We start from the raw sequence: 115,343 nt of genomic DNA on the forward strand, positions 1-115,343 counted from the left end.
GGTCGGCGATCACGTGGCCGATCTCCAGCGCGGTCATCCCGTTGATCAGCGCCTGGTGCGACTTGGTGTACAGCGCCAGCCTGTTCTTGGCCAGGCCTTCAACCAAGTACATCTCCCACAACGGCCGCGTTTTGTCCAACGGCCGGGCGGCCAGTCGGGCGATCAGCTCGTGCAGCTGCTCATCGCTGCCCGGCGACGGCAGCGCCGAGCGCCGCACGTGGTAGGTGATATCGAAATCGGCGTCGTCAATCCAAACCGGCCTGGCCATCCCGATCCCCACCTCGCGGACCTTTTGGCGGTAGCGCGGTATCTGCGGCAACCGCTGTTCGACGGCGGCAAGCACCGTCTCATAACTCAGCCCGGTCCGCGGGCGCTGCAGGATGGACAGCGACCCGACGTACATCGGGGTGGCGGTGTTCTCCAGCCGATAGAAGGACGCGTCCGAAGCGGACAACCGGGTCACCATTGCGGCCCTGACCTCCTAGGTCAATCCTTGGCGTTCCCCGATGCTCTCGCCCACCGTAATCGTCCGCTAGGGCGCAACACGGTGCGGGTACGCGCGATGTCGAATTGTGCGATGATGACCGGCAATTGAAAGACCAATTGTCTGCCACTCTCCTGCAGGCCGCTCGTTCATCGATGACTTGGAGAGTGCGTGTCGACCGTCAGCCCCGTAAATCCCGCTCACCGAGACGATTTCGCCGTCGTGCCGGTCGTCGAGTACGAACCGCCGCCACGGGAGGTGCCGCATAACCTCGCGCCCTGCCGGCCGCCGACAGTGGCGCACCGTGGGCCCCGCCGACCCTACAGCGGGCGGGCCGTCCGGCGACCCGAGCCGAATCCGGCCTGGTCCGCGACGATGGGTCAGGCCGCGACCTTCGCCGACGCCGCCCTGCGCCGCGTGCTCGAGGTGATCGATCATCGCCGGCCGGTCGCCCAGCTCCGGGGTCTGCTGGTGCCCGGACTCGTCGACTCCGTGCTGTCGATCAGCCCGCCGGACGCCAGGCGGCCGCGGTGCTGCGTCGGATGCGGCTGCAACCGGTCAGGCGAAGCGCCGCGGAGACGGCCGCCGAGGTGTTCGGCTCCTACAGCCGCGGGGACCGCATGCACGCCATCGCCGCTCGGGTGGAGAAGCTGCCCACCAGCGGTGGAGTCCGCTGGCAGGTAGTCGCCCTGCACATCGGTTGAGGGGCGCGAGTGTTATCGGGCGCATCGCGTGGAAAACCACCGCGACGGGCGGACGGGCCGGTGGCCGCATCCGGCGCGACGAGCTGAGCCCGGCCGACGGCACAGGCTGGTCCGCGAAACCTGGGTCGCGCTCCTCGAAGGCTAGTGCTGGCTGGCCGTCGCGTTCGAGTGCCGCCGTACCCCGGGCACCAGCGCCGGCACCTCGCGGCGGTAGGCAAGATACTGCTCGCCCAGCGCCTCGACCAGATCGTGTTCTTCGAGCCGCAACGCGATCAGGATGTAACCCGTTGTGGCGATGCTGAACAGGAGGTGCCCGGCCGTCATCGTGGGCGTCGACCAGAACGCGATCAGGAATCCCAGCATCAGCGGGTGCCGCACCAACCGGTACAGATACCGTACGCGAAAGTCTAAGTTGCGGTATGGTTTTCCACGCCATGCCAGGTGCACCTGCCGCAAGCCGAACAGGTCGAAGTGACTGACCATGAAGGACGAGAAGAACACCGTCGCCCACCCGAGCCAGAACAATGCCCACAGCAGCACGCGTGCCGCCGGCAGACTCACGTCCCACACGACGTCCGGAAGCGTCCGCCACTGCCAATAGAGCAAGAGCAGCGCGCCACCACTGGCCAGCACCACGTAAGTGCTGCGCTCGATCGCGGTCGGCACGAATCCCGTCCACCATCTCTTGAAGGCGGGGCGCGCCATGACGCTGTGTTGAATCGCGAAAACACCAAGCAGGAGTACGTCGATCAGCACCGCCCAGCCAACCGGCGCCGAGAGCGCGTGGTCGACACTGCGTGGCACAACGATGTTGCCGACGAATCCGATCGCGTACGTGAACGACACCAGGAACAGCAGATAAGCCACTGCGCCGTAACAGATTGTCAGATATCGCTTCATGTTTTGATTGTCCGCCGATTGCCGCGCGACGAGATGGGGCGATTGCCTCAATTTTCGGTAATCGGCACTGACAACCCTTGTTGTAGGGCATACATGCTGGCGCCGATGCGATTTGAGACACCGATCTTCGCGTAGGTTCTCTCCACATGGTTGCGGGCGGTCTTCTCGCTGATCACCAATGCGGCCGCGATTTCCTTGTTGGACGCGCCGCGGGCGACGAGGCGAAGCACTTCGATCTCGCGCGGGGTGAGCCCGCCGGGACGTGGCTTTGGCCGTTGGGCGGGCTGGCCCGCCGCGTGCAGCACCGCTTCGACGGCGACGGTGTCGAGTTCGCCGGCGCTCGCCCGCTCGTACAGCCGCCGCGCCGCCGTACCGGACGACAGCTCTTCGCGGTATGGCCTTGGCTCACAGGCGGATTGATAGCCGACCGCGGCCGCCAGGATGCGGTCGGGCAGGCTCAGCGCGGCGCCGGCAAGCCCGCGTGGGTATCCCGACCCGTTCAGGCATTCGTGGTGGTTTGCGGCCACCTCCGCTAGCCGCCCCAGGCCGCGGACCTGGTTGAGGATCCGGGCGGTGAGATAGGGATCCAGCCGCACCCGCTCGAACTCGCCGGGGGTCAACGATGCCGGCTTGGACCAGATTTGATTCGACACACCGATGCGGCCCAGGTCGTGAACGTGGCCGGCACGTCGCGTCAGGGCCGCCGAGCCGGGATCGACGCCGGCGGCGAGCGCCGCGTCGCCGGCTAGGCCGGCCACCGCACGCGAATGCCCAAGAGTGAACGGACATTTGAGGTCGACGAAGTCGCCGAAGGCGACGAGAAGTGTGTCCAGTGCCTTGTCGTCGAGTCGTTGGTGGCGGTCGGGCGCCTCGCGCACTGCCGCCGCCCACGCATCGCCGGGGCCCGGCCCGGCCAAGATGGCGTCGGCATGGTGGATGAAGGTGTCGACGACCGTCGGGTCGAATTGGCCGCCGCGGCGGCTGCGCGCCATCGCCACGGCGCCCTCGACGCCGTAGGTCCGATGGTGCACCTCGACCATCTCGGCGAGTTGGGCGACCCGCATCTGTATCGGGATCTGCTCGCCGTGCGTGCCGGCGGGTAGTCCGCCGCCGTCGTAGCGCTCGAAAGCGAAGACGAGCGACGCCTGGACGTCGGGGCCCAGCCCGATGCGATCCGCCAGCAGCGCCGCGGAGGTGCAATGCGAGTGGATCAACCGGGACAGCTGACCGCGCGCATCGGCGAACAGCGTCGCCATGATGGTCAGTCGCTGCGTCAACGGCTGGCCGCGACCGATATTGCCCAGCAGGAACCGCCAGTACGGCAGCCCCGACCAGTCGACCAGGTACGAGTCGTGCCGCACCGCGATGTCGTCGCCGAACCACAGCGCGTATTCGTGGGAGTCGGCATGACACCCGATCCACATGACAAGTGTCGTGTAGTAGACGCAATCCCGTTGTGCGTCGGTCAGTCCCAGCCGATCGGCCAGCCGCGTCGCGATCATCGCCGCGCGCAGCATGTGCTCGGCGGGTTGCCCCAGACCGAGGTCGATCGCCACGGATAACGCCGCCAACAGCTCGGCCCGGCTGGGCGCCTCGCCCGCCGGCGCCGGCTCGGTGATCTGCGACGCCATCGGCTCATTGTCCCCTTCGGTCGCGTGCAAGTCAGCAAATCGAAGTGGTGCGCTGCACGCCGCGGTGACGGCTGGGGTCGAACGTCTCCAGACGGCCGCCCCCGGTCACGAAAAGCCCCCGCTGCGGCCCCCAGAAGTCGGCCAAGCGCGCCTGCTGACGCAGCGGGGTAACCGGGCCGAGGCCCTCGGCGCGCCACACCGCGCGCGAATCGGTGACGGCCCAGAATCGTTTGGGGGCGATCATGAATCGCTGGCCGTTCGGCGCCTTGCCGGATAACCGGACCCGTCCGGCTCTCATCATCGGACCGGCAACCCGCCCGAGCGCGGCGAGCGCCAACCGGTTGGTCCATACCCGTTCGGGCAAGCGCGGGGCGATCCCGCTCATCAACCGGGTCGACGCACTGGTCCCGAGATCGAGATGCCACTCGAGCAATCCGGCAATCCGGACATACAGCGACCAGGGGGTAACCCAGGCGATGTCGATACCGCATTGCACGGCGTCTCGGGGCGTGGCCGCGCTGAAGAAGCGGGAGCAACTGTGTTCGCCAGGGGTCGTCGCGTAAAACGTCCACACCCCGGCCGCATCGCGATGCCACACCGACCGATAGCCCGGCGCGAACGACGACCTGGGTATGCAGCGCAACGCCAGGTAATGCCCGCTGGCGAAGGGCAGGCCCAAAACCCCGAAACCGGCGAATCTTTCGTCATCACCGGGGGGCAGCGTGGCATTGTGCAGGACGGCCGAAGCGGCATCGGCGGGAGTGAGCGGCGTGGTCATGCACCGATGCTGCGCGCCCCGACGAGCCGGGCGCATGAGGCTAATGCCTCAAGTTCCCGGGCCGCGCCTCGGACGTGAAGTTAGTTTCACGCTGGGCGCCGAGCGTGAAATAACTTCACACTCGCGCCGAACGCCCGGCTAGCCGCACGCTCGGCGACGAACGCCCGGCTAGCGCTTCTTGACCGACTTCGGCGGCTTGGCGCCCCGGCCTTGTTGGCGGGCTGCGGCGCGGCGCTCACGCCGGCTGGCACCGGCGGGCACACCGGCCGGCGTCTTCTGCGCGCCACCGCCGTTGCGCTGGACCTCCGCCGAACCGTCCTCTGCCGGACCGGAATACGTCAGAGCGGGGGCCTCGTTGTCAATACCCTTGGCCCGTAACGTACTTGGTGCCTGCTCGCGCACCGCGGCGGGCGCGGGGGCGGATTCCTCTTGCTGCGGTTCGGCCGCGGCGGCGGTTGCGAACTCCGCCAACCCCTCCGGGGTTTGCACCGGCGCGACCTGCGGAGCGGGAATGGCCTCCACGGTGACGTTGAACAGGAAGCCGACCGACTCCTCTTTCATGCCGTCGAGCATGGCCATGAACATGTCGTAGCCCTCGCGCTGGTACTCGACCAGTGGATCGCGCTGCGCCATCGCGCGCAGCCCGATGCCCTCCTTGAGGTAGTCCATCTCGTAGAGGTGCTCGCGCCACTTACGGTCGATGACGTTGAGCAGCACGTTGCGCTCGAGCTGGCGCATCGCGCCTTCTCCAGCGATTTCCTCTAGCTCGGATTCCCTTGTGGCATAAGCTCGTTCGGCGTCTTTGACGAGCGCCTCGAGTAGCTCCTCACGGGTGAGGTCATCGTGGTCGGAGTCCGCGTCGCGGCGGGTGAGCGACTCGTGGTCGATCCCGACCGGGTACAGCGTCTTGAGCGCCGACCACAACGCGTCGAGGTCCCAGTCCTCGGCATAACCTTCGGTCGTCGCGCCGTCCACGTAGGCGGTGATGACGTCGCGGACCATCTCGAACGCCTGCTCCTGCAGGTTCTCGCCCTCGAGGATGCGCTTGCGCTCGGCGTAGATCACCTTGCGCTGCTGATTCATCACCTCGTCGTACTTGAGGACGTTCTTGCGGACCTCGAAGTTCTGCTGCTCAACCTGGGTTTGGGCGCTCTTGATGGCGCGGGTGACCATCTTGGCCTCGATCGGCACATCGTCGGGCAGGTTCAGCCTGGTCAACAACGATTCCAGGGCGGCGCCGTTGAAGCGGCGCATCAACTCGTCGCCCAGCGAGAGGTAGAAGCGCGACTCGCCCGGGTCGCCCTGGCGGCCGGAGCGGCCACGCAGCTGGTTATCGATGCGCCGCGACTCATGGCGTTCGGTGCCCAGCACGTACAGCCCGCCCGCCTCGATCACCTCTTCGGCCTCGGCGCTGGCTTCTTCTTTGACCTTGGGCAGTTCCTCGTGCCAGGCCGCCTCGTACTCGTCGGGCGTCTCCACCGGGTCGAGGCCCGCCGCGCGCAGCCGCTGGTCGGTCAGGAAGTCGACGTTGCCGCCCAGCACAATGTCGGTACCGCGGCCGGCCATGTTGGTGGCCACGGTGACGCCGCCCCGGCGTCCGGCCACCGCGATGATGCCGGCCTCCTGCTCGTGGAACTTCGCGTTGAGCACGTTGTGCGGGATACGGCGCTTCTGGAACTGTCGCGACAGGTACTCCGAGCGCTCGACGCTGGTGGTACCGATCAAGACCGGCTGGCCCTTCTCGTAACGCTCGGAGACGTCGTCGACCACCGCGATGTACTTGGCTTCTTCGGTCTTGTAGATCAGGTCGGACTGGTCTTGGCGGACCATCGGCTTGTTGGTCGGGATCGGGACCACACCGAGCTTGTAGATCTCGTGCAGTTCGGCCGCCTCCGTCTGGGCGGTACCGGTCATGCCGGCCAGCTTGTCGTAGAGCCGGAAGTAGTTCTGCAGCGTGATCGTGGCCAGCGTCTGGTTTTCGGCCTTGATCTCGACGTGCTCCTTGGCCTCGATGGCCTGGTGCATGCCCTCGTTGTAGCGGCGGCCGATCAGTACGCGGCCGGTGAATTCGTCGACGATCAGCACCTCGCCGTCGCGGACGATGTAGTCCTTGTCGCGGTTGAACAGCTCCTTGGCCTTCAGTGCGTTGTTCAGGTAGCTGACCAACGGCGAGTTGGCGGCCTCGTAGAGGTTGTCGATGCCCAGCTGGTCCTCGACGAACTCCACCCCGAGTTCATGCACACCGACGGTGCGTTTGCGCAGGTCCACCTCGTAGTGGGTGTCCTTTTCCATCAGCGGAGCCAACCGGGCGAACTCGAGATACCAGTTGGAGGCGCCGTCGGCGGGTCCGGAAATGATCAGCGGCGTGCGGGCCTCGTCGATCAGGATGGAGTCCACCTCGTCGACGATCGCGAAGGTGTGGCCGCGCTGCACCATGTCGTCGACCGAGTGCGCCATGTTGTCGCGCAGGTAGTCGAAGCCGAATTCGTTGTTGGTGCCGTAGGTGATGTCGGCGTTGTAGGCCACCCGGCGCTCGTCGGGGTTCATGTTGGCCAGGATCACCCCGACCTGCAGGCCCAGGAATCGGTGCACCCGGCCCATCCACTCGCTGTCGCGTTTGGCCAGGTAGTCGTTGACGGTGACGATGTGCACGCCGTTGCCGGCCAGCGCGTTGAGATAGGCCGGCAACACACAGGTCAGGGTCTTGCCTTCACCGGTTTTCATCTCGGCGACGTTGCCCAGGTGCAGGGCGGCGGCCCCCATCACCTGCACATCGAACGGGCGCTGATCCAACACCCGCCAGGCCGCTTCGCGGGCCACCGCGAACGCCTCGGGCAGCAGGTCATCCAGGGTTTCGCCGTCGTCGAGTCGCTTCTTGAACTCGTCGGTCTTGGCCCGCAGCTCCGCATCGGTGAGTTTCTCGACGTCGTCAGACAACGTGTTGACATAGTCGGCCACCCGCTTGAGGCGCTTGACCATGCGACCTTCACCAAGGCGCAGCAACTTCGACAGCACAGCTAGGTCCCCTGTTGGTAGGAGTCTTCTTCTTCCGAGCGACTCCCATGGTAGGGGACGACCCCGCGAGGACCGCTGATCGTCAGGACAGCCTGATCAGTCCGTAGTCGTAGGCGTGGCGGCGATAGACGACGGACGGCCGCTCGGTCTGCTTGTCGTAGAACAAGAAGAAGTCGTGTCCGACGAGTTCCATCTCGTAGAGCGCGTCGTCGACCGACATCGGGGTGGCCTGGTGTTCCTTGGTGCGCACCACTTGCCCCGGCTGATGGCCATCGTCGTCGCCGCTGTCGTGTTGGTGCGCCTCCGCGGACACATGGTTGTTCAGGAACGCCCGCTCCGGCGGGGTCACCGCGGTCGCCTCGGCCAGGGAAACGGGCGTCTTTTCGCCGTAGTGCACCTTGCGGCGATCCTTACCGCGGCGCAGTCGACTCTCCAGCCGGACCACCGCGGACTCGAGCGCGGAATAGAAGCTGTCGGCACAAGCTTCGCCGCGGACCACCGGCCCACGGCCCCGCGCGGTGATCTCCACGCGCTGACAGGACTTACGTTGGCGACGGTTGCGTTCGTGCTTGAGTTCGACGTCGAAGAGGTAGATGGTCTTGTCGAATCGTTCCAAGCGAGCGAGTTTCTGCGAGACGTAGACGCGGAAGTGATCGGGGATCTCGACGTTGCGGCCCTTGAAGACAACCTCGGCGGTTGTGGTCGGTTCCTGCTCGTCGACCCTCACCGGTGGCTCGTCCAGAAGCTGAGTGGAATCCACGGTTAGCCTTGACATACGTGACAACTCGTTTCTCTTTTCACGTCGCACGCGCCCTGCGTGCCGGCTTTCAGATGAAGCTCCGACGGGGTTGGGAGCGGTTCTAGAAAGATCACCGCCGCAGGCAGCCCGCCGGTGCAAGGTGTCGAATACTCACCCCCTCCGCGTATGCCGTCTCAACCTGGGAAATTGCGACCAGTGAATCGGAACCAGTGGGTCCCGAAGAGTTGTTGAAGGTTGTTCTCGACGTTAGCTCGTGTTCGCCTCGCCGTGCCACCGATTTGATGAACCCGTAGCGAGTTCTTCACGTCTTCTTGGCAATTTCACTGGTTTACGCCGAGTTTCGCCGATATCAGGCGACCGCGATCGCCAGCACGGCCGTCACGCGCGCTCCGGCCGCCGACAACACCCGCACCGACTCGGCAGCCGTCGCGCCGGTGGTGACGATGTCGTCGACGAGCAGCACCTCGGTGCGCGGCCGCCCGCCCCGCAGCAACACCCGGCCCGCGACGTTGCGCTCGCGCTCCGCGGTGCCCAGGCCCACCGAGTCCCGGGTCAACGCTTTCATCCGCAATGCCGCGACGACGCCGACGTCCGGATGCCGGGCCACCGCCGCCTGCGCCAGCCGGGCGACGGGATCGCCCCCGCGCCGTCGTGCCGCCGAGCGCCGGGACGGCGCGGGCACGACCGTCAATGGAGCCGCGACGATGCCCCAGGCCAGTAACCGGTGTATGCCAAGCGCCAGCGCCTGGGCCAACGGTGGTATCAGGTCGCCGCGCCCGTGCTCCTTCATCGCGAGAATCGCCTGGCGACGCGCACCGGCGTAGCGTCCGAGCGCGAACACCGGCGCTTGCGGGTCGACGCGTGGACTGATCAGGTGGGGTTCGTCGGGCTTGACGACCAACTCCATGGCGCACGCATCGCACCAGCGGGTCGACACCGTCCGGCAGTCGCCGCATTCCAGCGGCAGGATCAAATCGAGCACGCCGCCAGTGTCGCCGGTAGGGGTGACAGCCAGCTGCCCGCTAGTCGTTCGCCTTCTCGATGATCGACTGCAGCATTTTGCGTGTGGTCCGGGACCGGTTCGGGGTCAGATCGAACCTGTCGACTGGGCTGCGGGTTCGTTCGACCAGCCCGCGCTTCTCGAGCCGCTTCAACAGCGGCGTCGTCGTCCCGTAGTCGAGCTGCAAAAGTTCCACCAGCTCACCCACGGTCTGGTCGTTGCGCTCCCACAATGCCGACAGCGCAAGATATTGCGGGGTAGGTCAGGCCCGCGGCGCTGCTCACCGTCGTCGACGCGGAAAAGCCGCCGCTGCGCGTCATCTTCGGCTCCACGATGCTGCCGATCGTGAAGAACGTCTATCAGGACAGGATCACCGGCTGGGAGGAATGGGACCGCATCGGCCTGGAGACCTCGGCCCCGGCATAGCCATCCGCAACGACGAATCAGTCGATACCCGTTGCTCCCCTGTCTAATTCGCGTATCCCCAGGCGGCTGCTGACGGCGGCGTGTTGGCCCGCGCGGATACCCGAGAAGACGCAGTCCGCCAGCGACAGTCCGCTGACGTAGGAGTTCGAGCAGACGCCTACCGCGGTCCGGCCCGCGGCATAGAGCCCCCGAATCGGGGAACTCGCCTCATCCAGCACCTGGCCGCTGGGCCCGTCCACCCGCAGGCCACCCAGCGTCATGCCCGGGACGAAGTGGGCCAGCGAGGGCCGAACGGAGATGTCGATGCCGTAGTACGGCCCGCATCGCAGCGGCCGGCACAGCGTCGGCGCCTTGTGCGCGGGATCTTCGCGGCCCGCTTCGGCGGCATCGTTGTAAGCCGCCACGGTGGATGTCAGGCCAGACGGTGAAATTCCCAGCGCCGCGGCGAGTTCGGGCATCGTCTCCGCCTTGCGATGTCCGGCTGTGATCAGAAAGGACATCTGCAGCCGTTGCAGCGGCGAAGTCTGGTCCGCCAGTTGAGCGCGCGCCCTCTTCCACGTCGCGGAATCTAGGATGAGAAAGCCGTGTCCGCCGAACTTGCGCACCATCACGTCGGCATGGGTGGCACCGTAGAGGTCTTCGCTGGCGATCCGTTCGCCGCTGACTCCGACGGTGATGCCCTCCAGCATCGCCGCGGGCGGGCTCAAGAACCGCCACGCCGCCACGCTGTCCAGGTGCCCGGTCGCTCCGCCGACCCCCGTCCCGAGCTTGATGCCGCTACCGTCGTCGGCCTGTGTTCCCAGCGGAGTGATGCCCGCGAAAGCGGGTGCGTAGCGAAGCAGCATGTCGCGGTTGAACGCGAATCCACCGGCGGCCAAGATCACGTTCGGCGCGCCGACCATCAGCTCGGTTGTCCGTCGCCACAATCGCGCCGCGCCGGTGGGAAGCACCCGGGCGACGGTGGGAGCCCAATTCGTCAGCTTGTCCCGCAATCGCGTGGTGCGCCAATAGTGCTGCAGCAAAAGCGGATTGAAGTCGGTCACGGTGCGACAGCGCAGCCCCGCCACCTGCCCGCCTGCCATCATCACTTCCTCGGCGCTCGTCAGCGGCAGGAACTGCACGCCCAGCCCCTCGGCGGACCGGCGCAGCGGCCGATACAACGCGCGGCCGGAGGCCATGCCCTTGGCGACCTGCCGGTGTCCACGCGGAGCCGGGGTGGCGTGCAGGCGGTAGGGGTAGGCACGTTCGTTGCCGGAGAAGTACAGATAGTGCCGGTCGGTCGGATAGGACGTCTTGTAGTCACACAACGGCCCCGCGAACCGTGCGCCGTGACGCTCGAGCCACGACAGCCGTCGCACACTACCGTCGCAGAACGTGCGCAGTGTCTGCTCATCGACCGCGCCGTGCACCTCCTGGCACAGGTAGTTGAACATGTTCTGCGGGGTGTCTTCGTAGCCCGCCAGTCGCTGGTAGCGCGTGCCTCCGCCCGAATACACCACTCCCCCAGACAAGGTCGTGGCACCTCCGCCCACCGAGCGGTCCACCACGAGCACCCGCGCACCCCGTTCGGCAGCAGCGATGGCCGCGCACGCGCCTGCCCCGCCGAAGCCGACGATCACGACGTCGAAGCTGTTGTCGTCAGGAACAATCACGCTCGCTCCGATCCCTCAGTGGCCGGCGCTCTGGCCGCCGTCGATGTGCAGGATCTCGCCAGTGACAAAGGAGGCCATCTCGAGATAGAACGCACCGTGCACGATGTCGCCGACGGTGCCGATCCGGTGCAAAGGGTGCATCCCGGCATATATGGTGGCCGCATCTACGCCGGTGTGCATGGGCGTGTCGACGACACCGGGGGATATTGCGTTGAATCGAATTCCGTTGCAGGCGTATTCGATGGCCAGCGATTTCGTCGCCGCGATCAGGCCACCTTTGGTCAATGCCGTCAGGACCGACGGCACGGTGGTGTGCGCCTCCTCGGCCAGCGTGGCCGTGACGTTGATGACATGGCCTCCGCCGCCTTGCGCGAGCAGCTGGGCGACGACGCGTTGCGTGATCCCGAAGAAGCCTGCCATATTCACCGCCGCGACCAGCGCATAGTCGTCGTCGGTGTAGAGGGTGAAGGGTTTCGGGATGAACACGCCCGCGTTGTTGATCAGCGTGTCGACCCGGCCGAACCGTGCCAGTGCCACGTCGACGATCCGCTCGGCAGTCCGCGGGTCGGCGATATCGCCTGCGACGCCGACGACTTCGGGATGGGGCGACTCCTCGACGGTGCGTGAGTTCGCGATCACCCGGTAATCGCGTTTGCGGTATGCCTCGACCAGACCGGCACCGATTCCGCGTGAGGCGCCGGTGATGATGGCGACTTTCTGGTCCCCGGATCCCATGATCAGCCCGCCAGCTCTTGGACGATGTCGGTGGCAGAGCCCGTACGCGCGTTGCGGAACGACACACCCGTCCACATCCCGACGCCGTGTGGGTCGCCCAGCTTCACCGCGGCCGACTGAATGGGGGCGGTAATCATGGCGGCATGGGGAAATCCGCATACCGCGTGCGCCTCGTGCTTGTCGATGAATCGATTGCGCAACGCGCGTGCGGGCCGTCCGGTGAACGCTCGCGTCACCACGGTCTCGGTGAACTGCGGATCGCGCACTGCGGCACGGTGCACCGGGTTCGTTCCGGCTTCATCCGCGAGTAGCAACGCCGTGCCGATTTGCACCGCGGCCGCACCGGCATCCCGCGCCCGCCGCACGGCAGCGGGAGTTCCCAGTCCTCCGGACGCGACGACCGGGCAGTCGAAACACGCGGCCAGCGCCGAGACCAGATCGTCGAGAGGGTCGGCCGGTGGTGTCGCGATGGGGTCGAACGTGGCCCGATGCCCACCCGCGTCGGGCCCCTGCGCCACCACCGTGGTGACGCCAAAGCTGACGGCGATCAAAGCTTCTCGTACCGTGGTCACCGTCGCAAGGCTCAGGATGCCGGCGTCACTGAGGCGCTGGCACGCGACTTCACCCGGCGAGCCGAAAGTGAAGGAAACGACTTCCGGTCGCAGATCGCACACCACGTCGAGCTTCGCGGCGTACTCGTCGTCGTCATCGCGCGGCTCGCCCAGCGCTACGCCGTAGTACTCGGCATCGTCCTCGAGGGCCGTCGCGAACGCAGCCAATTCGTCGGTAGTGGCCACTCGAGGCTGGGGCACAAATAGATTCACTCCCAGTGGCCCCGACGTCAGTCTGCGTGCCGCAAGGATCGAGTCGGCCAATTCCTCGGCGGACACCAGACCCCCCGCAAGAAATCCCAAACCGCCTCCGTTGGAAACGGCGGCCGCCAGCGCCGGTGTCGACGGGCCGCCGGCCATGGGCGCGCCGAGCACTCGAACACTCAAATCCCCCAACGCAAATCGATCAAACACCGCAATCCTCCCCCATACTTACCTGCCGCACCTCACTAAGAGCGTGCCCGTCGACGATGACGATGCTGTCGCCCTCCAACCGGATCCAGCCGTTGGCCGCGAATCCGCGTAACGTCGCGCAGATCGTCTCCGGATCGACCCCGGCGAGCCGAGAGAAATCGGCACAGGTGAGGTTGTGCACCACCCGCACGACGCCACCGTCCTGCTGGCCAAACCGTTTCCGCAACAACAGCAGCCGGCTCGCGATGCGGCCTTGCGCATCGGCCAACCCGAAGTCGACCAACGAGTCAGTCATCGCCTTTACCCAGCGCGCGAACAACCGCAGCACCTGATCGCATACCTCGGGGCGTTCGACCATCCATGTCAGGATCCGATCGCGGGCAATCGGCACCGCCAGGACATCGGTGAGCGTGGTCGTGCTCATGTCTTGCCGTTCCGGATCGAAAAGCGTCATGGCACCGAAAATTTCCGACGGACCCAGAATCTTCAGGACGATCTCTTCTCGGCCGAAACGCTGGTACGAGACTTTTACTTTGCCGGAGATGATCACGTACACAAATCCCCCGAAGCCACTTTGAGCGCCGATCAACCGACCCGGTGGGAAGCGCTGGGGTTGCAGCTCCTTGGCCAAGGCGGCAACCACTTCGGCACCGGTCCTGCTGAATATTCCGGATGCGATCAGAGCTTGGTGTGCGTCACCATGCTCCAAGCGCGGCGTCGGGACGGCTTGCTCGGCTTCGGTTGAGCTCGCTACGCCCAACGCCTTTCCGTCGTGCCGCTGCTTGCCGAACGTCAACCCGATCGGACTCGTCGTCTCCCACCACAACAACGCCACCACCATCAGGATAGGCGTCAGGGCGATCGCGGGTGGACTATTCACGCCGTTAACGCTATGCGGGCCAACGCAAACGCAGTAGCCACCGTGCGCGGCCCGCGGGACAGATTGCGTAGCGGTCCGGCAAACGGCCGCGGGCCGTGATGCGCAGAATTCCCGCCGGAACGCGCAAGCGAGAGAAGTCCCGGCTGACCGTGGCCGACAGTGAGCGTAGCCTCGCGGACGCATGACCAATCGGCGCCCGGCTGCCCTGTCTAATGGCACCGCATGGACGATGGCGAATACGTTCGACGAATTCGCCACCCTTTGCTGCCAAGAGCCTCACCTCACGTTGCGCAGCGACCCGGACTCGTTTTCGCTCGGGCAGCGGGCGGGTGGGGTCGGTCCGGTGACCCTCTCCCAACTCGCCGTCCGGACGGACGTGTCACTGGATTGCGGTGAGCGGTGCAGCGGCTACCGCGTCAATGTGCTGCAATCGGGCCAATTCGAGTCAACGCACCGAGGTTCCTCCCGGCGCGCCGGGCGTGGCACGGTTGCCGTGTACCAACCGGAAGGCGAAACCGCGGCACGATGGATGGCAGGCACCCGGATGCTCGGCGTGAAGCTCGACCGCGGCGTCGTCGACGATGCAATGAGCGACACGCTGGGCCGGCAGGTGACCTCGCAGATCGACCTCGCACCGGTCATCTCGACCACGACCGCGGTAGGCCGCAGCTGGGTGAGCATGCTGTTGCTCCTCTACGAGCAGATCGCCCGGCCCGACAGCCTGTTCAATCAGCCACTGGTTGGATTGCCGTTCGCCGACAGCCTGATTCGTGGATTCCTGGTCGCAGCCGACCACCCCGATCGCGATGCCGTCGCCGAAGACGGACCCCGGCCCGCGCCGCGCACCATCCACGCCGCACTCGAAATCATCGATGCGGAGGCACATCTGCCGCTGACGGTGTCGGAGCTGGCGGCGCGTACCCACGTCAGCGTCCGGTCGCTGCAGGAGGGCTTTCGCAGTCATCTGGATTCTTCACCGATGGAGTATGTGCGTCGCGTCCGGCTGCGCCGGGCACATCAGATGTTGCTCGACTCGGACCCTTCCTCGGTCACCGTGGCCTCGGTCGCCTACCGCTGGGGCTTCACGAATCCGGGACGATTCGCCACTGCACACATCGAGAGCTATGGCGAAGCCCCTTCAGTTACTCTACGCCGCACAGGATTCCGTGCGCCCAGGGACAGGCAGTAAGGCTGCGCAGAGGGACGGGCTTGCGCAATGCCCTTATGCGCAGCGGCGCAACGCTTCCGAGGGAGACTCGCCGTAACGAGCGCTGTGCGCGGTCGCGAACCTTCCGAGGTTCGTGAACCCCCAGCGGTAGGCGACCGAGGCCACGGTAACGCGCCCGGATCGGACTCCAGCAGCATCTGGTGCGCCCGGCTCAGCCGGACCTCGCGCAGATACGCCATCGGCGTGACACCGAGATGATCGCTGAACGCCTGCTGTAGCGTGCGAACGCTCACATAGCTGCGCTCGGCCAGCACCGAGACCGTCAACGGTTGGTCCGCCTCGGCTTCAATGACGTCGATCGCGGCCCGGACCGCGAGCGGCTCCGGCTCGGCCGCCTTGGCTTCCAATGCGGCCCGGTATGAGTGATCGGTGGCGAGCAGCAGGCCGTGAACCAGACTCTCGGCGAACGGCAACCCGACAGCCGGCTGCTGCAGCGGGCTGCCCGGTTCGAACAGCTGCTCGGCGAACAGCGACACCATCGTGATCCAGCTGCGGACGGCCTGGTGCCTGGTCACCATGACGGGCTGACAGTCGATTTGGGAACTGACACAACGTCCCAGCGCGCCCGCGAGAGCGTCCTCGACGGCCTGCCGATCGATCATCACGGCCAGCATCCGGCCGGTGTAACGACAGATACCGGCCCTGCCCTCCGGCCGATAGACCCCGACCGAACCGGGTTTCGAGACGATCGAACGACGGCCGGCGCCGACGGCCGAAGACCTCGCGATCGGCACAGTGACGTGATAGTGCGGACGAATGTCGCCGCCGTTCACCCACACGTCATCGTGAAAATCGATGTCCAGCACAGTAATCGGACCGAGACGACGCGCCCGGTGCGTGAACGAAAACGAATCGGCGTTGACGGTCGGTCCGATTTCGGGCCACCAACGACACGGTGAATCAGGTCGGCCGGTGCGTAGCGCGGCGAAGTCGTCGACTGAGCGCACCGCGACCCAAGCGCTGTCTTCTGCGGTCACCCGGCCACCTCCCACTCGATCACGATAGTGCTCTTGCCCTGCGATCCGGCCAGGTCAAAGTTCCTCCCGGCTCGGAGGCCGAACCTAACACCGCCGCGCGGTTCTGACATGAACCCGTTCGTCGGCGGTGAGGCGGTGGAACGCCCTGCGGCGCAAGGTCTCCGTCGGCGTCTCGCGGTAGCGGGCCGAGTGGGCCGCGGCGAACCTGCCGAGATTGGTGAAACCCCATCGGTACGCGACCGATGCAACGGTCACCTGCGACGGGTCCGACCGCAGCAGCGCCTGATGCGCTCGCCGGAGCCGGACCTCGCGCAAATATGCCATCGGCGAAGTGTCCAGGTGACGCTGAAATCCCTGCTGCAGCGTGCGGACGCTGATGTGGGTGCGAGTCGCGATCGAGGACAGGGTCAACGGCAGATGCGCTTCTTCTTCGATGATTTCGATCGCGGAACGAATCGCGCGGGGCGCGAACAGCCGGACGTCTTTGGCGAGCGCGTCGCGGTGTGGGTGATCCACGGCTAGTAGAAACCCGCGGACCAGGCTGTCGACGAACGGCAGTCCGACCAGGGGTTGATTCAGCACACTGTCGACCCGAAAGACCTGATCTCTGAAAAGCGCCATCATGTTGATCCAGCTTCGTGCCGCGGCCGACTCGGTGGACATGACGGGCGCGAAATCAGGCTGCGACATCACCTGCCAACCGAGTGCATCGCTGAGCGCGTCCTCGACGGCCGAACGTTCGAGTTTGAACGAGACGAAATTGCTTCCGGCACTCCATTTCCCCAAGACGCGACCCTGCGGCGGATATACCATGGCCGCACCGGGTCCACCCGCCATTGAGAGACCCCGATATGCGGACTCGGTGCGTCCCGCGCGCATCACCACGACTCGATACGCCCCGCATACCTCGCCGGCGTCCAGCGCCATCTCGGACCCGAGAGCGACTTCGGAAACGGTAGCCGCACCGATTCGACCCACCCGACGACACAGCGAAAGCGATTCGGGCTCGCTCAGCAGATGCGTGTGGGCGCGGCCGCAGCACACCAGGGCAAAGTCGTCGAACGTCCGAGCCGGCTTCCAAATGTGCACATCCGAAGCGTCGGCCGTGGGTAATTCCGTCATTCGATCGCCTCCCTCCACGAATCCACTGATGCCCCTTACACACCCGCGTGCAAACAAGCTAACGTTGCTGGCCGAGGTCGCGCCATGCCGCCCTGGGGGCCGTGCGCAATCCGGCTAATCCGTTGCGTGTTTAGGCTAGCCCGGTTGTGGGCACATCCCTACGGTCTAGCCTGGGTATCGCACCGAGAAGCCCCTCGTCGAAACCGAAAGCCTTCCTATGACCCACGCTGAATCAGTTCCTATTCAGCGCTTTTCGGATCATCAGCTCGCGACCTTGGATGCTCGGATCGACGGTGACATCGTGCACTGTCTATCCACGGAATACCAGCAAGCGCGTCGTGTCTGGAACGCGATGATCGACCGATACCCCGCGCTGGTCGTCCGTTGCCGGGCCGACGGCGACGTCATCGCCGCAATAGAATTCGCCCGTGAGCATGCTATCGGGATGACCGTCAGAGGCGGCGGCCACAGTGTCGCAGGGCATTCCATGATCGACGGCGGCCCGATCATCGATCTCAGCCGGATGTGCGAGGTAAGCGTTGACCCAGACGCCGGCACGGTACGCGTCGGTGGCGGCTGCCTGATAGCGGATATGGACCGGGCTACCCAGATCCACGGTCTTGCAACGCCAGCGGGCGTGATGTCGGAGACGGGTGTGGCCGGGCTGGCACTCGGCGGTGGGACCGGTCGGCTCAGCCGCAAGTACGGCCTCACCTGCGACAATCTGCTTTCGGCTCGAGTGGTCTTGGCCAACGGCAGGGTGGTCCAAGTCAGCGCGAATGAGAATGCCGATCTGTATTGGGGCCTGCGTGGCGCAGGAACCAACTTCGGCGTCGTAATGGAGTTCGAATTTGCAGCACACGTTGTCGCCCAACCGCTTCCCGTTGGCACCGCATTCTATAGCCTGGATAATGCGGCCGATGCGATCGCCCACTACGACCAGGTGATGCGGCGCGCTCCCGATGACCTGAAGGTCGTGTTGTACTTGCGCCGCGCCTTCACTGAGCCGGGAGTGCCCGACGAGCTCGTCGACGCGCCGGTGTGTGCGAGGGTAAGCGTGTGGACCGGAAATCCCGCCGACGCCCGATCGATCAACGAACATCTGTGGAGCGGCGCTCCGCACGCGTTCACGGGAATCCAAGCGATACCGTTCGTCGAACTGCAATCGGTAAACGACGGCCTGCTCGGTCCCGGCGCCTGCAACTACACCAAAGGCGGCTACCTCGGTGAAATCACCGGTGACTGCGTCAGCGCGTTGATCGACTCGGCGCAGCGACTTCCTTCGGCGATGTCGGTGTTGGAGGTCTCCTATCAGCATGGCGCGCAGGACCGGCTGGGCGAAAGCGACACCGCTTTTCCGGATCGCCACGCCGATCACTTTCTCAATGTGCTCACTCGATGGGCACCAGGCGACGACGGTCGCCCCCATATCGAATGGGCACGAGAGACTTTCGCGACGACATCCAACTTTCATAGCGGAGGGGTCTACTCGAATTTCTTGGCTTACGACGACGATGGTCGGGTGCGCGAGACCTACCGAAACGGTAAATACGAGCGACTGGCCGCTATCAAGGCCGCCTACGCTCCTGACAACATCTTCAACAGCAACCCAAATATTCTCCCCGCCAACATGATTGAACGGCAAACCTGACGTGCACCTGGGCATGATCCCGGACGACCCGGCCGAATGGAAGGCGCTGGCGTCACGCCAACTACCGTTACCAATCTTCGAAACCCACTTCGCATTCGCCCGTGCACGCGCGATCATGGCGGCAACCAAACTTGGCGTTTTCGAGTCGTTGAGCGAGCAGGCGGCGACGCCGGCCGAGGTCGCCGAGCGGTGCGGAACGGACACGTTCGCGACGCGGCAACTGCTGGTCGCCCTCGCCGGGTCCGGCTACCTGCTGTACCGCGAAGGCCGGTACGCGCTGGCTCAGACCGCGCGCACCTGGCTGCTGTCGGAAAGTCCTCGCTCGATGGTCGATGCGGTGCTCTTCGCGTTCGACGAGTGGGAGCTCATGATGCACGTCGAAGACTATGTGCGTACCGGTATCCCGCTCGAGCTGCACCAGACCATGACCGGTGTGCAATGGGCGCATTACCTGCGGTCCATGCGGGCAATGGCCGGCGTGATCGCGCACGAGGTCGCGCAGTTCCTCCCGGTGCCGGGCGGCGCCACCGACATGATCGACGTCGGCGGCGCGCACGGACGTTACTCGGTTGCCCTGTGCCGGCGCCATTCCCAGTTGCGCTCGGTAGTCCTGGACGTGCCCGAGGCCGTCAGGGCCGCGGCGCCGCTGTTGGCCACCGAGAACCTGGGTGCTCGCGTCGTCCACCTCGAAGCCGACGCGCTGACGCATGGTTTCGGTGTCAAGACCTACGACGTGGTGTTGTTGTGCAATCTCGCACGACACTTCAGCGCCGCGGAGAACGCGCTGCTAATCCGGCGATTGGGGCGCGCCCTGCGGCCACGCGGCGTCCTCGCGGTTATCGAGCCCCTGCGTCTCGAAACAGGGCATAGTGCAAGCGAATTCGCTGCTCTGAACGAACTGTACTTCGGGTCGACCAGCCGCTCCGGCACATGGACAACACGTGACTCCGCGGACTGGCAGCGTGCTGCAGGACTGCAGCCGTCCGCCGACCCGATCACCTTGAGCGGCGGCGACGTCGGCTTACAGATCGCGACGAAGATCTAGCGGCTAACCCGGCAGCACCGGGACGGCGCCACCGGTCATCAGGCCCGGCACCTCCGACCACGTCTGCTGACTTTCCGACGCCGACGCCGAATACTGCAGCACGCCTTGCGGAGCCGCGACGTAGACGGTCGACGGGTTGGCCGCGATCGCGGTCAGCGGAATCTGCAAACCGTGCGCGGGAGCATCGGAGTTCACCCCGTCGAGGTTGACGTACGAGACCGGATGAGCGAGGTCGTTGCGGGTGACCACCATGTCGTCGCCGGTGCGCCAGTACAGGGACACCACCGTATTGCCCAGCCCGAAACCCAACCGACGGGGATAGGTCAGCGCATACTGCCCGGCCTGGGTCTGCTCGACACCCGCGAGGATGACCTCGCCGCCGATCACCATCGCGGCCCGGGTGCCGTCGCGGGACAGTTGCAGGTCGGTGATCGGCCCCGGGAACTTGCTCGCCAACGCCCCGGAATCCACCGGAAGGCGCGCGGGTTGCCCAGATGCCGGCTCCTGGATGGCCCGCAGCACGTTATTACCATCCACCACCACCCAGACCGCGTCGTCCAGGGCCCAACTGGGACGCGACAGGCTGTGTCCGTCGGCGGATTGAACCGCCTCGCCACCGAGATCACCGATCCACAGTGACTCCGCCATGTCGGGGGCGCCGCGGTGCAGGGTCACGACGGACGCCACCTGCCGTCCGCTGCGGGACAACGCGGCCAGCGTCTGGTCGCCCATCCGGCCGATAGCGCCGGGCACCGTGCTGGTCCGCTGCCCGTCCAATCCGACCAGCGATCCGTTGATCAGGGCGTGCAGGCCCGCGCCGGCTCCGTCGGCCACGCCGGGGTCGGTGGCGGCGACGTCGGAGGTGGTCCACCCTTCGGCGAACCGGTCGTCCAGCGGGGCCCCGTCGGCATTGATCACATAGGGCCCCCGGATGTCGGCTCGGGCCAGCGTCCAAATGATTTGCGCGGCAAGCAATTGCCTACTGTGCGGGTCGGTGGTCGACAGCTTCTGCAAATCGATGCGCGCCCCACCGTAGCCGCGCCCGATCCCGTTCTTACCGCCGTCGGCCCGGGTCACCGGCCCGCGCAGCCGCAAGGGCGGGGCGAGCAGGTTGCGTACTGTGTGCGCCATCTCGGGCCGGGGTCCGGCCAACAGCTTGGAGATGAGTTCGGTGGGCAGCTGATCATGGTCGGAGACCGCAACGTAGCGCGGGTCGGGCACCACCGTCTTACCGGTCGGGTCGGCGAAGTACAGCGTGTTGCGTTTGTAGGTGGCCTGAAACTGTTGCCAGTCCAGGAAAACACCGTTGGGCAGCTTGTCGATTCGCCAGCCGCCGGATGTCTTGACCAACTCGATCGCGCCCGGGTCCGGCAGCACGCCCTCGGCCGTCTCGAACACCCCGATATCGGACAGCGAACCCAAGATGTCAGCCCGCATCGTCGCCGAAACCCGTTCGGCGCCACGGGTTTCGACGAACACCACGTGGTCGATCAGCAGTGCGCTACCGGCGTCGTCCCAGGCGTTGGATGCCGACTGGGTGAGGAACTGCCGCGCCGCCAGATGCCGGTTGGCCGGATCGGCTGTGGCCTTGAGGAATTCGCGGAGCAACACGTCGGGATCCATGCCGGGGGTCGGCTTGGGCAGATTCGACGGCGCGGGCCGCTCGACCGTACCGATGGCCTGCGGCGCCGATGTGCTCGGCACCCCAGCACACCCGGCGAGCAGCGCCGCCAGCAGCGCGACGACGAGCTTGCGCCCGACGACGATGCGGGCCGAGATCGCCCGCTGAGAAGTCGGGCAATCCAGCGTCCGCATCACAGGCTCCACTCGGCGTGCTCATGCTGGCGCGGCCGCTCCGTGCCCACCGGCTGCTGCTGCCCGGGCTCCCCCGCCGGGGGCGCCGGCGTCGGGATGGGTTTCATCGGCAACGGACTGGTGGTGACCTTGTGGCCACGCACCAACGGAAGCGTCAGCCGGAAGCAGGCGCCCCGACCGGGTTCACCCCACGCCTCCAACCGTCCCTGGTGCAGGCGGGCGTCCTCGACGCTGATCGCCAGGCCCAGCCCGGTCCCGCCGGAGCGCCGTACCCGTGACGGGTCCGAGCGCCAGAACCGGCTGAACACCAGCTTCTCCTCGCCGGGCCGCAGCCCCACTCCGTAGTCGCGGACCGTGACGGCGACGGTGTCCTCATCGACGCCCATCCGGATCCGCACCGGTTTGTGCTCGGCATGGTCGATGGCGTTGGCGATCAAATTGCGCAGAATCCGCTCCACTCGCCGCGGATCGACCTCGGCGATCACCTCTTCGGCGGGCATGTCGACCAGCAGCTCGATGCCGGCGTCCTCGGAAAGGTGGCCCACATTGCCCAGCGCGCTCTGCACGGTCGTGCGCAGATCCACTGCCTCCACCGACAATTCGGCGACACCGGCGTCGTGCCGGGAGATTTCCAGCAGATCGTTGAGCAGCGTCTCAAAGCGATCGAGTTCGTTGACCATCAACTCCGTGGAGCGTTGCAGGGTGGGGTCGAGCTCGGAACTGTGGTCGTAGATCAGGTCGGCGGCCATCCGCACCGTGGTCAGCGGTGTACGAAGTTCGTGGCTGACATCGGAGGTGAACCGCCGCTGCAGGTTGCCGAACTCTTCGAGCTGGGTGATCTGGCGCGACAGACTCTCGGCCATGTCGTTGAAAGACACCGCCAGCCGTGCCATGTCGTCTTCACCGCGCACCGGCATTCGTTCGGACAGATGCCCCTCGGCGAACCGTTCGGCGATCCGCGACGCCGAGCGCACCGGCACCACCACTTGCCGCGATACCAGCAGGGCGATCCCGGCGAGCAGCACCAGCAGCACCGCCCCACCGGTGATCATCGTGCCGCGCACCAGCGTGATCGTGGCCTGCTCACTGGCCAGCGGGAAGATCAGATACAGCTCCAGGTTGGCTACCTGCGACGACGCCGGCGTGCCGACGATCAGTGCCGGTCCGGAAAAGCCTTCGGTGTGCACCGTCGCGTACTGGTAGGCCGCCTGCCCGGCCTTCACGAAGCCGCGCAGCGAGGCGGGCACCTGGTCGACCGGCCCGGCAGCCGTCGCAGCGCGCGGGCCGTCGCCCGGCACGATCAGCACCACGTCGAACGCACCGGCGAGACCGGGACCGGAGGACGGATCGGTTTTCGACGTTAACGTGTTGCGGGCCAGCTGCAGGCTGCTGTCCAGCGAGCGCGTCTCCTCGCCGTTGACGATCCCGCCGACCGTCGTGCGGGCCCGTTCGATCTGCTCGACGCCCGCCTTGACCTTGACGTCAAGAACCCGGTTGGTGACCTGACTGGTCAGCACGAAGCCGAGCGCCAGGATCACCGTCAACGACAACCCGAGAGTCAATGCCACGACTCGCAGTTGCAGCGAACGGCGCCAGGCAATGCCGACGGCTCGACTCAACGCACTCATGCCCCGAGTCATGGGGCCGGTGCGCCCCCAGCGGTGACCGTGAATACGTCGCCGCGAGCCCCAAATCAATGGCGGCGCTCCTCATCATCGCGACGACGTCCTAGACCGGCGCCGGCAGTGCATATGCGCCGCTCCTCAGCATCGCTGCGCTCTGCATCGCCGCCGGCGCGGATCACGGAGGTCCGGCCTTGTAACCCACTCCTCGAACGGTCAACACCACAGTCGGGTTCTCCGGGTCTTTCTCGACCTTGGCCCGCAGACGCTGGACGTGCACATTCACCAAGCGAGTGTCCGCTGGGTGACGGTATCCCCACACCTGTTCGAGCAGTACATCACGAGTAAACACCTGGCGCGGTTTGCGTGCCAGCGCTACCAGCAGGTCGAACTCCAGCGGGGTCAGCGAGATCTGCTCGCCGTTACGGGTGACCTTGTGAGCCGGCACGTCGATCTCGACGTCGGCGATCGAGAGCATCTCGGCCGGCTCGTCGTCGTTGCGCCGCAGCCGCGCCCGCACCCGGGCGACCAGCTCCTTGGGCTTGAACGGCTTCATGATGTAGTCGTCGGCACCCGACTCCAGGCCCAGCACCACATCCACGGTGTCGGTCTTGGCCGTGAGCATCACAATCGGAACGCCGGAATCGGCGCGCAACACCCGGCACACGTCGATGCCGTTCATGCCCGGCAACATCAGGTCAAGCAGCACCAAGTCGGGCCGCAGTTCGCGCACCGCGGTCAGAGCCTGCGTGCCGTCACCGATGACCGCAGTGTCGAAGCCCTCCCCACGAAGAACGATGGTCAGCATCTCCGCGAGCGAAGCGTCGTCGTCGACGACCAAAATCCTTTGCCTCATGGAGTCCATGGTGTCACCAGATCGGGACAAAACTCGGGCGCCACACGGGCGTTTCTTCTTGGATAACGGCAAATCGTGACAAATCTGTGCTAATCGCGACCTATTCGGTGCCTATTGCAACGTCAAATCGGCCGCTAACCGCTCCGGATCCACGTCCGCGTCGACCACGAGCCACCGCCCTCCCCAGCCCGCGTCGGCCAGCCCCGCGTACACCTCCCGGGTGCGCTGCTGAAGCCCTTCGTCGCGTTCGTAGCTGTCGCGCGGACGGCCCGGATCGGACTCGGACCGGCGCCGGGCCCGCTCGCCGGCAAGCTCGGCGGACACCCCGAGCAGCACCTGACAATCCGGCACAGGCAGCCTGAGCCGCTGAAATTCCAGCGCGTACACCCAGGCGGCCGCGTCTCCCGCCGCGTCCTGGTGCAGGCGCGCGGCGCTGTAGGCGGCGTTGGAGGCGACGTAGCGATCCAGGATCAGCACGTCATGGTCGCGCCCGCGCGCGGCGATCTCCTCTACCGCGCCGGCGCGGTCCAGCGCGAACAGCATCGCCATCGCATACACCGACGACGCCAGGTCCCCGTGCTCGCCGTGCAGCGCCTCGGCCGCGATGTCGGCGGTCACCGACTGCCCGTAGCGCGGAAAGGCCATCGTCGCCACCGACGTGCCGGCTTGTTCAAACGCGGCCCGCAACCCTTCGGTCAGCGTCCGCTTGCCGGACCCGTCGACGCCCTCGATCGCGATCAGCACGGCGCCGAGCCTATCCGGCGCCTCGAGCCGCGGTGATCAGTAGCGGTAGTGGTCCGGCTTGAACGGGCCCTCGACGTCGACGCCCAGGTACTCGGCCTGGTCCTTGGTGAGCTTGGTCAGCTGACCGCCGAGCGCCTCGACGTGGATGCGGGCCACCTTCTCGTCGAGGTGCTTGGGCAGCCGGTACACCTCGTTGTCGTATTCGTCGTTCTTGGTCCACAGCTCGATCTGGGCGATCGTCTGGTTGGCGAAGCTGTTGCTCATCACGAACGACGGGTGCCCAGTGGCGTTACCGAGGTTCAGCAGGCGGCCCTCGGACAGCACGATGATCGCCTTGCCGGAGTCGCCGAACGTCCACAGGTCGACCTGCGGCTTGATGTTCAGCTTCGTCGCGCCGGAGCGCTCCAGCGCCGCCATGTCGATCTCGTTGTCGAAGTGGCCGATGTTGCCCAGGATGGCGTGGTCCTTCATCGCCTTCATGTGCTCGAGCGAGATGATGTCCTTGTTGCCCGTCGCGGTCACAACGATGTCGGCGTCGGAGATCGCGTCCTCGACGGTCACCACGTCGTAGCCCTCCATCAGCGCCTGCAGCGCGTTGATCGGGTCGATTTCGGTGACGCTGACGCGCGCACCCTGGCCCTTGGCGGCCTCCGCGCAGCCCTTGCCGACGTCGCCGTAACCACAGATCAGGACGTTCTTACCGCCGATCAGTGCGTCGGTGCCGCGGTTGATGCCGTCGAGCAGCGAGTGCCGGGTGCCGTACTTGTTGTCGAACTTGGACTTGGTCACCGAGTCGTTGACGTTGATCGCCGGGAAGGCCAGGTCGCCGGCCGCGGCGAACTGGTAGAGGCGCAGCACGCCGGTGGTGGTCTCCTCGGTCACGCCCTTGACCGACTCGGCGATCTTCGTCCACTTCGTCTTGTCCGACTCGAAGCGGCTGCGCAGCACGCCCAGGAAGACCTTCCATTCGGCCGAGTCGTCGTCCTCGGCGGGCGGCACCACGCCGGCCTTTTCGTACTGCGCGCCGCGCAGCACCATCATGGTGGCGTCACCGCCGTCGTCGAGGATCATGTTGGCCGGCTCGCCCTCCCAGGTGAGCATCTGCTCGGCGCACCACCAGTACTCCTCCAGCGACTCGCCCTTCCAGGCGAACACCGGTACGCCCTTGGGCTCCTCCGGAGTGCCGTGCGGTCCGACGACCACCGCCGCCGCCGCGTGGTCCTGGGTGGAGAAGATGTTGCACGAGGCCCAGCGGACCTCGGCGCCCAGCGAGGTCAGCGTCTCGATCAGCACCGCGGTCTGCACGGTCATGTGCAGCGAGCCCGAGATCCGGGCACCCTTCAGCGGTTGCACGTCGGCGTACTCGCGACGCAGCGACATCAGCCCGGGCATCTCGTACTCGGCCAGGTCCAGTTCCTTGCGGCCAAATTCCGCGAGCGACAGGTCGGCGATCTTGAAGTCGATGCCGTTACGAACGTCGGCGGTCAGAGTCATGGCGTGTCTGTTCCTTACTGCGGCTCAGGGAGATCAAGGTTATGAGCGGACTACATGGCGTTAGTTAGCTTGGGTACGCTCTTCCGCCACTGTAGTCGGCGGTGAATGTCCGCCAGGTCAGGGGATGTTGATGACGCCGTGACGCTCGGCAAAAGGCGTCATCAGGCGGGCAAGATCCTGGGCGACGTCGTGACTGGCCTCCGGCGGCATCGACACATAACTCAACGCCAACCGCACGATGGCACGGCCCAGCACGCCGGCGTCTTCATCGCTGGTGGCCACCCAGCTGTGGGTGAACGCCAACGTCAACCGTTCCGAGGCCCGGGTGATGATCGGCCCGCTGTCGGTGGTGATGATCTGCAGCAGGTCGGGCTTGGCGACACCGGTAAGCAGCGAGATCACCAACGGATCGGCCGCCGAATCCGAGAAGAAGGCGCGAAAGCCCTGCAGAAACGCCTCGTAGATGTTGCCGACGTTGGCGTCGATGGCGGCATGGACGGCGTCGACCAGCCGATCGGCCAGGCGCAGGGCATATCCCTGCGCCAGACCTTGCCGCGAGCCGAATTCGTTGTAGATGGTCTGCCGGCTGATCCCGGCGGCCCGGGCCACGTCGGAAAGCGTGATCGCGGACCAGTCCCGGGTCAGCAGCAAGTCGCGCATCGCGTCCAGCACCGAGTCGCGCAGCAGGTTCCGCGACGCCTCGGCGTAGGGAATCCGCTTCACAGGCGCGACAATAGCTCCTATCACCGCGCCGCTGCGCCCCATCACTTCGTTCTGCATCATCGCTGGCGGCTACGGCCGCGCGACCTCCACCATCTCGAAGTCCGATTTCGCCGCGCCGCAGTCCGGGCAGCTCCAGTCGTCGGGAATCTCGTCCCACCGAGTGCCGGGGGCGATGCCGTCCTCGGGCCAGCCCTTGGCCTCGTCGTACTCGAATCCGCACTGCACGCAGACGTAAAGCTTGAACGGGGTTTGACGCTCTTCGCCCGAGGGCTCATCGCAGCTCACGAGTTCACCCCTATCTTTTCGAAATCGACCTTCTCAAGGACCGCACAATCGGGACAACACCAGCAGTCGGGGATGTCGCTGAACGGCGTGCCCGCGGGAAAGCCCTCCCGCGGAGCACCTTTCGCTTCGTCGTAGGTGTAGTCGCAGCCGGGGCAGCGGTAGGCGGTCATGCCGCAGCCCTTTCGGGTGCCCCGTACTTCGCCAGCACCTTGTCGCACATCCGCGGGTGGATGTTGACCCTGGTGATGTCGCCGCCATAGTGCGCCAGCACGCGGTGGTCCATCACCTTGCGCCACACCGGCGGCAGGTAGGTCAGCGCGATCATCGACGCGTACCCGCTCGGCAGGTTGGGCGCACCCTCCATGCTGCGCAGCGTCTGATAGCGCCGGGTGGGGTTGGCGTGGTGATCGCTGTGCCGCTGCAGGTGGTAGAGGAATAGGTTGGTGACGATGTGGTCGGAGTTCCAGCTGTGCACCGGGGCGCACCGCTCGTAGCGACCGTTGGCGTTGCGCTGCCGCAGCAGGCCGTAGTGCTCGAGGTAGTTGACGGTTTCAAGCAGCGAAAAACCGAAGACCGCCTGGATGACGAGGAACGGAATCACACCCGCACCGAAGACCGCGATCAGCGCGCCGAACAGGACCACCGACAAGGCCCAGGCGTTGAGCACGTCGTTGGACGCATACGTCCTCGGGTCCCAGGGGCTGTTGCCGAGCCGGCGGATCCGCTGCGCCTCGAGATGAACCGATGAACGCAGGCTGCCGAACACGCTGCGCGGCAAGAACTCCCAGAAGGTCTCGCCGAAGCGGGCCGACGCCGGGTCTTCGGGCGTGGAGACGCGCACGTGGTGACCGCGGTTGTGCTCGATGTAAAAGTGTCCGTAGGCGGTCTGCGCCAGGGTGATCTTGGACAGCCAGCGGTCCAGCGAGTCTTTTTTGTGCCCCATTTCGTGCGCGGTGTTGATGCCGACGCCGCCGAGCACGCCGACCGACAGGGCGACGCCGATCTTGCCGACCCAGCCCAGGCCGCCGTCAGGCCCAGTTTCGAAGCCCAGCCATCCCAGGTCTGACGCGGTGAACAGGTAGGCGCCCATCACCACGCTGAGGTACTGGAATGGGATGTAGATGTAGGTGCAGTAGCGGTAGTACTTGTCGTTCTCCAACCGCTCCATCACCTCGTCGGGCGGATTCTGCCCGTCGGGGCCGAAACGCAGGTCCAGGATCGGCAGCAGGATGTAGAGCAGGATCGGCCCGATCCAGAGGGGCGCCTGGGCGGCAACGTGCCAGCCGAGCCGGTTCAGTCCCCAAACGATCGGCAGCATCACGAACAACGCCGTCGGCGGGATCAGGCCCATCAGCCACAGGTAGCGCTTCTTATCGCGCCACTCGGTGGCGCCGAGCTGCTCGGACGCCTGGATCTGTGTGGTCATCTGCCAAACCTCCTTGTGAGTCACACCACGTTGAGATTGGACAATACCGCTATTGGCGTCCTCTGTCTAGACAAATGATGCTAGTTTGTAAAGTGTAATGGGCTAGGTGGTCTGCTCGGCCTGCCGACGGCCCTGCACCGAGTGGCGGTAGCCGTAGCCGAGGTAAATCGCGGTGCCCAGCACCAGCCACGCGGCGAACCGGACCCAGGTCAGCGCGGTGAGGTTCACCATCAACCAGACGCACGCGCAGATCGAGGCGATCGGAAGCACCGGCACCCAAGGCGCCCGGAACCCGCGCTCCAGGTCCGGCCGGGTCCGGCGCAGCACGATGACCCCGGCGGACACCAGGACGAACGCGAACAACGTCCCGACGTTGACCATCTCCTCGAGCTTGCTGATCGGGAACACCGACGCCGTCACCGCGATCACCAGCGCGACGAGCACGGTGATCCGCACCGGCGTCCCCCGCGAGCTGGTCTTGGCCAACGGCCGCGGCAACAATCCGTCGCGCGCCATCGCGAACAGCACTCGGCAGCCGCCAAGCAGCAGCACCATCACCACGGTGGTTAACCCGGCCAGCGCGCCGACGGCGATGATCTTGCTCGCCCACTGGATGCCGTTCGTGGTGAACGCGGTGGCCAGGTTCGCCGGCTTGCCGCCGGGCATGCTTTTGAGCTGGGTATAGGAGACCATGCCGGACAGCACGACGGAGACCGCGATGTATAGCACGGACACGACTCCCAGCGAGGTCAGGATTCCCCGCGGCACATCGCGCTGGGGTCGTTTGGTCTCCTCGGCCATCGTCGCGACGATGTCGAATCCGATGAACGCGAAGAACACGATCGACGCGCCGGCCAGCACGCCGAACCACCCGTAGTGACTACTGTGCGCCCCGGTCAGCAGCGACAGCACCGACTGGTTGATACCGCTGGCCTCTTGGCCGGCTTCCGGTTTGGGAATGAACGGCGTGTAGTTGGAGCCCTTGATGTAGAAGACGCCGACCACCACGACGAAGATCACCACCGACACCTTGATGGCGGTGATCACCGCGGAAATCCTCGACGACACCTTGGTGCCGACGGCGACCAGCGTCGCCACCAGAAAGATGATCAGCAGCGCGCCCCAGTCCAGCTCGATCGATCCCAATTGGACTGTGCCACCAGCGAATCCGAACACCGATCCCAGATAACTGGACCACCCTTTGGATACCACCGCGGCTCCGATTGCCAACTCCAGCAACAGATTCCAGCCGATGATCCAGGCCAGGAACTCACCGAAGGCGGCGTAGGAGAAGGTGTACGCGCTGCCCGCGACGGGAAGCGTCGAAGCGAATTCGGCGTAGCACAGCGCCGCCAGCGCGCAGGTAATCGCGGCGATCACGAACGATATCCAGATCGCGGGTCCGGTGATATCCCCGGCGGTCGACGCGGTGACCGTAAAGATGCCGGCGCCGATCACGACAGCGACGCCGAACACCGTTAGGTCCCACCAGGTCAGGTCCTTGCGTAGCCGGGTGTCTGGCTCGTCGGTGTCTTCGATGGACTGTTCGACTGACTTAGTACGCCATCGGTTGGCCATATGCCGTCCTCCCACTAACGTCAGAAGCCTTGGACCGCACAGTACTGGGTACTCCCCCGGGATGCCGGGAGACACAGACGCGCGAGGCCACGCGGTAGTGATCGGCGCGAGCATCGCGGGGTTGTGTGCCGCGCGAGTGCTCGCGGATTGGTATTCCCAGGTCAGCGTCTATGAGCGCGATGAACTGCCGAGCACCCCGGCCAATCGCGCGACGATTCCGCAGGACCGGCATCTGCATTTGCTGATGGCGCGCGGCGCCAACGAACTCGATGCCTTGTTCCCTGGCCTGCTCAAGGACATGGTGGCCGCCGGCGTGCCGATGCTGGAAAACCGGCCGGACTGCATCCACCTCGGCGCCGCGGGCCACGTCCTCGGGACGGGCCACACGCTGCGTGACGAGTTCACCGCCTACGTGCCCAGCCGGCCGCATCTGGAGTGGCAGCTACGCAACCGTGTCCGCGACATCGACAACGTCGCGATCCTGCGGCGATCGGTCGCCGAACCGCGGCTCGACCCGGCGCGGCAGCGGGTGACCGGTGTGCTGCTGGACCCCAGCGACGAGGCCGCCGACGGCGGGCCGGAATTCGTGCACGCCGATCTCGTCGTCGACGCGGCGGGTCGGGGCACCCGGCTGCCAGTGTGGTTGACGCAGTGGGGATATCGGCGCCCCACCGAGGAAACCCTGGACGTCGGCATTAACTACGCCAGCCACCAGTTCCGCATCCCGGAGGGATTGATCGCGGAGAAAGTGGTGGTAGCCGGCGCCTCCCACGACCAGTCACTCGGGATGGGCATGCTGTGTTACGAGGACGGCACCTGGGTGCTGACCACCTTCGGCGTGGCCGGCGCGAAGCCGCCGACGACGTTCCCGGACATGCTCGCGCTGGCCATCGCGTTGCTCCCGGCGCACTTCGCCGAGGCGCTGACACACGCCAAACCCGTTGGCAAGCCGGCATTTCACGCCTTCCCGGCCAGCAGATGGCGCCGCTATGACAGGCTGGACCGCTTTCCGGACGGCATCATCCCGTTCGGCGACGCCGTGGCCAGCTTCAATCCCACCTTCGGCCAGGGCATGACAATGACGTCGCTGCAGGCCGGTCATCTGCGTCGGGCACTGCGAGCGGCTGACCTGGCCGGCGAGCTCAATCGGGCGACCGCCAAGACCACGTGGCCGGTGTGGACGATGAACGCCATCGGTGACTTCGCTTTTCACCACGCCGGCACCAGCGGGCCGATCCCCTGGTGGTGGCGGCCGTCGGGGGCGCTGTTCGACCAGTTCCTCGGGGCCGCCGAAACCGAACCCGTTCTCGCCGAATGGTTTTTGCGCCGCTTCTCCCTGCTCGACAGCCTCTATATGGTTCCGCCGCCGCGGCTAGTCGGCCGGACGATCGCACACAACCTGCGTCTGTGGCTGCGCGAGCGCCGCGAGTCGCGACGGGCCGTCACACTCCTACGGTCGCCCTGAACAACTTGGCGGGCTGGTGCGCGACCAACCCGACCGGGCCGTCGTCGGCCGCGACCCACGCCGCCATACCGCGCTCCAGTGTCAGTGATCCGGATTTCCCGTGCACCACCGCGGAACCCTCTGCGCACAACAAGATCTGGGGCCCGTCATGGCTTGGCGAGGCGTCGACCTCGTGATCCAGATGCTCACCGTCGAGGGTCAGCAGCGCGACCGCGAACTCGTCGGCCGGGGTGTCGTAGATCAGCCCCAGGCCTTCGCGGTGGACGGGCGGGTGCAGCTGCGCCTCCGCGGTGGGCGCGAAGTCCAACACCCGTAACAACTCGGGCACATCGACGTGCTTGGGGGTCAGCCCGCCGCGTAACACGTTGTCGGAGTTGGCCATGACCTCGATCGCGAAGCCACGCAGATAGGTGTGCAGGTTGCCGGCTGGAATGTAGAGGGCCTCGCCCGCGGCCAGGCTGATCCGGTTCAGCAGCAACGACGCCAGCACCCCGGCATCCCCCGGGTAGCGTTCACCGAGTTCCAACACCGTCCTGGCTTCGGCCGCGAATTCCGTTGCGCCGGAACTGACGTACTGAATGGCACCGTCGATCACCGCGGACACCAGCACATCGATGTCGGGTTGCGGCGCGGTGATCCAGGTGGTGAACAGCGCCCGCAGACCATCCGCGTCGGACTGGTCGTTCAGCAGGTCGATGTAGGGGTCGAGGTCGGTGACGGCCAGGCCCCGCAGCAGCTCGATGGTGGCCGACGCCTGACGAAATCCGGCCAGCGCTTCGAACGAGTGCAGCGCCACCAGTAATTCGGGCTTATGCGACGTGTCGCGGTAGTTGCGGACCGGCGAGGCCACCGGAATGCCCATCTTTTCCTCGCGCAGGTAGCCCTCGATGGCCTGTTCGGCACTCGGATGCGCCTGCAGCGACAACGGTTCGTCGGCGGCGAGCACCTTGACCAGGAACGGCAGCACGTCGCCGAACCGGTCGCGCGACGCGGAGCCGAGCTGACCCTCCGGATCGGCGGCCACCGCCTCCAGCAACGAGAGTTCGCCCCGTTCGGTTTCCAGGAAGGCCGGATCCCCCGGATGCGCACCGAACCATAACTCGGCCTCGGGGTGAGCCGCGGGCACGGGACGCCCGGTGAATTCGGCGAGGGCCGTGCGCGACCCCCACGCGTACGTCCGTACAGCACCGCGAAGCAGTTCCACTTGTCTATCTATCCCCGCACCAGTCGCAAGTAAACGGCGGCCATCTCCAGCCGAACGGCCAATACTGCCAGTTGCTGCTCGGCACGCCCGGCACCGGCCGCCTCGCGCGCGGGTTCGGCGGGTCCGGCCAGGCCGTCGAAGCTGTCGGACAGCTCGGGCACGTCCTGCGCCGCGATCAGGTAGACGTCGTCGAGCCCCGCAACCCGCGCGGCCGCCACCGTCCGGTCCCCGGACAGGGTCAGCGCCAGCACTCGCAACCGCTGTGGCAACGGTCCGTCGATCTCCTCGTCGTGGAACAGCGCGTCCACCGACGACGCGGCTTGGCCCAACCCCGAGCCGAAGTCCGGCTCGCGCAGTGCCACCACCGCGTCCGCCAGCCCGCTCGCCGCGACCGCCTCGTGTGCGATCCGCAGCAGAACCGAACTGCCGTGCCGGGCCAGCGCCAGCGTCGGCGCGGTGTCACCGGCCAGCGCGACCCGGTGATCGGACAGCCGCGCGGCAATTGTCTTGGCCGGATTGGTGAATAGCTCGCGGCCGGCGCTGTTGCGCAGCGCCTCGGCATCCAGCTCGTCGGCGAGCGCGGGCACGTCGATGTCCAGTCGCGGGTCGACCGCGTGCAGCGTGGCCAAGCCGGCGGCCAGATACCGGCACAAGCCGAACTCGTCGGGAACCCACAGCCGTGGCGCCAGCACCGCGGCGCGGCTCGCCGTGGCGTCGCGCAGCGGACCTTCGTACGGAGCGACGACGACCACCCGTGCACCGCGGCGCACCCCGGTCGCGGCGGCGCCGACGAGCGCCGGATCGCCGGGGTCGTCTCCCGCGACGATCAGCACGTCCAGCGGACCGACCCATGGCGGGGCCTCGCTGAGGATCGCGATCGGCGCCGCCGCCGCGCCGCCCTGCGTCGCGGCCAGCACCGCGCCCGCCGTCTGGGCGGTTCCCCGCCCGGCCACCCAGATCACGCTGCGCGGACGGTCGCCGGTGCGCAGCGAGTCCAACTCCCCTTCGTCGACCGCCGCGGCGATCGCGCGCACCTGCGCACCCGACGACGAGGCGGACCTCAACAGCCCCTGCCGGTCGGCGGAGATCAGGCCGTCGGTGTCTTCGAGATCGATCGCCCGGATGGCGTTCACGGCACGCCCTCGCTGCGCTGCACCTGGCCGTTGATCTCGGCGCTGATCTCGGCGATCATCGCGTCGACGTCCTCGGTGGTCCGGCCCTCCGCATTGAGCCGCAGCAGCGGCTCGGTATTGGAGGTGCGCAGGTTGAACCAGCTGCCGTCGCCCAAATCCACCGTCACCCCGTCCAGGTGATCAATCGAGTGGATCCGGCTGCCGAACGACTTCAACACGGCGTTCACGCACAGTGCGGCGTCGGCCACCCGGAAATTGATCTCCCCCGAGGATTCGTAGCGCTGGTAGTCCGCGGTCAGCTCGGACAGCGGCCGGTCCTGCTCGCCGAGCGCGGCCAGGACGTACAGCGCGGCCAGCATCCCCGAGTCGGCGCCCCAGAAGTCGCGGAAGTAATAGTGCGCGGAATGTTCGCCGCCGAAGATCGCGCCGGTTTCGGCCATCAGCGTCTTGATATAGGAGTGTCCGACGCGCGAGCGCAGGGGCGTGCCGCCGCGCTCGGCGACCAGCTCGGGCACCGCGCGAGACGTGATCAGGTTGTGAATGACGGTGGCGCCGATTTCGCGGCCGAGCTCCCGCGCGGCGACCAGGCTCGTCACCGTCGACGGTGAGACCGGCATCCCGCGTTCGTCGACCACGAAGCACCGGTCGGCGTCACCGTCGAAGGCCAGTCCGATGTCGGCGCCGGTTTCGCGGACGTAGGACTGCAAATCCAGCAGATTGGCCGGGTCGAGCGGGTTGGCCTCGTGATTGGGAAAAGACCCGTCGAGCTCGAAGTACAACGGCAGCAACGTGATCGAGCCGATCGCACCGAGCACCGCCGGCGCCGTGTGACCGGCCATGCCGTTGCCGGCGTCGACCACGACCCGTAGCGGCCGCAATCCGGAGGTATCCACCAGCGACCGCAGGAACTCCCCGTAGCCGGCGAGCACATCGCGATCGGTGGTAGTCCCCGGCTTCCCGTCGTAGGCCGGTGCTCCGGCGATCAGGTCTTCGGTGATCACTTTCAGCCCGGTGTCGGCGCCGACCGGCAGCGCTGCGGCCCGGCAGAGCTTGATGCCGTTGTACGCCGCGGGGTTGTGACTGGCGGTGAACATCGCGCCCGGGCAATCGAGTGACCCCGAGGCGAAATACAGCTGGTCGGTCGACGCGAGGCCGATCCGCACCATGTCCAGGCCCTGGCCGGTCACCCCGGCCGCGAAGGCAGCTGCGAGCGACGGCGAACTGTCGCGCATGTCGTGTCCGATCACCACGCGCTGCGCGCCTTCGCCACGCATCAACGCGGCGAACGCCGCACCGATGTCGGCGACCAGCGACTCGTCGATCTCTTCGCCTACCAGCCCACGGATGTCATAAGCCTTGATGACACGGTGGACGGTCGCGGCGGGCCGAGACATGCGGGGCCTCCTTGACGCCGTGGAATGATTTGCCTCTTGGCGTCAGCCTATCGGCCCGCAGAAGTTACGGTTCCAAACGGTTTGGAAGAAGCCCCACGGCGCTAGTCGGACGGATCGGGCAAAACCCGGAGATGCCCGCGGCGGCGACCGGACCGTTTTTCCGGCGGCGCGAACACATTGCTACTGGGTGCGGTGGCTTGGGCTCCGGTGTGGTGCAGATGCGGATCCGAGAATCCGTTCAGCGGCATGCCGGTGCCGCCCGCGTACGGCGCGGCCGCCTCGGCGGAACCACCCTCGCGCACGGCGTCGGCGAGCGCGACCAGGTCGTCTTCGTCGGGATTGACGGGCTCCGAATTGAGGGGCCCGGCGTGGCGCACCAACTCCCATCCGCGGGGTGCGGTGATGCGGCCGGCATGGCCGACGCACAAATCCCACGAATGCGGCTCGCGTGCGGTCGCGAGTGGACCTACAACTGCCGTCGAGTCCGAATAGACGAACGTCAAGGTCGCCACGGCGTAATGCGGGCACCCGGGCCGGCAGCAGCGACGGCGAACGTTCACGTCGCAAAGGCTATCGTGCGCAAACGCCGCCGAAGCGCCGGACACGCGCAACCGTTCAGCCCACGATGTCCAACCGTTACCATCGGCGCGTGGGTGATTCGCGCGGTTTCCCGCGCAACGGACGGCCGTCGGGCCGAACGCCTGGGCACCGGGCAACTCGGCGCGGCCGCGATATGCGCGGGCCTTTGCTGCCGCCGACGGTGCCGGGATGGCGCAGCCGGGCCGAGCGATTCGACATGGCGGTGCTGGAAGCCTACGAACCCATCGAGCGGCGCTGGCAATCACGAGTGGCGGAACTCGACGTCGCCGTCGACGAGATTCCCCGCATCGCCGCCAAGGATCCGGAGAGCGTGCAGTGGCCACCCGAGGTGGTCGCCGATGGCCCGATCGCACTGGCCCGCTTGATCCCCGCCGGGGTCGACGTCCGAGGAAACTCGACGCGGGCACGAATTGTCTTGTTCCGCAAGCCCATCGAACGACGCGCCAAAGACACCGTCGAACTAGGCGAGTTATTGCACGAAATTCTGGTGGCGCAGGTAGCCATCTACCTCGACGTCGAACCCACGGTCATCGACCCGACGATCGACGACGAATAGGTGCGTCGGCTCAGATGATGCCGCGCTTGAGGCGGCGGCGCTCACGCTCGGAGAGGCCGCCCCAGATGCCGAAGCGCTCGTCGTGCGCCAGGGCGTAATCCAGGCACTCGTGACGGACCTCGCACCCCAGGCAGATCTTCTTGGCCTCGCGGGTCGACCCGCCCTTCTCCGGGAAGAAGGCCTCCGGGTCAGTCTGCGCGCACAGCGCGCGGTCCTGCCACTGGTCCGGAGTGAGTTCGGGCTCGGGCAGCGGCTCGGGCTCGAATGGGATTGGCGCATCAGGGACCACGGTTAAGTGGGGCCGGGTAATCGGCGCCGGCGTGGAGCTGATCATGGCGCGCTCGGTGCTTGGCATGACGCCCCGTAGGTGCTCGTAAGACATGCGTCGTACGCCTCCTCAGCTTGGTCTTTGATAGAGTGGTTGTTTTCCGCTGTTCTGATGTAACAGACAATTCGAACAAGTGATCGAATCTCGGTCTGCGACACCGGAACCGGCCGGCCAACCGGGAAATGACACTGATGTGATTAGACACGGGTTAATCTGCTGGGTCAAGCGTTTCGGCGATTTTCCATACCATCTTGTGATCAATTTCCGGCGTTTCTGTTATTTCACCCCTTCGGCGTGTCCGTCACAACGCTCGCCAAATTGGCCGGCCGGTACTGTCGTCCGATGTGAAGGTCACCGTTCTCGTCGGCGGGGTCGGCGGCGCCCGGTTCCTGCTGGGTGTTCAACAGTTACTCGGACTGGGCCAGTTCGCAACCGGGGGAGAAACTTCCGGTCATGAGCTGGCCGCCGTCGTCAACATTGGCGACGATGCCTGGATCCACGGGGTCCGCGTTTGTCCGGACTTGGACACCTGCATGTATACCTTAGGTGGAGGCGTAGACCCGGAGCGCGGGTGGGGCCATCGTGACGAAACCTGGCACGCCAAAGAGGAATTGGCACGCTACGGCGTGCAGCCGGATTGGTTTCAGCTAGGAGACCGCGATCTCGGGACACATTTGGTGCGCACCCAGATGCTCAACGCCGGCTACCCACTGTCACAGATCACCACCGCGTTGTGCGATCGCTGGCAGCCGGGCGCACGGTTACTACCCGCCAGTGACGACCGGTGCGAAACCCATGTGGTGATCACGGATCCGGCCGACGACAGCCGGCGCGCGATCCACTTCCAGGAGTGGTGGGTGCGCTATCGAGCCCAGGTGGCAACGCACAGTTTCGCGTTCGTCGGCGCCGAAACAGCCAGCGCCACAACCGAAGCGGTCGATGCGATCGGCAATGCCGACATCATCTTGCTGGCGCCGTCCAATCCGGTGGTGAGCGTCGGGGCGGTCCTGGCCGTCCCGGGTATTCGCGGCGCGCTACGGGCGGCTTCCGCGCCGATCGTCGGCTACTCCCCGATCATCGGCGGAAAGCCGTTGCGCGGCATGGCCGATGCCTGCCTCGAGGTGATCGGGGTCGAGTCCACAGCGGAGGCGGTCGGCAGGCATTACGGCGCCCGCGCGAGCACCGGGATACTGGATTGCTGGCTGGTGCACGAGCGCGATCACGCGGACATCGACGGCGTCGCGGTGCGCGCGGTGCCGCTGCTGATGACCGACCCGAAGGCGACGGCCGAGATGGTCCGGGCCGGACTGGACATCGCGGACGTGGCGCCGTGAACCGTTCGCCGAAAGAGCACGGCACCGCCGCGACGGTCGAGATCCTGCCCGTCGCCGGACTTCCCGAGTTCCGCCCCGGCGACGATCTCGGTGCGGCACTCGCCGCCGCCATGCCGTGGCTGCGCGAAGGCGACGTCGTGGTCGTCACCAGCAAGGTGGTGTCAAAGTGCGAGGGCCGGCTGGTGGCGGCGCCCGAGGACCCCGAGGAGCGAGACGAGCTCCGCCGCAAATTGGTCGACGACGAGGCGGTGCGGGTGCTGGCCCGCAAAGGCCGCACGCTGATCACCGAGAACCGGCTCGGGCTGGTGCAAGCCGCCGCCGGCGTGGACGGATCCAACGTCGGCCGAAGCGAACTCGCGCTGCTGCCGGTCGACCCCGACGGCAGTGCGGCGGCCCTGCGCGCCGCGCTGCGCGAGAAGCTCGGTGTCGACGTCGCGGTGGTGATCACCGACACCATGGGCCGGGCGTGGCGCAACGGTCAGATCGACGCCGCGATCGGGGCGGCCGGTCTGGCTGTGCTGCACGGCTATTCGGGTGCGGTCGACGAGCACGGCAACGAGTTGGTGGTCACCGAGATCGCCGTGGCCGACGAAGTGGCCGCCGCGGCCGATCTGGTCAAGGGCAAGCTGACCGCGATGCCGGTGGCCGTCGTGCGCGGGCTCACCGTCGTCGACGACGGCACCACCGCCCGGCAACTGCTGCGGCCCGGTCCCGAAGACCTGTTCTGGCTCGGCACCGCCGAGGCCATCGAGCAGGGACATCTCGAGGCCCAGCTGCTGCGCCGGTCGGTGCGCCGGTTCAGCGACGAGCCGGTGTCGCCGGAGTTGATCGAGGCGGCCGTCGCCGAGGCCCTGACCGCGCCGGCCCCGCACCACACCCGCCCGGTGCGGTTCGTGTGGCTGCGCACCGCGGCTACCCGGACGCGACTGCTCGATCGCATGAAAGACAAGTGGCGTGACGACCTTGCCGGTGACGGCAAGCCCGACGACGCGATCGATCGCCGGGTGGCGCGCGGCCAGATCCTCTACGACGCACCCGAGGTCGTCATCCCGATGCTGGTGCTCGACGGCGCGCACACCTATTCCGACGCGGGGCGCACCGAGGCCGAGCACACGATGTTCACCGTCGCCGTCGGCGCGGCCGTCCAGGCGTTACTGGTGGCGCTGGCCGTGCGGGGGGTGGGCAGCTGCTGGATCGGCTCGACGATGTTCGCCGCCGATTTGGTCCGCGCCGAGCTGGAGCTGCCGGACGATTGGGAGCCGTTGGGCGGCATCGCGATCGGCTACCCCTCCGAAGAAGCACGGGCCGCGGGGTTGCGCGACCCCGTGAATCCCGGAGATCTGTTGATCCGCAAGTGATACTGACCCGGTGAAGACGTTCGCGGGCAAGACGGCCGCATCGGCCGACAAGGCTCGCGGCGGGTACTACACACCCGCGCCGGTGGCGCGATTCCTAGCCCGCTGGGTCCGCGAGGCCGGGACCCGGATCGTCGAACCCTCGTGCGGCAACGGCCGAATCCTGCGCGAGCTCGCCGCGCTCAGTACCGAGGCGCGGGGGGTGGAACTCGTCGCCGCCGAAGCCGCGAAGGCGCGAGCGTTCGCTCCGGTCGACGACGCGAGCCTGTTCGACTGGCTGGCCGAAAACGAGGCCACCGGTTGGGACGGGGTCGCGGGCAACCCGCCCTACATCCGATTCGGCAACTGGGCGCCGCAACAGCGGGAGCCGGCGCTGGAGCTGATGCGGCGCGAGGGTCTGCGCCCCAGCCGGCTGACCAATGCCTGGGTCCCGTTCGTCGTCGCGAGCACGGTAATCGTGCGCGACGGCGGCCGGGTGGGATTGGTATTGCCCGCCGAATTACTGCAAGTCGGTTATGCCGCACAATTGCGCGAATTTCTCCTCACTCGCTTCCGAGAAATCACTCTGGTCACATTTCGGCGGTTGGTATTCGACGGCATCCTGCAGGAAGTCCTGTTGTTCTGCGGGGTGGTCGGTCCGGGTCCGGCGCGGATTCGCACGCTGAATCTCACCGACGCCGACGCCCTGGACGGCGCCGACCTCTCCGACACCGGCGTCGAATCGGCGCCCGCGCTGTTGCACGAGCAGGAGAAGTGGACCAAATACTTCCTGGACCCCGCCACGATCGCACTGCTGCGCACGCTCAAGGAATCCGACACGTTGACGCGGGTCGGTGCCATCGCCGACGTGGACGTCGGCATCGTGACGGGCCGCAACAGCTTCTTCACCTTCACCGACGCACAAGCCGACGAGCTGAGCCTGCGGCCGCACTGCGTCCCGCTCGTCTCGCGCAGCAGCCAGCTCAGCGGCCTGGTCTACGACTCCGATTGCCGGGCAAGCGATGTCGCGGCCGGCCACCGGACCTGGTTGCTCGACGCCCCGGACGTGCCCGCCGATCCCGCCCTGACCGCGCACATCGACGCCGGCGAGGCCGACGGCGTTCACCTCGGCTACAAGTGCTCGATCCGGACACCGTGGTGGCGCACACCGTCGCTGTGGGTGCCCGACCTGTTCCTGTTGCGCCAGATCCACCTGTCGCCGCGGCTGACCGTCAACGGCGCCGCGGCGACGAGCACCGACACCGTGCATCGGGTGCGGCTGCTGGGCGACCGCGATAGCCGGGCCGACCCGACGGCGTTCGCCGCGGTGTTCCACAACAGCGCGACGTTCGCCTTCGCCGAGATCATGGGCCGTAGTTATGGTGGAGGCATCTTGGAACTGGAGCCGACCGAAGCCGAGCAGCTACCCCTTCCCGCACCGGCATTGGCCGGCGCCGAACTCGCCGGAGATGTCGATCTGCTGTTGAAGGCCAACGAAATCGAGAAGGCGCTCGACACCGTCGACCGGCACGTGCTGATCGACGGGCTCGGCTGGTCACCCGATGTCGTCGCGCAGTGTCGGGCGGCATGGCACACCCTGCGCGATCGCCGGACCGGGCGCGCCACCCGATGAGCGTGCGGGACTCGGCCATCGCGGTCCTCACCGACTGGCAGGCACCCGACCCCGCGCAGGAGTCGTTGCGGCACGCCGTGCTGGCCTTCGTGCACGCCCGCCCCGACGCCTGCCGCCGCGAATGCGAAGCCGGGCACGTGACGGCGTCGACGATCGTGCTGGACGACAGCGGCACCCAGGTGCTGCTCACCCTGCATCCGCGCCTGGGCAAGTGGGTGCAGCTCGGCGGCCACTGCGACGAGGACGACCCCGACATCGTGACCGCAGCGCTGCGCGAAGCCGTCGAGGAGTCCGGAGTGCCAAGTCTGCGAATCACCCCGCAGCTGGTCGCCATTCACGCCCACCCGGTGACCTGCTCGCTGGGCGTGCCAACCCGGCATCTGGACCTGCAATTCGTCGCGCACGCGCCGGCGGGTGCGCAAATCGCGATCAGCGAGGAATCCGAGGACCTGCGGTGGTGGCCGGCCGACGCACTGCCGCCCGACGCCGATTACGCACTCGCGCACCTGGTTTCGCGGGCGCGGGCGTTATAGCGCAGGAGCCATAGCGCCGAAATCGACATCAGCGCGCAAAAGTTCGAGTAGACGACGCGCTAACGTCGATCTCGGCAATAGCCGCGGCTGACTAGGGCACGAGTCACGCGGTTGAGAATGTCATCGGGCTTGTCCTCAGCGATCACACGAACGACAATCCAGCCCATCTCGGCGAGTTCGGATAGTCGCCGCTGATCCCGCACATATTGCCTTCTGTCGGTTCGATGTTGGTCGCCGTCATACTCCGCGGCGACCATGTAGTCCCGCCAGCCCATATCCAGCAACCCCACTAGTCGCCAGCCGTAATTGACCGGTATCTGCGTTACGGGTCTAGGTAAGCCCGCATCAACGAGAAGCAGCCTCAACCAGCTTTCCTTGGGCGACGCCGCACCGCCGTCCACAAAGGGCAGGACATCGCTTAGCCGTCGCAAACCACGAGCGCCGCGATATCGCTTCGCCAAGACGAAGACATCCTCGAAGGAGAACGGTGTCGCACGCATGAGTGCGTCGAGTCGCGCTAAGGCCTGTCCACGCGGCAGGTAGCGGCCGAGGTCGAGAGCCGTACGGGCTACCGATTTCACCGGCAGCCGCTTGATCGTGGTCACTTCGTCTGCGCCGAGTGTCTCGTTCCTTACGATTAGATCGCGCTGCGGCCGTGCGCTTCTGGAGACGAGTTCGATCGACGTATTCGCATCCACCCATCGCGCTCCGTGCAGTGCGGATGCCGCAGCACCCGCGATTACCGCATGCCGGCGAGACCATAGCCAGGCAGCGAGAATGCGATCGTCCAGCGATAGCTCATCGCGCTTCGGCACATAGACATCGGGAAGTATCCTCCGATACCACCGGCGCAGCTGGTACTCGCTCAACGCATGACCAGCGATCGCTTCGCTGCCTAGAAACACTTCCCCCATGCGGGCATCGTGGCCGGGGCCACGTTCACCGAAATCGACGCTGGCACGGAAAAGTTCGAGTAGCCATCACCGTGGTGTCGATCTCGGCGCAAAAAGACCTACACGTCGCTGGAGTAGCGGATCCCGCCGTCGGGAATGGAGACTCCCGGCCACACCCGGGCGCCGCGCAACAGCTCGCAACGCGCCCCGATATCGGCGCCGTCGCCGATCACACCGTCGCGGATCAGCGCCCGCGGACCGATGCGCGCCCCGAAGCCGACGATCGAGCGCTCGACCACGCTGCCGGCCTCGATCTTGACGCCGTCGAATATCACCGCGCCGTCCAGGCGCACACCGGGACCGATCTCGGCTCCGCGCCCGACGACCGTGCCACCGATCACCACCGCGCCGGGCGCCACCGCAGCACCCTCGTGCACCAGGTTCTCGCCCCGATGCCCGTTCAGCGCCGGCGACGTGACGATGCCGCGCACCAGGTCCGACGATCCGCGGACGAAGTCATCCGGGGTGCCCATGTCTCGCCAATAGGTCGCGTCGACGTAGCCGCAGACCTTGACGTCCGGATCCGACAGCAGCGACGGGAACACCTCGCGCTCGACCGACACCGGCCGGCCGCGCGGGATCCGGTCGATGATCTTGCGCTCGAAAACGTAGGTGCCGGCGTTGATCTGGTCGGTCGGCGGATCCTCGGTCTTCTCCAGAAAGGCCAGCACGCGGTTGTTCTCGTCGGTGGGCACACAACCGAAGGCCCGCGGATCGCCCACCCGAACCAGGTGCAGCGTCACGTCTGCTTCGTTGGCGCGGTGCGACTCCACCAGCTCGCAAAGGTCGGCCCCGGAGAGCACGTCGCCGTTGAACACCAGGACGGTGTCGTGGCGCAGCCTGTCGGCGATGTTGGCGATTCCGCCGCCCGTCCCCAGCGGTTCTTCTTCGGTGACGCAGTCGATCTCCAGACCGAGCGCGGACCCGTCGCCGAACTCCGCCTCGAACACCCCGGCCTTATAAGAGGTGCTGAGGATGACGTGTTCGACGCCCGCCGCGGCGATGCGCGACAACATATGGGTGAGAAACGGCACTCCGGCCGTCGGCAGCATCGGCTTGGGCGCCGACAGCGTCAGCGGCCGCAGGCGAGTGCCCTTGCCGCCGACCAGAATCACCGCATCCACTCCGGCAATCGCCAATTCAGTGCCGCCCTTCTGCCGGCTTCTGCACACGCTGCCGGCGCGAGCTGCGCACCATCAGATGGGAGCGCAGCGCCAACGAGGCCCGCAACGTCCAGCGCAGCGGAGCCAGCCACCAACCGGTATGCCGGTCGGCCAGAAAGATATAGGTGCTCCGGTGGTGCGCCGCGAGGTGGCTGGCCGGATCGTCTCCAGTGGAGTGGCCCTTGTGGTGCAGCACTTCGGCCGAAGGCACGTAGACGTTGAGCCAGCCGGCCTTGCCGAGCCGGTCGCCGAGGTCGACGTCCTCCATATACATGAAGTAACGCTCGTCGAATCCGCCGATCTGACCGAAGGCCGAACGGCGCAGCAGCAGGCACGATCCCGACAGCCAGCCCACCGGCCGTTCGCTGGGCTCGAGCCGCTCCTGGCGGTACGCCGCCGTCCAGGGATTGTTCTTCCAGAACGGCCCGATCACCGCGTGCATGCCGCCGCGGATCAGGCTGGGCAGGTGGCGCGCCGATGGATACACCGACCCGTCGGGGTCGTGGATCAGCGGACCGAGCCCGCCGGCCTGGGGCCAGCGGGCGGCCGCCTCGAGCAGCGCGTCGATGCTGTTCGGGCCCCACTGCACGTCCGGGTTGGCCACCAGCACCCAGTCGTCGATCTCCCCCCGCTCGCCGAGATGCTCGATCGCGCGGTTGACCGCGGTTCCGTAGCCGAGGTTGCCGCCGGTGCTGAACAGCCGCACATTCGGGTAGCGCTCAACGGCGGCCTGCGGGGTGCCGTCGGTGGAACCGTTGTCGGCCATCAAGACGCTGACCGGGCGCTCGGTGGCCAGCGACAGCGAAGCCAGGAATCGTTCGAGGTGGTGGCCCGGCGAGAACGTCACCGTCACGACCGGCAAGACGTCAGTCACGCGTAGAGATTATCGGTCGTGCTGCTGCGACCGGCCCGTCAGACGAGGCCAGCGCGTCGACAAGTGCGGACCGCCAGGGCCGTAGCGGCGTCATGCCCGCGGCCGCCGACTGCCGGCTCGACAGCGCGGAATAGGTCGGCCGCGGTGCCGGGCGGGGAAATTCCGCGGTGCTCACCGGGTTCACCCGCTCGGGGTCGGCGCCACACTCCTCGAAGACCGCGCGGGCCAGCCCGAATCGGGAGACGACGCCCTCGTTGGCGGCGTGCAGGATCGGTCCGGGGACGCCGTCATCGGCTATCTGAAGCAGGGCGGCGGCCAAGTCGGCAACGTAGGTCGGCGAGCCGACCTGGTCGTCGACGACCTTGATCGGCCCGTCACCGGCGGCGAGCTTGCGCATGATCGCGACGAAGTCCTTGCCGGTACCGCCGGTGTAGACCCAGGCGGTCCGGACCACGACGCACTGGGACGCCTCCGGCAGCGCCGCGAGTACGGCGACCTCGCCGGCGCGCTTGCTGCACGCGTAGACGCCACGCGGCGTGGTTTCGTCGCTGGGCTCGAACGGGTGGGGGTCGGCGTAGTCACCGGCGAACACGAAGTCGGTCGAGACGTGAATCAGCCGGGCACCGGCCCGCGCGCAGGCCCGCGCGATGTGTGCCGGTGCGGCCTCGTTGACCGCATAGGCTCGCGCTTGGTCACTCTCGGCCCCGTCCACATCGGTGTAGGCGGCGCAGTTGATAACGACATCGCCGCTTGTCACGATCGCCTCGGCGGCGGCGGGTTCGGTGATGTCCCACTGTGCCGACGTCAGCGCGAGGACGTTACGACCCTGGTCAGCGCCCTGTGCGGCCAGACAACCGCCCAGCTGCCCACCGGCTCCGGTGATCACGATCCTGCCCGACATGGTTCGAGTCTGGCATGTCTCGAAAGCGCCAGGAAAGGTCGGGCCACGCCGCCGCTGGCTACCAAGGAAGCGTATGTGCCGCAAGTAACCTAATGCGATGCCTGTGCAGCGTATGGTTCGTGTTGTTGCCACTGTGCTCGCCGTCGCCGTCGTTCTCGGCACCGGCGTCGCGTGGAACAACGTCCGAACGTTCGAAGACGGCATCTTCCACATGTCGGCCGCGTCACTCGGCCAGGGCGGCGACGACGGCGCGATCGACATCCTGCTGGTCGGCCTGGACAGCCGCACCGACGCCCACGGGAACGCGTTGACACAGGACGAACTAGCGACGCTGAAGGCCGGCGACGAGGAAGCCACCAACACCGACACCATCATCCTGGTGCGGATACCGAACAACGGGAAGTCGGCCACCGCCATCTCGATTCCCCGCGACTCCTATGTGGTGGCCCCCGGCCTAGGCAAGACGAAGATCAACGGGGTCTACGGCCAAACCCGGGAAGCCAAGCGGGCCAACCTGGTCAAAGCCGGTGACTCGGCCGAAGATGCCGCCACGCAGGGAACGGAGGCCGGGCGCGAGGCCCTGATCAAGACCGTCGCCGACCTCACCGGCGTCACCGTCGACCACTATGCCGAGATCGGACTGCTGGGATTCGCCTTGATCACCGATGCACTCGGAGGCGTCAACGTATGCCTCAAAGATGCGGTGTACGAACCGCTTTCGGGCGCCGACTTCCCGGCCGGTCCGCAAAAACTCGACGGCGCCGAAGCGCTGAGCTTCGTGCGCCAGCGCCACGACCTACCGCGCGGCGATCTCGATCGGGTGGTGCGTCAGCAAGTCGTGATGGCCTCGCTCGCGCACCGGGTGATCTCCGGCCAGACGCTGTCCAGCCCGACCACGCTGAAACGACTGGAGGCGGCGGTGCAGCGCTCGGTGGTGATCTCCCAGGGCTGGAACGTCATGGACTTCGTACAGCAATTGCAGAAGCTGGCCGGCGGTAACGTCGCATTCGCCACCATCCCGGTGCTCGACGGCGCCGGCTGGAGCGACGACGGCATGCAGAGCGTGGTCCGGGTCGACGTGCACCAGGTTCAGGACTGGGTGGCCGGCCTGCTGCACGAACAGGATCAGGGCAAGACCGAGCAATTGGCCTACACCCCCGCCAAGACCACCGCCACCGTGGTCAACGACACCGACATCAACGGACTGGCAGCAGCGGTCTCAGATGTGTTGAGCTCCAAAGGATTTACCACCGGTGGCGCCGGCAACAACGACGGCGCTCACGTCAAGTCCAGCCAGGTGCGCGCCAACAAGCCCGATGACATGGGAGCGCAGGAAGTCTCCAAGGAGCTGGGCGGGTTGCCTGTCGTACCGGATGCGTCGTTGGCGCCGGGATCCGTCCGCGTGGTGCTGGCCAACGACTACACCGGCCCCGGCTCCGGCCTGTCCGGCAGCACGACGGCGCCGGCTCGGGTGACGAACCAATCGGCCACCGACCCGAATATCCCCGCACCGTCGCCGATCCTGACGGCCGGCAGCGACAAGCCGGAGTGCATCAACTGACCACCCTGTCGACAGCGATCCTCGATCCGATGCTGCGGGCCGACCCGGTCGGTCCGCGCATTACCTACTACGACGACGCCACCGGCGAGCGCATCGAGCTGTCCGCGGTGACGCTGGCCAACTGGGCGGCCAAGACCGGCAACCTATTACGCGACGAGCTGGGCGCGGGGCCGGCCAGCCGGGTGGCGATCCTTCTGCCGGCGCACTGGCAGACCGCGGCGGTGTTATTCGGGGTGTGGTGGATCGGCGCCGAGGCCGTGCTCGACGCGAGTCCCGCGGATGTGGCGCTGTGCACGGCCGAGCGCCTGGATGAGGCCGACGCTGCCGTCGCCGGCGGTGAAGTCGCGGTGTTGTCGCTCGATCCGTTCGGTCGTCCTGCAAACCTGGGGGGATCCGACCTGCCGATCGGCGTCACCGATTACGCCACCGCGGTACGGGTGCACGGCGACCAGATCGTCGCCGAACGCCATCCCGGCGCCGCGCTGGCCGGCCGCTCCGTCGAGGAAATTCTGGCCGAGTGTGAAAACTCAGCGGCTGCACGGGGTTTGACGGCTGCGGATCGGGTACTGTCCACCGCGTCGTGGCCCGGCCCCGCCGAGCTGGTCGATGGCCTGCTGGCCGTCATGGCCGTGGGCGCGTCGCTGGTGCAGGTGGCGAACCCCGATCCGGGGGCGCTGCAACGCCGAATCGAGACCGAGAAGGTCACCCGCGTCCTCTAAATGCATATTGATATAGCAATACATCAATGTTAATTTCGTGCAAGCATGGGGTGTACGGCGCGACAACAGGCAGGCCGCTTGGCTGTTTCGTCGCCTCCGGCGTAGCTTTCTGATAATGGTTGCCATTAACAACCGGGCGGTGGAGAAGGGATCAGGCAATGGCCGTATACGGGCTACTGGCAAAGGCGGCGGGAACGGTATTCACCGGCCTGGTCGGGGTGACGGCCTACGAAGTCGTGCGCAAAGCGGCGGCCAAGGCACCACTGCACGAGACCGCCGTCAAGGGCGCCGAGCTGGGACTGCGCGGCACCCGCAAGGCCGAAACTGCCGCGGAGTCGGCGCGACTCAAACTCGCCGATGTGATGGCCGAAGCCCGCGAGCGCATCGGCGAGGAGGCGCCCACCCCGTCGCTGGGCGACACCCACGATCACGACCACTGATCGCTCGCCATGAGCCTCGCGATCGTTGAAGACATCGCAACTGCCAAAGACCCAGCCTTAGAAGTACTTTCGGACGCCGCCGGCCGCATGCGGCTTTTGGTCCCATGGGTGCGTTTGAACACCCGCCGCGCCGTCGCGGTCGAAGAGGCCGTGGCCAAGCAGACCGGCGTGCGCGCCGTGCACGCTTACCCGCGCACCGGATCGGTCGTAGTCTGGTATTCACCGCGCCGCTGCGACCGCGCCGAGGTAATGGCGGCGATCAGCGACGCTGAACACGTTGCCAGCGAATTGATTCCGGCGCGCGCACCCCACTCGTCGGAGATCCGCAACTCCGACGTGCTGCGCATGGTCATCGGCGGCCTCGCCCTGAGCCTGCTCGGGGTGCGCCGCTATGTGTTCGCCCGGCCGCCGCTGCTTGGGCCCAGCGGCCGGGTGGTCGCCACCGGCGTCACGATCTTCACCGGCTACCCGTTCCTGCGCGGCGCCCTGCGTTCGCTGCGATCCGGCAGGGCCGGCACCGACGCACTGGTCTCGGCCGCGACCGTGGCGAGTCTGATCCTGCGCGAGAACGTGGTCGCGCTGACCGTGTTGTGGCTACTCAATATCGGCGAGTATCTACAAGATCTGACGTTGCGACGAACCAGGCGTGCCATTTCGGAGCTGTTGCGCGGCAGCCAGGACACGGCGTGGATCCGGCTGCCGGACGGCAACCAGGTCCAGGTCCCGATCGACAGCCTGGAGCTGGGCGACGAGGTGGTGGTGCACGACCACGTGGCGATCCCGGTGGACGGCGCAGTGGTCGACGGCGAGGCCATCGTCAACCAATCCGCGATCACCGGCGAGAACCTGCCGGTGAGCGTCGGCGTCGGAACACGCGTGCACGCAGGCTCGGTCGTGGTGCGCGGACGCGTCGTGGTGCGCGCCAAGGCCGTCGACAAACAAACCACGATCGGGCGCATCATCACCCGTGTCGAGGAGGCGCAGCACGATCGGGCGCCCATCCAGACGGTCGGCGAAAACTTCTCGCGGCGCTTTGTTCCCAGCTCGTTCATCGTCTCGGCGATCACGCTGGCGATCACCGGCGACGTCCGGCGCGCGATGACCATGCTGCTGATCGCCTGCCCGTGCGCGGTAGGCCTGGCCACCCCGACCGCGATCAGCGCCGCGATCGGCAACGGCGCCCGCCGGGGCATCCTGATCAAAGGCGGATCCCATCTCGAGCAGGCGGGCCGGGTCGACGCGATCGTGTTCGACAAGACCGGGACACTGACCGTTGGTCGCCCGGTAGTCACCAATATTGTTGCGATGCATAAGGATTGGCAACCCGAGCAGGTGCTGGCGTATGCGGCCAGCTCGGAGATCCATTCCCGCCATCCGCTGGCCGAGGCGGTCATCCGCTCCACCGAGGAACGCCACATCAGTATCCCGCCGCACGAGGAGTGCGAGGTGCTGGTCGGTTTAGGCATGCGGACCTGGGCCGACGGCCGCACCCTGCTGCTGGGCAGCCCGTCGCTGTTGCAGGCCGAGAAGGTCAGGGTGTCGAAGAAGGCCAAGGAGTGGGTCGACAAGCTGCGCCGCGAGGCCGAGACCCCGCTGCTGCTGGCGGTGGACGGCAAACTGGTCGGGCTGATCAGTCTGCGCGACGAAGTCCGGCCCGAAGCTGCCGACGTGCTGAAGCAGTTGCGCGCCAACGGGATTCGACGCATAGTCATGCTCACCGGCGATCACCCGGACATCGCGCGGGTGGTCGCCGGCGAGCTGGGCATCGACGAGTGGCGCGCCGAGGTCATGCCGGAGGACAAGCTCGACGTGGTGCGCCAGCTGCAGGGCGAAGGCTACATCGTCGGCATGGTCGGCGACGGCATCAACGACGCCCCGGCGCTGGCGGCGGCCGACATCGGCATCGCGATGGGGCTGGCCGGAACCGACGTCGCCGTCGAAACCGCCGACGTGGCGCTGGCTAACGACGACCTGCATCGCCTGCTCGACGTGCGGGATCTAGGCGCCCGGGCGGTCGATGTGATCCGAGAGAACTACGGCATGTCGATCGCCGTCAACGCCGTTGGGCTGATCATCGGTGCGGGCGGGGCCCTGTCCCCCGTGCTGGCCGCGATCCTGCACAATGCGTCGTCGGTCGCCGTGGTGGCCAATAGTTCTCGGTTGATCCGCTACCGCCTCGACTGAGCGTCACCGCTATTCCCGGTCCAAGTCCCACGTGCTGGGCAGCATCGGAATTGTTGGGCCACTGCCGAATTCGTCACCGACCAACGAGGTCAAGCCTGACCCGGTGACCCCCTTGCGTACCGTGCCCGCAAATCCGAGCATGCCCGCGCCCGAATCCGAGGCCATCTGCGATGCGCCTCCCCAGTCCGGTTCGACGTCGACGTTCATGTCCATGAACTCGTCGCCGTAGTCGCGGTGGTGCACCCGCTGCCGTCGTCGCGTCCGCGCCGCCTCCCGCGCACCCATGGCTGCCGCTGCTGCGGCGCTATCGGGTTGCGGCGCCTTCTTTTTCGCGCTCGCGCCGGCGCTGGCGCTCATCCCGGAGCCGAACCCGATGTCGGGCGGCGCGATGGCGTAGGGCGGCACGAATCCGGGTCCGCCCCCGGCGAGTGGCGCGGGCGGCGGAGCGGGACCGGCCACGGTGGTGGTCGGCACGGGGGCGGGCGCCGAAGCCGGAGCCGTCGCGGGCGCGGCGATCGGTGCTGTCCCGAGCGCCGGCACCAGGCCGGGCGAAGCGGGGACCGGCGGGGCTGGCGGCGCCGCCACGACGGGATGCGGTCCCGCGGCCAGCCCGGCCAGCCCCGCCAACCCCCCCGACGGCCCCAAGCGGGGCCACCGCGATCAGCACGGGCACCGCCAACAGTTCCGGCTGAGACCCCAGCCAGCTCGCGATCTCGGCGATGTGCGTCGGCCAGTCCAGGGTCTCGAGTTGGACCAAGTACTCGGCCGCCAAGGCCGGATTCTGCTGCAGCAATTGACCGTACTGCTCGAAATCCTCGAGCAGCTCCAGCGCTCGGACCACCCAGAACAACAGTTGGCCCGGGTTCGTATAGGAGTCGTACGGAAGCCCGTTGACGGTCCCCTCGCCGGGTTTCCAATCGATCCCGAAGAGCCGCAGTATCTGCGCGATGAACTCGTTGAGCGGATTGTCGACCGTGGGGTCGTGATCCTCGTCTCCCGGATCGTCGTCGGTCGCGGCGTCGGACTTCAGAATCTGAGGTGCCGGGCCCGCCTGCGGTGCGGCCGCCACCGCGGCGCCGGTGACGGCTTGGTACGTCGTCATCGTGGTGGCTGCCTGCACCCACATCCTTGCGTAGTCGGCCTCGTTCACCGCGATCGGAATCGTATTGATGCCAAAGAAATTCGTCGCCACCAGCGCGCCGTGGAGGAGGTGGTTGGTGGCCAGTTCGCCCACGGTCGGCATCGCCGCCAACGCCGCGACGTAGGCCGCGGCCGCCTCCTCATGGACAGCGGCGGCCGCCGCGCTGGCGTGCGTCAGCCACGCCAGATACGGCGCATGTGCGGCCACATAAGACTCGGCGCTGGGGCCCTGCCAGGCGACCGCCTGCGTCTGCGCCAGCAATGCGCCGAGTTCGTCGGCCGCCGAAGCGTATTCGACACTCAGCGCCTCCCACTCCCCTGCCGCGGCGAGCAACGACGCGGGACCGGGGCCGTTGCTCAACAGCGCAGAGTGCACCTCCGGTGGCACCGCCATCCAGATCGGAGCCGTCATGCCACGTCAACCCCAGACGTCACGCGCAGATACCCCCTGCTGTAGGCGCTCTTGCGGGCATCAACTTAATGCAAATGGTTGTCATTATCAACTCATAGAAACGATCGACTCCCTGCAAGCGCTGCGGGCCCGGTTCCCGGCAGTGCGACGAGCCGTGCGGCGCCGTTTGCCTGTCGCGGCGCCGCTAAAGCCGGGGAACAAGCACACACATCGCTGATGCTCCCGGAAGTCGCTATCAGCCATGCGCTCTCAGCTGCTTGACACCTACTCACGTTGTGCCATCAGTGTTTGCGATGGCTCCCACAATGAAAACTAATGCTATTGCCCCGATACCACTGGACGGATACGGTCGGTCAAAGCAGGGCTTAGGGGGGCCAAAATGGTTGTTAGTGTTACGGACTCGGCGTTTAACCCACGCGACGACGCTGGAATATTCGACAGTTTGCTCAGCGCCGAGCCGCCCTTCGATCAGCGATTGGTGTTCGACACCGCCTGCGTGCTCGGTGGCAGCATCGCGGGACTATTCGCTGCCCGGGTGCTGTCCGACTTTGCGCGCCATGTCGTGATCATCGAGCACGACGAACTTCATGATCGAGCGTCGCGACCGGGCGTGCCGCAGGGAGACCAACTACACGTGCTGTTGGCCGCCGGGGCTCAGTGGCTGGATCGGTGGCTTCCGGGTTTCACCGAGGAGGCGCTGGCTAATGGGGCCATCAGAATCACCTCCGAAGCCCAGACGCTCGACGGCAACTCGATGGCACCAAGCACCCGCGAGTACGAAATGCTCAGCGCCACGCGGCCGTTGCTCGAATCAGTGGTCCGCACGACGGTGCTGTCCCGGGCCAATACATCCGTCAAGTACGCCCGGGCGACCGGGCTGCGATATCGGGACGGCGCGGTAACTGCCGTCGAATTCGTGGACTCCGCCGGTACCGCCCTGTTGGCAGTCGACTTCGTCGTCGACGCGATGGGTCGAGCCAGCCGGATCTCAAAATGGGTGAGCAACGCCGGGTTCGACCAGCCGCGGCTGGATCGGGTGGCCCTGCCGATCAACTACGCGACGGCAATCTTTGACAGCTCGGAGGCGTCGGCGGATCTGCACGTCAACGCAATGATGTCAATCTTCAGCCCGGGCCACACCGTGGACGGTGTCGCGATAGCGAGCGCTGCCAAGGTAGAAAACGACCAGTGGATGGTCTGTTTGATCGGTTGCGGACCCGATCGCCCGGGCCAGACGCCCGACGACTTCCGGGCTACCTGCACACATCTTGAATCTTCTTTCGCGACGGTGGCAGCCGGTCAAGCTAGCCGCGACGTCACCACTTTTCACCAGATGGAAAGTAGACGACGGAATTTCACCGACCTGAGTAACTTTCCCGCGAGGTTGGTCAGCGTCGGCGACGCGGTGGCATCGTTTAACCCTGTCTACGGGCAGGGCATGTCATCGGCCGCGCTGCACGCATCCTGCCTATCGTCGTATTTGTCGGGCGCGGGCGAATTCGACTCGGTTGCCAAAGACTTCTTCGCACTACAGCATGTGGTGGTCGATGCGGCGCGGGATGTGTCCACCGCCGGCGACCGTGCCCGTCTGGATTTCCTGAATGGCGTCCCGTTGCCCGAAAGCACGCGCGGCCAGCGATGGGCGCAGGATCAGATAACTCAGGCCACTTTCATCGACAGCAAGATCGCCGATCTCTATACCGACGTCCGGCTCATGATGCGACATCCCTCCGCGCTTGACGACCCCGCGGTCTTGCGACGGGCGGTAGCCGTCAACGGGGCAGCGTCCTAGTCCGGCGCAAAGGTAGTGCCGTCGCGGCGGACCAACGGCGCCTGCCGCAGCGCGGCCAAGCGTTGGGCGAATTCTCTGACGAGGTAGGCCTGCCTGTCGGCTACGGCCGCCGCGGCCGCGCGCACGGTTTCGACGATCAGTCGCGCCAGTGGTTCGGACCCGTTGTGGTAGGCGCTATCTCGTAGCCACAGCCCTGTCATCGCTCCCAGCCCGTCGACCTCCACAGTCACCGACGTGCACCGGCTCGTGACACGGACCGTCATCGACCGGCAGTGCTCATCCATCGTCTGAATCAGGTCACGCTGCTTCTCGATGCGCGCAATCAGCGAATTGGCAAGTCCGCCGGTCAAATCGGGGCCATCCAGGTGTCGGGAGCACCGTCGGAGCCTTGTCCTCGCAGCGCGGCCTCGGCCCGACAATCTCGTCAACCTGGTCAGAGGTATGCAGGAAAGCTGCCGCACTGTGGCTGCGTCCGGCACCCGCCCTCGCACCCATCGGCGCGTCTCCCATGAGTGTGAAATCGCGCCTGGCACAGCAGCGCGCACGCCATGATGATCGCGACGAGCTGCGCCTACCGTCGGCTGTGGGTTTGCCCGACGGTGCCGTCCCGGGGCTTGCCTCCCGAAGCCGCAGCCGAGATCGTTTGACCGCTCGTATGTCACCCATGGTGGCGACGGCTCGGGGGCGGCGCTACGACGCGTTACCTATCAGATGCGAGTCACGCCCTCGCACTGAGCTTTTCGCGTTTGGATGGTGCGAGATCGGCGCCTCAGTCACTATCTCGCGCGAGGATACCGCGGCTGTGGAGCGTTCGCGCCCGAATACCGCTGACCGCATCGGGGTTTCGCTGGTTCCGGTACGCTTCAGCAAGCAGGGAATTCTCAGCTGCTCAACTTCCGCTCACAGTGCCCAGGCCCCGCGTCGTCAGCTGTCATCCGGATCGCCGGTGCCCGGGTGTCAAGCCGGCAGCGGCAGCGGCCCCGGAGCCCGGAACGGCACACCGATCAGGGACCGCATCGTTAATCCGTCTAACCAGTAATCGGCGGAAGGGCGGATCCGTGGCACGCAGCGACAACGACACCTGGGACCTGGCGACCAGCGTGGGGGCCACCGCCACCATGGTGGCCGCCGGGCGGGCCCGGGCCACCAAGGACGAGCTGATCGACGACCGGTTCGCCGAGCCGCTGGTGCGCGCGGTCGGCGTGGACTTCTTCACCCGGTGGGCCAACGCCGAGATCGACGGCGCCGACGTCGACGAGCCCGGCGCGCCGTGGGGCATGCAGCGCATGACCGACCTGCTGGCCGCCCGCACGCGCTACATCGATGCGTTCTTTGCCGACGCCCAGGCGGACGGCGAAGCCGCGGGCATCCGCCAGGTCGTCATCCTGGCCTCCGGCCTGGACGCGCGCGGATACCGACTCGACTGGGCCCCGGGAACGACGGTATTCGAGATCGACCAGCCGGAGGTCATCGCGTTCAAGACCACGACGATCGAAGCGCTCGGCGCCAAGCCCACCGCCGAGATCCGGGCCGTCGCGGTCGACCTGCGCCACGATTGGCCGTCGGCGCTGAAGCAGGCCGGGTTCGATACCGGCCGGCCGGCCGCGTGGGCCGCCGAGGGCCTGCTCGGCTTCCTGCCACCCGACGCGCAGGACCGTCTGCTGGATAGCATCACCGCACTGTCCGCCGACGGCAGCCGACTGGTGGCCGAGGTATTTCTGAACACCGGCTGCAACCAGCACGCGCTGGACGGCGCCAGCCAGCGGTGGCGGGAGAAAGGGCTCGATGTCGTACTCGACGATCTGGGCTTTCCGGGCGAGCGCAACGATGCGGCCACGTATCTGCGCGACCGCGGCTGGCATCCCATCAGCACTCCACTGAACGAATTGTTGGCCGACAACGGATTACCGCAGCAGCCCGACGGCGAAGATGCCCCGTTCGCCAAGAACTATTACTGCACCGCAGTTTTGCACAGGGCAGGTTAAGAGGAAGGCCTCGATATGCCAAACAGCCAGCCGCCCAAGCCACTTGACGGATATCGGGTTCTCGATTTCACGCAGAACATCGCCGGGCCGCTGGCCGGGCAGATCATGGCCGACCTCGGTGCCGAAGTGATCAAGGTCGAGGCACCCCACGGCGAGGCGGCCCGGCAGATCGTCGCGGTGCTGCCGGGCCGGCCGCCCCTGCCCACGCTGTTTTGGCCGCACAACCGCGGCAAGAAGTCGGTGGCGGTGGACTTGACCAATGACGAAGCCAAGCAACAGATCTTGCGGCTGGTCGACACGGCCGACGTCGTGCTCGAGGGTTTCCGCCCCGGGGTGATGGAGCGAATGGGCTTGGGACCCGATGAGTTACGGTCCCCCAATCCGAAACTAATCTACGCTCGCCTGTCCGCTTACGGTGGCAATGGTCCGGAGGGCAGCCGGCCGGGCGTCGACCTGATGGTCGCGGCCGAGTCGGGCATGACCACCGGAATGCCCACGCCGAGCGGCAAACCACAGATCATTCCGTTCCAGCTCGTCGACGCCGCCAGTGGCCACGTGCTCGCCCAGGCGGTGCTGGCCGCGCTGCTGAATCGCGAGCGCCACGGCGTGGCGGACGTGGTCCGAGTCGCGATGTACGACGTCGCGGTGGGGCTGCAGGCCAGCCAGCTGACGATTCACCTCAACAAGCCCACCGAGCAGCCCAGGCCGAAGCCGGACGCGGCACCAACTACCAGGAAGCGCAAGGGCGTTGGCTTCGCCACCCAGCCATCGGATGCCTTCAAGGCCGCCGACGGGTACCTGGTGATCAGCGCTTATGTGCCCAAGCACTGGGCGAAGCTGTGCGAGATCATCGGCCGGCCCGACATGCTGGACGACGAGCGGTTCATCGACCAGCGGTCGCGCGCGTTGAATTATCCGGAGTTGACCGAGGAACTCGAGTCGGCGCTGGCCGCAAAGACCGCCGCCGAATGGGTTGAGCTGCTCCAAGAAGGCGGCTTGATGGCCTGCCTGGCATACACCTGGAAGCAAGTGGTCGACACCCCACTATTCGCCGAAAACGAACTCGCCCTGACGGTCGGCAGTGGTGCCGATGAAATCACGGTGATCCGCACCCCGGCCCGCTACTCCAGCTTCGACGCGGCCGCCACCGCTCCGCCACCCGCTCCGGGCCAGCACAACGACATGTTTCTGGCCGAGTCCTGATTTCTCGCACCGACTTTCTTTGAATCGCCCATGAAACGACTTGTTGTCAAACGACGGACACCTGGGTTTCTTTGAGTTGTCGATGAATCGGTAGGGGTTTATCCGGGCAATCGGGCAGTCGCGGAAAGCTTCCTCATACGAACTAGCCGCAGGCGGCGCAACGTCTTGCCGTCCGCTTATCTGACTTGTCTTGGTTGCCAAGGCCGATAGGCGCATGATTGACGCACGACGTTCTACCGGTCATAAAGAAGTCGTCAGCCCGCGGGAGTGACCGCCGCTTGCCGACTTCCTAACCGCTGGAGGAGTCGACCTATGAATGCCCCTACAAGCGATGTCGTGGAAACGGCCGAATCCGGGTCCGTTCTGCGCAATCTGCGTCACGACGTTCCGGCATCCCTTGTCGTCTTCCTTGTCGCCCTGCCCCTTTCGCTGGGCATCGCGATCGCCTCCGGGGCCCCGCTGGCGGCCGGTCTGATCGCCGCTGTCGTGGGCGGCATCGTCGCCGGCACATTCGGCGGCTCATCGGTCCAGGTCAGTGGCCCGGCCGCGGGCCTCACCGTGGTAGTCGCCGGACTGATCGACGACCTCGGTTTCCCGATGCTGTGCCTGATGACCATTGGCGCGGGCGCGCTGCAGATCGCGTTCGGCCTGAGCCGGCTCGCCCGCGCCGCGTTGGCAATCGCGCCGGTGGTCGTGCACGCGATGCTCGCGGGGATCGGCGTCACGATCATCTTGCAGCAAGTTCACGTACTGATGGGGGGACCGTCACACAGTTCCGCTTGGCAGAACCTGATCGCCTTGCCCAACGGGATCCTGCATCACGAACTGCATGAGGTGATCACCGGCGGAACGGTCATCGCGATCCTGTTGGCGTGGTCAAGGCTGCCCGCCAAGGTACGGCTGATACCCGCCCCGCTGGTGGCCATCGTCGCGGCGACCGCCCTAGCGATCGTGGCGGGGCTGGACACCGATCGAATCTCGTTGTCGGGCAATTTCTTCGACGCGCTCAACTTGGCCCACATCTCGGGAACGTCCCCGAAAGGCGTGCCGTGGCTGGACGAGACCGAGGACATCATCGTCGGCGTCCTGACGATCGCCCTGATCGCCAGCGTCGAGTCGCTGCTGTGCGCGGTCGGTGTCGACAAACTGCACAGCGGCCCGCGCACGAACTTCGACAGGGAAATCATCGGGCAGGGCACCGCGAACGTGGTGTCCGGATTGGTTGGCGGACTGCCGATCACCGGCGTGATCGTGCGCAGTTCGGCCAACGTGGCCGCGGGGGTCCGGACCCGGATGTCGGCGGTGCTGCACGGAGTTTGGGTGCTGCTGTTCGCTTCGCTGTTCACCGACCTGGTAGAGCTCATCCCGAAGGCAGCACTGGCCGGGCTGCTGATCGTGGTCGGTGCCCAGCTGATCAAGCTGGCTCACATCAAATTAGCCTGGCGTACAGGCAATTTCGCGGTGTACGCCGTCACCCTCGCGTCGGTGGTATTCCTCAACCTGCTGGAAGGTGTGATCATCGGGCTGGCCGTTGCCATCGGTTTCCTGCTGGTCAGGGTTACCCGCGCGCCCGTCGCGGTGCAGCCGATCGGCGGCGATCAGTCCAAGCAGTGGCGGATCGACATCGATGGCACACTGAGCTTCCTGCTGCTGCCGCGGCTGACCAAAGCGCTCGCATCGGTGCCGCAGGGCTCCGAGGTCACGCTGAACCTGAACGCGGACTACATCGACGACTCCGTATCCGAGACGATCGAGGATTGGCAACGCACTCACGAAGCGCGGGGCGGCGTCGTCGTCATCGTCGAGACGACGGGCGCGAAGCTGCAGAACGCACACGCGAGTCCACCGAAGCGTCATTTCGCGACCAATCCGATCGGGCTGGTGCCCTGGCGTTCTCCACGCGCCAATCACGAAAACAACGGCGACGCCACGATTCTCGACCGCGTCGACGAGTACCACCGCAACGGCTCGGCCGTCTTGCACCAGCACATCGCCGGGCTCGGCGGAGCGCAAGATCCGTATGCGCTATTCCTTACCTGCGCGGATTCACGGATTCTGCCCAACGTGATCACCGCCAGTGGCCCCGGCGACTTGTATACCGTCCGCAACTTCGGCAACCTGGTGCCGACGAGCGCGGATGACCGATCAGTTGACGCCGCAATCGAATTCGCGGCGAGCCAGTTGGGTGTGCGTTCGGTTGTGATCTGCGGACATTCGTCGTGCGCCGCGATGACGGTACTGCTAGAGGGGGAAAGTGACCACCCCACGACCGCGATGGGCCAGTGGCTCGAGTATGCCGGCGAGAGTCTGAATGCCTACCGGGATCACCATCCGGCACGCGCCAGTGCCGAATCCGTCGGATACTCCGAGATCGACCAGCTGAGCATTGTCAATCTCGCCATTCAGCTGGAAAGGCTGACCCACCACCCGATCCTGGCACCCGCAGTCGCGTCCGGCGATATACAGGTGGTCGGTATCTTCTTCGACATCGCGACCACCCGGGTCTACGAGGTGACACCGCACGGCATCGTGTGCCCCGAAGAACCTATACGCGCGGAAGGCGTACTACCTGAAGGAAGAACTCGTCGATCTGCCTTACCGCACTGATGAATTGGTCGAGGTCGACCGGCTTGGCGACGTAGGCGTTGGCGTGCAGCTTGTAGCTACGCACAATGTCTTCCTCCGCCGAGGAAGTGGTGAGCACAACGACCGGGATGCGCGCGAGGTCGGCGTCGGATTTCACCTTCTCCAGCAACTGCCGGCCGTCGTACTTCGGCAGGTTCAGATCCAGCAGGATAAGGTCCGGGCGCGGCGCGCCCTCGAACTGACCGCGCCTGTAGAGGAAGTCCAGTCCCTCTTCGCCGTCGTGCGCCACGTGTAGTCGATTTTGGAACTTGTTGTGCTCCAATGCTTCCCGTGTAATGAGTTCATCTCCCGGGTCGTCCTCGACGAGCAGGATCTCGATTGCTCTGCCGGCGGCCGTCATTGGTGCGCTCCTTCCAGGGCGGATTGGTGTGGTATGTCCACGGCTACGGGGAGCGTGAACTCGAATCGCGTTCCGTCGGTGTACGTAGTGTCGATCCGGACTGCGCCGTCGTGGTATTCGACGATCTTCTTCACCAGCGCCAGGCCGACACCCGTTCCCGCGTAGACGCCCCGGCCGTGCAGCCGCTGGAAGATGACGAACACCTTCTCGGTGAACTCCGGGGCGATGCCGATGCCGTTGTCCGATACGGTCAGCAACCATTCACGAGCATCGGGGCTCGATTCGCAGTCGATGACGATCCGGGGCGACCGATCGACGTGACGGAACTTGATCGCGTTGCCAATCAGGTTCTGCCACAACATCGTCAACAGCGTCGGGTCGCCGACCACCTGTGGCAACGGTCGGGCCGGGCGTACGATCTCGGTGTTTGATTCCTCGATCGCGATGGCGAGGTTGGCCAGGGCCGCATCCAGCGTCGTGTCGAGCTCGACCTTGGTTTGCTTACCGCCCATCCGGCCGACTCGGGAGAAGGTCAGCAGGTCATTGATCAACACCTGCATGCGCTTGGCGCCGTCGACGGCATAGCCGATGTATTCGATTCCGCGCTCGTCGAGCTGGTCGCCGTAACGCTTTTCGAGCAGCTGGCAGAACGAGGCGACCTTGCGCAGCGGCTCCTGCAGATCGTGTGAAGGGACATAGGCGAACTGCTCGAGCTCGGCGTTGGAACGCTTCAATTCGATTGCCTGCTCATCCAATCGCGCCCCGGACGCCCGGGATATTTCGAGCGCCGAAACGATCCGCTGCCGCATGTTCTCGACGTCGATCGCCATGTCGTGGATGTCCTTGGGCCGCCGCGGGGGCGTGATGGATTCGGTGAAGTTGCCCTCGGTAATGCGCCGGCAGGCCGCGGCCAGCGACGCGAGCGGAAGGGTGATGGCGCCCCGGGTCAGCAGCCCCAGCGTGATGGCGAGACCGAAGAAGACCAGCACCACTGCGCCCAGCACCCGGTCCCGCCAGGCCCTGATGTCTTTCAATTCGTCGGTGGCATGCGTGGACGCAGCAACGAAGTCCGCATTCTGGTTATCGAAAAGCTCACGCAGGTGGTCGAATTCGGCCTTTCCGCGATCCACGACCCTGCTGTTCACGACGTCGGGGTAGTGCGGCGTCACGCTTGCGATCAGCGGCTCGGCAAAGCTGGCCCGCCAATTCGCGGTGGCCCGTTCGATCGCGTCCAGGTCATTGAGCAGGTCCACGCGCTGACCGACCAGCTGCCGGATCTCCTCGGCCGCCGCATGTTCGGCGTGTTGCCCGTCGTAGTACGGCGTGAGGAACTGCCGATCGGCGGCAATCGCGTAACCGCGCACGCCGGTTTCCTGGTCCCGCACCGCCGCCTGCAGCTGGATGGCGGCGCGCCGCGCCGGCTGAATCTCCTGGCTCAGGCTGCGCGTCACCTCGTCGGTGCGATTCAGCAACACCGTGCCCGCCGCCGCACCGGCAAGCACCAGCACACCCATGCTGAACAACACCAGGAACAGCCAGCCCCGGACGGTGAGTTGAGCTCGGGGGTGGGCGTCGGCGATCACGTCGCCGTCCGCTCTACGCGCACCACGGCGATGTCGTCGGTGAGGCCCCCGCGTGGCTCGGCAAGCTGTCCCGCACCATCGATCAGCGCGTCGACGAATGCCGCACCGGGCAAGCCGTCGTGGGTACGCGCCAGCGCCAGCAAGCCTTCCTCCCCCAGTCGCTCGTTGCCGGTTCCGGAATATCCCTCGAAAAGTCCGTCGGTGAGCAACAGCAGCCCCTGCCCACCGGCAATTCCAGTTCGGACTGCGGCCAGTCGTCGGCGCCCAGTCCCAGCGCCGGACCGGCCGGCGGCTCGATCCATTCCACAGTCGCGGCGCCTTGGCGCAACATACCCGGATGGCCGGCCCGGATACAGGCGATACTCGGGGTGTCAGGTGCGAATTCGAGTGACAGCACCGTCGCAAAGACCCCGCTGCCCATCCGTTCGGCGTGCAGCACCCGTTCGAGTTGGCGCATCAGTTCGGCGGCGCGCACGCCAGCGAATGTGAGCGCGCGCCAAGCGATCCGCAACGCCGCGCCCAGCGCCGCCTCGTCGGGGCCGTGGCCGGCGACGTCTCCGATCAAGACGTGCACGACCCGGTCCGGCGTCTGCACCACGTCGTAGAAGTCACCGCATAGCAGCGCGTCCGCCCGACTCGGCCAGTACCGGGTGACGATCTCGACACCGGGGTTGTCCAGCAGCAATGGCGACGGCAACAGGCCGCGTTCGAGCAGCGCGTTCTCGCGGGCTCGCAGCTGAGTCGCGTGCAGGTCCGCGGCGATGATCTCCACTCGCTTGCGTTCGATCGCGTAAAGCAGCGCACGGCGCAACATTTCGGGCTCGACGCGGCCCTTGACCAGATAATCCTGCGCCCCTGCCGCGACCGCCGACGCGCCGAAGAACTCGTCGTTCAAACCGGTCAGCACCACGATCGGCACCGTCGCATCGCGCTTGGCGATGCGGTCGAGGGCTTCGATGCCGCTGGCGTCGGGCAGGTGGAGATCCAGCAGCACACAGTCGGGCCGGGCCGAGGCCAGCTCGCGCTCGGCGTGCGCCATCGACTGTGCCCAGGTCACCCGGATGTCGTCGACCGCGTTGGAAATCAGGTCCTCGACCAGTAACGCGTCGGCACGGTCGTCTTCGACCAGGAGCAACGACAGCGCTTGCCATGTCGCGGCCGGGGTGACTGGGCTAAGCATTTCGCACCCCTTGCCACAGTCGTAACCTGCTCATTTGGCGCTACGCGTGACCGCTACCCTCCGAACGGCGCACGCTGAGCTTGGTTCTAGCGCTCGATCTTATTAGTCGAGCTGAATTTGAGGCTAACGGGTCCCGGCGAAACTTCAGCGCAGCAACGCCCGCGACATCACCACGCGCTGAATCTGGTTGGTGCCCTCATAGATCTGCGTGATTTTGGCGTCGCGCATCATCCGCTCGACGGGGAAGTCGATGGTGTAGCCGGCGCCACCGAACAGCTGCACGGCATCGGTGGTGACCTCCATCGCGACGTCGGAGGCAAAGCATTTCGAGGCCGCCGAGATGAAACCCAGGTTCGATTCGCCACGTTCGGCCCGGGCGGCCGCGCTGCAGACCATCAGCCGAGCGGCCTCCACCTTCATCGCCATATCGGCCAACATGAATTGGACCGCCTGGAAGCTGCTGATCGACTCGCCGAACTGCTTGCGGTCCTTCGTGTATGCGATGGCGGCATCCACCGCGCCCTGCGCGATGCCGACGGCCTGCGCGCCGATGGTCGGACGGGTGTGGTCCAGGGTGGCCAACGCCGTCTTGAAACCGGTGCCCGGCTCGCCGATGATCCGATCGCCCGGGATGCGGCAGTTCTCGAAGTAGAGCTCGGTGGTCGGTGAACCCTTGATACCGAGCTTGCGCTCCTTCGGCCCGACGGTGAATCCCTCGTCGTCGGCGTGCACGATGAACGACGAGATGCCGTTGGCACCCTTGTCGGGGTCGGTCACCGCCATCACGGTGTACCAGGTTGACTTGCCGCCGTTGGTAATCCAGCACTTGGCGCCGTTGAGAATCCAGTCGTCCCCGTCGGCCTTGGCGCGGGTGCGCATCGCGGCCGCGTCGCTGCCGGCTTCGCGCTCGCTCAGGGCGTAGGAAGCCATCGCCGTGCCATCGGCGATCGACGGCAGAACCTGTTTCTTCAGCTCCTCGGAGCCGCGCAGGATCAGGCCCATGGTGCCGAGTTTGTTCACCGCCGGGATCAGCGAGGCCGACGCGTCGACGCGGGCGACCTCTTCGATGACGATGCAGGCCGCGACCGAGTCCGCGCCCTGGCCGCCGTATTCTTCGGGCACGTGCACGGCGTTGAAACCTGACGCGTTCAGCGCGTCCAGTGCCTCGCTCGGGAAGCGAGAATTCTCGTCCACATCGGCGGCGTGCGGAGCGATTTCCTTCTCCGCCAGCGCCCGAATCGCCGCCCGCAACTCCTGGTGTTCCTCGGGCAATTGAAAAAGATCGAAGTCGGGGTGTCCGGCCCATCCAGCCATCTTGAAGTCTCCTAGCCCTCTTGCTACTCGCGGGTAACTTTACCCTGAAGCTCCTGAAGAGCCTCATCCTTGGCCCGCACGCTCTCGGCCAGCTGCTCCTGAAACGCGACGATCCGGGCCCGCAGTGCCGGGTCGGACGAGCCGAGCATTCGCACCGCCAGCAGGCCGGCGTTGCGGGCGCCGCCGATCGAGACCGTCGCCACCGGCACGCCGGCCGGCATCTGCACGATCGACAGCAGCGAGTCCATGCCATCCAGCCGGGCCAGCGGCACCGGAACCCCGATCACCGGCAACGGCGTCGCGGAGGCGACCATGCCGGGCAGGTGGGCGGCGCCCCCGGCGCCCGCGATGATCACCTCGATGCCCCGGCCGGCCGCCCCGCGGGCGTAATCGAACATCAACCCCGGGGTGCGATGCGCCGAGACCACCCGGACCTCAGCCGGGATGTCGAACTCGGCCAGCGCCGCGGCCGCGTCGGCCATCACCGACCAGTCGCTGTCGCTGCCCATGATCACCCCGACGCGGGGATTGCTACCCATGTGGATCCCATCCATCCGTCCACTGCCCGTATGCCAACCAGTGTGCCGCCAGCTCGGCGCGTTCACGCAGCTTCAGCAAGTCCGCGACGTCGTCGCCCAGAAAATTGATATGCCCGACCTTGCGACCCGGACGTTCGGTCTTGCCGTAGAGGTGCACCCGGGCGTCGGGCAGCCGCGCGTACAGGTGGTGCAAACGCTCATCAATAGACATCGCGGCCATCTCCGGTGGGTGCGCGGCCCCCAGCACGTTGGCCATCACGGTCACCGGCGCGATGGCATCGGTGTCGCCGAGCGGGTAGTCCAGCACCGCCCGTACGTGCTGCTCGAACTGGCTGGTGCGCGACCCGTCCATCGTCCAGTGCCCGGAGTTATGCGGCCGCATCGCGAGCTCGTTGACCAGCAGTGCGCCGTCCGGGGTCTCGAACAACTCGACCGCCAGCACACCGACCACGCCGAGCTCGGAGGCCAGCCGCAGCGCCAGCTGCTGGGCGGCCGCGGCGACGTCGGAGGGCAGGTCCCGCGCCGGCGCGATCACCTGCACGCAGATCCCGTCGGCCTGCACAGTCTCCACCACCGGCCACGCGGCGCCCTGCCCGAACGGCGAACGCGCCACCAGGGCCGACAACTCGCGGCGCATGTCCACCTGCTCCTCGGCCATCACCGGCACCCCATCGGCCAAAAAGCTTTCGGCAATTTCCCGGGCGTGCAACGGGTCGCGGGCCATCCGCACCCCGCGCCCGTCGTACCCGCCGCGAACCGATTTCACGACCACGGGGCCGCCCATACGCCGGGCGAAGGCATCGAGCTCGTCGACGCTTCGGATCTCGGCATAGCGCGGCACCGGGGCACCCAGGGCGTCCAGCCGGCGGCGCATCACCAGCTTGTCCTGGGCGTGCACCAAAGCGTGCGGCGGCGGTGCCACGTTGATGCCCTCGGCGACCAGTTTCTCCAGCAGCTCGGTCGGGACCTGCTCGTGATCGAAGGTCAGGACGCCGGCGCCGGCGGCGACCCGGCGCAGGTCTTCCAGATCGGTGTGCGATCCGATCACCACATTGGGTGTGACCTGGGCGGCGGGCTCGTCGGCAGCGGTGGCCAGCACCCGCAGGCTCTGCCCCAGCGCAATCGCGGCCTGGTGCGTCATCCGGGCTAGTTGGCCGCCGCCGACCATGGCGACCTGCGGGGTGGGTGTACTCGGCACGGCCATCATGGTGTCACGACACCCGCCGGTGTGTTGACCGGCTATGACGCGAAATCGTTAGGTACCATTTTGCGCCGTTTTCGAGTCCGTCCGTAGACTCAGCTGTTGTGTCCTTCGCTGATGCCACGATCGCGCGCTTACCTGCGGCCTTTCAGCCCTCTGCGCAGCGCCATCATGAATTCATCAAATTTGCCATCGTCGGGGGCACCACCTTCATCATCGACTCGGCAATTTTCTACACCCTCAAGCTCACGATTCTGGACACCAAGCCGGTAACGGCCAAGGTGATCGCGGGCATTGTCGCGGTCATCGCGTCCTACGTGCTGAACCGAGAGTGGAGCTTCCGCGACCGGGGCGGCCGCGAGCGCCATCACGAGGCGCTGCTGTTCTTCGCGTTCAGTGGCGTGGGCGTGCTGCTGAGCATGGCACCGCTGTGGGTTTCCAGCTACGTGCTGCAGCTACGGGAGCCGACGGTGTCGCTGGCCGTGGAGAATATCGCCGACTTCATCTCCGCCTACATCATCGGCAACCTGCTGCAGATGGCGTTCCGGTTCTGGGCGTTCCGGCGCTGGGTGTTCCCCGACCAGTTCGCCCGCAATCCCGACAAGGCACTGGAATCCGCGCTCACCGCCGGCGGGATCGCCGAGGTATTCGAGGACGAGGTCGAGTCCGGCAACGTCACCATGCTGCGCGCCTGGCGCAATCGGGCGAGCCGGAATTCTCAGCTCGGCGACTCCTCGGAACCCAGGGTGTCGAAAACTTCGTGATATAACAGCGCGTGTACCTCGCGCAACCGCGGAATGTTGTAGAACTCCAACGGGTCTTGTGACGCCGACTCGATAATCAGTGTCCCGGTGCGAAATAGGCGCTCCCAAATCTTGTCCCGGAATTCCACGCTGTTAATCCGCGCCAGCGGGATGTCGATACCGCTGCGGGTCAGCAATCCGTGCCGATACATCACGCGGCGATTGGTGACGACGAAATGTGTGGTGAGCCAAGTCAAGAACGGCCACAACGTCAGCCAGCCGACGATCACCAGCCAGATCACCCAGATGACACCGTGGACGATGTTCTTGGCCGTCTGCTCCCAGTGCGTAGAGTTGACGTACCCGGAGCCGAAGGCCGCCAGCCCGGTCGCCAGGATGAAAATCACGACGGGCCAGATCAATCGCTTCCAGTGCGGATGACGATGTATGACAACCTGTTCGCCGGCGGCCAGGGCGTTATCGGGATAGCTCATGTGGTGACATTAGCCCCGCAAATGAACGACGTCACCGGCCGAAACGACGACGGTCTCGTTACCGGTCTCCAAGCACAGCCGGCCGTGATCGTCGATACCGCTGGCAGTGCCGACGATTTCCTTCCCGCCCGGCAGCTGGGCACGCACCCGGCTGCCGACCGTCAGGCTGTGCGTCCGGTAGTCGGCGGCTAACTGCCAGTCGGCACCGCGAGCGGTCTGCCACCTGACGATCCGCCCCCCGAGCTCCCGCAACACCGAGCCAACCAGCTGGTCGCGGTCGGGGGCGGGGACGCCCAGGTCGAGCAGTGAGGTCGCGCCCGGTCCGTCGACCTCCTCGGGCGCCTGAGTCACGTTGAGCCCCAAGCCAATTACCACGACCGGGCGGGCGACCTCGGCAAGAATCCCGGCCAGCTTGCCGCCCCCGGCGAGCACGTCGTTGGGCCACTTGAGGCCCAGTTCCACCCCGGCCGGTAGCAACGGGGCGACGGCGTCGACCACCGCCACGCCGGTGGCCAGCGGCAGCCAGCCCCACCCCGTGACCGGGACGTCGACGACGCTGACCGCGACCGACATCGTGATCTGTGCCCGCGGCGACGCCGACCAGCGGCGGCCGTGTCTCCCGCGACCCGCGGTCTGATGTTCGGCGATCAGCACCGCCCCGGCGATGTCGGTGCCGTCGGCCGCGCGGGCCAGCAGATCGGCGTTGGTGGAACCGGTCTGCTCGACGACATCGAGGCGCCGCCAACCTATTCCGGTTCCGACGAGCTCTTTGCGCAGTGCAGCCGCATCCAATGGCGGCCTCAGTGAGTCCCGGTTCATCGCCGGTCCCGCATGTCGAGCGCGGCCAAATGGCTGAACACCATGCTGGTCCCGATCGGGTTGCCCCCACCGGGATACGCCAGCCCGCTGGGCGCGGCCATCGTGTTACCCGCCGCGTACAGACCGGGGATCGGGTTGCCGGACTTGTCGAGCACGCGCGCCGCGGCGTCGGTGCGCAGCCCGCCCTTGGTGCCCAGATCGGAAATGCCGAACACCGCGGCGTGATACGGCGGCTGATCGATGGGCACCAGCGGCGACGCACCCGCCGAGAACGCGCGATCGAACGCCTCGTCACCGCGGCCGAAGTCCTCGTCGACACCGGAGGCGGCAAAACCGTTGAACCGGGCCACCGTTGCGACCAGCCGATCGGGCAGGACCCCGATCATGGCGGCCAGCTCCTCGAGGGTGTCGGCGGTGTGCCATAACCCGGCGGCGACGTACTTCTCGGTCTCGACGATGGACACGTTGGCGGCCTTGACCGGCGGCACCTCGCCTTCCTTGTCGTCGTAGATCATCCAGTACGGCAACGACATTGAGCCGTCCTGCAGCTGCGCGATGATCTCGCGCCCGGCCCGGTCGTAGGCCCTCGACTCGTTGACGAACCGGTTGCCGTGCTCGTTGACGAAGATGCCGCCGGTGAACCACAGCGCGAACGCCGAGCGGCCGTCGGGATGGGTCATGCCCGGCGACCACCAGGCCTGATCGAGCAGATCGGTATCGGCGCCCGCGGCGATGCCGGCCCGCAGCGCCAGTCCGCGACTTCCCGGGCCTCCCATGGTGTCTCGCGCCACGCCCGGCACACCGTATTCGCGGCGCAACTCCTCGTTGGCTTCGAAACCGCCCGCGGCCAGCAGCACACCCAATCGGGTGCGGATCGCCCGGCGTCTGCCGGCGGTCTCGACGATCGCTCCGGTCACCCGGCCGTCGGACACCACCAGCTCGACCAGCGCGGTGTCGCGTTGCAGCGACGCGGTGGGGTATTGCTCGATGGCCTTGAGGAAACGCGCGATCAGTGCACGGCCGCCGAGGTAGTAGTCCGACGGAGTCTCGGCACCGAGCCGGTCGGTGTCCAGCGGCCCGCGGATCGCGTCGCGCAATTCGGGAGCGGCGGCCACCTTCAACGGCTTGGCGGCGATGTGGCGCTGGCCGTCCAGGCGCGCCTTGGGCGCCTTGCCGTAGTAGTCGGGCCATGGCAGCGGCACGAATTTGATGTTCGGGTCGCCCTCGAGGTACTCGATCAGCGGCGCACCGCCACGCACGAACGTCTCTTGCAGGTCGCGGGGCGTGCGCTCGCCGACGACGGCCCGATAGTAGGTGAGCGCGTCCTCGATTGTGTCGTCGTCCATGCCGGCCCGGACGAGCACGGGATTGCACGGGAACCAGACGCCGCCCCCGCCCGAGTAGGCCGTCGTGCCACCGAATTTCGAAGTCGCCTCGACCAGCAGCACGTCGAGGCCTTCCCGCGCCGCGGTGTAGGCGCCGGTGACCCCGCCGCCGCCCGACCCCGCGACCAGCACGTCGTGTTCTTCGGTCCAGTCGATTGCCGGGTCGGCGCCCATCAGCGGAGACTACTGCCAGACTCCTTAAGGCCTTACTAAGGGCCTCCCACGCGTCGCGTGCGGCGGCCGATAACATCGACTCCCATGACGAGCGTTACCGACCACACTGCGGAACCCGCTGCCGAGCACACCATCGACATCCACACCACCGCGGGCAAGCTGGCCGAACTGCACAAGCGCCGCGAAGAGTCCCTGCACCCCGTCGGCGAAGAGGCCGTCGAGAAGGTGCACGCCAAGGGCAAGCTGACCGCCCGAGAGCGCATCCTCGCGCTGCTCGACGAGGACTCGTTCGTCGAGCTCGACGCGCTGGCCAAGCACCGCAGCACCAATTTCGGCCTGGACGCCAACCGCCCGCTCGGCGACGGCGTGATCACCGGCTACGGCACCATCGACGGCCGCGACGTCTGCATCTTCAGCCAGGACGCCACGGTGTTCGGCGGCAGCCTCGGCGAGGTGTACGGCGAGAAGATCGTCAAGGTCCAGGAGCTGGCGATCAAGACCGGCCGCCCGCTGATCGGCATCAACGACGGCGCCGGCGCGCGGATCCAGGAGGGCGTCGTCTCGCTGGGCCTGTACAGCCGCATCTTCCGCAACAACATCCTCGCCTCCGGCGTGATTCCGCAGATCTCGCTGATCATGGGCGCCGCGGCCGGCGGGCACGTCTACTCCCCCGCCCTGACCGACTTCGTCGTGATGGTCGACCAGACCAGCCAGATGTTCATCACCGGCCCTGACGTCATCAAGACCGTCACCGGCGAGGACGTCACGATGGAGGAACTCGGCGGCGCCCACACCCACATGGCCAAGTCGGGCACCTTGCACTACGTCGCCTCCGGCGAGCAGGACGCCTTCGACTGGGTCCGCGACCTGCTGGGCTATCTGCCGCCCAACAACTTCACCGACGCGCCCCGCTACGCCGTGCCGGCCCCGGAAGGGGCGATCGAGGACAACCTCACCGACGAGGACCTCGAGCTGGACACCCTGATCCCCGACTCGCCGAACCAGCCGTACGACATGCACGAGGTGATCACCCGCATCCTCGACGACGACGAATTCCTGGAAGTGCAGGGCGGTTACGCGCAGAACATCGTCGTCGGATTCGGCCGCGTCGACGGCCGTCCGGTCGGGATCGTGGCCAACCAACCGACCCAGTTCGCGGGCTGCCTGGACATCAACGCCTCGGAGAAGGCGGCCCGGTTCGTGCGGACCTGCGACTGCTTCAACATCCCGATCATCATGCTGGTCGACGTGCCGGGCTTCCTGCCGGGCACCGGCCAGGAATACAACGGCATCATCCGGCGCGGGGCCAAGCTGCTGTTCGCCTACGGCGAGGCGACCGTCCCCAAGATCACCGTGATCACCCGCAAGGCCTACGGCGGCGCCTACTGCGTGATGGGTTCCAAGGACATGGGGTGCGACGTCAACCTGGCCTGGCCGACCGCGCAGATCGCGGTGATGGGCGCCTCGGGTGCCGTCGGCTTCGTCTACCGCCAGCAGCTCAAAGAGGCCGCCAAGGAGGGCCGCGATGTTGATGAGCTGCGGTTGCAGTTGCAGCAGGAGTACGAGGACACCCTGGTCAACCCGTACGTCGCCGCCGAGCGCGGATACGTCGACTCGGTGATCCCGCCGTCGCACACCCGCGGTTACATCGCGACGTCGCTGCGTCTGCTGGAACGCAAGATCTCCCACCTGCCGCCGAAGAAGCACGGGAACATTCCGCTATGAGCGAAGCGAACGGTTCAGGCCCGGTGAGCGACATCGACGAGGCCACCGAGGCTGCCGACACCCCGCACCTGCCGCACATCAAGATTCTGCGGGGCCGTCCCACGGCCGCGGAGGTGGCGGCGCTGGTCACGGTGCTGGGCAGCGCCGGCGGTGGCGCGCAGCCCGAGCAGCCCGAAAGCACCCGCTGGGGCCTTCCGGTCGACAAGCTGCGCTATGCGATCAGCAATTACCAGCGAGTCACCCTGCAGGAACGCATCCACATGCAGCGATGACCCGACTGGTGCTCGGGTCGGCATCAAGCGGCCGCCTCAAGGTGCTGCGCCAGGCGGGCATCGATCCCCTGGTCGTCGTCTCCGGCGTCGACGAGGATCGCCTGATCGCCGGTCTGGGACCCGACGCCTCGCCCGCCGATGTGGTGTGCGCGCTGGCTCGAGCCAAAGCCGAGGACGTCGCGGCCTGCCTGAAACGCCCGTTGTCGGCGGATTGTGTTGTCGTAGGCTGCGATTCGATGCTCTACCTGGACGGCCGGCTATGCGGCAAACCGGAATCCATCGAAGCCGCCCGCACCCTCTGGCAGTCGATGGCCGGGCGATCCGGCCAGCTCTATACCGGCCACTGCGTTATTCGCCTGCAGGACAACGACATTGCCCACTGCGAATCCGAAACATCCATCACTACAGTGCATTTCGGAGCACCAGAGCCCGACGACCTCGAGGCCTACTTGGCCGATGGGGAATCGTTGCGGGTCGCGGGCGGGTTCACCCTGGACGGCCTGGGTGGATGGTTCATCGACGGCGTCGACGGCGACCCGTCGGCGGTGATCGGAATCGGCTTGCCGTTGACGCGTGCGCTGTTGCGCCGAGCCGGCCTGTCCATCGCGACGCTGTGGGCGGACAACGGGTTTCAACACGACGCGGGAGATGTCGGCGCCCGGACCTAGTGTCGAATCCATGACCTGGGCAGAGTTCGTCGCCGCAGCGCCGGCCATCGCCGAAGTCTTCACTCGGCGCCATCGCGCCACCGGCAATCTGTGCCTGCTCGCGACCACGCGATCCGACGGATTCCCACGCATCTCCCCGATGGAGCCCCGGATTTTCGGGGACCGATTGTGGCTGCCGGGGATGCCGGGCACCACCAAATTCGCCGACCTGCTGCGTGATCCACGGTTTTGCCTGCACACCGCGACGGTCGACACCCAGCTGACCGAGGACGACGCCAAGCTGTGGGGCCTCGCGCACGAATGCACCGACCCGGCGCGGCGCGAACGGTTCATCGAGGACTTGGTCGAGGACACCGGATTGGATCTGCGCGGCGAGGAATTCGCCTTCTTCGGCACCGAGATTACCGGCGCATCGGCGATCGCGCTGCGCGACGAACGCCTCGAAGTCACGGTCTGGCAGCCGGGACGGCCGGAACGCGTGGTCGCCAAAGACTGAGGCGCAGACGGCCCGTGGCGCTGAGTAGGCTTTGCCCTGTGTCGCTACCCCCCGATTCCAGCCCAACGCTTTCGGCCTACGCCCACCCCGAACGCTTAGTCACCGCCGACTGGCTGTCCGGCCACATGGGCTCGCCCGGTTTGGCCATCGTCGAATCCGACGAGGACGTGTTGCTCTACGACGTCGGGCATATCCCCGGCGCGGTCAAGATCGACTGGCACACCGACCTCAACGACCCGCGGGTCCGCGACTACATCTCCGGTGCGCAGTTCGCGGAACTGATGGATCGCAAAGGCATCTCGCGCGACGACACCGTGGTGATCTACGGAGACAAGAGCAACTGGTGGGCGGCGTATGCGCTGTGGGTCTTCACCCTGTTCGGCCACCCCGATGTGCGTTTGCTCAACGGCGGGCGCGACCTGTGGCTGTCCGAGCGACGGGACGCCAGCCTCGAAGTGCCGACCAAGACCTCAACGGGCTATCCCGTCGTCGCGCGCAACGACGCACCGATCCGCGCCTTCAAGGACGACGTGCTGGAGGTCCTGGGCAGCCAGCCGCTGATCGACGTCCGCTCACCGGACGAGTACACCGGCAAGCGCACGCACATGCCCGACTACCCCGAAGAGGGGGCGCTGCGCGCCGGTCACATCCCTACCGCCCGGTCGATCCCGTGGGGCAAGGCGGTCGACGAGAACGGCCGCTTCCGCAGCCGCGAGGAACTCGAAGAGCTGTACGGGTTCCTGCAACCGGACGACAAGACCGTCGTCTACTGCCGCATCGGCGAGCGGTCTAGCCACACCTGGTTCGTGCTGACCCACTTACTGGGCAAGCCCGGCGTCCGCAATTACGACGGGTCATGGACCGAGTGGGGCAACACGGTGCGGGTGCCGATCGTCGCGGGCGAAGAACCAGGACAGGCACCGGGAGCCGTACCGGCCCGATGACTTTGCCCGCACCGCTGGCCGAGGTGGTGTCCGACTTCGCCGAAGTGCAGGGTCAGGACAAGCTGAAGCTGTTGCTGGAGTTCGCCGACGACCTGCCGGAGCTGCCCGACGATCTGGCCGAAGCGGCGATGGAGCCGGTTCCCGAGTGCCAGTCGCCGCTGTTCCTGCATGTCGACGCGCACGACCCGAATCGAGTGCGGCTGTATTTCAGCGCTCCCGCCGAGGCGCCGACCACCCGCGGATTCGCTTCGATCCTGGCCGCCGGCCTCGACGGACAATCCACCGCCGACATCCTGGCAGTGCCCGAAGACTTCTACAGCGAACCCGGCCTGGCCGCGCTGATCAGCCCGCTGCGGCTGCGGGGCATGTCGGCGATGCTGGCCCGCATCAAACGGCGATTGCGCGAGACGGCTTGAGTGGGACCGGGTATCGGCGCTCTCGGCGCGCCGCCTAAACTTCCCCCGACAAGACTTGTAAGAAATTCTCTTAGAGACGAAGACGACGTCTAGCCATACACAGGAGGCGCAGGTGCCTAGTCACGCCAGCTCACGGATCTCCAAGGTGCTCGTCGCCAACCGCGGCGAAATCGCTGTCCGGGTGATCCGGGCGGCCCGCGACGCGGGCCTGTCCAGCGTGGCGGTGTACGCCGAACCCGACGCCGACGCCCCGCACGTGCGTCTGGCCGACGAGGCGTTCGCGCTGGGCGGTCAGACTTCCGCCGAGTCCTACCTGGACTTCGCCAAAATTCTGGACGCGGCGGCCAAGTCCGGCGCCAACGCCATCCACCCGGGCTACGGCTTCCTGTCGGAGAACGCCGACTTCGCCCAGGCGGTGCTGGACGCCAACCTGATCTGGATCGGGCCGAGCCCGCAATCCATCCGCGACCTCGGCGACAAGGTCACCGCGCGCCACATCGCCGCCCGCGCCCAGGCGCCGCTGGTGCCGGGCACCCCCGACCCGGTCAAGGATGCCGACGAGGTCGTCGCCTTCGCCAAGGAGTACGGCGTGCCGGTCGCGATCAAGGCGGCATTCGGTGGCGGTGGCCGCGGCATGAAGGTCGCGCGCAGCATCGAGGAGATCCCCGAGCTGTTCGAGTCGGCGACCCGCGAGGCCGTCGCCGCGTTCGGCCGCGGCGAGTGCTTCGTCGAGCGCTACCTGGACAAGCCGCGCCACGTCGAGGCCCAGGTGATCGCCGACACCCACGGCAACGTCGTCGTCGCCGGCACCCGTGACTGCTCGCTGCAGCGCCGCTTCCAGAAGCTGGTGGAAGAAGCGCCGGCGCCGTTCCTCACCGACGCGCAGCGCAAGGAGATCCACGAGTCCGCCAAGCGCATCTGCAAGGAGGCCGGCTACTACGGCGCCGGCACCGTCGAGTACCTGGTCGGCCAGGACGGCCTGATCTCCTTCCTCGAGGTGAACACCCGTCTGCAGGTGGAACACCCGGTCACCGAAGAGACCGCGGGCATCGACCTGGTGCAGCAGCAGTTCAAGATCGCCAACGGCGAAAAGCTGGACATCACCGAGGATCCGACTCCGCGTGGGCACGCCATCGAGTTCCGCATCAACGGCGAGGACGCCGGCCGCGGCTTCCTGCCCGCACCCGGCCCGGTCACCCGCTACGACATCCCGACCGGGCCCGGCGTCCGGCTCGATTCCGGTGTGGAAGCCGGCTCCGTGATCGGCGGCCAGTTCGACTCGATGCTGTCCAAGCTGATCGTGTACGGCGCCACCCGCGAAGAGGCGCTGGCACGGTCCCGCCGGGCGCTGGACGAGTTCCACGTCGAAGGTCTGGCGACCGTCATCCCGTTCCACCGCGCGGTGGTCAGCGACCCGGCCTTCATCGGCGACGGCGAGAGCTTCGACGTACACACCCGCTGGATCGAGACCGAGTGGAACAACACCGTCGAGCCGTTCACCGGCGGTGGCCCAGTCGACGAGGACGAGACGCGGCCCCGCCAGAAGGTGGTTGTCGAGGTCGACGGCCGTCGCCTCGAGGTGTCGCTGCCCGGCGACCTGGCGCTGTCCAACGGCGCGGCCGCCGATCCGGCCGGCGTGGTCCGCAAGAAGCCGAAGCCCCGCAAGCGCGGCGCGCACGGCGGTGCGGCGGCCTCGGGTGACGCGGTCACCGCGCCCATGCAGGGCACCGTGGTCAAGGTCGCGGTCGAGGAGGGACAGCAGGTCGCCGTCGGCGATCTGGTCGTGGTCCTCGAAGCGATGAAGATGGAGAACCCGGTCACCGCGCACAAGGAGGGCACCATCACCGGCCTCGCGGTCGAGGCGGGCGCCGCCATCACTCAGGGCACGGTGCTCGCCGAGATCAAATAGCTGCTGACCAGGCTTTCTGGGAATCAGCTAGGTAAACGTTGTCGGTCTCCGGCACCGGGGGTAGGGTTGCGGTCAGGTTGAGTTCACAGCCGCCCGGACACGTCAGCGCCGCGCGGAAGGCGAATTCCCCACCTTCAGCGTTATTTCATTGTTGACGTAGTCCTCACACCAATCCTCGGTTTGAGGGAGCGAAGCAATGTCTGTGACCCAATCCTGGCAACAATGCCGAACGGCCCAATTCAGCGCCACCTGGAGCGCGTCGGGCACGGTCATCACCGTCGACGGCGAGCTCGACGCGGCGAACTCCGATCAGCTCGCCGTCTATGTCGAGCGCAATGCACGTCGCGCCAGCCGAGTGATCGTCGATATGCGCGATCTGGATTTCATTGGTACTGCTGGCTTTTCGGCGCTGCACCGCATCAACGTGGTGTGCTCGGGCGCCCAGCTGAGCTGGGCGATGGTGCCGAGCCCGGCGGTCCGGCGGCTGTTGCGCGTCTGCGACCCCGACGGCACCCTTCCGGTGACGACACCGATCGAGGAGCCGCTGCTGGAACGGGTGGCGGCCCACGACGCGCGGCCGCTACTCCAACTGGTCGCGCAGGCGCGTTAGCGATTTAGCCAGCAGCCGCGATACGTGCATCTGCGAGATACCGACTCGCTCGGCGATCTGTGTCTGCGTCATCGACTCAAAGAACCTGAGCACCAACACCGTTCGCTCCCGCTCGGGCAGGCCCTCCAGCAACGGGCGTAGCGACTCGCGGTCCTCGATGCGATCGATGCTGGCGTCGACGTCGCCCAACGTGTCGGCGATGGCACGGGCGTCCTCTTCGTCGCCTCCGCCCCCACCGGTGTCGATGGACAAGGTGTTGTAGGAGCTGCCCGCCACCAGACCCTCGACGACCTCGGCGCGGTCCATTTCCAGCTCGGCCGCGAGTTCGGTGGCGGTGGGTGCCCGCCCGAGGCGTTGGGACAGTTCGGCGGTCGCGCTGCCGAGCCGCAGGTGCAGCTCCTTGAGGCGCCGCGGAACCTTGACCGACCAGCTGTTGTCCCGGAAGTGGCGGCGGACCTCACCCATGATCGTGGGCACCGCGAACGACACGAAGTCCGATCCCGTCTCGACGTCGAAGCGCACCACGGCGTTGACCAAGCCGACCCGGGCTACCTGAACCAGGTCGTCGCGCGGCTCGCCGCGGCCCTCGAACCTGCGGGCGATGTGATCGGCCAGCGGCAGACACCGCTCGACGATCTTGTCCCGTTGGCGCTGGAATTCTGCCGAGTCGGCCGCGATCGACGCCAGCTCACGGAACATATCCGGAACATCGGCGTATTCGTTTGGGCGTGACGAGCCCGAACCGCCGTCAGCTTGCGCTGTCACCGGCCAGCGGCCGCCCGTCGCGCCGTCAGCGTTATTCCGAATACGCTGCCGGTTTCACGGGGTTCGCGCCCGTCGTGGAAGGTCTGGACGTCGTCGGCCAGCGACGTCAGGACATGCCAGCTGAAGCTGCCGGGCGACACCACGTCGTGGGTCTCGCACGCGGCGGACGCCTCGACCACCAGTTCGTCTTCCTTCGGGTCGACCACCACGCGCAGCGTCGCGTCCGGGGTGGCGGAGCGGATCAGCCGGGTGCAGACCTCGTCGACCGCGAGCCGCAGATCCGCAACGGCGTCGAAGTCCAGGTCCTCGTAGGTGCCGATCGCACCCACCAGCGTGCGCAGCATCGCCAGGTTCTCCAGGCGCGCAGCAACATGCAATTCGACGGCCCTTTGGCCATGTTTACGCTGTTCAGCGCGCAATTCAATATCGGTCATATGGTCTCCCGGCAACGTATGGCTCACACTACCCCTCGCTTTGGGGCGCGCCATTCGTGCCTCGACGCGCCAGACACCGTCGACAAACCCAGCACGCGCGCACTCGGGCACATCGCGTTGGCTGCCGGAATCACACAGGCCCTTCTGATCGTCATCGCAGTAGAGATCTACGTCAGTGCTTTCATGATTCTGTCCCCCTTGATGGGGTGAGCGCGCAGAAGATCATCGAGGGCACTCATCATGGTTTAGACCTGATACCCACTCGACGGGGCGCATAACCTACGAATTGCGGGTCAGCGATGTCGGGCATCAGCTGTCGGGTGACTGTCTGGCCACCTCGGGATGGTCGGAGTACCACCGCTCGAAGATCCCGCGTACCCGCCGGTGCTCGACGGCCAGCCAGACCAGGCCCGCCACCGTGAGCACGATCGCGGCCACCCCCGCGGCCATGCCCTGGCCCTGATGTCCGGTGCCGAAGGCCGCGAGGCTTGCGCACACCGCGACCACGCCGGCCGCCACCATCAGGTATCCTGGCCAGTGCAATACGTCGATCAGTGATTCGCCGGCGAGTGGCCGCGTCGTCCGCAGATGGTCGACGGGGTCGTGATAGGTGTCTCCCATCGCTGCACGCTCTCCATTTGTAGGGGCCGCATCATTGATTATGAAAGCCCCAGCGCCGGACCCGCAATTGCCGGGACACCCATTGAGACCGTGACGATCATCAGCGTCAACAAGAACCAGCCCGCGCCGTGCCATCCCCACCAGGTCCCCTCGACGCGCCAGACCCGGTAGGTGCGCAGAAACGCCCACAGGCCGCCGGCCAACAGGATCAGCGGACCCCCGATGGCAAGCAGGGTTCGCTGCGGCGCGCCGCAGGCCGCCGTGTCCACACCCGTTGCCGGACAGGTGCTGACCCATAGGGCCGCCATGACGACGAAACCGACGCCCGCGGCCGCCGCCAAGACGGTGAATTGGATCGCGGCGCGCACCTCGCCGTCTTCGGAACCCAGGCGATCACCTCGTGATCGTTCGTCTGCTTTCGGCATGAGAACCTCCGCGTGCTGACTGCTTTTAGTTATTCGCCCGCGACGAAGGATTGGTTACGCCTCGTCAGGTACCCGCATTCACAGCCGCCAACACGTCCCGAACGGCCGTAATGGCCACGTCGATCTCGGCCCGCGACACCGTCAGCGCCGGACGGAACCGGACGCCGACTTCGCCGGCCGGCAACACGATCACGCCGCGGTGCCAGAGCCGGCGGATCAGCTCGTCGCGATCGGCGGCCGTCGGCAGGCTGAACGCGCACATCAGCCCGCGGCCGCGCGGGTCGAACACCAACCCCGGGAACTCGTCGGCGAGCTCGCCCAGCCGTCCGAGCAGGTAGCGGCCCCGCCGGGCGGCGCGGTCGAACAGGCCGTCGGCCTCGATCACCTCGAGGATGCGGCGCGCCCGCACCATGTCGGTCAGATTTCCGCCCCACGTCGAGTTGATCCGGGAGGCGACCGCGAAGACGTTGTCGGCGATCTCGTCGACCCGCCGGCCCGCCATCACGCCGCACACCTGTGTCTTCTTGCCGAATGCCACCACATCGGGTTGCACGCCCAATTGCTGGTAGGCCCAAGGGGTTCCGGTCAAGCCGCAGCCGGTCTGCACCTCGTCGAAGATCAGCAGCGCATCGTGTGCGTCGCACAATTCGCGCATCGCGGCGAAGAACTCCGGCCGGAAATGACGGTCGCCACCCTCCCCCTGGATCGGTTCGGCGATGAAGCAGGCGATGTCGTGCGGGTGGGCCTCGAACGCCGCGCGCGCCTGGCGCAGCGACTCGGCCTCGGCCGCGTCCATATCGGCGCCCGGCCGGAGGTAGGGCGCGTCGATGCGCGGCCAGTCGAACTTCGGGAAGCGGGCCACGGTGACGGGCTTGGTGTTGGTCAGCGACAGCGTGTAGCCGCTGCGGCCGTGGAAGGCGCCGCGCAGGTGCAGCACCCGGGTGCCAAGCTCAGGGTCGATCCCGTGCTTTTCGTTGTGCCGGCTCTTCCAGTCGAAGGCCACCTTCAGCGCGTTCTCCACGGCCAGTGCGCCGCCGTCGACGAAGAACAAGTGCGGCAGCGCCGGGTCGCCCAGCACCCGGGCGAAGGTCTCGACGAAACCGGCCATCGCGACCGTGTACACGTCGGCGTTGCTCGGCTTGTTCAGCGCGGCCTCGGTGAGCTCGGCGCAAAACTCCTCGTCGTCGGCCAGCGCCGGATGGTTCATCCCCAGCGCCGACGAGGCAAAAAAGGTGAACATGTCGAGGTAGCGCCGGCCGTCGCGGGCGTCGACCAGATACGACCCCGACGACTGGACCGGGTCGAGCACGAAATCAAAACCATCGACCAGCATGCTGCGCGACAGCACCTCGTGAACCTGGTCGGGTTCGGGCTGCACGCCGGTCAGCGCAAGGGAGTTCAGGACGGCAGTCATACCGCCCATGCTAGCTTAGTTTTTACGGATTCATGACGGATTTGTCGTAGCTTTTATGGTGCGGGTTGGCGATCACTGTAAAAAGTATTGAGAATGATGGTGCTTCGGGTCTGGACGTTCGCCGTGGTCCGGATCCGCTGCAGCAGATCCTCGAGCGCCCGCGGGGACGCGACGCGCACCAGCAGGACGTAGCTTTCCTCGCCGGCCACCGAGTGGCACGCTTCGATCTCCTCGATGTGCGCCAGGCGGGCGGGCGCATCATCTGGTTGGGAAGGATCGAGAGGAGTGATGGCCACGAACGCCGATAGCAGGTACCCGACGGCCTCGGGGTTGATCCGCGCCGAGTATCCCGAGACCACGCCGCGGGCCTCCAGCCGGCGCACCCGCGACTGGACCGCCGAGACCGACAGCCCGGCGCTCGCGGCCAGCTCCGCCAGCGTCGCGCGGCCGTCCGCGACCAGCCGGCGCACCAGGATCCGGTCGATGTCGTCGAGCGACTCACTCATGGCCGAGAATTATCCATGAGCCGCGTCAAGAGGCTGGTGACCTGGCAGCTTCGCGAGCGCTTCGCCGCGGGGCTTTCGGCCATGTACGCCGGCGAGGTGCCCGCCTACGGCACGCTGGTCGAGGTCAGCGGGCAGGTCAACGCCGACTACGCGGCACGCCATCCGGGTGCCGAACGACTGGGCTCGCTGGCACGGGTCACCGCCGAACGGCACGGCGCCATCCGGGTGGGCAGCCCGGCCGAACTGGCCGCCGTCGCCGACTTGTTCGCTGCGTTCGGCATGCTGCCGGTCGGGTACTACGACCTGCGCAGCGCCCGCTCGCCGGTTCCGGTGGTATCGACGGCTTTTCGGCCGATCGACGCAAACGAGCTGGCCCGCAATCCTTTTCGGGTGTTCACGTCGATGCTGGCCACCCGCGATGCGCGGTACTTCGATCCCGACCTGCGCACCCGCGTCGAGGCGTTCGTCGCCCGCCGTGAGCTGTTCGACCCCGCGCTGCTCGATCGGGCGCGCCTCATCGCCGCCGAGGGCGCCTGCGACGCCGAGGAAGCCGACGCGTTCGTCGCCGCCGCGGTGGGCGCGTTCGCGCTGTCGCGTGAACCCATCAACAAGTCCTGGTACGACGAGCTGTCGCGGGTCTCCGCGGTGGCCGCCGACATCGCAGGAGTGTGTTCCACTCACATCAACCATCTGACGCCGCGCGTCCTGGATATCGACGAGCTGTACCGGCGGATGACCGGGCGCGGCATCACGATGATCGATGCCATCCAGGGCCCGCCCCGCACCGACGGACCCGCGGTGTTGTTGCGCCAGACGTCGTTTCGCGCGCTCGCCGAACCGTGCCTGTTTCGCGGCCGGGACGGCACGGTCACTTCGGGCAGTCTGCGGGTCCGCTTCGGTGAGGTCGAGGCGCGGGGTGTGGCGCTGACCACGCGCGGGCGGGAGCGCTACGACGCGGCGATGGCTCACCTCGTTGGGGAAGCCGATCCGGCCCGAGTCTGGGCCGAGCACTTCCCGGCGACCGACGCCGAGATGGCCGCCGACGGGCTGGCCTACTACCGCGGCGGCGACCCGGCGGCACCGATCGTCTACGAAGATTTCCTGCCGGCCTCGGCGGCGGGCATCTTCCGGTCCAATCTGGACCGCGACACCCGGGCGGCGGGCGGCATCGACAACTCCGGATACGACGCCGAGTGGCTGGCCGGCGCGATCGGCCACCATATCCATGACCCCTACGTCCTATACGAGGAGGCTTGCGCATGATCGATAAGTTGCGCGCCCGGGCCCGTGCCGCCCTGCAGGCGATCGGCACCGACGTCAGCCTCGGCGAGCCGGGCGGGCCCGGCCTGGCCGCCAGCACGCCGATCACCGGTGAGGTGCTTTTCACCGTCGCGCCGGCCTCCGGCGAGCAGGCCGACCGCGCCGTCGCCGCGGCCGCCGAGGCTTTTGCGACGTGGCGCATGACCCCCGCCCCGGTACGCGGTGCGCTGGTGGCCCGGCTCGGCGAGTTGCTCGCCGAGCACAAGAACGACCTCGCGACGCTGGTGACCCTCGAGGTCGGCAAGATCACCTCCGAGGCCCTGGGCGAAGTGCAGGAGATGATCGACATCTGCCAGTTCGCCATCGGCCTGTCGCGCCAGCTCTACGGCAAGACGATTGCCTCGGAGCGCCCCGGCCACCGGCTGGCCGAAACCTGGCATCCGCTCGGCGTGGTCGGCGTGATCACCGCGTTCAACTTCCCGGTCGCGGTCTGGGCGTGGAACACCGCGGTGGCCCTGGTCTGCGGCGACACCGTGGTGTGGAAACCGTCGGAGCTGACGCCGTTGACGGCGCTGGCGTGCCAGGCGCTGATCGGACGGGCCGCCGCCGACGTCGGCGCGCCGCCCGCGGTGAGCGGGCTGGTGCTGGGCGATCGGGACCTGGGCGAGCGGCTGGTCGACGACCCACGGGTCGCACTGCTGTCCGCGACCGGTTCGGTGCGGATGGGCCAGCAGGTCGGCCCGCGGGTGGCCGCGCGCTTCGGGCGGGCGCTGCTGGAGCTCGGCGGCAACAACGCGGCGATCGTGACGCCGTCGGCCGATCTGGATCTGGCCGTGCGCGCCATCGTCTTCGCCGCGGCCGGCACTGCCGGGCAACGCTGCACCAGCCTGCGCCGGCTGATCGTGCATCGCTCGGTGGCCGACTTGTTCGTGCAGCGGGTGGCGTCCGCTTTCAAGCAGCTGCCGATCGGCGACCCCTCGGCACCCGACACGCTGATCGGCCCACTGATTCACGAGACCGCCTACCGCGACATGGTGGGCGCGCTCGAACAGGCGCGCGCCGAGGGCGGCACGGTGTTCGGCGGCGACCGCCAGGACGCGTCGGCCGACGAGCATCCCAGCGCCTACTACGTCGCGCCGGCCGTGGTGCGGATGCCCGCACAGACCGACATCGTCGCCGCCGAGACGTTCGCGCCGATTCTCTACGTGCTGACCTACGACGAGCTGGACGAGGCGATCGCGCTCAACAACGGCGTGCCGCAAGGGCTCTCGTCGGCCATCTTCACCACCGACCTGCGGGAGGCCGAGCGATTCTTGGACGGGTCCGATTGCGGTATCGCCAACGTCAATATCGGCACGTCGGGGGCCGAAATCGGTGGTGCGTTCGGCGGCGAGAAGCAAACCGGGGGCGGGCGGGAATCCGGGTCGGACGCGTGGAAGGCCTACATGCGACGCGCCACCAACACCGTCAACTACTCGAGCGAGCTGCCGTTGGCTCAAGGTGTGGAGTTCGGATAAACGCAGTCTGAATTATGGCCGGCCCTTCGTGAGTACTATCTGACACATGCCAACGGCTAGGAGGCGGCTGTCCCCTGAGGATCGGCGCGCCGAACTGCTTGCGTTAGGGGCGGAAGTCTTCGGGAAGCGGCCGTACGACGAGGTCCGCATCGACGAGATCGCCGAGCGCGCGGGCGTCTCTCGTGCCCTGATGTACCACTACTTCCCCGACAAGCGCGCGTTCTTCGCCGCGGTCGTCAAGGACGAAGCCGACCGGCTGTACGAGGCCACGAACAAGGAGCCCATGACCGGGCTGACGATGTTCGAAGAGGCGCGGATGGGTGTGCTGGCCTACATGGCCTACCACGAGCAGAACCCGGAAGCCGCCTGGGCGGCCTACGTTGGTCTCGGCCGGTCCGACCCGGTCTTGCTCGGCGTCGAGGACGACGCCAAGAACCGCCAGCTCGAGCACATCATGACCCGCATCCATGAGGTCGTGGCCGCGGTACCGGGCGCGAAGCTGGAGCCCGATGTCGAACGGGACCTACGGGTGATCCTGAACGGCTGGATCGCGTTCACCTTCGAGTTGTGCCGCCAGCGCATCATGGACCCGACGACCAGCGCCGAGCGCCTCGCCGACTCGTGCGCGCACACGCTGCTCGACGCGATCACCCGGGTGCCCGAGATTCCCGAAGAACTCGCGCACGCGATGGCGACCGCTCGCCATCAACCGCAGTAGGACGTTTCTGTCGGTGTCTGTTGGCACCATGGGTAGGTGAGCACCAAAGCACTCGAGCGGTTCAGCGCGATCACGCGCGAGTGGTTCGGGAGCACCTTCGCCGCTCCGACTGCCGCGCAGGCCGCGGCGTGGGACGCCATTGCCGACGGCAACAACACGCTGGTCATCGCCCCGACCGGATCCGGCAAGACGCTGGCGGCATTCCTGTGGGCGCTGGACTCGTTGGCCGTCGCGGGCGAACGGCCGCCCGGCACCCGGGTGCTGTACGTGTCGCCGCTCAAGGCGCTGGCCGTCGACGTGGAACGCAACCTGCGCACCCCGCTGGCCGGGCTGCGGCGAATCGCCGAGCGCCACGGCCTGCCCGCCCCGGACATCAGCGTCGGGGTCCGCTCGGGCGACACCCCGCCGGCGCAGCGCCGTCAGCTGATCAACTCCCCGCCCGACGTGTTGATCACCACGCCCGAGTCGCTGTTTTTGATGCTGACCTCGGCCGCCCGCGAAACGCTGGCCGGCGTGCAGACCGTGATCGTCGATGAGGTGCACGCCATCGCCGCCGGCAAACGCGGTGCGCATCTGGCGGTGTCGCTGGAGCGGCTCCAGGATTTAGCACAAGACCTTCGCCAGGGACCGCCCCCGCAGCGCATCGGCTTGTCGGCCACGGTGCGCCCGCCCGAGGAACTGGCGCGGTTCCTGTCCGGCCCCGCCCCCACCACGATCGTGGCTCCGCCGTCGGCCAAGTCCTTCCAGCTCACCGTGCAAGTGCCGGTGCCCGACATGACCAACCCGACCGACAACTCGATTTGGCCCGACGTCGAGGCCCGCCTGGTCGACCTGATCGAGGCGCACAGTTCGACCATCGTGTTCGCCAACTCGCGACGGCTGGCCGAGCGACTTACCGCACGGCTCAACGAGATTCACGCCGAACGCAGCGGAGTTGAACTCTCGACCGAGACCAACCGGAAGGTGCCCGGCGGGGCGCCGGCGCACATCATGGGCAGCGGCCAGACCTACGGCGCCGACGCGGTGCTCGCGCGCGCCCACCACGGGTCGGTCAGCAAGGAGCAGCGCGCCCTGGTCGAGGAAGACCTCAAACGCGGACTGCTCAAGGCGGTGGTGGCCACGTCCAGCCTGGAGCTGGGCATCGACATGGGCGCCGTCGATCTGGTGATCCAGGTGGAGGCGCCGCCGTCCGTGGCCAGCGGCCTGCAACGCATCGGTCGGGCCGGCCACCAGGTCGGTGAGGTCTCGCAGGGGGTGCTGTTCCCCAAGCACCGCACCGACTTGATCAGCTGCGCGGTCAGCGTGCAACGGATGCTGGCCGGGCAGATCGAGTCGATGCGGGTGCCCGCCAACCCGCTCGACATCCTGGCGCAGCAGACGGTCGCGGCGGCGGCCCTCGAGCCGCTGGACGCCGACCGGTGGTTCGACACGGTGCGCCGCAGTGCGCCGTTCTCGACCCTGCCGCGCAGCGTGTTCGAGGCCACGCTGGACCTGCTGAGCGGCAAGTACCCGTCCACCGGATTCGCCGAGCTGCGACCGCGCCTGGTCTACGACCGCGACAACGGAACGCTGACCGCCCGGCCCGGCGCTCAGCGGCTGGCCGTCACCTCCGGCGGTGCGATCCCCGACCGCGGGATGTTCACCGTCTACTTGGCGAGCGAGGCCGAAAAGCCTTCGCGGGTAGGTGAACTCGACGAGGAGATGGTCTACGAGTCGCGTCCCGGCGACGTGATCTCGCTGGGCGCGACCAGCTGGCGGATCACCGAGATCACTCACGACCGGGTGCTGGTGATTCCCGCGCCGGGCCTGCCCGCCCGGCTGCCGTTCTGGCGCGGCGACGACGTGGGCCGCCCCGCCGAACTCGGCGCGGCGCTGGGCGCATTCACCGGCGAGCTGGCCGGACTGGATCGCGAGGCATTCGGAAAACGTTGCGCAGCATTGGGTTTCAACGACTACGCGACAGATAACCTGTGGGTGTTGCTCGATGATCAACGGTCCGCGACTTCGACGGTGCCCACCGACACCACCTTGCTGGTCGAGCGATTCCGCGACGAGCTGGGCGACTGGCGGGTGATCCTGCACTCGCCGTACGGGCTGCGGGTGCACGGGCCGCTCGCGCTGGCGGTGGGCCGGCGTCTGGCCGAACGGTACGGCATCGACGAGAAGCCGACCGCCTCCGACGACGGCATCGTCGTGCATCTGCCGGACACGCTCGAGGAAATTCCGCCCGGCGCAGAGATTTTCGTCTTCGATGCCGACGAGATCGACCCGATTGTCACCGCCGAGGTGGGGGGCTCGGCACTGTTCGCGTCGCGGTTCCGGGAATGCGCGGCGCGGGCGCTGCTGCTGCCCCGCCGCCACCCCGGTAAGCGCTCGCCGCTGTGGCAGCAGCGCCAGCGCGCGGCCCAATTGCTGGAAGTAGCCCGCAAATACCCCGACTTCCCGATCGTGCTGGAGACCGTCCGGGAATGTCTGCAGGACGTCTACGACGTCCCGGCCCTGGTCGACCTGATGAACGGCATCGCCGCGCGCCGGGTGCGGGTGCTCGAGACCGAAACGGCCAAGCCGTCACCGTTTGCGGCGTCGCTGCTGTTCGGCTACGTCGGCGCGTTCATGTACGAGGGCGATTCGCCGCTCGCCGAGCGCCGCGCCGCGGCCTTGTCGCTGGACAGCACGCTGCTGGCCGAGCTGCTCGGCCGGGTCGAACTCCGTGAACTGCTGGATCCCGACGTCGTCGCCGCGACCGGCCGCCAGCTGCAGCATCTGAGCCCCGATCGGGCCGCCCGCGATGCCGAGGCGGTCGCGGACTTGCTGCGGCTGCTGGGCCCGCTGACCGAAGACGAGGTCGCGGCGCGGTCCGAGACCGCCGACGGCATCAATATCGGAGGCTGGCTGGAAGGCCTGCGCGCCGCCCGGCGCGCGCTGACGGTGTCGTTCGCCGAACGCACCTGGTGGGTGGCCATCGAGGACGTCGGCCGGCTGCGCGATGCGGTCGGCGTGGCCGTCCCGCTGGGCGTCCCGGCCACGTTCACCGAGCAGGTGGCCGACCCACTCGGCGAGCTGCTGGGCCGCTACGCGCGCACCCGCACCCCGTTCACCACGGCCGATGCCGCCGCCCGGTTCGGCCTGGGCCTTCGGGTGACCGCCGACGTACTGAACCGAATGGCCGGTGACGGCCGGCTGATCCGCGGCGACTTCGTCACTCCCGCGGGTGCCGGCCCTGGCGGCGGTGTCGGCGCCGAACAATGGTGCGACGCCGACGTGTTGCGGATACTGCGGCGGCGTTCACTGGCCGCGCTGCGCGCCCAGGTCGAGCCGGTCAGCACCGCCGCCTACGGGCGCTTCCTGCCCGCCTGGCATCGCGTCTCATCCCCTCAGCGTGGTATTGACGGCCTGGTCTCCGCGATCGATCAGCTGGCCGGTGTTCGGATACCGGCGTCGGCGCTCGAACCGCTGGTGCTGGCGCCGCGGGTGACCGACTATTCGCCGGCGATGCTCGACGAGCTGCTGGCGGCCGGCGAGGTCACCTGGTCGGGCGCCGGGTCGATCTCGGGCAGCGACGGGTGGATCGCGCTGCACACCAGCGATTCCGCCCCGTTGACCCTGACCGCGCCCGACGAGATCGACTTCACCGACACCCATCGCGCGATCCTGGAAACTCTGGCCGGCGGCGGCGCGTACTTCTTCCGCCAGCTCGCCCCCACCCTCTCCGAAACCGCGCTCAAAGACGCACTGTGGGAACTGATCTGGGCAGGCTGGATCACCGGCGACACGTTCGCCCCGGTGCGCGCGCTGCTGACCGGCACCGGGGCCCGTAAGCGCTCGGCCCCCGCGCACCGCACCCGCCGGCCGCCGCGGCTGAGCCGGTACAGCGTCGCGCATCCGCAGTCCAGGACCACCGACCCCACCGTGGCGGGGCGCTGGTCGGCGCTGCCCACCCCCGAGCCCGACTCCACCCTGCGCGCCCACTACCAGGCCGAACTGCTGCTCAACCGGCACGGCGTGCTGACCAGAGGTGCCGTGACGGCGGAGAATGTGCCGGGCGGATTCGCCACCCTGTACAAGGTGCTGAGCACGTTCGAAGAGGCGGGCAGGTGTCAGCGTGGCTACTTCGTCGAGTCGCTGGGCGGCACGCAGTTCGCCGTCGCGTCGACCGTCGACCGGCTGCGCAGCTACCTCGACGGGATCGACCCGGAACGGCCCGAATACCGGGCGGTGGTGCTGGCCGCGGCCGACCCGGCGAATCCGTACGGCGCCGCGTTGCCCTGGCCCGACCGGGACGGGGCACGCCCGGGCCGCAAGGCCGGCGCACTCGTCGTCCTGGTCGACGGCGAACTCGCCTGGTTCCTCGAGCGCGGCGGACGGTCGATGCTGACCTTCACCGACGATCCCGGGGCTCATCACGCGGCGGCCCAAGGCCTGGCCGACCTGGTCACCGCGCGCCGCGTCGAGTCGATCCTCGTCGAACGCATCAACGGGGTGCCCGCCCTGCAGCCGCTGGCCGACGGGCCGCGCCCCGTCGCGGAAGCACTGTCGGACGCCGGCTTCGCGCGCACACCGCGCGGGATGCGGTTGCGGTGAGGTCGCCAGGCAACCATGCCCGAGGGTGACACCGTCTGGCACACCGCGGCCATCCTGCGCGAGCAGCTGGCCGGGCAGACGCTGACGCGCTGCGATATCCGGGTGCCGCAATTCGCCACCGTCGACCTGACCGGCAGCGTGGTGGACGAAGTGCTCAGCCGCGGCAAGCACCTGTTCATCCGGGTGGGACGGGCCAGCATTCACTCGCACCTGAAAATGGACGGCAGCTGGCGGGTCGGCTCCCTCAAAGATAGACGCCCGGTCCGGGTAGCTCATCAGGTTCGTATCATATTGGAGGCCAACGATATTCGCGCCGTCGGTATCGACCTGGGGGTGCTCGAAGTCCTCGACCGCGACCACGACGGCGAAGCCGTTGCGCATTTGGGACCCGATCTGCTGGGCCCGGACTGGGATCCGCAGGTCGCCGCCGCGAACCTGGTCGCACAGCCGGGCCGGCCGATTGCCGAGGCGTTGCTCGATCAACGGGTGATGGCCGGGGTGGGCAACGTCTACTGCAACGAGCTGTGTTTCGTCAGCGGACACCTGCCCACCGCGCCGGTCAGCGCGATCGCCGACCCGCGCCGTTTGGTCTCGCGGGCTCGGGACATGCTGTGGGCCAACCGCTTCCGCTGGAACCGCTGCACCACCGGTGATACCCGAGCGGGCCGGCAGCTGTGGGTCTACGGCCGTGCCGGGCAGAGTTGCCGCCGCTGCGGCACGCGCATCGGCGTCGACGACACCGCCGCGCGAGTGGCCTACTGGTGCCCGTCCTGTCAGCGCTGAATCCCGCTAGTCGCGCGCGTGCGCCAGGAAGAACTGCGCGATCGATTCCGATCCGTCCAGCGCGCGGGTGGTCGGGCCGATGACCGCCTTGGGCAGATACTGCCTACCGCCCGGCCAGGTGTGCCCGCCGTTGTCGATTTGATAGAACACCACCTCGGTCGCCGCGGCACACGCCGTCGAATCGAAGCGGCGCACGACGGTGCCATCGCCGACGTTGGGCAGCACCTCGACCACCGGGTCACCCTGGCAACCGTCGGCCGAACGCCACTTGTCGACCATGCTTTTGGCGGAGATGGAGTGGCTCAACCCGCCGCGACCACGGACATCGCCGCCGTTGAAATGCACCATAGGATCGGTGGTCCCATGCGCCGCCCACACCGACACCGGTTGCGACGGATTGCAGGCCACCCCCACGCCCAGCGTGCCCGATACCGGCGCGATCGCCGAAAAAACATCAGCACGATCGCAAGCCAGCCTGTTGGACATGAAACCGCCGTTGGACATTCCGGTGACGAAGACGTGCCCGGGGGCGATGTTGTAGTCGTTGCGCAGCTTGTCGGCCAGCCCGACCAGGAAGCCCACGTCGTCGACGTGACGGCGGTCGGCGGGCGACGCGCCCCGTCCGTCGGCCCAGCTCTTGTCGTAACCGTCGGGGTAAACCACCAGCAGGTTGTTGGCGTCGGCGACCGCATCGAACTCGGTCAGACCCCGCTGCCCCTTTCCGGTGCCACCGCCTCCATGCAGGCTGAGCACCAGACCGACGGGATCACCCGGCGGCACATGCATGAGGTAGGTGCGGTCCAGGCCGCCGGAGCGAAACGTCCCGGACAGATCGCGCGGCGTGGCCGCCGATACATGTTGCACACCGCAGCCGACGAGACAGGCGGCCAGCAGCGCTGGCGATATCCATCGTCGGTACGGCATGGGGTCAAATTACCGACTTCGTTCGCGGATCGGACACGTCGGGCCGGTCATAGCAATTCCGGCGCTGAAAACGGTTGTGTTCAACTACTCGTCAGACTTGTTCACATTGGCAACGATCGCGATTTAAGCGATGATGAGGGACGTGAAAATTGCCAAACCCGGCACCCGTCAAATGCCGTCGGGCACCCGACTTGTGGTCGCGATGGCCGTGTCGCTTGGCGTGCTCGGCGCAGGCCTCGCCCCTGCCGCCCACGCCGACGCGAATGACGACAAGTTCATTCAACTTCTGATTTCCGACGGCATCACCCACGAGTCCGTCCCCGCTGCCATCGGGGCAGCTCGGAAGGTCTGCGAGTACCTCGCCCAGGGAATGACGCCCAACGAAGTCGTCATCGACGTGATGAACAGCAGCAGCCTGCCCGACTATGACGCCGGCTACTTCGTCGGCGCGGCCATACGCGCCTACTGCCCGCAGTACAAGCCGGCGCCGGAGCCGCCTGCTCCTCCACCGCCGACCGCGTCCTAACGAAACGGCCACAAAACACCACAAAACGGCGAGCTAAAGCCGAGGTAGCCGCATCTGTGCGTACCCTTTAACAAAAGGTGAACAGATGGAGGCTTAAAAATGATCACGAAGATAATAATGGGTGGTGCGATCGTTCTGGGCGCCTCGGTTGGACTCGCCGCACCCGCCAGCGCGGACGTGGTGTTCAACCAATTTTCCTGTACCTGCGGGGCACCGCCCCCATTCGCCAGCCCACTGGCCGCGGATCGCATCAACCAGGGCATCAACGACGCCTTGACCCGCGTGCTGCCGGGCGACAACCACTAACCGGCCGCGCCCTGTCCGACCGCTTGGACGGCCGCGTGCTCGTGTAGCGCCTTCTCGACGTTCACCGGGACCGGCATCAGGTCGAAGACGACCTCTTTGACGGTTCCGGTGAACGCGTAGGACGCCTTGTCCTCGTAGTCACGGTCGACGACCAACCCGTTGTCGCGGCCGATATCCATACCGGCGTACGACGTGAACGCCAGGCTCACCGTCTGGGGCAGCTCCCCCTCGCCGATCAACCGATCGTCGGCCCAGAGTGTCACCCGACCACCGGAACCGACGACAGGCTGCGCGGACTCGAACAGCATCCGCACGGTGAGGTCGCCGACGGGAAGCGCCTCGGTCGATACCTGCCGATAAGTCTCGACGCCGAGGAACGAATACGTGTGGTGCAGTTTGCGCTCCTCGTCGACCCACAACGCGAACCCACCCATGAAGTCGGCGTTCGCGACGAGCACACCGTGGGCGCCGGAGTCGGGGATGTGCAGTCGCGCCTCGATCGCGTAGGAGCGGCCGAAGATGCGCGGCACCATGCCACGCTGAATGTTCTGCACGCCGCCGGAGAAACTGAATCGCGCGGTGGTGGGCAGCGGCGGCAGATCGCCGAACATCACCGCAAGCCCGCCGAGCAGCGGCAGAACCCGGTTGTCTTCGGCTTCCTGCCACCAAAGTCGTTGCAGCTCGGCGAGTTTGTCGGGATGCTCGGCGGCCAGGTCCTTGGCCTGCAAGAAGTCGTCGGGCAGGTAGTACAGCTCCCAGACGTCGTCGTCGGGGTTGTAGTTGCCGGGCGCGAACCTCTGCATCGTCTGCGGCGACAGGTCCCAGGGCGCCTTGTCCAGCCGGGCGCACGCCCACCAGCCGTCCTTGTAGAGGGCGCGACTGCCGAAATTCTCGAAGTACTGCACGGTGTGCCGCTCTTGCGCCGCCGCATCGTCGAACGTGTGGACGAAGCTGGTCCCGTCCATCGGCTCCTGGTCGAACCCGTCGACACTGGTCGGTTCCGGTAAACCGATGGCCTCCAACACAGTTGGCGCAATGTCGACGCAGTGCGTGAACTGCTCGCGGACCACCGCGTCGGGGCGGATCCGGCTGGGCCAGGCCACCACCAGCGGGTCGCGGGTGCCGCCGAGATAGGCTGCCCATCTGCTTGCCCCACTGGTAAGGAGTGTTGTTGGCGTGCGCCCAGGCGCTCGCGAAGTGCGGTGCGGTGTCCTCGTCGCCGAGCGCCTCGATGCCGCCGTATTGCTCGATGAGCTGCAATTGCTGTTCGGCGGTGAGGTCCAGGCCGTTGATGAACGTCATCTCGTTGAACGAACCGGTGTTGGTGCCCTCCATGCTTGCGCCGTTGTCGCCCCAGATGTAGAAGACCAGCGTGTTGTCGGACTCGCCGAGATCGTCGATCGCGTCCAGCAGGCGACCGACGTTCCAGTCGGCGTTTTCCGAGAAGCCCGCGAACACCTCCATCTGCCGGGCATACAGTTTGCGCTGAGTCTCCGACAAGCTGACCCACGCCGGAAAGAGATCGGGCCGCTCGGTGAGTTCGGCGTCGACGGGAATGATCCCGAGCTGCTTCTGGCGTTCAAAGGTCTTCTGCCGGTAGATATCCCAGCCCTCATCGAATTGGCCCCGGTACTTGTCGGCCCACTCCGCAAACACGTGGTGCGGCGCGTGGTTAGCCCCGGTGGAGTAGTACATCAGCCACGGCTTGGTGGCGTTGGCGGCACGCACCGTGCGCAGCCACTGCACGGCCTTGTCGGTGAGGTCGTCGGGGAAGTAATACGGGCGGGCGTCTTGCCCCTGTGGAGAATCGGGTATGCCAAGGACGGAGTTGTCCTGGCTGATGATCGGGTCGTACTGGCCCGCCGCTCCCGACGGGAATCCCCAGAAGTGGTCGAATCCCCAACCGAGCGGCCAGTTGTCGAACGGCCCCGCCGCCCCTTGCACGTTGTCCGGGTCAAATGCCACTTACCGAAAGCGCCTGTGACATAACCATTGTCGCGCAGAATGCGCGGCAATGCGGCGCAACTGCGCGGCTTGGCCGTCGAGTAACCCGGGTAGGGGCCCGGGAATTCACAGACCGATCCGAAGCCGACCCGGTGATGGTTGCGGCCGGTCAGCAGCGCCGCACGGGTCGGCGAACACACCGCGGTGACGTGAAAACGATTGTAGGCCAAGCCGTTCTGCGCCAGCCGCGACAGGGTCGGGGTGTGGATGGCGCCGCCGAAGGTGTCCGGACCGCCGAATCCGGCATCGTCGATCAGCACGATCAGCACGTTGGGTGCACCGTCGGGTGCGGCGGCGCCGGGCACGATCGTCCAGTCACCGACCGACTCCGCCACGGTGCGGCCCACCGTGCCACCAAAACCGCGCTGGGGTATCGGCAGCCGGCTGCGGTCCGGGTTGAATTTCGCCATGGCCTCTTCCAGCGCCGCACTGAACCCGCGTAGCGTCCAATGGCTCAGCTCCGCAGCCGATTTCATCGGAGATCCGGCCAGCGTCTGCTGCACTGCGAGCCGTTGATCACCCGGGGCGACGACAATGATCACGGCACTGTCGGCCGCCATCGCCTCGCCGATCTTGTCGCCCAGGCCGCTCTTGAACCGCTGGTTGACGAAGGTGCCCGCCAGCGCTCCGGCCGCGGCGCCGATTGGCGCCGTGACCACCGAGACCGGCGAGAACAGGCCCGCCACCAGGCCCGCCCCGGCACCCCACTTGGCGCCGCGGCGACCCAGGCGATTGCCGATGTCGACCACGACGCGGTTGCCTTCGGCGTCCTTGCCGACCAGCAGCGCATCGCGCACCGCGACGCCGCGGTCCTTCGCGCGATCGATCAGCGTTTGAAAATCCCGACGGGCAGCATCGAGGCCCTGATATCCGGCGACGATGACCAGCGCATGCTCTTCGCTCATAGCGCAGAACTTATGCGGTGAACCTGTGGAAGCGCGCGGCACGTCGACGGACGCGATGCGCGTGGTCCCGAGTGCGCCGCGGCGGTGCGACGAGGTGTATCGGCTCGGCGCAGAACATCAGTTTGGCCAGCTCGACCAGGACCAGGTAGCTGACAACGAAGGCGCCCAGCACGGCGAAGAATTGCCATGGCAACGGCGTGAAGCCAAGGTCGTGCGCCAGCGGCGAAAGCGTCAGGACGACACCGACGGCGACCACGGTGAGACCGGTCGCGGTCAGCAACCCGCTCGGCCGGCTGCGCAGAAAGGGGACCTTGCGGGTTCGAATCGCGAAGATGATCAGCGTTTGGGTGGCAAGCGATTCCACGAACCAGCCGGTGCGAAACTCGACGGCGCCGGCGTGCAACACCCCGAGCATCAGTCCGAAAGTCAGGAAGTCGAACAGCGAGCTGATCGGACCGAAAATGAGCATGAATCGACGGATGAAGGCAAGGTTCCAGTGCGACGGTGCGTGCAGTTGCTCGTCGTCGACCCGGTCGGTCGGAATCGCCAGCTGCGAGGAGTCGTAGAGCAGATTGTTCAGCAAGATCTGACTGGGCAGCATCGGCAGAAACGGCAGCAGGGCCGAGGCCGCGGCGGCACTGAACATGTTGCCGAAGTTGCTCGACGTACCCATCAGCACGTACTTGACGGTGTTGGCGAAAATTCGCCGACCCTCGGCGACGCCGGTGGCCAGCACGCTCAGGTCCTTCTCCAGCAGCACCACGTCGGCCGCATCCTTGGCGACATCGGTGGCGCTGTCGACCGAGATCCCCACGCCTGCGGCATGCAGGGCCAACGCATCGTTGACACCGTCGCCCAGAAAGCCGATCGACCGCCCGGTGCGCCGCAGCGAACCGATCAGGCGTGCCTTCTGCTCCGGCGAGATGCGGGCGAAGACCGTGTGGTTTTGCGCGGCGTCGACGAACTCGTCGTCACCGAGAGCATCGAGTTCTGCCCCGGTGATGGTGCCCTTGGACGCCAAATCGAGTTCCCGGCAGACCTTTTCGGCAACCCTCGGATTGTCACCGGTCGCGACTTTCAGCTCGATCCCGAGTTCGGCGAGCTCGGAAAGAGACTGCCGTGCCGCCGCCTTCGGCTCGTCGGCGAACACCAGAAAGCCGGCCAGCAGCAAGTCACGCTCGTCGCAGGGGGGTAATCGTGGTCAGCCCGGCCGCCGGCTTGGCGGCGACGGCGACCACGCGGCGCCCGGCGTTGAACAAATCCGCAAGAGTGTCCTGCGCGACTCGAGCCGTGGTCTGGCATTGGCTCAGCACTTGTTCGGGCGCGCCCTTGACCACCAGCATCCGCTCGCCCCCGTCATCGACCAACACCGAGACCGCCCGGCGCACATGGTCGAAGGGCAGGATCGCCACCCGGTGCACGGCGCCGCCGAGCAGCGGTTGCGAGGCTTCCCATAGCGCGGCGTCCAGTGGATTCGCACTGACACCACCGGCTTCGGGGTCGACATCGGTGGCGAGCAAGCCAAGACGCCGGACCGACTCGCTGTGCTCACCGGACGGATCGATCGTGTCGACCAACCGGATCCGGCCCTCGGTCAGCGTGCCGGTCTTGTCGGTGATCAAGATGTCGATGTCGCCGAGGTCCTCGATGCACACCAACCGCTTGACCAGTACCTTCACCTTGGCCAGCTGCCGCGAACCGGTGGCGAGGCTGGTGCTGACCACGGCCGGTAGCAGCTGCGGCGTGATACCGACGGCGATCGCCAGCGAGAACAGGACCGAATCGATTATCGGCTTGCGCAGTAGCAGGTTGCTGATCAAGATGATCACCATCAGCGCGATCGCGACCCGCAGCAGCAGGTAGGAGAACCGTCGCAACCCCACCTGAAAGCCGGTCTCGGGTGGCCGCTCGTCCAAACCCGCTGCAATGCGGCCGAATTCGGCCTGACGGCCGGTTGCGAACACCACCCCGGTGCCCTCCCCGGCGCTGACGATGGTACCCATGAAGGCTAGGTCGGTGGAATCCGCCAGGTCGGTGCCAGCCGGCACCGGTTGCGGCGATTTCTCCGAGCCGGTCGATTCCCCGGTCAAGATGCTTTCGTTGCATTCCAGGCCGCTGACCTCGATCAGCCGGATGTCGGCGGGCACCGCCTCGCCCAACGACAACCGGATCACGTCGCCGGGCACCAGCTCGGTGACCCGCAAGCTGACGAACTCCCCGTCGCGGCGGGCAACCGCCGTATGCTGCATCCCCGCATGCAACTGCGCGGCGGCGCGCTCGGCGCGATACTCGTTGACGAATCCCAGGCCGATGCTGGCGGCCAGGATCACACCGATGATCACGGCCTGCATGCTGTCGCCTAGAAAGTAGGAAACGACCGCGGTGCCGGCCAACAAGATCAGCACCGCACTGCGCAACTGCCGCCCCAACACCGCCAGCGCATTGACACGGTGGGTCCGCACCGCATTCGGGCCGTAGCGTGCCAGCCGCGCGGATGCCTCGGCGCCGGACAACCCCACGACCGAGCTGTCCAGCCAGCCCAGTACTTCATCGACGGGGGTTGCCGCGACCTGTGCGGTGCCAAATGTCATGTGCTCCCGTCCGTTCGCGTGATCAGTAGGTGGATATCTCATCCTCAGCCGGAAGCGCACCGCTGCTTATGAAGATGATGCGCCGACCTATCTCGACGGCGTGGTCGGCAAAGCGCTCGTAAAAGCGACCCAGCAACACGGTTTCGACACCGACGGGAACACTGTGCTTCCATTCTCGATCGATCAGCACACCGAACAAGCCACGATACAGGTCGTCCATGGTGTCGTCTTGGTCGTGCAGAACCGCGGCTCGCCCCGGATCGCGCGACAACAATGCGGATTTTGCGCTGTCGCCCAACGCAATCGCCACCTTGGCCATGGCCGCAAAGTACTCGCGGACTTCCGCCGGCAACACCTGCTTCGGGTAGTTGCGCGAGGCGATCTTGGCGGCGTGGACTGCCAGTGCGCCCATTCGTTCGACATCGGCGATGATCTGTATCGAACTGAAGACCGCCCGCAATTCGCTGGCCACCGGCTGCTGCAACACAGGCAGCCCGAACGCCTCCTTTTCGACCCGAGCGCGCAATGCCACGATTCGGTCCTGGTCGCGGATCACCTGCTCGGCGGCGACCTGGTCCGCCTCGAGAAGCGCGGCGGTCGCGCGTTTCATCGCCATGCCGGCCAGGCCACACATTTCACCCAGCTGCATGGTCAGATCGGCTAACTGCTGGTGATAGGCGGTGCGCATCGGTGAAGCCTTCCTGAACGTGAGTTGTCGCGCAGCCGAACGCAACTGCGCGAGTCGCCCGCCAAAGATGTTCGCCGCATTCGAAGATGACTGACAAGGGACCGAAAGCCCCCGAAGGGGGGCCTTATTGCTCCTCTGCTCACCGCGGCTGCCGATTAATCTGACGACGTGATCACGCGGCGTCAGTTGCCCCGCCTACCGCTGCTGGCAGCCACGTTGCGAGCCGCCGTGAGCGGTACCCAAATGACGCTGACCGCAGGAGTTGTCGTCGCGGGCACCGCCGTGCACACCGCCCTGTCCAGTGGCGATGTCGCGGTCAGGATGGGCAAGTCGTTAGCCGATGCGGGACCGGACGTTTCGTCGCTGGTACGTGCGACCGTGGGCGTGGCGATCGAGGCGCTCGGCGGGCCGTCGTCCCGGCGTAACAGCAGCAACGGGCCGCGACACTGGATCGAGGTGCGGGGCCTCGGCGGGGAACATCGCGCTGCGATCGCCATCGACGTAGTGGCCGCCGTCCGTGCGACACCGGGTGTGCGCACGGCGTTTCTGAACCGGCATCTCGCGCGGCTCGTGGTCACCCTGGACACCGAAGCCGACGAGGTGCCGACGACAGCCGACCTGTGCCGGATTGTCGCCGATGCCGAACGGATTGACCGAACCCGCGGTGCGGCCGAGCACCCGGACAGCCTGCCGGGTGACGACGCGCTGCTGATGGCGCGGATGGTGGCGGTCACGGCCGCCACTGTGGGCCTTGGCCTTTCGGTCACCGGCAGCCTGCTTCGGCTGCCCAGACTGCCGGACGTGGTGGCCGTGCCGCCGACGATGGCCGACCATGTGCCGCGACTGCGCCGCGAGCTGGAACAGCGCCTCGGACCCGAAGGCACCGACGTGCTGTTCGGTCTGGTCAACGCCGCGACCGCCGCTCTGACGCTGTCGCCGACGGCAGCGGCGGCAGAGGCCGCTACGAACGCCCTGCTGGCGGTCGAGGCGTGGACGTGCCGGTTGTCGTGGTCTCGGCTCGAACCGGCGCTGGGCGCGCAACCGGCCTTGGACGAGGAGGGGCTGATACCCCGAAGCAGCCCAAGCCCCTCCGATGGTCGCGCGGAGCGCTACGCCAACCGGATAGGCCTCGGTGGCGTCGGCGCCGGCGCCGTGGTCGGTGCGCTGTCGGGCAACCTCGACACGGCCGGTGCCGCCGCACTGGCCAGCGTTCCGAAGCCACTGCGCACGGTGCGCGAGGCGTTCGGTTGCGCGATGAGCAACGGCCTGAACATCCACCATGACGGGCTGGTGCTACATCCCCGGGCGTTGCGAACGCTCGATCGAGTCGACGCGATCATGGTCGACCCGCGCGCGTTGTACACCGACGAGTTAATGGTCAGTCGCATTCTGGGCGTGCACAATTCGGTGCGCGCCCATGCCTGGGAGGCGGTGCGTACCGCACTCGACAGCGACGGTCTGCAGCCGGGGTGGCACCAGCTCGCCGATATCCCCGGAGCCGGAGATATCGGCCAGGCACTGATCAGCCCGGTGCGCGATCCGTTCGCCGCGGCGGTGCTCACCGAAGCGCGTCGCTCGCAGCCGCGGATCTGCTCTTTGGACGACGACGGACTTCGTTCTCTGGCAAAAGGATTCGACCAACTTTACCCTGCGGACGGGTCGATCGACCTTGCCATGGCGGCCGCCGTGGCGCAGCTGAAGGCCGAGGGCCACACCGTAACGCTGCTGACCACCTCGCAGATGCGGGCGGCGCATCGGTCAGACATCACCATCGGCGTGCTACGCGACCGGCATGCTCCGCCGTGGGACGCAGACGTGTTCGTCTCGGATCTCACCGGCGCCTGGCGGGTGCTGCACGCGCTGCCGGCCGCGCGCGCCGCCACCGACGGCGCCGTCCGGCTATCCGCGTCGGCGTCGTCGATCGGCGCGTTGATGTTGATTCCAGGTGTGCCCGGACGTAGCTCGGTGTCGGTCAACCTCGGTATGGCCGCCAGCTTGTGGTCGGGCTATCGGGCCGCGGTAAAGGTGCTCCACGACCCGCTTCCCGAGCCCGAGACCGGCCGCGAGTGGCATGCGATACCCGTCGCGGAAGTCCAGCGGCTGCTGCCCCGCCCCGCCGACCAACGCCGGACCAAAGCGTCGAACGCGCGGCGGCAGCCGCCACCGGTTCGTGCGCTGCACGAGGCCGCCGCAACGACATTGGGAATTCTTCGCGATTTCGCCGGCGAGATGCGCGGCGACCTGTCGGATCCGATCACCCCGCTGCTGGCCACCGGAGCGCTGGCCAGTGCGTTGCTGGGCTCACCGCTGGATGCGGTCCTGGTCGGCAGTGTTCTGCTGGCCAACGCCGCGTTGTCGGCCGAGCAGCAGCTGTACGCCGAACGCACGCTGGATCGACTGTTGGCCGTGCAGGATCCGCCCGCGCGCCGCCGGCTGGGGCCGCTGGACAGGCAGCGAAGCGAGAACGTTGCCACCCGCCGGTTACGACTCGGCGACATCATCGAAGTTCATGCCGACGAGGTGGTGCCCGCGGACGCCCGGCTGCTGGACGCATCGAACGTCGAAGTCGACGAATCCACCCTGACCGGCGAGTCATTGCCGGTGACCAAGCAGACCGAACCCACACCCGGAGCTCCGCTCGCGGAACGAACCTGCATGCTCTATGCCGGCACCACGGTGGTCGCAGGCACAGCGGTCGCCGTGGTGACGGCGGTCAGCTCCCGCTCGGAGATGCGCCGAGCGCTGGCGATGGCGCCGCGGAAGTTGCAAGAGGTCGGCCTGCAGCATCAGCTGCGCCGGATTACCGGCCGGGCATTGCCATTCAGCCTGGCCAGCGGCGGCGTGGTGGGATTGGTCAGCGTGTTGCGCGGCACCGCGCTGCGCGACGCCGCGTCCAGTGCTGTCAACCTGGTCGTCGCGGCAATTCCGGAGGGATTGCCGTTGGTGGCCACCCTGGCCCAGCTGTCCGCCGCCCGCCGGCTCACCGAGCAATCGGTTCTCGTCCGCAATCCCAACTCGATCGAGGCGCTGGCGCGGTTGGACGTGGTCTGCTTCGACAAGACCGGGACGCTGAGCGAGAACCGGCTGCGGGTCAAATCGGTACGCCCGGCGACGGGTTACCGCCCGGCACAGGAGCTGGATGCGGCGGTGAGCACCAGCTACGCCAGGCACACCCACCGCGTCGACCACGCCACCGACGACGCCATCAACCAAGCCGCCGACGACCCCGGACTGCGATGCGACCCCTCGCCCCCGCCGCCGCGCCCGGCCCGCGATGCGTTCCTGCCCTTCCAATCCTCCGGCCGGCCCTTCGCGGCCGCGCTCGTCGGCACCCGCCTGACGATCAAGGGCTCACCCGAGGCGCTCACGTCGGCGTTGCGCAGCGACCCCGCCACCGGACCGCTGGCGCGGTACGTCGACGAAATGACGGCGGACGGTCTTCGGGTGCTGGCGGTGGCTGAGCGCCAACTCACCCCGCATCAAGCGGCGGCGGCCATGGTCGACCCCGAATATCTGGCGGACATGTGCAAGTCCGGCCTTACGCCGGTCGGCCTGCTCGGATTGGCGGATACTCCGCGGCCGATGGCCCGCGCGCTGCTGCAGGGGCTCTCCGAGCGCGACATCGGGGTCCGGCTGATCACCGGCGAGCGAGCTGCCGCGGTCACTTCCCATCTGGTCTTCGCCAGAATGACCCCGGAACACAAGATCGACGTGATCCAGACGCTGGAGCGCGAGGGCCTCGTGACGGCGATGGTCGGCGACGGTGTCAACGACGCCGCCGCGATCCGCGCGGCCAGTGTCGGCATCGGAGTGGCCGCCCGCGGCAGCGACGCGGCACGCAGCGCGGCCGACGTGGTGCTGCTCGACGGGCGGATCGAAGCGCTGCTCAACGCGCTCGACGAAGGCCAGCAGCTGTGGCGGCGGGTGCACTCGGCGGTGTCGATGCTGTTGGGCGGCAACCTCGGTGAGGCATGCTTCGCCACGATCACCGCGATCCTGACGGGACGGTCGGTGCTCAACGCTAGGCAGATGTTGCTGGTCAACATGCTGACCGACGCGCTGCCCGCGGCGGCGCTGGCCGTCAGCACGCAGACGGGCGCGGTCGACGCCGACCGCGACGAGGCGGCGATGTGGCGCGCAATCGGGATTCGCGGCGCATCTACCACGCTGGGCGCCACACTGGGCTGGACGGTGGCCAGTGTGACCGGCACGCCGCGGCGTGCCGCTACCGTCGGGCTGGTCGCGCTGGTCAGCGCGCAACTGGCCCAGACTTTGGTCGACTCACACGCACCGCTGGTGGTGTTGACGTCGGTCGGTTCTTTCTGCGTGCTGGTCGGGGTGGTCAGCACCCCCGGACTCAGCCAGGTGTTCGGCTGCACTACGATAGACCCGTTGGACTGGGGTCTGGGGCTGTTTTCGGCCACTGTGGCCAGTGCGTCGCCCGGGCTGTTGCGGCGGGCGTCGGAGATTTTCGGCGAGAACTCATCGGTAGACCCTGTCAGGCACGGATAGCACAAGTCAGGACCAAGACGTGACAAATCAGCGAGCAGAAGTTCGGATCGGGTACGAAAGCCGTTCGCAGCTCAAGCCTTATCGGTCGCCGTCAGAGCATGTCGACGGGGCATGGTGGCCGCGCTCGACGAACCTGGTCGACGAGCTACCGGAATTGGTGACGTCGGTGGCCGAGCGGCTGGGGCCCGTCGTGATGGTGGGTTACCGTCGCAACGGGTGGGCCGCGACGCCGCCCGAGGCACAGATCGCCGGGCGCCCAATCGAATTACTGAGCTTCACCAGTGACGAGCCGACCAGTGTCATCCTCATCGGGGAGGACGGCCGTCACCTCACTCTGCATGTCATCCGGCCCGACGCCGACGCACAGGCTGCCCGAGAAGCGTTGGAGCAGGCGCGAATACCCGCGGACGCCGACGTCGCACCGGCCAGTGCCGCCATGGTTGCGCGAGGTGTTGTCGAGGTCGCGGACAAACTGGCGCGGCACGAGGGGCTCGACGACGACCGGCGAACCGCCCAGATCCGGCGGTGGTGCGAAGAGGCAGCGCAACAATTCGTCGATGCGCGGGTGCAGACCTTCGTTCCGATCCTTGTCGAACACATCGTCCACAACCGCATGATCGAATCGCGCAGTAAGGCCCCGTTGGCACACCCGGCGAGCGGCCGTTAACGGGGCGCTATGCGCGCTGTGGGCGAGCCCGATCCTGCGCTGCTGGATACGTCGGTCGTCGTCGAGAACCTCCGAACCGATGCCGAAACCGGACTGAACGCGCACGAGGCGGCTCGCCGACTGGTCGTCGCCGGGCCGAACGACATCGAACTTGCCGCCTCGGTACCGGGGTGGAAAAAGATCCTCGGCCAGTTCCGTAGTCCGTTGATCTACCTGCTACTCACCGCCCTCCTTGCCTCCCTTGTGGTTTGGGCTGTCGACGGGGCCGACGAATGGCCGGTCGATGCGTTGGTGATCGGCGTGATCCTGGTGTTGAACGCCGCCCTGGGCTATGGCCAGCAGGCCCATGCCGAGCATGCCGTCGATGCCCTGGCCCGGATGACCGCTACCACCGCCACCGTCGTCCGCGATGGGGTCGAATGCAGGGTTGCCGCACGCGAAGTGGTGCCCGGTGACGTGCTGCTGTTGGCGGAGGGCGATGCCGTGGCCGCCGACGGTCGACTGCTTTCGGCGGACGGGCTGGAGGTGCTCGAGGCCGCCCTGACCGGGGAGGGCGAACCTGTCCGTAAAGACCCACGAACCCGGGCCGAGCCGACGACGCTCGGGGAGCAGGTGAATATGGTGTTCAAGGGCACGGCGGTAGCCAAAGGTGTCGGGCGAGCGGTGGTGACAGCCACAGCGATGGGAACGCGGACGGGTCAAATCGCGAGCCTGGTGCGAACCGTCGACGACGCTGCGACGCCGCTGCAGCGCGAGATCGCCTGGGCCAGCCGTGTTCTCGGGATCGCGGTGCTGGTGCTCGGCGTCGTGGTGATCGCGAGCATTTTCTTGGTCTTCGGTATCCACAGCGTCCACGATGTGATCACGGCGGTGCTGCTCGGCGTTTCGCTGGCCGTGGCTGCCGTTCCGGAGGGGCTGCCGGCGATCATGTCGCTCGTGCTCGCGCTCGGAACGCGGCGAATGGCCGACGCGAACGCCGTCGTCAAGGAACTCTCGTCGGCGGAGACCCTGGGATCGGCCTCGGTGGTGTGCTCCGGCAAGACCGGCACCCTCACGACCGGGGAGATGACCATCGTCCGAGTCCTAACCCCGGTCGGGGAGGTGACGGTCACGGGAGACGGATACCGGCCCGAAGGCCGGTTCGAGCACGACGGAGCGCCGCTGCGAGAGGGTGAAAGCCTCTGGCGTCAAACGGCATTGGTGCTCGGTGACAATGGCCAGGACAGCGACGAGGTGCTTCGAGAACAGGACGGACGCCCGCTCGCCGCGGGCGATCCCGTCGAGGCGGCCTTCTCGGTCGCGCGGACGAAGTTCGGCACCCGATCGCAGCGCATGCCGGCCAGCGCGACAAAGGGCGATCCCGACACGGTGCTCGAGCGTTGCACATACCTGAGGATCGGTGATCGACTCGAACCGCTCGACGACTCCAGCAGGGCGACGATCCGGCGCGACGCCCAGCGGCTCACCGGCGACGCGCTGCACGCCGTGGCGGTGGCCTGTCCGGCGCCCGACGGGCCGCTGACGTACGTGGGCATGGTCGGCATCACCGATCCTCCCCGACCGGGAGCGGCCACGGCCATCGCCGACGCCCACCGCGCCGGAGTCCGAGTCGTGATGATCACCGGCGATCAGCCACGCGCCGCGGCGCGGATCGCCCGCGAGTTGGGGATCGCAGACGACGAGTCGGCGGTATCCGGCGCCGAGATCGCCGGTCTCGACGACGATCAGCTCCGGCAAACGGTGCGCCGGCACTCGCAATACACCCAACTGGATCCCGCCCAGAAATTGCGCATCATCGCCGCGCTGCAGTCCGACCACGAAATCGTGGCGGTCACCGGGGAGGGCATCAGCGACGCGCCGGCGCTCAAATCGGCCGATATCGGCATCGCCATGGGCCGCAGCGGCACCGACGTCGCCAAGGAAGCGGCGAAGATGATCCTGGCCGACGACAACTTCGCGACGATCGTGCGGGCCATTCGCGAAGGTCGAGGCATTTTCTCGAACATCAAGAAGTCCCTGCGCTATCTGCTGTCCTCCAACATGGGGGAAGTCCTGACCGTCTTCTTCGGCGCGGTGCTGGCCGGTGCCATCGGGCTGTCGCAGGCGCACACCGTGGCACTGCCGCTGCTGGCCACCCAGATTCTGTGGATCAACCTGCTCACCGACGGCGCACCGGCCCTGGCATTGGGCGCGGATCCGCAGACCGAAGACCTGATGAGCCAACCACCCCGCGCCGTCTCCGAGCGGGTCATCGACCGGCGAATGTGGAACAACATCATCGTGATCGGGGCGTCCGTCGCCGCGGCGACACTGTTCACCATCCACCTGTACGTCCCGGGCGGCCCGATGCCGTCGTCGATCGACACCGCCCGCACCGCCGGCTTCACCGTGCTGGTGCTCGCCCAGCTGTTCAACACCCTCAACGCGCGCTCCGAGACGCAATCGGCGTTCCGCGGTCTCGGCGCCAACGGCTGGCTGTGGGCGGCGATCGTCTTCTCGGCCGCACTTCAGGTGGCGGTGGTGCAGCTGCCGTTCCTGAACACGGCCTTCACCACCGAGCCGCTGTCTTTGAGCCAGTGGTTGGTGTGCGTGGCCGCGTCCAGCACGGTGCTGTGGGTCAGCGAGATTCGCAAGATCATCTTGCGTCGAAACCATCAATTGTGCGGCGGCTGAGGAACATTCGTCGTATCCCGGTGAAGGGATCGTCGAACTCGATGCGCTGGGCCAGCAATCGCAGCGGGGTGCTGAAGTCGTCGGCGGCCACATCGATCACCTTGGGGTACAACGGGTCTCCGATGATCGGCAGGCCCAGCGACGCCATGTGCACCCGCAATTGATGCGTGCGCCCGGTCCGCGGCGTCAGCCGGTAAAGACCCGGCGCGGACAGTTCGACCAACGTCTCGGCATTCGGCGCACCCGGCTCGATGACGGCTTGTAAGTGGCTGCGGCGCTTGATGATTCGATTGACGATCACCCGGGGCAGCTCCAGGTCCGGATCGACGGGCGCCCCGGCCAGATAGGTCTTGCGCACCGCGCCGCGGGCGAACAGCATCTGGTAGGCACCGCGCACCTCGCGCCGGGCGGTGAACAACAGCACCCCGGCCGTCAACCGGTCGAGCCGGTGGGCGGGGCTGAGCTCGGGCAGTCCCAGCTCCCTGCGCAGCCGCACCAACGCGGTCTGCGCGACGTGGCTGCCCCGGGGCATGGTGGCCAGAAAGTGCGGCTTGTCGACGACCACGATGTCATCGTCGCGATACAGCACCGGGATGTCGAACGGGACGGGTACCTCGTCGGGCAGGTCGCGGTAGAGGTAGACGCTGGCGCCGGCGGGCAGCACGGTCGCCGCGTCGATCACCGCGCCGTCGGCGTCGACGACCTCCCCGGACAGGACCTTGGCCCGGGCCTGTTCGCCGAACCGGGTGGTCAGCTCGGCCAGCACCGCCCCGCCGTGCAGCCGCACCCGCGCCGGCCCCAATCCGTCGCGCACCGGCAGCGGTGCGGGCCTCACCGCAGACTCAATTGAGGGGAACCGGCTCGAGAATCTCGGCGCGCGCTTCGGGCGCGCTGGCCCGCAGCTCGTCGGCCGACACATCGTCGGGCTGAGCCTGCGACAGAATCTCGGCCTCCACCCGCGCGGTGTAGTTGGCGACCTCGCGATTGACGTCCCCGGCGCTCCACCCCAGCACCCGAGCCACCAGTTCGGCGACCTCGCGCGCGCAATCCACGCCGCGGTGCGGGTATTCGATGGAGATCCGCATCCGGCGGGCCAGGATGTCCTCGAGGTGCAGGGCACCCTCGGCGGCGACGGCGTACAGCGCCTCCACCAACAGGTAGCCCGGCGCATCCTTGATCGGAGTCAGCAATTCGGGACGATCGGCGGCCAGTGCCAGCACGTCGTCCATCAGCGAGCCGTAGCGATCCAGCAGGTGACGAACCCGGTACGGGTGCAGGCCCACCAGTTCGCCCACGTGCTCGACCTGGTTGATCAGCGCGAAGTAGCCGTCGGCCCCCAGCAGGCTGACCTTCTCGGTGATCGACGGCGCCACCCGGGCCGGAACGAACTGCGACGCGGCGTCGATCGCGTCGGCGGCCATCACCCGGTAGGTGGTGTATTTGCCGCCGGCGATGGCGACCAGGCCGGGCGCGGGCACCGCGACGGCGTGCTCCCGGGACAGCTTGGAGGTCTCCTCGCTCTCCCCGGCCAGCAGCGGCCGCAGCCCCGCGTACACCCCGTCGATGTCGGCATGCGTGAGCGGGGTGGCCAGCACCGTGTTGACCGTGCCGAGGATGTAGTCGATGTCGGCCTTGGTGGCCGCCGGGTGAGCCAGGTCGAGATTCCAGTCGGTGTCGGTGGTCCCGATGATCCAGTGGCCGCCCCACGGGATGATGAACATCACCGACTTCTCGGTACGCAGGATGATCGCGGCATCGCTGACGATCCGGTCCCGCGGCACCACCGCATGCACGCCCTTGGACGCGCGCACCTGAAAACGCCCGCGCTGCTTGGACAATGCCTGGATCTCGTCGGTCCACACCCCGGTCGCGTTGACCACGACGTGCCCGCGCACCTCGGTCACCGAGCCGTCCTCGGAGTCGCGCACCCGCACCCCGATCACCCGGTCGCCCTCCCGCAGCAACGCGACCGCCTGGGTGGAGCACCGCACCACCGCACCGTAGTGCGCGGCGGTGCGCGCGACCGTCATCGTGTGCCTGGCGTCGTCGACGACGGTGTCGTAGTAGCGGATCCCGCCGATCAGCGAGCTGCGCTTCAGGCCCGGGCTCAACCGCAGCGCCCCGGCGCGGGTCAAATGCTTTTGTGCGGGAACGGATTTCGCGCCGCCCAGGCTGTCGTACAGGAAGATGCCCGCCGCGGTGTAGGGCCGCTCCCACCAGCGGTGGGTCAGCGGGAACAGGAACGGCAACGGCTTGACCAGATGCGGCGCCAACCTGGTCAGCGACAGCTCGCGCTCGTGCAGCGCCTCGCGCACCAGCCCGAACTCCAGCTGTTCGAGGTAGCGCAGTCCGCCGTGGAACATCTTCGACGAGCGGCTCGACGTTCCCGAGGCGAAGTCGCGCGCCTCCACCAGGGCGACCTTGAGCCCGCGGGTGGCGGCGTCCAGCGCACACCCGGAGCCCACCACCCCGCCGCCGATGACGACCACGTCGAACTGCTCACTGCCCAGGCGCTCCCAAGCCGCCGCGCGTTGCTGCGGTCCCAAGTTGGAAACCGGATCATTCACGACCAATGGCTCCTCGGTTACTCGTCAGTAGAGGGTGCTCCACCAAGGCTAGTTCGTCGGGCATTTCCGGGCCTGCCGTCAGTCCAGATCGTCGTGCGCCATCAGGCGACGAGCGGCCTCGGTGATCGAGCCGGACAGCGACGGGTAGACGGCCAGCGTCTGCGCCAGGTGGTTCACGGTCAGCCGGGTCTGCACGGCCATGGCGATCGGCAAGATCAGCTCCGAGGCAATCGGTGCCACCACCACGCCGCCGATCACCACGCCGGTCGCGGGGCGGCAGAACAGCTTCACGAACCCGTGCTGCAGTCCGGACATCTTGGCGCGGGCGTTGGTCCGCAGCGGCAACATGATCGTCCGGGCCTGCACCGTCCCGGCGTCGATGGCGGACTGCGGGACTCCCACCGCGGCCAGCTCCGGCCGGGTGAATACCGCGGCGGCGACGGTGCGCAACCGGATGGGGGTGACGGCCTCACCGAGCGCGTGCCACATCGCGATGCGGCCTTGCATGGCGGCGACCGAGGCCAGCGGCAGCAGCCCGGTGCAGTCACCGGCGGCATAGATGTTGGACACCTGCGTGCGGGACACCCGATCCACCTTCAGGTAGTTGCCCGGCCCCAGCTCGATGCCGACGCGTTCCAGGCCGAGACCGCTGGTGTTGGGCACCGACCCGATCGTCATCAACGCGTGGCTGCCCTCGACGGTTCGGCCGTCGGCCAGCTTGACCAGCACGCCGGACTCGGTGCGGGTCACCGAGTCAGCGCGGGCGTTCTTGACGAGCTTGACGCCACGCTCGGCGAAGATGCGCTCCAGCACCTCGGCGGCATCGGCGTCCTCGTACGGCAGGATCTGGTCGCGGCTGGCGACGACCGTCACGTCGACGCCCAGTTCGGTGTAGGCATGCACGAACTCGGCACCGGTGACACCGGAGCCCACCACGATCAGGTGGTCGGGTAGCGAATCGAGGTCGTAAAGCTGTCGCCAAGTCAGGATGCGTTCGCCGTCGGGCCGCGCGGTCGCCAGCTCGCGGGGGCTGGCACCGGTGGCGATCAGCACCACATCGGCGTCGTAGGTGCTGGTGGCACCATCCGGCGCGGTGGCCTGCACACGATGGGTGGCGAGACCGGGGGCGTTGTCCACCAACTCGCCCTTGCCCTCAACCACGTCGACCCCGGCGCTGAGCAGCTGTGCCTTGATGTCGGCGGACTGCTCGGCGGCGAGCCGCTTGACGCGCTGGTGGATGTCGGGCAGCGAGATCTTGGCGGCTTCGATGTCGACGTGGAAGCCGAGACTGGGCCCACGCCGCAGTTCGGTGCGCACCCCGGTGGAGGCGATGAACGCCTTCGACGGCACCACGTCGTACAACACTGCGGCGCCGCCAATGCCGTTAGAGTCGATGACGGTGACGTGGGCGTCACGCGCCGCTGCCGTGAGCGCCGCCTCGTAACCGGCAGGCCCTCCCCCGATGATCACGATGCGGGTCACCACAGCCCTAACCTATCCGGACTGCGACACCCCTCGCATTTCGCCGTTTAAGCTTTCACCCGTGCCGCTCTACGCCGCCTACGGGTCGAACATGCATCCCGAGCAGATGCAAAAGCGTGCACCCCACTCCCCGATGGCGGGAACGGGCTGGTTGCACGGGTGGCGGCTGACCTTCGGCGGCGAAGACATCGGCTGGGAAGGCGCGCTGGCCAGTGTCGTCGAGGATCCCGAAGCCAAGGTGTTCGTGGTGCTCTACGACATGACGCCGGCCGACGAGATGAGCCTGGACCACTGGGAGGGCTCCGAGTTCGGCATCCACAAGAAGATCAGATGCCGGGTGGAGCGGCTTTCGTCGGACACCACCACCGATCCGGTGCTGGCGTGGCTGTACGTGGTCGACGCCTGGGAGGGCGGGCTGCCGTCAGCGCGCTACCTCGGTGTGATGGCCGACGCGGCCGAAATCGCCGGTGCGCCGGAGGAGTACGTGCACGACCTGCGGACGCGCCCGGCCCGCAACATCGGCCCGGGGACTTCGGCTTAGGCGAAGTCCAGTACATCCTTGAGGGAACCGGCGGCGTCGTCCATCAAGTCGAACAGCCGTTCCTGAGCCGCCCCGTCGGCCACTGTGGCGTCTGCCTGCGCCTCGAGAATCGCCTCGTTGATGCGTTGCGCGACCGTGTCGGCGCCCAGCCGCAGCAGGCCGTCCTTGATCTGCAGGCCGGTGAGCCGTTGGCGTCCGTCGACGGTGACGGCGACGGTGTGGGCCTCGTCGGTGCCCCTGAATTGAATGTGCTGTGCGTGACGCAACGCGTCTTGGGTCTCGGTCGCCATTCGTCGTCCTTGAATCCTGGACTGTAGTCGACTGTCTACAGTGCGATAGCACGCAGTGTAGACAGCCGACTACGCTGCGTGCAAGACCTACATCTGATGCCCCACCGGGATGCGCTGGGGGCGCGGTCTACGCCTCGGAGAAACCGGCCGACTGCTCGACGATGTTGACCATCACGCGCATTCCGACGCCCAGCGCGCGCTCGTCGAGATCGAAGTTCGGCTGGTGCAGGTCCAGCTGCGGGCCCTCGCCCGGCCACACCCCCAGTCGCGCCATCGCGCCGGGGATCTCCTCGAGATACCAGGAGAAGTCCTCGCCGCCGCCGGACTGCCGGGTGTCGGCCAGCACGTCGGGCCCGACGGCCTCGATCGCGTGGGTAAGGATGCGGGTCGAGACCTCCTCGTTGACCACCGGGGGCACCCCGCGCCGGTACTGAATCGTGTGTTCGATCCCCAGCGGCAGCAGCAGCGCGTCGACGGCCTGACGGATGATCTCCTCGAGCTCGAGCCAGGTGTGCCGGCTGGCGGTGCGCACGGTGCCGGACAGCTGGCCGTTTTGCGGGATCGCATTGGCGGCCACACCGGCGTTGACCGCGCCCCATACCAGGACGGTGCCGTTGCGAGGGTCCAGCCGCCGCGACAGCACTCCGGGCACGCCGGTGATCAGCGTGCCGAGTCCGTACACCAGGTCGGAGGTCAGGTGGGGCCGCGAGGTGTGCCCGCCCGCCGAGTACAGCGTGATGTGGACGTGGTCGGCCGCCGAGGTGATCGGGCCCTGCCGGATCGCGACCTTGCCGACCTCCAGCCGGGGATCGCAGTGCAGCGCGAAAATCCGGGACACCCCGCTCAGCGCTCCGGCCGCGATCGCGTCGATCGCACCGCCGGGCATCAGCTCCTCGGCCGCCTGAAAGATCAACCGCACCCCGACCGGCAGCTCGGGCACCGACGCCAGCGCCTGCGCGGCGCCCAGCAGGATCGCGGTGTGCGCGTCGTGCCCGCAGGCGTGTGCGACATTCGGCATCGTCGAGGCGTACGGCGCATCGGTCCGCTCGGCCATCGGCAGCGCGTCCATGTCGGCCCGCAGCGCGATCCGGGGTCCGTTATCGGGGCCGAAATCACACGTCAACCCGGTACCGCCGGGAAGCACCTTCGGGTTCAGGCCCGCGTCGGCCAACCGCTCGGCGACGAACTGCGTGGCGGCGTACTCCTGCCGGCCCAGCTCGGGGTAGCGGTGGATGTGCCGGCGCCACTCGACCAGGTCGTCGTCGTGGGCGGCCAGCCAGGATTCGGCGGCGTCGATCAGGCTCATCGGGCGCCCCGGCGTTCCAACTCGGCCATCACCCGGTCGCGTTCGGCCCGGTCCTGTGCGAGGTGGACAACCGTGCGCGCCAGCATCACCGCGCCGTCGAGGACCGCACGGTCACCGCTCGGACCACCGGCGGCGGCGGTGAAGGCACGCTGATGCACCGTGGCGCCACCCGCCTCGACACCGATGATCGGATGGATGCCGGGCAGCACCTGCGTCACGTTGCCCATGTCGGTACTGCCCATCGGCAGCGCCGCCTCGAATGCCGGCGCCACCGGCTCCCGGCCCAGCCGGCGCATCTCTTCCCGGCAGATGTCGGCCAGCCAGCGGTCGGGCCGCAGCTCGGCGTATGCCGGTGACGGCGTGTCGATTTCGTATTGGCAACCGGTGGCCAGGGCGCCCGCGGCGAAGCAGGCATACATCCTGCCTTCCAGCTCTCGCAGCGAATCGATTTCGTGCGCCCGCATCGCGTACTGCAGGGTCGCGCGGCCGGGGATCACGTTGACCGCCTGCCCGCCGCTGGTGACGATCCCGTGCACCAGCTGCCCCGGCGCCAGTTGCTGGCGCAGCACGCCGATCGCGACCTGCGCAACGGTGATGGCGTCGGCCGCGTTGATGCCCAGATGCGGGGCGACGGCGGCATGCGATTCCTTGCCGCTGTAGTCGACGACCACCTCGGACAGGGCCAGAGAACGGGCGGCGGCGATGTCGGCGGGCCCGGGATGCAGCATCACCGCGGCCGCGACGTCGTCGAAGGTGCCGGCCTGAAGCAGTAGCGCCTTGCCGCCGCCGGCCTCCTCGGCGGGAGTGCCGACCAGGGCCACGGTCAGGCCGAGCTCGTCGGCCACCTCGGCCAGCGCCAGCGCGGTTCCGACCGCCGACGCCGCGATGATGTTGTGCCCACACGCGTGCCCGATCTCGGGCAGGGCGTCGTACTCGGCACAGATCCCGACCACCAGCGGTCCGCTGCCGAAGTCGGCGCGGAAGGCGGTGTCCAGGCCGCCGGCGCCTCCGGTGACCTCGAAGCCCCGTTCGGCGACCAGTGCCTGCGTCTTGGCGCAGCTAAGGTGCTCGGCGAACGCCAGCTCGGGTTCGGCATGGATTGCGTGCGAGAGCTCGACAAGATCGCCCCCACGACGCCGCACCGCGTCCTCGACGCAGTCCAATGCGGTGTTGGTGGGCATCCTCGCAGTATCTCATCGACCGACGCCGCGACGGACCGCCCCGGCCAGCGCTATACCCGTCCGGCGATGAAGCTGGCCGCCTGGCCGGGGTAGGGCGGTATCGAGTAGTCGTGATGCGCGTCGCGGTCGCGACCGCCGACCACGCAGACCGGATCGCCCGGGCTGCACTCGTCGATGGCGCGGCCGGCGAACTGCCCGGCCGTCGACAGCGGGGTGTTGAACCGATTGCCGGGATTGCCGAACACCGCGACCGCCCTGATCTTGCTGGCCAGCGCGGGGTCCAGCGCCGGGGCCGACCCGAATTCACCGATGGTGTTGCCCAGCGGCGGCACCCCGGCCAGCATCGAGACCGCGGCCGCGCCCTGCGAGAAGCCGCCGAGGATCAGGTGGGTGGCGGGGCACTGGTCGGTCATCGCGGCAATGTGGTCACGGGCGTCGTTGGCGCCGTCGCCGGTCTGCAGGAAGTTGTAGCTGGCCGGGTAGTTCACCGCGTAATTGTCGAAGTTGCGGCCGCCCATGGTGGGCTGCAGCGCAGCGAACAACGCATCACCCACCACGCCCAGGCCGGGCGGCTCGTTGGTACCGCGGGCGAAAATCAGCTGGACGTCCGGGCAATCCGCTTTCGCCCTCGGGGCCGGACCACTGACGAGCGCGGCCACCGAGACCGCGACAGCAACAAGCACGCCGACTACCGGGCGCCTACCAAAACTCATGCGGCAGATCCTCACATATATAGCGAAGCTAAGCTCGCGAAGTGTGACCGACGTTGCATCCGAGACTCTTAAACTCGCGCGACGCGCGGCAAATTCCATCCGCGAGCAAACCGGGGTCGACGAGCACGACATCGCCATCGTTCTCGGCTCGGGGTGGTCGCCGGCGCTGGCCGAGCTGGGCTCCCCCGACGTCGTGCTGCCCCAGGCCGAGATTCCCGGCTTCGCACCGCCACGCGCGGCCGGCCATCCCGGCGAGCTGTTGTCGGTGCGCATCGGTGAGCACCGGGTGCTGGTGCTGGCCGGACGCGTGCACGCCTACGAGGGCCACGACCTGAGCCACGTCGTGCACCCGGTTCGGTCGGCCTGCGCGGCCGGGGCCCGCATCGTCGTGCTGACCAACGCGGCCGGCGGACTGCGCACCGACATGCGGGTCGGCCAGCCGGTGCTGATCAGCGATCACCTGAACCTGACCGCACGTTCGCCGCTGGTCGGCGCGGAGTTCGTGGATCTCACCGATGCCTACACACCGCGACTGCGCCGGCTCGCCCGCGAGGCCGACCCTGAGCTGACCGAAGGCGTCTACGCCGGCCTGCCTGGGCCGCACTATGAGACACCGGCCGAGATCCGGATGCTGCGGACGCTGGGCGCCGACCTGGTCGGCATGTCGACGGTGCACGAAACGATCGCGGCCCGCGCAGCCGGCGCCGAGGTACTCGGCATTTCACTGGTGACCAACCTGGCGGCCGGTATCACCGGCGACCCGCTGAGCCATGCCGACGTGGTGGCCGCCGGGGCCGCATCGGCATCGCGGATCGGTGCGCTGCTTGCCCTGATCATCAACCGGATCTAGTAGTGACGCCGCCACTTCGGTTCGGCACGGCGGGCTTGCGCGGCCCGGTGCGCGACGGCCCGGACGCCATGAACGTCGCGGTGGTGTCGCGTGCCACCTGGGCAGTGGCGCGGGTGCTGACGGATCGCGGCCTGGGCGGTGCGCGGGTGATCGTCGGGCGTGACGCGCGGTACGGCTCGGCGATCTTCGCCACTGTGACCGCGGAAGTATTTGCCGCCGAGGGCTTTTCGGTGCTGCTATTGCCGGGAGTGGTGCCGACGCCGGTGGTCGCCTACGCGGTGCGGCACACCGATGCCGCCGCCGGAATCCAGATCACGGCGTCGCACAATCCGCCGGCCGACAACGGCTACAAGGTGTACTTCGACGGGGGCATCCAGATCATTTCCCCCACCGACACCGAGATCGAAACCGCAATGGCCACAGCGCCTTCCGTCGACCGGATCGCCCGTACACCGGTGGCGCCCGCGGATACCGACCTGGTCGCCCGCTACATCGAACGCGCGGCCGGGGTGCGGCGCGCCACCGGTTCGGTGCGGGTGGCCCTGACTCCGTTGCACGGGGTCGGCGGCGCGGTGGCCGTCGAGACGCTGCATCGCGCCGGCTTCGGCCAGGTGCACACCGTCGGCGCCCAGCACGCGCCGGACCCCGACTTCCCCACCGTCGCGTTCCCAAACCCCGAGGAGCCCGGTGCGGCCGATGCCCTGCTCGCGCTGGCCGCCGACATCGACGCCGACGTCG

General features: G+C 67.2%; 94 protein-coding genes and 8 pseudogenes (2 of these 102 running past the window's edge). 41 read left to right on the forward strand and 61 right to left on the reverse strand.

The genetic code is table 11. The annotated features are described in order from the left end of the window. Window positions 1–466, reverse strand: partial view of a WS/DGAT/MGAT family O-acyltransferase gene (locus tag G6N54_RS29470; RefSeq protein ID WP_170313045.1) — the 5' portion only. 944 nt of this gene lie to the left of the window's left edge; only the first 466 of its 1,410 coding nucleotides appear in the window; the start codon lies at window positions 464–466; its stop codon lies off the left edge, out of view. Between the two features lie 240 nt (window positions 467–706). On the opposite strand from G6N54_RS29470, the pseudogene G6N54_RS31340 reads away from it, so the two are divergent. Then, a pseudogene (locus G6N54_RS31340) lies at window positions 707–1,188 on the forward strand (Rv3235 family protein). Between the two features lie 141 nt (window positions 1,189–1,329). On the opposite strand, the gene mddA reads toward G6N54_RS31340, so the two are convergent. The 11 genes and pseudogenes from mddA to G6N54_RS12210 form a co-directional block, all read right to left on the reverse strand. Next, window positions 1,330–2,088, reverse strand: a complete 759-nt coding sequence (mddA, locus tag G6N54_RS12160) for a methanethiol S-methyltransferase (RefSeq protein ID WP_163790369.1) — start codon at window positions 2,086–2,088, stop codon at window positions 1,330–1,332. Window positions 2,089–2,135: 47 nt separating this feature from the next. Next, window positions 2,136–3,719, reverse strand: coding sequence for an HD domain-containing phosphohydrolase (locus G6N54_RS12165; RefSeq protein ID WP_163790370.1), 1,584 nt, complete (start codon window positions 3,717–3,719; stop codon window positions 2,136–2,138). A 31-nt stretch (window positions 3,720–3,750) separates the two neighbouring features. After that, on the reverse strand, window positions 3,751–4,497 hold the full coding sequence (locus tag G6N54_RS12170) for a hypothetical protein (RefSeq protein WP_163790371.1): 747 nt from the start codon (window positions 4,495–4,497) through the stop codon (window positions 3,751–3,753). Window positions 4,498–4,665: 168 nt separating this feature from the next. Further along, window positions 4,666–7,512, reverse strand: a complete 2,847-nt coding sequence (secA, locus tag G6N54_RS12175; protein ID WP_163790372.1) for a preprotein translocase subunit SecA — start codon at window positions 7,510–7,512, stop codon at window positions 4,666–4,668. 82 nt (window positions 7,513–7,594) lie between these two features. Then, window positions 7,595–8,272 (reverse strand): ribosome hibernation-promoting factor, HPF/YfiA family, encoded by a 678-nt coding sequence (gene hpf / locus G6N54_RS12180; protein ID WP_372513198.1) that lies wholly within the window; start codon window positions 8,270–8,272, stop codon window positions 7,595–7,597. Window positions 8,273–8,621: 349 nt separating this feature from the next. Then, window positions 8,622–9,254, reverse strand: a complete 633-nt coding sequence (locus G6N54_RS12185; RefSeq protein WP_163790374.1) for a ComF family protein — start codon at window positions 9,252–9,254, stop codon at window positions 8,622–8,624. Window positions 9,255–9,294: 40 nt separating this feature from the next. Continuing rightward, a pseudogene (locus G6N54_RS12190) lies at window positions 9,295–9,519 on the reverse strand (MarR family winged helix-turn-helix transcriptional regulator); the annotation flags it as partial. Window positions 9,520–9,715: 196 nt separating this feature from the next. Beyond that, on the reverse strand, window positions 9,716–11,350 hold the full coding sequence (locus G6N54_RS12195) for an FAD-binding protein (protein ID WP_232073683.1): 1,635 nt from the start codon (window positions 11,348–11,350) through the stop codon (window positions 9,716–9,718). Between the two features lie 15 nt (window positions 11,351–11,365). Next, complete coding sequence (locus G6N54_RS12200; RefSeq protein WP_163790375.1) at window positions 11,366–12,085, reverse strand: SDR family NAD(P)-dependent oxidoreductase; 720 nt, start codon at window positions 12,083–12,085, stop codon at window positions 11,366–11,368. 2 nt (window positions 12,086–12,087) lie between these two features. Next, a complete protein-coding gene (locus G6N54_RS12205; protein WP_232073684.1) occupies window positions 12,088–13,110 on the reverse strand; it encodes a nitronate monooxygenase in 1,023 nt (340 codons plus the stop codon). Beyond that, the gene (locus tag G6N54_RS12210) at window positions 13,103–13,990 is read right to left on the reverse strand and encodes a Crp/Fnr family transcriptional regulator (RefSeq protein WP_163790376.1); all 888 of its coding nucleotides are present in this window, start codon (window positions 13,988–13,990) and stop codon (window positions 13,103–13,105) included. The genes G6N54_RS12205 and G6N54_RS12210 overlap by 8 nt, the downstream gene beginning before the upstream one ends. A gap of 229 nt (window positions 13,991–14,219) precedes the next feature. On the opposite strand from G6N54_RS12210, the gene G6N54_RS12215 reads away from it, so the two are divergent. Next, window positions 14,220–15,179, forward strand: coding sequence for an AraC family transcriptional regulator (locus G6N54_RS12215; RefSeq protein ID WP_163790377.1), 960 nt, complete (start codon window positions 14,220–14,222; stop codon window positions 15,177–15,179). Here the strand turns inward: G6N54_RS12215 and G6N54_RS12220 are convergent. Together G6N54_RS12220 and G6N54_RS12225 are read right to left on the reverse strand one after the other, a co-directional pair. Beyond that, entirely contained in the window at window positions 15,113–16,195 is a 1,083-nt protein-coding gene (locus tag G6N54_RS12220) for an AraC-like ligand-binding domain-containing protein (protein ID WP_163790378.1), read from the reverse strand. The two genes, G6N54_RS12215 and G6N54_RS12220, sit on opposite strands and share 67 nt — an antisense overlap. 84 nt (window positions 16,196–16,279) lie before the next feature. Further along, the gene (locus tag G6N54_RS12225; protein ID WP_163790379.1) at window positions 16,280–17,317 is read right to left on the reverse strand and encodes an AraC family transcriptional regulator; all 1,038 of its coding nucleotides are present in this window, start codon (window positions 17,315–17,317) and stop codon (window positions 16,280–16,282) included. A gap of 274 nt (window positions 17,318–17,591) precedes the next feature. Between G6N54_RS12225 and G6N54_RS12230 the strand changes: the two genes are divergently transcribed. Further along, window positions 17,592–18,968 (forward strand): FAD-binding oxidoreductase, encoded by a 1,377-nt coding sequence (locus tag G6N54_RS12230; protein ID WP_163790380.1) that lies wholly within the window; start codon window positions 17,592–17,594, stop codon window positions 18,966–18,968. Then, complete coding sequence (locus G6N54_RS12235; protein ID WP_163790381.1) at window positions 18,952–20,013, forward strand: class I SAM-dependent methyltransferase; 1,062 nt, start codon at window positions 18,952–18,954, stop codon at window positions 20,011–20,013. Before G6N54_RS12230 ends, G6N54_RS12235 begins: the two co-directional genes overlap by 17 nt. Window positions 20,014–20,016: 3 nt before the next feature. Here G6N54_RS12235 and lpqB read toward each other — a convergent pair whose 3' ends face one another. The 10 genes from lpqB to G6N54_RS12285 form a co-directional block, all read right to left on the reverse strand. Next, the gene (lpqB, locus tag G6N54_RS12240; RefSeq protein ID WP_232073685.1) at window positions 20,017–21,828 is read right to left on the reverse strand and encodes an MtrAB system accessory lipoprotein LpqB; all 1,812 of its coding nucleotides are present in this window, start codon (window positions 21,826–21,828) and stop codon (window positions 20,017–20,019) included. Further along, complete coding sequence (gene mtrB, locus G6N54_RS12245; RefSeq protein ID WP_163790382.1) at window positions 21,828–23,525, reverse strand: MtrAB system histidine kinase MtrB; 1,698 nt, start codon at window positions 23,523–23,525, stop codon at window positions 21,828–21,830. The genes lpqB and mtrB overlap by 1 nt, the downstream gene beginning before the upstream one ends. 103 nt (window positions 23,526–23,628) lie before the next feature. Continuing rightward, the gene (gene mtrA, locus G6N54_RS12250) at window positions 23,629–24,315 is read right to left on the reverse strand and encodes a two-component system response regulator MtrA (RefSeq protein WP_007168097.1); all 687 of its coding nucleotides are present in this window, start codon (window positions 24,313–24,315) and stop codon (window positions 23,629–23,631) included. Window positions 24,316–24,417: 102 nt separating this feature from the next. Next, complete coding sequence (locus G6N54_RS12255; protein ID WP_163790383.1) at window positions 24,418–25,050, reverse strand: dTMP kinase; 633 nt, start codon at window positions 25,048–25,050, stop codon at window positions 24,418–24,420. Between the two features lie 36 nt (window positions 25,051–25,086). Further along, on the reverse strand, window positions 25,087–26,544 hold the full coding sequence (gene ahcY / locus G6N54_RS12260) for an adenosylhomocysteinase (protein ID WP_163790384.1): 1,458 nt from the start codon (window positions 26,542–26,544) through the stop codon (window positions 25,087–25,089). Window positions 26,545–26,661: 117 nt separating this feature from the next. Then, on the reverse strand, window positions 26,662–27,309 hold the full coding sequence (gene alkX / locus G6N54_RS12265) for a TetR family transcriptional regulator AlkX (protein ID WP_163794694.1): 648 nt from the start codon (window positions 27,307–27,309) through the stop codon (window positions 26,662–26,664). Between the two features lie 27 nt (window positions 27,310–27,336). Next, entirely contained in the window at window positions 27,337–27,552 is a 216-nt protein-coding gene (locus tag G6N54_RS12270) for a rubredoxin (RefSeq protein ID WP_163790385.1), read from the reverse strand. Next, entirely contained in the window at window positions 27,549–27,722 is a 174-nt protein-coding gene (locus tag G6N54_RS12275; RefSeq protein ID WP_163790386.1) for a rubredoxin, read from the reverse strand. The genes G6N54_RS12270 and G6N54_RS12275 overlap by 4 nt, the downstream gene beginning before the upstream one ends. Further along, window positions 27,719–28,978, reverse strand: a complete 1,260-nt coding sequence (locus G6N54_RS12280; RefSeq protein WP_163790387.1) for an alkane 1-monooxygenase — start codon at window positions 28,976–28,978, stop codon at window positions 27,719–27,721. Before G6N54_RS12280 ends, G6N54_RS12275 begins: the two co-directional genes overlap by 4 nt. 102 nt (window positions 28,979–29,080) lie before the next feature. Further along, window positions 29,081–30,556 (reverse strand): APC family permease, encoded by a 1,476-nt coding sequence (locus tag G6N54_RS12285; RefSeq protein ID WP_163790388.1) that lies wholly within the window; start codon window positions 30,554–30,556, stop codon window positions 29,081–29,083. Window positions 30,557–30,617: 61 nt separating this feature from the next. Between G6N54_RS12285 and G6N54_RS12290 the strand changes: the two genes are divergently transcribed. Further along, window positions 30,618–32,021: an FAD-dependent oxidoreductase gene (locus tag G6N54_RS12290; RefSeq protein WP_163790389.1), complete on the forward strand. Its 1,404-nt coding sequence runs from the start codon at window positions 30,618–30,620 to the stop codon at window positions 32,019–32,021. Here G6N54_RS12290 and manA read toward each other — a convergent pair. The 4 genes from manA to G6N54_RS12310 all read right to left on the reverse strand — a co-directional run bounded on the left by manA (window position 31,999) and on the right by G6N54_RS12310 (window position 36,312). Further along, window positions 31,999–33,225, reverse strand: a complete 1,227-nt coding sequence (gene manA / locus G6N54_RS12295; RefSeq protein ID WP_163790390.1) for a mannose-6-phosphate isomerase, class I — start codon at window positions 33,223–33,225, stop codon at window positions 31,999–32,001. The two genes, G6N54_RS12290 and manA, sit on opposite strands and share 23 nt — an antisense overlap. Before the next feature lie 8 nt (window positions 33,226–33,233). After that, complete coding sequence (locus G6N54_RS12300) at window positions 33,234–34,358, reverse strand: TobH protein (RefSeq protein WP_163790391.1); 1,125 nt, start codon at window positions 34,356–34,358, stop codon at window positions 33,234–33,236. After that, complete coding sequence (locus G6N54_RS12305) at window positions 34,355–35,752, reverse strand: phosphomannomutase/phosphoglucomutase (RefSeq protein WP_163790392.1); 1,398 nt, start codon at window positions 35,750–35,752, stop codon at window positions 34,355–34,357. Before G6N54_RS12305 ends, G6N54_RS12300 begins: the two co-directional genes overlap by 4 nt. A gap of 101 nt (window positions 35,753–35,853) precedes the next feature. Further along, window positions 35,854–36,312 (reverse strand): DUF3499 domain-containing protein, encoded by a 459-nt coding sequence (locus G6N54_RS12310; protein WP_197939597.1) that lies wholly within the window; start codon window positions 36,310–36,312, stop codon window positions 35,854–35,856. Window positions 36,313–36,485: 173 nt separating this feature from the next. Between G6N54_RS12310 and G6N54_RS12315 the strand changes: the two genes are divergently transcribed. Then, the gene (locus G6N54_RS12315; protein ID WP_163794695.1) at window positions 36,486–36,908 is read left to right on the forward strand and encodes a metallopeptidase family protein; all 423 of its coding nucleotides are present in this window, start codon (window positions 36,486–36,488) and stop codon (window positions 36,906–36,908) included. Window positions 36,909–36,918: 10 nt separating this feature from the next. On the opposite strand, the gene G6N54_RS12320 is transcribed toward G6N54_RS12315, so the two are convergent. Beyond that, on the reverse strand, window positions 36,919–37,290 hold the full coding sequence (locus tag G6N54_RS12320; protein WP_372513201.1) for a WhiB family transcriptional regulator: 372 nt from the start codon (window positions 37,288–37,290) through the stop codon (window positions 36,919–36,921). A gap of 290 nt (window positions 37,291–37,580) precedes the next feature. On the opposite strand from G6N54_RS12320, the gene cofD reads away from it, so the two are divergent. Genes cofD through G6N54_RS12340 form a run of 4 tightly spaced genes read left to right on the forward strand, consistent with a single transcriptional unit; the run spans window position 37,581 to window position 42,070 of the window. Beyond that, complete coding sequence (gene cofD, locus G6N54_RS12325; RefSeq protein ID WP_163790394.1) at window positions 37,581–38,570, forward strand: 2-phospho-L-lactate transferase; 990 nt, start codon at window positions 37,581–37,583, stop codon at window positions 38,568–38,570. Continuing rightward, the gene (locus G6N54_RS12330; RefSeq protein WP_163790395.1) at window positions 38,567–39,928 is read left to right on the forward strand and encodes a coenzyme F420-0:L-glutamate ligase; all 1,362 of its coding nucleotides are present in this window, start codon (window positions 38,567–38,569) and stop codon (window positions 39,926–39,928) included. The genes cofD and G6N54_RS12330 overlap by 4 nt, the downstream gene beginning before the upstream one ends. 10 nt (window positions 39,929–39,938) lie before the next feature. Further along, on the forward strand, window positions 39,939–41,537 hold the full coding sequence (locus G6N54_RS12335) for an Eco57I restriction-modification methylase domain-containing protein (protein WP_163790396.1): 1,599 nt from the start codon (window positions 39,939–39,941) through the stop codon (window positions 41,535–41,537). After that, entirely contained in the window at window positions 41,534–42,070 is a 537-nt protein-coding gene (locus G6N54_RS12340) for an NUDIX hydrolase (RefSeq protein WP_163790397.1), read from the forward strand. Before G6N54_RS12335 ends, G6N54_RS12340 begins: the two co-directional genes overlap by 4 nt. Before the next feature lie 59 nt (window positions 42,071–42,129). Here the strand turns inward: G6N54_RS12340 and G6N54_RS12345 are convergent, their stop codons facing one another. The 4 genes from G6N54_RS12345 to rfbD form a co-directional block, all read right to left on the reverse strand. Then, a complete protein-coding gene (locus tag G6N54_RS12345; protein WP_163790398.1) occupies window positions 42,130–42,984 on the reverse strand; it encodes a hypothetical protein in 855 nt (284 codons plus the stop codon). 98 nt (window positions 42,985–43,082) lie between these two features. Next, window positions 43,083–44,162, reverse strand: coding sequence for a mannose-1-phosphate guanylyltransferase (manB, locus tag G6N54_RS12350; RefSeq protein WP_163790399.1), 1,080 nt, complete (start codon window positions 44,160–44,162; stop codon window positions 43,083–43,085). 1 nt (window position 44,163) lies between these two features. Beyond that, window positions 44,164–45,060 (reverse strand): glycosyltransferase family 2 protein, encoded by an 897-nt coding sequence (locus tag G6N54_RS12355; protein WP_163790400.1) that lies wholly within the window; start codon window positions 45,058–45,060, stop codon window positions 44,164–44,166. Then, entirely contained in the window at window positions 45,053–45,961 is a 909-nt protein-coding gene (gene rfbD / locus G6N54_RS12360; RefSeq protein WP_163790401.1) for a dTDP-4-dehydrorhamnose reductase, read from the reverse strand. The genes G6N54_RS12355 and rfbD overlap by 8 nt, the downstream gene beginning before the upstream one ends. Window positions 45,962–46,058: 97 nt before the next feature. Here rfbD and G6N54_RS12365 point away from each other — a divergent pair, with 97 nt between their 5' ends. The 4 genes from G6N54_RS12365 (at window position 46,059) to ctpC (ending at window position 50,865) form a co-directional block, all read left to right on the forward strand. Then, the gene (locus tag G6N54_RS12365; protein WP_163790402.1) at window positions 46,059–47,522 is read left to right on the forward strand and encodes an LCP family protein; all 1,464 of its coding nucleotides are present in this window, start codon (window positions 46,059–46,061) and stop codon (window positions 47,520–47,522) included. Then, complete coding sequence (locus G6N54_RS12370) at window positions 47,510–48,241, forward strand: TIGR03089 family protein (protein WP_197939598.1); 732 nt, start codon at window positions 47,510–47,512, stop codon at window positions 48,239–48,241. The genes G6N54_RS12365 and G6N54_RS12370 overlap by 13 nt, the downstream gene beginning before the upstream one ends. Before the next feature lie 158 nt (window positions 48,242–48,399). Further along, on the forward strand, window positions 48,400–48,681 hold the full coding sequence (locus tag G6N54_RS12375) for a DUF1490 family protein (RefSeq protein ID WP_163790403.1): 282 nt from the start codon (window positions 48,400–48,402) through the stop codon (window positions 48,679–48,681). A gap of 9 nt (window positions 48,682–48,690) precedes the next feature. Further along, entirely contained in the window at window positions 48,691–50,865 is a 2,175-nt protein-coding gene (gene ctpC / locus G6N54_RS12380; protein WP_163790404.1) for a manganese-exporting P-type ATPase CtpC, read from the forward strand. Window positions 50,866–50,874: 9 nt separating this feature from the next. Here ctpC and G6N54_RS12385 read toward each other — a convergent pair. Continuing rightward, window positions 50,875–52,417 (reverse strand): annotated as a pseudogene (locus tag G6N54_RS12385) (PPE domain-containing protein). 379 nt (window positions 52,418–52,796) lie between these two features. On the opposite strand from G6N54_RS12385, the gene G6N54_RS12390 reads away from it, so the two are divergent. Further along, window positions 52,797–54,209, forward strand: coding sequence for an FAD-dependent monooxygenase (locus G6N54_RS12390; RefSeq protein ID WP_163790405.1), 1,413 nt, complete (start codon window positions 52,797–52,799; stop codon window positions 54,207–54,209). Here G6N54_RS12390 and G6N54_RS12395 read toward each other — a convergent pair. Further along, window positions 54,206–54,559 (reverse strand): YbaB/EbfC family nucleoid-associated protein, encoded by a 354-nt coding sequence (locus G6N54_RS12395; protein ID WP_232073686.1) that lies wholly within the window; start codon window positions 54,557–54,559, stop codon window positions 54,206–54,208. The genes G6N54_RS12390 and G6N54_RS12395 overlap by 4 nt on opposite strands. A gap of 708 nt (window positions 54,560–55,267) precedes the next feature. Between G6N54_RS12395 and G6N54_RS12400 the strand changes: the two genes are divergently transcribed. From G6N54_RS12400 to G6N54_RS12410, 3 genes are all read left to right on the forward strand, one after another. Next, a complete protein-coding gene (locus tag G6N54_RS12400; protein ID WP_163790406.1) occupies window positions 55,268–56,194 on the forward strand; it encodes a class I SAM-dependent methyltransferase in 927 nt (308 codons plus the stop codon). Window positions 56,195–56,209: 15 nt separating this feature from the next. Continuing rightward, window positions 56,210–57,397 carry a CoA transferase gene (locus G6N54_RS12405; protein ID WP_163790407.1) on the forward strand — a complete coding sequence of 396 codons (1,188 nt, stop codon included), beginning with the start codon at window positions 56,210–56,212 and terminating at the stop codon, window positions 57,395–57,397. A 312-nt stretch (window positions 57,398–57,709) separates the two neighbouring features. Then, window positions 57,710–60,004 (forward strand): SulP family inorganic anion transporter, encoded by a 2,295-nt coding sequence (locus tag G6N54_RS12410; RefSeq protein WP_163790408.1) that lies wholly within the window; start codon window positions 57,710–57,712, stop codon window positions 60,002–60,004. Here G6N54_RS12410 and G6N54_RS12415 read toward each other — a convergent pair. The 6 genes and pseudogenes from G6N54_RS12415 to G6N54_RS12440 form a co-directional block, all read right to left on the reverse strand. After that, window positions 59,943–60,383 (reverse strand): response regulator, encoded by a 441-nt coding sequence (locus G6N54_RS12415; RefSeq protein ID WP_163790409.1) that lies wholly within the window; start codon window positions 60,381–60,383, stop codon window positions 59,943–59,945. The genes G6N54_RS12410 and G6N54_RS12415 overlap by 62 nt on opposite strands. Then, the gene (locus G6N54_RS12420; RefSeq protein WP_163794699.1) at window positions 60,380–61,897 is read right to left on the reverse strand and encodes a sensor histidine kinase; all 1,518 of its coding nucleotides are present in this window, start codon (window positions 61,895–61,897) and stop codon (window positions 60,380–60,382) included. Before G6N54_RS12420 ends, G6N54_RS12415 begins: the two co-directional genes overlap by 4 nt. A 65-nt stretch (window positions 61,898–61,962) precedes the next feature. Then, window positions 61,963–63,146, reverse strand: a pseudogene (locus tag G6N54_RS12425) (PP2C family protein-serine/threonine phosphatase). A gap of 144 nt (window positions 63,147–63,290) precedes the next feature. Next, complete coding sequence (locus G6N54_RS12430; RefSeq protein ID WP_163790410.1) at window positions 63,291–64,460, reverse strand: acyl-CoA dehydrogenase; 1,170 nt, start codon at window positions 64,458–64,460, stop codon at window positions 63,291–63,293. 23 nt (window positions 64,461–64,483) lie between these two features. After that, entirely contained in the window at window positions 64,484–64,999 is a 516-nt protein-coding gene (gene purE, locus G6N54_RS12435; protein ID WP_163790411.1) for a 5-(carboxyamino)imidazole ribonucleotide mutase, read from the reverse strand. Then, window positions 64,992–66,206 carry a 5-(carboxyamino)imidazole ribonucleotide synthase gene (locus G6N54_RS12440; RefSeq protein WP_163790412.1) on the reverse strand — a complete coding sequence of 405 codons (1,215 nt, stop codon included), beginning with the start codon at window positions 66,204–66,206 and terminating at the stop codon, window positions 64,992–64,994. The genes purE and G6N54_RS12440 overlap by 8 nt, the downstream gene beginning before the upstream one ends. Window positions 66,207–66,304: 98 nt before the next feature. Between G6N54_RS12440 and G6N54_RS12445 the strand changes: the two genes are divergently transcribed. Continuing rightward, entirely contained in the window at window positions 66,305–66,964 is a 660-nt protein-coding gene (locus tag G6N54_RS12445; RefSeq protein WP_163790413.1) for a GtrA family protein, read from the forward strand. Here the strand turns inward: G6N54_RS12445 and G6N54_RS12450 are convergent. Genes G6N54_RS12450 through G6N54_RS12460 form a run of 3 tightly spaced genes read right to left on the reverse strand, consistent with a single transcriptional unit; the run spans window position 66,919 to window position 69,815 of the window. Next, on the reverse strand, window positions 66,919–67,437 hold the full coding sequence (locus tag G6N54_RS12450) for a PH domain-containing protein (RefSeq protein ID WP_163790414.1): 519 nt from the start codon (window positions 67,435–67,437) through the stop codon (window positions 66,919–66,921). The two genes, G6N54_RS12445 and G6N54_RS12450, sit on opposite strands and share 46 nt — an antisense overlap. A gap of 9 nt (window positions 67,438–67,446) precedes the next feature. Further along, window positions 67,447–68,256, reverse strand: a complete 810-nt coding sequence (locus tag G6N54_RS12455; RefSeq protein WP_163790415.1) for a biotin--[acetyl-CoA-carboxylase] ligase — start codon at window positions 68,254–68,256, stop codon at window positions 67,447–67,449. After that, window positions 68,253–69,815: an FAD-binding protein gene (locus G6N54_RS12460; protein ID WP_163790416.1), complete on the reverse strand. Its 1,563-nt coding sequence runs from the start codon at window positions 69,813–69,815 to the stop codon at window positions 68,253–68,255. Before G6N54_RS12460 ends, G6N54_RS12455 begins: the two co-directional genes overlap by 4 nt. Before the next feature lie 84 nt (window positions 69,816–69,899). Here G6N54_RS12460 and G6N54_RS12465 point away from each other — a divergent pair, with 84 nt between their 5' ends. From G6N54_RS12465 to G6N54_RS12500, 8 genes are all read left to right on the forward strand, one after another. Beyond that, window positions 69,900–71,540: an acyl-CoA carboxylase subunit beta gene (locus G6N54_RS12465; RefSeq protein WP_163790417.1), complete on the forward strand. Its 1,641-nt coding sequence runs from the start codon at window positions 69,900–69,902 to the stop codon at window positions 71,538–71,540. After that, window positions 71,537–71,812: an acyl-CoA carboxylase subunit epsilon gene (locus G6N54_RS12470; protein WP_163790418.1), complete on the forward strand. Its 276-nt coding sequence runs from the start codon at window positions 71,537–71,539 to the stop codon at window positions 71,810–71,812. Before G6N54_RS12465 ends, G6N54_RS12470 begins: the two co-directional genes overlap by 4 nt. After that, window positions 71,809–72,480, forward strand: a complete 672-nt coding sequence (locus G6N54_RS12475) for a Maf family protein (protein ID WP_163790419.1) — start codon at window positions 71,809–71,811, stop codon at window positions 72,478–72,480. Before G6N54_RS12470 ends, G6N54_RS12475 begins: the two co-directional genes overlap by 4 nt. A 10-nt stretch (window positions 72,481–72,490) precedes the next feature. Next, window positions 72,491–72,976 (forward strand): pyridoxamine 5'-phosphate oxidase family protein, encoded by a 486-nt coding sequence (locus G6N54_RS12480; protein ID WP_163790420.1) that lies wholly within the window; start codon window positions 72,491–72,493, stop codon window positions 72,974–72,976. A 38-nt stretch (window positions 72,977–73,014) separates the two neighbouring features. Next, window positions 73,015–73,920, forward strand: coding sequence for a sulfurtransferase (locus tag G6N54_RS12485; protein ID WP_163790421.1), 906 nt, complete (start codon window positions 73,015–73,017; stop codon window positions 73,918–73,920). Then, entirely contained in the window at window positions 73,917–74,336 is a 420-nt protein-coding gene (locus G6N54_RS12490; protein WP_163790422.1) for a SufE family protein, read from the forward strand. Before G6N54_RS12485 ends, G6N54_RS12490 begins: the two co-directional genes overlap by 4 nt. A 112-nt stretch (window positions 74,337–74,448) precedes the next feature. After that, window positions 74,449–76,245 (forward strand): acetyl-CoA carboxylase biotin carboxylase subunit, encoded by a 1,797-nt coding sequence (locus G6N54_RS12495; RefSeq protein WP_163790423.1) that lies wholly within the window; start codon window positions 74,449–74,451, stop codon window positions 76,243–76,245. 196 nt (window positions 76,246–76,441) lie between these two features. After that, window positions 76,442–76,855 (forward strand): STAS domain-containing protein, encoded by a 414-nt coding sequence (locus G6N54_RS12500; protein WP_163790424.1) that lies wholly within the window; start codon window positions 76,442–76,444, stop codon window positions 76,853–76,855. On the opposite strand, the gene G6N54_RS12505 is transcribed toward G6N54_RS12500, so the two are convergent. Next, on the reverse strand, window positions 76,826–77,620 hold the full coding sequence (locus G6N54_RS12505) for an RNA polymerase sigma factor SigF (protein ID WP_163790425.1): 795 nt from the start codon (window positions 77,618–77,620) through the stop codon (window positions 76,826–76,828). The genes G6N54_RS12500 and G6N54_RS12505 overlap by 30 nt on opposite strands. Continuing rightward, complete coding sequence (locus tag G6N54_RS12510; protein WP_163790426.1) at window positions 77,617–78,054, reverse strand: ATP-binding protein; 438 nt, start codon at window positions 78,052–78,054, stop codon at window positions 77,617–77,619. Before G6N54_RS12510 ends, G6N54_RS12505 begins: the two co-directional genes overlap by 4 nt. Here G6N54_RS12510 and G6N54_RS12515 point away from each other — a divergent pair. Further along, window positions 77,992–78,264, forward strand: a complete 273-nt coding sequence (locus G6N54_RS12515) for a hypothetical protein (RefSeq protein WP_163787994.1) — start codon at window positions 77,992–77,994, stop codon at window positions 78,262–78,264. The two genes, G6N54_RS12510 and G6N54_RS12515, sit on opposite strands and share 63 nt — an antisense overlap. A 99-nt stretch (window positions 78,265–78,363) precedes the next feature. On the opposite strand, the gene usfY is transcribed toward G6N54_RS12515, so the two are convergent. The 4 genes from usfY to G6N54_RS12535 form a co-directional block, all read right to left on the reverse strand. Beyond that, a complete protein-coding gene (gene usfY, locus G6N54_RS12520) occupies window positions 78,364–78,675 on the reverse strand; it encodes a protein UsfY (protein WP_163790427.1) in 312 nt (103 codons plus the stop codon). A 38-nt stretch (window positions 78,676–78,713) separates the two neighbouring features. Next, a complete protein-coding gene (locus G6N54_RS12525) occupies window positions 78,714–79,100 on the reverse strand; it encodes a hypothetical protein (protein ID WP_163790428.1) in 387 nt (128 codons plus the stop codon). 64 nt (window positions 79,101–79,164) lie between these two features. Beyond that, the gene (gene lat, locus G6N54_RS12530) at window positions 79,165–80,514 is read right to left on the reverse strand and encodes an L-lysine 6-transaminase (RefSeq protein WP_163790429.1); all 1,350 of its coding nucleotides are present in this window, start codon (window positions 80,512–80,514) and stop codon (window positions 79,165–79,167) included. A gap of 53 nt (window positions 80,515–80,567) precedes the next feature. Further along, window positions 80,568–81,020 carry an Lrp/AsnC family transcriptional regulator gene (locus G6N54_RS12535; protein ID WP_163790430.1) on the reverse strand — a complete coding sequence of 151 codons (453 nt, stop codon included), beginning with the start codon at window positions 81,018–81,020 and terminating at the stop codon, window positions 80,568–80,570. A gap of 15 nt (window positions 81,021–81,035) precedes the next feature. On the opposite strand from G6N54_RS12535, the gene hglS reads away from it, so the two are divergent. From hglS to nei2, 5 genes are read left to right on the forward strand one after another with little or no spacing between them, the layout of a single operon-like run. Further along, complete coding sequence (hglS, locus tag G6N54_RS12540; protein ID WP_163790431.1) at window positions 81,036–82,283, forward strand: 2-oxoadipate dioxygenase/decarboxylase; 1,248 nt, start codon at window positions 81,036–81,038, stop codon at window positions 82,281–82,283. Next, window positions 82,280–83,797, forward strand: coding sequence for an L-piperidine-6-carboxylate dehydrogenase (amaB, locus tag G6N54_RS12545; protein WP_163790432.1), 1,518 nt, complete (start codon window positions 82,280–82,282; stop codon window positions 83,795–83,797). The genes hglS and amaB overlap by 4 nt, the downstream gene beginning before the upstream one ends. Window positions 83,798–83,843: 46 nt before the next feature. Then, a complete protein-coding gene (locus G6N54_RS12550; protein ID WP_163790433.1) occupies window positions 83,844–84,515 on the forward strand; it encodes a TetR/AcrR family transcriptional regulator in 672 nt (223 codons plus the stop codon). A 36-nt stretch (window positions 84,516–84,551) separates the two neighbouring features. Beyond that, entirely contained in the window at window positions 84,552–89,096 is a 4,545-nt protein-coding gene (locus tag G6N54_RS12555) for an ATP-dependent helicase (RefSeq protein ID WP_163790434.1), read from the forward strand. 15 nt (window positions 89,097–89,111) lie between these two features. Then, window positions 89,112–89,879: an endonuclease VIII Nei2 gene (gene nei2, locus G6N54_RS12560; RefSeq protein WP_163790435.1), complete on the forward strand. Its 768-nt coding sequence runs from the start codon at window positions 89,112–89,114 to the stop codon at window positions 89,877–89,879. 6 nt (window positions 89,880–89,885) lie between these two features. Here nei2 and G6N54_RS12565 read toward each other — a convergent pair whose 3' ends face one another. Next, complete coding sequence (locus G6N54_RS12565) at window positions 89,886–90,803, reverse strand: extracellular catalytic domain type 1 short-chain-length polyhydroxyalkanoate depolymerase (protein WP_163790436.1); 918 nt, start codon at window positions 90,801–90,803, stop codon at window positions 89,886–89,888. A gap of 142 nt (window positions 90,804–90,945) precedes the next feature. On the opposite strand from G6N54_RS12565, the gene G6N54_RS12570 reads away from it, so the two are divergent. Both G6N54_RS12570 and G6N54_RS12575 read left to right on the forward strand, forming a co-directional pair. Beyond that, window positions 90,946–91,329 (forward strand): DUF732 domain-containing protein, encoded by a 384-nt coding sequence (locus G6N54_RS12570; RefSeq protein ID WP_232073687.1) that lies wholly within the window; start codon window positions 90,946–90,948, stop codon window positions 91,327–91,329. Window positions 91,330–91,428: 99 nt separating this feature from the next. Next, window positions 91,429–91,635 carry a hypothetical protein gene (locus G6N54_RS12575; protein ID WP_163790437.1) on the forward strand — a complete coding sequence of 69 codons (207 nt, stop codon included), beginning with the start codon at window positions 91,429–91,431 and terminating at the stop codon, window positions 91,633–91,635. Here G6N54_RS12575 and G6N54_RS31345 read toward each other — a convergent pair. From G6N54_RS31345 to phoU, 3 genes and pseudogenes are all read right to left on the reverse strand, one after another. Beyond that, a pseudogene (locus G6N54_RS31345) lies at window positions 91,632–94,544 on the reverse strand (arylsulfatase). The gene G6N54_RS12575 and the pseudogene G6N54_RS31345 overlap by 4 nt on opposite strands. Window positions 94,545–94,554: 10 nt before the next feature. Next, window positions 94,555–97,135, reverse strand: a pseudogene (mgtA, locus tag G6N54_RS12585) (magnesium-translocating P-type ATPase). Window positions 97,136–97,157: 22 nt separating this feature from the next. Continuing rightward, window positions 97,158–97,823 (reverse strand): phosphate signaling complex protein PhoU, encoded by a 666-nt coding sequence (gene phoU / locus G6N54_RS12590; protein WP_163790438.1) that lies wholly within the window; start codon window positions 97,821–97,823, stop codon window positions 97,158–97,160. Between the two features lie 243 nt (window positions 97,824–98,066). Here phoU and G6N54_RS12595 point away from each other — a divergent pair, with 243 nt between their 5' ends. From G6N54_RS12595 to G6N54_RS12605, 3 genes are read left to right on the forward strand one after another with little or no spacing between them, the layout of a single operon-like run. Next, a complete protein-coding gene (locus G6N54_RS12595) occupies window positions 98,067–102,335 on the forward strand; it encodes a cation-translocating P-type ATPase (protein WP_163794701.1) in 4,269 nt (1,422 codons plus the stop codon). Between the two features lie 19 nt (window positions 102,336–102,354). Continuing rightward, complete coding sequence (locus tag G6N54_RS12600) at window positions 102,355–103,002, forward strand: DUF5994 family protein (RefSeq protein ID WP_232073688.1); 648 nt, start codon at window positions 102,355–102,357, stop codon at window positions 103,000–103,002. Window positions 103,003–103,011: 9 nt separating this feature from the next. After that, window positions 103,012–105,675, forward strand: a complete 2,664-nt coding sequence (locus G6N54_RS12605; RefSeq protein WP_163790439.1) for a cation-translocating P-type ATPase — start codon at window positions 103,012–103,014, stop codon at window positions 105,673–105,675. Here G6N54_RS12605 and G6N54_RS12610 read toward each other — a convergent pair. From G6N54_RS12610 to G6N54_RS12620, 3 genes and pseudogenes are all read right to left on the reverse strand, one after another. Further along, entirely contained in the window at window positions 105,638–106,489 is an 852-nt protein-coding gene (locus G6N54_RS12610; protein WP_372513204.1) for a pseudouridine synthase, read from the reverse strand. The two genes, G6N54_RS12605 and G6N54_RS12610, sit on opposite strands and share 38 nt — an antisense overlap. Window positions 106,490–106,517: 28 nt before the next feature. Further along, window positions 106,518–108,242 carry a glycerol-3-phosphate dehydrogenase/oxidase gene (locus tag G6N54_RS12615; RefSeq protein WP_232073689.1) on the reverse strand — a complete coding sequence of 575 codons (1,725 nt, stop codon included), beginning with the start codon at window positions 108,240–108,242 and terminating at the stop codon, window positions 106,518–106,520. Next, window positions 108,235–109,727, reverse strand: a pseudogene (locus G6N54_RS12620) (NAD(P)H-quinone dehydrogenase). The gene G6N54_RS12615 and the pseudogene G6N54_RS12620 overlap by 8 nt, the downstream one beginning before the upstream one ends. A 58-nt stretch (window positions 109,728–109,785) precedes the next feature. Between G6N54_RS12620 and G6N54_RS12625 the strand changes: the two are divergent. Further along, on the forward strand, window positions 109,786–110,265 hold the full coding sequence (locus tag G6N54_RS12625; protein ID WP_163790443.1) for a gamma-glutamylcyclotransferase: 480 nt from the start codon (window positions 109,786–109,788) through the stop codon (window positions 110,263–110,265). On the opposite strand, the gene G6N54_RS12630 is transcribed toward G6N54_RS12625, so the two are convergent. From G6N54_RS12630 to G6N54_RS12645, 4 genes are all read right to left on the reverse strand, one after another. Further along, window positions 110,262–110,555 carry a YbaB/EbfC family nucleoid-associated protein gene (locus G6N54_RS12630; RefSeq protein ID WP_163790444.1) on the reverse strand — a complete coding sequence of 98 codons (294 nt, stop codon included), beginning with the start codon at window positions 110,553–110,555 and terminating at the stop codon, window positions 110,262–110,264. The genes G6N54_RS12625 and G6N54_RS12630 overlap by 4 nt on opposite strands. A gap of 127 nt (window positions 110,556–110,682) precedes the next feature. Then, complete coding sequence (locus tag G6N54_RS12635; protein WP_163790445.1) at window positions 110,683–111,861, reverse strand: amidohydrolase; 1,179 nt, start codon at window positions 111,859–111,861, stop codon at window positions 110,683–110,685. Beyond that, a complete protein-coding gene (locus G6N54_RS12640) occupies window positions 111,858–113,042 on the reverse strand; it encodes a M20 family metallopeptidase (RefSeq protein ID WP_163790446.1) in 1,185 nt (394 codons plus the stop codon). Before G6N54_RS12640 ends, G6N54_RS12635 begins: the two co-directional genes overlap by 4 nt. 50 nt (window positions 113,043–113,092) lie before the next feature. Then, a complete protein-coding gene (locus G6N54_RS12645) occupies window positions 113,093–113,755 on the reverse strand; it encodes a cutinase family protein (RefSeq protein ID WP_163790447.1) in 663 nt (220 codons plus the stop codon). A gap of 43 nt (window positions 113,756–113,798) precedes the next feature. Here G6N54_RS12645 and G6N54_RS12650 point away from each other — a divergent pair, with 43 nt between their 5' ends. Both G6N54_RS12650 and G6N54_RS12655 read left to right on the forward strand, forming a co-directional pair. Continuing rightward, on the forward strand, window positions 113,799–114,605 hold the full coding sequence (locus G6N54_RS12650; RefSeq protein WP_232073690.1) for a purine-nucleoside phosphorylase: 807 nt from the start codon (window positions 113,799–113,801) through the stop codon (window positions 114,603–114,605). 2 nt (window positions 114,606–114,607) lie between these two features. Further along, window positions 114,608–115,343, forward strand: a pseudogene (locus G6N54_RS12655) (phospho-sugar mutase) (its annotated part continues 623 nt past the right edge of the window); the annotation flags it as partial.

Origin of the sequence: Mycobacterium stomatepiae (assembly GCF_010731715.1) — a bacterium.
Classification (GTDB): domain Bacteria; phylum Actinomycetota; class Actinomycetes; order Mycobacteriales; family Mycobacteriaceae; genus Mycobacterium; species Mycobacterium stomatepiae.

Bases quoted from the DNA above. Each gene is read 5' to 3' on its own strand.
- G6N54_RS12455 (WP_163790415.1), bottom strand. From the start codon at position 68,256: ATGAACCGGGACTCACTGAGGCCGCCATTGGATGCGGCTGCACTGCGC.
- G6N54_RS12405 (WP_163790407.1), top strand. From the start codon at position 56,210: ATGCCAAACAGCCAGCCGCCCAAGCCACTTGACGGATATCGGGTTCTC.
- G6N54_RS12450 (WP_163790414.1), bottom strand. From the start codon at position 67,437: ATGAGCTATCCCGATAACGCCCTGGCCGCCGGCGAACAGGTTGTCATA.
- G6N54_RS12575 (WP_163790437.1), top strand. From the start codon at position 91,429: ATGATCACGAAGATAATAATGGGTGGTGCGATCGTTCTGGGCGCCTCG.
- G6N54_RS12500 (WP_163790424.1), top strand. From the start codon at position 76,442: ATGTCTGTGACCCAATCCTGGCAACAATGCCGAACGGCCCAATTCAGC.
- G6N54_RS12460 (WP_163790416.1), bottom strand. From the start codon at position 69,815: ATGGGCGCCGACCCGGCAATCGACTGGACCGAAGAACACGACGTGCTG.
- G6N54_RS12565 (WP_163790436.1), bottom strand. From the start codon at position 90,803: ATGCCGTACCGACGATGGATATCGCCAGCGCTGCTGGCCGCCTGTCTC.
- G6N54_RS12415 (WP_163790409.1), bottom strand. From the start codon at position 60,383: ATGACGGCCGCCGGCAGAGCAATCGAGATCCTGCTCGTCGAGGACGAC.
- G6N54_RS12470 (WP_163790418.1), top strand. From the start codon at position 71,537: ATGAGCGAAGCGAACGGTTCAGGCCCGGTGAGCGACATCGACGAGGCC.
- G6N54_RS12275 (WP_163790386.1), bottom strand. From the start codon at position 27,722: ATGACCGCCTACCGCTGCCCCGGCTGCGACTACACCTACGACGAAGCG.
- G6N54_RS12640 (WP_163790446.1), bottom strand. From the start codon at position 113,042: ATGCCCACCAACACCGCATTGGACTGCGTCGAGGACGCGGTGCGGCGT.
- G6N54_RS12285 (WP_163790388.1), bottom strand. From the start codon at position 30,556: ATGGCCAACCGATGGCGTACTAAGTCAGTCGAACAGTCCATCGAAGAC.
- G6N54_RS12595 (WP_163794701.1), top strand. From the start codon at position 98,067: ATGACGCTGACCGCAGGAGTTGTCGTCGCGGGCACCGCCGTGCACACC.
- G6N54_RS12515 (WP_163787994.1), top strand. From the start codon at position 77,992: ATGCAATTCGACGGCCCTTTGGCCATGTTTACGCTGTTCAGCGCGCAA.
- mtrA (WP_007168097.1), bottom strand. From the start codon at position 24,315: ATGGACTCCATGAGGCAAAGGATTTTGGTCGTCGACGACGACGCTTCG.
- G6N54_RS12635 (WP_163790445.1), bottom strand. From the start codon at position 111,861: ATGAGCCTGATCGACGCCGCCGAATCCTGGCTGGCCGCCCACGACGAC.
- G6N54_RS12535 (WP_163790430.1), bottom strand. From the start codon at position 81,020: ATGAGTGAGTCGCTCGACGACATCGACCGGATCCTGGTGCGCCGGCTG.
- lpqB (WP_232073685.1), bottom strand. From the start codon at position 21,828: ATGCGGACGCTGGATTGCCCGACTTCTCAGCGGGCGATCTCGGCCCGC.
- G6N54_RS12305 (WP_163790392.1), bottom strand. From the start codon at position 35,752: ATGTCTCGGCCCGCCGCGACCGTCCACCGTGTCATCAAGGCTTATGAC.
- G6N54_RS12410 (WP_163790408.1), top strand. From the start codon at position 57,710: ATGAATGCCCCTACAAGCGATGTCGTGGAAACGGCCGAATCCGGGTCC.
- amaB (WP_163790432.1), top strand. From the start codon at position 82,280: ATGATCGATAAGTTGCGCGCCCGGGCCCGTGCCGCCCTGCAGGCGATC.
- lat (WP_163790429.1), bottom strand. From the start codon at position 80,514: ATGACTGCCGTCCTGAACTCCCTTGCGCTGACCGGCGTGCAGCCCGAA.
- G6N54_RS12345 (WP_163790398.1), bottom strand. From the start codon at position 42,984: ATGGGGGAAGTGTTTCTAGGCAGCGAAGCGATCGCTGGTCATGCGTTG.
- G6N54_RS12430 (WP_163790410.1), bottom strand. From the start codon at position 64,460: ATGGCTGGATGGGCCGGACACCCCGACTTCGATCTTTTTCAATTGCCC.
- rfbD (WP_163790401.1), bottom strand. From the start codon at position 45,961: ATGTCGGGCAGGATCGTGATCACCGGAGCCGGTGGGCAGCTGGGCGGT.
- G6N54_RS12165 (WP_163790370.1), bottom strand. From the start codon at position 3,719: ATGGCGTCGCAGATCACCGAGCCGGCGCCGGCGGGCGAGGCGCCCAGC.
- G6N54_RS12510 (WP_163790426.1), bottom strand. From the start codon at position 78,054: ATGACCGATATTGAATTGCGCGCTGAACAGCGTAAACATGGCCAAAGG.
- G6N54_RS12465 (WP_163790417.1), top strand. From the start codon at position 69,900: ATGACGAGCGTTACCGACCACACTGCGGAACCCGCTGCCGAGCACACC.
- ctpC (WP_163790404.1), top strand. From the start codon at position 48,691: ATGAGCCTCGCGATCGTTGAAGACATCGCAACTGCCAAAGACCCAGCC.
- G6N54_RS12605 (WP_163790439.1), top strand. From the start codon at position 103,012: ATGCGCGCTGTGGGCGAGCCCGATCCTGCGCTGCTGGATACGTCGGTC.
- G6N54_RS12315 (WP_163794695.1), top strand. From the start codon at position 36,486: ATGCGCGGGCCTTTGCTGCCGCCGACGGTGCCGGGATGGCGCAGCCGG.
- nei2 (WP_163790435.1), top strand. From the start codon at position 89,112: ATGCCCGAGGGTGACACCGTCTGGCACACCGCGGCCATCCTGCGCGAG.
- mddA (WP_163790369.1), bottom strand. From the start codon at position 2,088: ATGAAGCGATATCTGACAATCTGTTACGGCGCAGTGGCTTATCTGCTG.
- purE (WP_163790411.1), bottom strand. From the start codon at position 64,999: ATGGGTAGCAATCCCCGCGTCGGGGTGATCATGGGCAGCGACAGCGAC.
- hglS (WP_163790431.1), top strand. From the start codon at position 81,036: ATGAGCCGCGTCAAGAGGCTGGTGACCTGGCAGCTTCGCGAGCGCTTC.
- G6N54_RS12320 (WP_372513201.1), bottom strand. From the start codon at position 37,290: ATGTCTTACGAGCACCTACGGGGCGTCATGCCAAGCACCGAGCGCGCC.
- G6N54_RS12550 (WP_163790433.1), top strand. From the start codon at position 83,844: ATGCCAACGGCTAGGAGGCGGCTGTCCCCTGAGGATCGGCGCGCCGAA.
- ahcY (WP_163790384.1), bottom strand. From the start codon at position 26,544: ATGACTCTGACCGCCGACGTTCGTAACGGCATCGACTTCAAGATCGCC.
- G6N54_RS12420 (WP_163794699.1), bottom strand. From the start codon at position 61,897: ATGGGTGTGCTGGTGCTTGCCGGTGCGGCGGCGGGCACGGTGTTGCTG.
- G6N54_RS12480 (WP_163790420.1), top strand. From the start codon at position 72,491: ATGACCTGGGCAGAGTTCGTCGCCGCAGCGCCGGCCATCGCCGAAGTC.
- G6N54_RS12365 (WP_163790402.1), top strand. From the start codon at position 46,059: ATGCCTGTGCAGCGTATGGTTCGTGTTGTTGCCACTGTGCTCGCCGTC.
- G6N54_RS12340 (WP_163790397.1), top strand. From the start codon at position 41,534: ATGAGCGTGCGGGACTCGGCCATCGCGGTCCTCACCGACTGGCAGGCA.
- alkX (WP_163794694.1), bottom strand. From the start codon at position 27,309: ATGGGGCGCAGCGGCGCGGTGATAGGAGCTATTGTCGCGCCTGTGAAG.
- G6N54_RS12280 (WP_163790387.1), bottom strand. From the start codon at position 28,978: ATGACCACACAGATCCAGGCGTCCGAGCAGCTCGGCGCCACCGAGTGG.
- G6N54_RS12525 (WP_163790428.1), bottom strand. From the start codon at position 79,100: ATGCCGAAAGCAGACGAACGATCACGAGGTGATCGCCTGGGTTCCGAA.
- usfY (WP_163790427.1), bottom strand. From the start codon at position 78,675: ATGGGAGACACCTATCACGACCCCGTCGACCATCTGCGGACGACGCGG.
- G6N54_RS12475 (WP_163790419.1), top strand. From the start codon at position 71,809: ATGACCCGACTGGTGCTCGGGTCGGCATCAAGCGGCCGCCTCAAGGTG.
- G6N54_RS12375 (WP_163790403.1), top strand. From the start codon at position 48,400: ATGGCCGTATACGGGCTACTGGCAAAGGCGGCGGGAACGGTATTCACC.
- phoU (WP_163790438.1), bottom strand. From the start codon at position 97,823: ATGCGCACCGCCTATCACCAGCAGTTAGCCGATCTGACCATGCAGCTG.
- G6N54_RS12215 (WP_163790377.1), top strand. From the start codon at position 14,220: ATGGCGAATACGTTCGACGAATTCGCCACCCTTTGCTGCCAAGAGCCT.
- G6N54_RS12170 (WP_163790371.1), bottom strand. From the start codon at position 4,497: ATGACCACGCCGCTCACTCCCGCCGATGCCGCTTCGGCCGTCCTGCAC.
- G6N54_RS12440 (WP_163790412.1), bottom strand. From the start codon at position 66,206: ATGATGGCCGTGCCGAGTACACCCACCCCGCAGGTCGCCATGGTCGGC.
- G6N54_RS12290 (WP_163790389.1), top strand. From the start codon at position 30,618: ATGCCGGGAGACACAGACGCGCGAGGCCACGCGGTAGTGATCGGCGCG.
- G6N54_RS12200 (WP_163790375.1), bottom strand. From the start codon at position 12,085: ATGGGATCCGGGGACCAGAAAGTCGCCATCATCACCGGCGCCTCACGC.
- G6N54_RS12630 (WP_163790444.1), bottom strand. From the start codon at position 110,555: ATGGCGACCGAGACCCAAGACGCGTTGCGTCACGCACAGCACATTCAA.
- G6N54_RS12490 (WP_163790422.1), top strand. From the start codon at position 73,917: ATGACTTTGCCCGCACCGCTGGCCGAGGTGGTGTCCGACTTCGCCGAA.
- G6N54_RS12225 (WP_163790379.1), bottom strand. From the start codon at position 17,317: ATGACGGAATTACCCACGGCCGACGCTTCGGATGTGCACATTTGGAAG.
- G6N54_RS12390 (WP_163790405.1), top strand. From the start codon at position 52,797: ATGGTTGTTAGTGTTACGGACTCGGCGTTTAACCCACGCGACGACGCT.
- G6N54_RS12645 (WP_163790447.1), bottom strand. From the start codon at position 113,755: ATGAGTTTTGGTAGGCGCCCGGTAGTCGGCGTGCTTGTTGCTGTCGCG.